The 111,031-nt window shown below is 58.7% G+C and carries 115 protein-coding genes, 2 tRNA genes and 1 pseudogene (2 of these 118 cut by a window edge); 57 read left to right on the top strand and 61 right to left on the bottom strand.

Annotated features, from left to right (window positions below; all coding sequences use genetic code 11):
- On the bottom strand, positions 1-239 hold the beginning of the coding sequence (locus ACTJJ7_RS01470; protein ID WP_440964949.1) for a TetR/AcrR family transcriptional regulator. The gene continues 340 nt to the left of window position 1, outside the view; the window shows 239 of its 579 coding nt (coding positions 1-239); it begins with the start codon at positions 237-239; its stop codon lies beyond the left edge, outside the window.
- Positions 240-412: 173 nt separating this feature from the next.
- On the opposite strand from ACTJJ7_RS01470, the gene ACTJJ7_RS01465 reads away from it, so the two are divergent.
- Together ACTJJ7_RS01465 and ACTJJ7_RS01460 are read left to right on the top strand one after the other, a co-directional pair.
- A complete protein-coding gene (locus ACTJJ7_RS01465; RefSeq protein WP_440964947.1) occupies positions 413-1,645 on the top strand; it encodes an efflux RND transporter periplasmic adaptor subunit in 1,233 nt (410 codons plus the stop codon).
- Positions 1,642-4,725, top strand: a complete 3,084-nt coding sequence (locus ACTJJ7_RS01460) for an efflux RND transporter permease subunit (protein WP_105732725.1) — start codon at positions 1,642-1,644, stop codon at positions 4,723-4,725. Before ACTJJ7_RS01465 ends, ACTJJ7_RS01460 begins: the two co-directional genes overlap by 4 nt.
- A 77-nt stretch (positions 4,726-4,802) precedes the next feature.
- Here ACTJJ7_RS01460 and ACTJJ7_RS01455 read toward each other — a convergent pair whose 3' ends face one another.
- The 3 genes from ACTJJ7_RS01455 to ACTJJ7_RS01445 all read right to left on the bottom strand — a co-directional run bounded on the left by ACTJJ7_RS01455 (position 4,803) and on the right by ACTJJ7_RS01445 (position 5,963).
- Positions 4,803-5,057, bottom strand: coding sequence for a GlsB/YeaQ/YmgE family stress response membrane protein (locus ACTJJ7_RS01455; protein WP_105732726.1), 255 nt, complete (start codon positions 5,055-5,057; stop codon positions 4,803-4,805).
- Positions 5,058-5,405: 348 nt separating this feature from the next.
- A complete protein-coding gene (locus ACTJJ7_RS01450) occupies positions 5,406-5,627 on the bottom strand; it encodes a hypothetical protein (protein WP_105732727.1) in 222 nt (73 codons plus the stop codon).
- Between the two features lie 42 nt (positions 5,628-5,669).
- Positions 5,670-5,963, bottom strand: coding sequence for an FKBP-type peptidyl-prolyl cis-trans isomerase N-terminal domain-containing protein (locus ACTJJ7_RS01445; RefSeq protein WP_110003303.1), 294 nt, complete (start codon positions 5,961-5,963; stop codon positions 5,670-5,672).
- Positions 5,964-6,211: 248 nt separating this feature from the next.
- Here ACTJJ7_RS01445 and ACTJJ7_RS01440 point away from each other — a divergent pair, with 248 nt between their 5' ends.
- Together ACTJJ7_RS01440 and ACTJJ7_RS01435 are read left to right on the top strand one after the other, a co-directional pair.
- Complete coding sequence (locus ACTJJ7_RS01440) at positions 6,212-6,928, top strand: response regulator (RefSeq protein ID WP_105732728.1); 717 nt, start codon at positions 6,212-6,214, stop codon at positions 6,926-6,928.
- Complete coding sequence (locus ACTJJ7_RS01435; RefSeq protein WP_440964943.1) at positions 6,925-8,337, top strand: ATP-binding protein; 1,413 nt, start codon at positions 6,925-6,927, stop codon at positions 8,335-8,337. Before ACTJJ7_RS01440 ends, ACTJJ7_RS01435 begins: the two co-directional genes overlap by 4 nt.
- Positions 8,338-8,340: 3 nt before the next feature.
- Here the strand turns inward: ACTJJ7_RS01435 and ACTJJ7_RS01430 are convergent, their stop codons facing one another.
- A complete protein-coding gene (locus ACTJJ7_RS01430; protein ID WP_105732730.1) occupies positions 8,341-8,880 on the bottom strand; it encodes a TetR/AcrR family transcriptional regulator in 540 nt (179 codons plus the stop codon).
- Between the two features lie 119 nt (positions 8,881-8,999).
- On the opposite strand from ACTJJ7_RS01430, the gene ACTJJ7_RS01425 reads away from it, so the two are divergent.
- On the top strand, positions 9,000-10,481 hold the full coding sequence (locus ACTJJ7_RS01425; protein WP_440964941.1) for an MFS transporter: 1,482 nt from the start codon (positions 9,000-9,002) through the stop codon (positions 10,479-10,481).
- 76 nt (positions 10,482-10,557) lie between these two features.
- Here the strand turns inward: ACTJJ7_RS01425 and ACTJJ7_RS01420 are convergent, their stop codons facing one another.
- Positions 10,558-11,346, bottom strand: coding sequence for an SDR family oxidoreductase (locus ACTJJ7_RS01420; protein ID WP_440964939.1), 789 nt, complete (start codon positions 11,344-11,346; stop codon positions 10,558-10,560).
- A 26-nt stretch (positions 11,347-11,372) separates the two neighbouring features.
- Positions 11,373-11,837, bottom strand: a complete 465-nt coding sequence (locus ACTJJ7_RS01415; RefSeq protein ID WP_440964937.1) for a RidA family protein — start codon at positions 11,835-11,837, stop codon at positions 11,373-11,375.
- A 90-nt stretch (positions 11,838-11,927) separates the two neighbouring features.
- Here ACTJJ7_RS01415 and ACTJJ7_RS01410 point away from each other — a divergent pair, with 90 nt between their 5' ends.
- Positions 11,928-12,779 (top strand): LysR family transcriptional regulator, encoded by an 852-nt coding sequence (locus tag ACTJJ7_RS01410; protein ID WP_440964935.1) that lies wholly within the window; start codon positions 11,928-11,930, stop codon positions 12,777-12,779.
- A gap of 51 nt (positions 12,780-12,830) precedes the next feature.
- Here the strand turns inward: ACTJJ7_RS01410 and ACTJJ7_RS01405 are convergent, their stop codons facing one another.
- The 5 genes from ACTJJ7_RS01405 to ACTJJ7_RS01385 form a co-directional block, all read right to left on the bottom strand.
- Entirely contained in the window at positions 12,831-14,993 is a 2,163-nt protein-coding gene (locus ACTJJ7_RS01405; protein ID WP_440964933.1) for a right-handed parallel beta-helix repeat-containing protein, read from the bottom strand.
- A gap of 270 nt (positions 14,994-15,263) precedes the next feature.
- Positions 15,264-15,755 (bottom strand): histidine kinase, encoded by a 492-nt coding sequence (locus ACTJJ7_RS01400; protein ID WP_440964931.1) that lies wholly within the window; start codon positions 15,753-15,755, stop codon positions 15,264-15,266.
- Positions 15,756-15,999: 244 nt separating this feature from the next.
- Entirely contained in the window at positions 16,000-16,461 is a 462-nt protein-coding gene (locus ACTJJ7_RS01395; RefSeq protein ID WP_440964929.1) for an N-acetyltransferase family protein, read from the bottom strand.
- 120 nt (positions 16,462-16,581) lie between these two features.
- On the bottom strand, positions 16,582-17,052 hold the full coding sequence (locus ACTJJ7_RS01390; RefSeq protein ID WP_105732737.1) for a hypothetical protein: 471 nt from the start codon (positions 17,050-17,052) through the stop codon (positions 16,582-16,584).
- A gap of 146 nt (positions 17,053-17,198) precedes the next feature.
- Positions 17,199-17,274 (bottom strand) — tRNA-Lys (locus tag ACTJJ7_RS01385).
- A 291-nt stretch (positions 17,275-17,565) separates the two neighbouring features.
- On the opposite strand from ACTJJ7_RS01385, the gene ACTJJ7_RS01380 reads away from it, so the two are divergent.
- The 3 genes from ACTJJ7_RS01380 to glmS all read left to right on the top strand — a co-directional run bounded on the left by ACTJJ7_RS01380 (position 17,566) and on the right by glmS (position 21,700).
- Positions 17,566-18,312, top strand: a complete 747-nt coding sequence (locus tag ACTJJ7_RS01380; protein WP_105732738.1) for a cytochrome c biogenesis CcdA family protein — start codon at positions 17,566-17,568, stop codon at positions 18,310-18,312.
- A gap of 93 nt (positions 18,313-18,405) precedes the next feature.
- Positions 18,406-19,770, top strand: a complete 1,365-nt coding sequence (gene glmU / locus ACTJJ7_RS01375) for a bifunctional UDP-N-acetylglucosamine diphosphorylase/glucosamine-1-phosphate N-acetyltransferase GlmU (protein WP_440964926.1) — start codon at positions 18,406-18,408, stop codon at positions 19,768-19,770.
- A gap of 106 nt (positions 19,771-19,876) precedes the next feature.
- Positions 19,877-21,700 carry a glutamine--fructose-6-phosphate transaminase (isomerizing) gene (glmS, locus tag ACTJJ7_RS01370; RefSeq protein ID WP_440964924.1) on the top strand — a complete coding sequence of 608 codons (1,824 nt, stop codon included), beginning with the start codon at positions 19,877-19,879 and terminating at the stop codon, positions 21,698-21,700.
- 1 nt (position 21,701) lies between these two features.
- Here glmS and recG read toward each other — a convergent pair whose 3' ends face one another.
- Positions 21,702-23,810, bottom strand: a complete 2,109-nt coding sequence (gene recG / locus ACTJJ7_RS01365) for an ATP-dependent DNA helicase RecG (RefSeq protein WP_440964922.1) — start codon at positions 23,808-23,810, stop codon at positions 21,702-21,704.
- 130 nt (positions 23,811-23,940) lie between these two features.
- Between recG and ACTJJ7_RS01360 the strand changes: the two genes are divergently transcribed.
- A complete protein-coding gene (locus ACTJJ7_RS01360; protein ID WP_346307017.1) occupies positions 23,941-24,228 on the top strand; it encodes an FAD assembly factor SdhE in 288 nt (95 codons plus the stop codon).
- 6 nt (positions 24,229-24,234) lie between these two features.
- Complete coding sequence (gene mfd, locus ACTJJ7_RS01355; RefSeq protein WP_105732743.1) at positions 24,235-27,732, top strand: transcription-repair coupling factor; 3,498 nt, start codon at positions 24,235-24,237, stop codon at positions 27,730-27,732.
- 26 nt (positions 27,733-27,758) lie between these two features.
- On the opposite strand, the gene ACTJJ7_RS01350 is transcribed toward mfd, so the two are convergent.
- Together ACTJJ7_RS01350 and ACTJJ7_RS01345 are read right to left on the bottom strand one after the other, a co-directional pair.
- The gene (locus ACTJJ7_RS01350; protein WP_440964920.1) at positions 27,759-28,424 is read right to left on the bottom strand and encodes a DsbA family oxidoreductase; all 666 of its coding nucleotides are present in this window, start codon (positions 28,422-28,424) and stop codon (positions 27,759-27,761) included.
- 10 nt (positions 28,425-28,434) lie between these two features.
- Positions 28,435-30,213, bottom strand: coding sequence for an extracellular solute-binding protein (locus tag ACTJJ7_RS01345; protein ID WP_440965108.1), 1,779 nt, complete (start codon positions 30,211-30,213; stop codon positions 28,435-28,437).
- A gap of 686 nt (positions 30,214-30,899) precedes the next feature.
- On the opposite strand from ACTJJ7_RS01345, the gene ACTJJ7_RS01340 reads away from it, so the two are divergent.
- Positions 30,900-31,520, top strand: a complete 621-nt coding sequence (locus ACTJJ7_RS01340; RefSeq protein ID WP_105732745.1) for an invasion associated locus B family protein — start codon at positions 30,900-30,902, stop codon at positions 31,518-31,520.
- A 56-nt stretch (positions 31,521-31,576) separates the two neighbouring features.
- Here ACTJJ7_RS01340 and hspQ read toward each other — a convergent pair whose 3' ends face one another.
- Positions 31,577-31,915: a heat shock protein HspQ gene (hspQ, locus tag ACTJJ7_RS01335; RefSeq protein WP_165401825.1), complete on the bottom strand. Its 339-nt coding sequence runs from the start codon at positions 31,913-31,915 to the stop codon at positions 31,577-31,579.
- A 103-nt stretch (positions 31,916-32,018) separates the two neighbouring features.
- Between hspQ and ACTJJ7_RS01330 the strand changes: the two genes are divergently transcribed.
- The 3 genes from ACTJJ7_RS01330 (at position 32,019) to ACTJJ7_RS01320 (ending at position 35,136) form a co-directional block, all read left to right on the top strand.
- The gene (locus ACTJJ7_RS01330) at positions 32,019-32,963 is read left to right on the top strand and encodes an AEC family transporter (protein WP_440964917.1); all 945 of its coding nucleotides are present in this window, start codon (positions 32,019-32,021) and stop codon (positions 32,961-32,963) included.
- 94 nt (positions 32,964-33,057) lie between these two features.
- Positions 33,058-33,675, top strand: coding sequence for a class I SAM-dependent methyltransferase (locus tag ACTJJ7_RS01325; RefSeq protein ID WP_440965106.1), 618 nt, complete (start codon positions 33,058-33,060; stop codon positions 33,673-33,675).
- Positions 33,676-33,789: 114 nt separating this feature from the next.
- Entirely contained in the window at positions 33,790-35,136 is a 1,347-nt protein-coding gene (locus tag ACTJJ7_RS01320) for an Nramp family divalent metal transporter (protein ID WP_440964916.1), read from the top strand.
- Here the strand turns inward: ACTJJ7_RS01320 and ACTJJ7_RS01315 are convergent.
- The gene (locus ACTJJ7_RS01315; protein ID WP_440964914.1) at positions 35,133-36,332 is read right to left on the bottom strand and encodes a UbiH/UbiF family hydroxylase; all 1,200 of its coding nucleotides are present in this window, start codon (positions 36,330-36,332) and stop codon (positions 35,133-35,135) included. The genes ACTJJ7_RS01320 and ACTJJ7_RS01315 overlap by 4 nt on opposite strands.
- A 162-nt stretch (positions 36,333-36,494) precedes the next feature.
- Between ACTJJ7_RS01315 and pcsA the strand changes: the two genes are divergently transcribed.
- The 6 genes from pcsA (at position 36,495) to ACTJJ7_RS01285 (ending at position 43,085) form a co-directional block, all read left to right on the top strand.
- The gene (gene pcsA, locus ACTJJ7_RS01310; protein WP_130269377.1) at positions 36,495-37,247 is read left to right on the top strand and encodes a phosphatidylcholine synthase; all 753 of its coding nucleotides are present in this window, start codon (positions 36,495-36,497) and stop codon (positions 37,245-37,247) included.
- A complete protein-coding gene (locus ACTJJ7_RS01305; RefSeq protein WP_440965104.1) occupies positions 37,247-38,224 on the top strand; it encodes a quinone oxidoreductase family protein in 978 nt (325 codons plus the stop codon). Before pcsA ends, ACTJJ7_RS01305 begins: the two co-directional genes overlap by 1 nt.
- Positions 38,225-38,364: 140 nt before the next feature.
- Entirely contained in the window at positions 38,365-39,948 is a 1,584-nt protein-coding gene (locus ACTJJ7_RS01300; RefSeq protein WP_440964913.1) for an ABC transporter ATP-binding protein, read from the top strand.
- Positions 39,948-41,039, top strand: coding sequence for an ABC transporter permease (locus tag ACTJJ7_RS01295; protein ID WP_440964911.1), 1,092 nt, complete (start codon positions 39,948-39,950; stop codon positions 41,037-41,039). Before ACTJJ7_RS01300 ends, ACTJJ7_RS01295 begins: the two co-directional genes overlap by 1 nt.
- Before the next feature lies 1 nt (position 41,040).
- On the top strand, positions 41,041-41,961 hold the full coding sequence (locus ACTJJ7_RS01290; protein WP_199537964.1) for an ABC transporter permease: 921 nt from the start codon (positions 41,041-41,043) through the stop codon (positions 41,959-41,961).
- A gap of 56 nt (positions 41,962-42,017) precedes the next feature.
- On the top strand, positions 42,018-43,085 hold the full coding sequence (locus ACTJJ7_RS01285) for a BMP family ABC transporter substrate-binding protein (RefSeq protein ID WP_105732750.1): 1,068 nt from the start codon (positions 42,018-42,020) through the stop codon (positions 43,083-43,085).
- A 65-nt stretch (positions 43,086-43,150) separates the two neighbouring features.
- On the opposite strand, the gene bfr is transcribed toward ACTJJ7_RS01285, so the two are convergent.
- From bfr to ACTJJ7_RS01230, 11 genes are all read right to left on the bottom strand, one after another.
- Positions 43,151-43,636, bottom strand: a complete 486-nt coding sequence (gene bfr, locus ACTJJ7_RS01280; RefSeq protein ID WP_105732751.1) for a bacterioferritin — start codon at positions 43,634-43,636, stop codon at positions 43,151-43,153.
- Positions 43,602-43,913, bottom strand: a complete 312-nt coding sequence (locus ACTJJ7_RS01275; RefSeq protein WP_105732752.1) for a (2Fe-2S)-binding protein — start codon at positions 43,911-43,913, stop codon at positions 43,602-43,604. Before ACTJJ7_RS01275 ends, bfr begins: the two co-directional genes overlap by 35 nt.
- 423 nt (positions 43,914-44,336) lie before the next feature.
- A complete protein-coding gene (locus ACTJJ7_RS01270; RefSeq protein WP_105732753.1) occupies positions 44,337-44,651 on the bottom strand; it encodes an antibiotic biosynthesis monooxygenase family protein in 315 nt (104 codons plus the stop codon).
- Between the two features lie 59 nt (positions 44,652-44,710).
- A complete protein-coding gene (rirA, locus tag ACTJJ7_RS01265) occupies positions 44,711-45,172 on the bottom strand; it encodes an iron-responsive transcriptional regulator RirA (protein ID WP_105732754.1) in 462 nt (153 codons plus the stop codon).
- 142 nt (positions 45,173-45,314) lie between these two features.
- Positions 45,315-45,560: a hypothetical protein gene (locus ACTJJ7_RS01260; RefSeq protein ID WP_105732755.1), complete on the bottom strand. Its 246-nt coding sequence runs from the start codon at positions 45,558-45,560 to the stop codon at positions 45,315-45,317.
- Positions 45,561-45,873: 313 nt separating this feature from the next.
- Complete coding sequence (locus ACTJJ7_RS01255) at positions 45,874-46,191, bottom strand: hypothetical protein (RefSeq protein WP_440964906.1); 318 nt, start codon at positions 46,189-46,191, stop codon at positions 45,874-45,876.
- 84 nt (positions 46,192-46,275) lie between these two features.
- Positions 46,276-46,515, bottom strand: a complete 240-nt coding sequence (locus tag ACTJJ7_RS01250) for a hypothetical protein (RefSeq protein WP_105732757.1) — start codon at positions 46,513-46,515, stop codon at positions 46,276-46,278.
- A gap of 121 nt (positions 46,516-46,636) precedes the next feature.
- Complete coding sequence (locus ACTJJ7_RS01245) at positions 46,637-46,999, bottom strand: putative quinol monooxygenase (RefSeq protein ID WP_440964904.1); 363 nt, start codon at positions 46,997-46,999, stop codon at positions 46,637-46,639.
- Between the two features lie 134 nt (positions 47,000-47,133).
- A complete protein-coding gene (locus ACTJJ7_RS01240) occupies positions 47,134-47,316 on the bottom strand; it encodes a hypothetical protein (RefSeq protein ID WP_105732759.1) in 183 nt (60 codons plus the stop codon).
- A gap of 202 nt (positions 47,317-47,518) precedes the next feature.
- Positions 47,519-47,677 carry a hypothetical protein gene (locus ACTJJ7_RS01235; RefSeq protein WP_158531246.1) on the bottom strand — a complete coding sequence of 53 codons (159 nt, stop codon included), beginning with the start codon at positions 47,675-47,677 and terminating at the stop codon, positions 47,519-47,521.
- A gap of 202 nt (positions 47,678-47,879) precedes the next feature.
- The gene (locus tag ACTJJ7_RS01230) at positions 47,880-48,962 is read right to left on the bottom strand and encodes an alkene reductase (protein ID WP_440964902.1); all 1,083 of its coding nucleotides are present in this window, start codon (positions 48,960-48,962) and stop codon (positions 47,880-47,882) included.
- A 656-nt stretch (positions 48,963-49,618) separates the two neighbouring features.
- Between ACTJJ7_RS01230 and ACTJJ7_RS01225 the strand changes: the two genes are divergently transcribed.
- Positions 49,619-50,158 (top strand): flavin reductase family protein, encoded by a 540-nt coding sequence (locus ACTJJ7_RS01225; protein ID WP_105732761.1) that lies wholly within the window; start codon positions 49,619-49,621, stop codon positions 50,156-50,158.
- 4 nt (positions 50,159-50,162) lie between these two features.
- Here the strand turns inward: ACTJJ7_RS01225 and ACTJJ7_RS01220 are convergent, their stop codons facing one another.
- The 11 genes from ACTJJ7_RS01220 to ACTJJ7_RS01170 all read right to left on the bottom strand — a co-directional run bounded on the left by ACTJJ7_RS01220 (position 50,163) and on the right by ACTJJ7_RS01170 (position 59,342).
- On the bottom strand, positions 50,163-50,408 hold the full coding sequence (locus tag ACTJJ7_RS01220) for a hypothetical protein (protein ID WP_105732762.1): 246 nt from the start codon (positions 50,406-50,408) through the stop codon (positions 50,163-50,165).
- A 95-nt stretch (positions 50,409-50,503) separates the two neighbouring features.
- A complete protein-coding gene (locus ACTJJ7_RS01215; protein WP_105732763.1) occupies positions 50,504-50,920 on the bottom strand; it encodes an EamA family transporter in 417 nt (138 codons plus the stop codon).
- On the bottom strand, positions 50,917-52,095 hold the full coding sequence (locus ACTJJ7_RS01210) for a GNAT family N-acetyltransferase (RefSeq protein ID WP_440964899.1): 1,179 nt from the start codon (positions 52,093-52,095) through the stop codon (positions 50,917-50,919). Before ACTJJ7_RS01210 ends, ACTJJ7_RS01215 begins: the two co-directional genes overlap by 4 nt.
- Complete coding sequence (locus tag ACTJJ7_RS01205) at positions 52,076-52,894, bottom strand: alpha/beta hydrolase (RefSeq protein ID WP_440964897.1); 819 nt, start codon at positions 52,892-52,894, stop codon at positions 52,076-52,078. Before ACTJJ7_RS01205 ends, ACTJJ7_RS01210 begins: the two co-directional genes overlap by 20 nt.
- The gene (locus tag ACTJJ7_RS01200) at positions 52,881-53,756 is read right to left on the bottom strand and encodes a fatty acid desaturase family protein (protein WP_130269370.1); all 876 of its coding nucleotides are present in this window, start codon (positions 53,754-53,756) and stop codon (positions 52,881-52,883) included. The genes ACTJJ7_RS01205 and ACTJJ7_RS01200 overlap by 14 nt, the downstream gene beginning before the upstream one ends.
- The gene (locus ACTJJ7_RS01195; RefSeq protein WP_105732766.1) at positions 53,753-54,106 is read right to left on the bottom strand and encodes an EamA family transporter; all 354 of its coding nucleotides are present in this window, start codon (positions 54,104-54,106) and stop codon (positions 53,753-53,755) included. The genes ACTJJ7_RS01200 and ACTJJ7_RS01195 overlap by 4 nt, the downstream gene beginning before the upstream one ends.
- Positions 54,103-55,056: an arginase family protein gene (locus ACTJJ7_RS01190; RefSeq protein ID WP_440964894.1), complete on the bottom strand. Its 954-nt coding sequence runs from the start codon at positions 55,054-55,056 to the stop codon at positions 54,103-54,105. The genes ACTJJ7_RS01195 and ACTJJ7_RS01190 overlap by 4 nt, the downstream gene beginning before the upstream one ends.
- Positions 55,057-55,060: 4 nt before the next feature.
- Positions 55,061-56,482 (bottom strand): aspartate aminotransferase family protein, encoded by a 1,422-nt coding sequence (locus ACTJJ7_RS01185; RefSeq protein WP_105733131.1) that lies wholly within the window; start codon positions 56,480-56,482, stop codon positions 55,061-55,063.
- Between the two features lie 23 nt (positions 56,483-56,505).
- The gene (locus tag ACTJJ7_RS01180; protein ID WP_130269368.1) at positions 56,506-57,189 is read right to left on the bottom strand and encodes an MtnX-like HAD-IB family phosphatase; all 684 of its coding nucleotides are present in this window, start codon (positions 57,187-57,189) and stop codon (positions 56,506-56,508) included.
- Between the two features lie 123 nt (positions 57,190-57,312).
- Positions 57,313-58,689, bottom strand: coding sequence for a sensor histidine kinase (locus tag ACTJJ7_RS01175; RefSeq protein WP_440964892.1), 1,377 nt, complete (start codon positions 58,687-58,689; stop codon positions 57,313-57,315).
- Complete coding sequence (locus tag ACTJJ7_RS01170) at positions 58,686-59,342, bottom strand: response regulator transcription factor (protein ID WP_105732770.1); 657 nt, start codon at positions 59,340-59,342, stop codon at positions 58,686-58,688. The genes ACTJJ7_RS01175 and ACTJJ7_RS01170 overlap by 4 nt, the downstream gene beginning before the upstream one ends.
- Positions 59,343-59,637: 295 nt before the next feature.
- On the opposite strand from ACTJJ7_RS01170, the gene ACTJJ7_RS01165 reads away from it, so the two are divergent.
- On the top strand, positions 59,638-60,012 hold the full coding sequence (locus tag ACTJJ7_RS01165) for a COG4315 family predicted lipoprotein (protein ID WP_105732771.1): 375 nt from the start codon (positions 59,638-59,640) through the stop codon (positions 60,010-60,012).
- 82 nt (positions 60,013-60,094) lie between these two features.
- On the opposite strand, the gene ACTJJ7_RS01160 is transcribed toward ACTJJ7_RS01165, so the two are convergent.
- On the bottom strand, positions 60,095-61,108 hold the full coding sequence (locus ACTJJ7_RS01160; RefSeq protein WP_440964890.1) for a Tim44 domain-containing protein: 1,014 nt from the start codon (positions 61,106-61,108) through the stop codon (positions 60,095-60,097).
- A 221-nt stretch (positions 61,109-61,329) separates the two neighbouring features.
- Here ACTJJ7_RS01160 and ACTJJ7_RS01155 point away from each other — a divergent pair, with 221 nt between their 5' ends.
- The 5 genes from ACTJJ7_RS01155 (at position 61,330) to ACTJJ7_RS01135 (ending at position 65,837) form a co-directional block, all read left to right on the top strand.
- Entirely contained in the window at positions 61,330-61,896 is a 567-nt protein-coding gene (locus tag ACTJJ7_RS01155) for a tetratricopeptide repeat protein (protein ID WP_130269365.1), read from the top strand.
- A 63-nt stretch (positions 61,897-61,959) separates the two neighbouring features.
- Positions 61,960-62,571 carry an RNA polymerase sigma factor gene (locus ACTJJ7_RS01150; RefSeq protein WP_105733132.1) on the top strand — a complete coding sequence of 204 codons (612 nt, stop codon included), beginning with the start codon at positions 61,960-61,962 and terminating at the stop codon, positions 62,569-62,571.
- Positions 62,568-63,371 carry an anti-sigma factor family protein gene (locus tag ACTJJ7_RS01145; RefSeq protein WP_245420987.1) on the top strand — a complete coding sequence of 268 codons (804 nt, stop codon included), beginning with the start codon at positions 62,568-62,570 and terminating at the stop codon, positions 63,369-63,371. The genes ACTJJ7_RS01150 and ACTJJ7_RS01145 overlap by 4 nt, the downstream gene beginning before the upstream one ends.
- A 137-nt stretch (positions 63,372-63,508) precedes the next feature.
- Complete coding sequence (locus ACTJJ7_RS01140) at positions 63,509-64,762, top strand: class I SAM-dependent methyltransferase (protein WP_440964887.1); 1,254 nt, start codon at positions 63,509-63,511, stop codon at positions 64,760-64,762.
- Between the two features lie 97 nt (positions 64,763-64,859).
- Entirely contained in the window at positions 64,860-65,837 is a 978-nt protein-coding gene (locus ACTJJ7_RS01135) for a GAF domain-containing protein (RefSeq protein ID WP_440964885.1), read from the top strand.
- A gap of 221 nt (positions 65,838-66,058) precedes the next feature.
- Here ACTJJ7_RS01135 and ACTJJ7_RS01130 read toward each other — a convergent pair whose 3' ends face one another.
- Positions 66,059-66,247 (bottom strand): hypothetical protein, encoded by a 189-nt coding sequence (locus tag ACTJJ7_RS01130; RefSeq protein WP_105732776.1) that lies wholly within the window; start codon positions 66,245-66,247, stop codon positions 66,059-66,061.
- A 287-nt stretch (positions 66,248-66,534) separates the two neighbouring features.
- Here ACTJJ7_RS01130 and ACTJJ7_RS01125 point away from each other — a divergent pair.
- The 8 genes and pseudogenes from ACTJJ7_RS01125 to ACTJJ7_RS01090 all read left to right on the top strand — a co-directional run.
- Positions 66,535-66,600: pseudogene (locus tag ACTJJ7_RS01125) on the top strand (DUF2280 domain-containing protein); the annotation flags it as partial.
- A gap of 94 nt (positions 66,601-66,694) precedes the next feature.
- Positions 66,695-67,102 (top strand): hypothetical protein, encoded by a 408-nt coding sequence (locus ACTJJ7_RS01120; protein WP_440964883.1) that lies wholly within the window; start codon positions 66,695-66,697, stop codon positions 67,100-67,102.
- Positions 67,103-67,379: 277 nt separating this feature from the next.
- On the top strand, positions 67,380-68,336 hold the full coding sequence (gene ytfQ, locus ACTJJ7_RS01115) for a galactofuranose ABC transporter, galactofuranose-binding protein YtfQ (RefSeq protein WP_146118181.1): 957 nt from the start codon (positions 67,380-67,382) through the stop codon (positions 68,334-68,336).
- A 76-nt stretch (positions 68,337-68,412) separates the two neighbouring features.
- Positions 68,413-69,930: a sugar ABC transporter ATP-binding protein gene (locus ACTJJ7_RS01110; protein WP_440964882.1), complete on the top strand. Its 1,518-nt coding sequence runs from the start codon at positions 68,413-68,415 to the stop codon at positions 69,928-69,930.
- A complete protein-coding gene (locus ACTJJ7_RS01105; protein WP_440964880.1) occupies positions 69,927-70,943 on the top strand; it encodes an ABC transporter permease in 1,017 nt (338 codons plus the stop codon). Before ACTJJ7_RS01110 ends, ACTJJ7_RS01105 begins: the two co-directional genes overlap by 4 nt.
- Entirely contained in the window at positions 70,940-71,917 is a 978-nt protein-coding gene (gene yjfF, locus ACTJJ7_RS01100) for a galactofuranose ABC transporter, permease protein YjfF (RefSeq protein ID WP_440964878.1), read from the top strand. The genes ACTJJ7_RS01105 and yjfF overlap by 4 nt, the downstream gene beginning before the upstream one ends.
- A 1-nt stretch (position 71,918) precedes the next feature.
- The gene (locus ACTJJ7_RS01095) at positions 71,919-72,671 is read left to right on the top strand and encodes a FadR/GntR family transcriptional regulator (RefSeq protein WP_245457729.1); all 753 of its coding nucleotides are present in this window, start codon (positions 71,919-71,921) and stop codon (positions 72,669-72,671) included.
- 167 nt (positions 72,672-72,838) lie between these two features.
- Positions 72,839-72,928, top strand: a tRNA-Ser gene (locus ACTJJ7_RS01090).
- A gap of 15 nt (positions 72,929-72,943) precedes the next feature.
- Here the strand turns inward: ACTJJ7_RS01090 and ACTJJ7_RS01085 are convergent.
- Positions 72,944-73,534, bottom strand: coding sequence for a response regulator transcription factor (locus tag ACTJJ7_RS01085; RefSeq protein WP_130269358.1), 591 nt, complete (start codon positions 73,532-73,534; stop codon positions 72,944-72,946).
- A 265-nt stretch (positions 73,535-73,799) separates the two neighbouring features.
- On the opposite strand from ACTJJ7_RS01085, the gene ACTJJ7_RS01080 reads away from it, so the two are divergent.
- Positions 73,800-75,452, top strand: coding sequence for a sensor histidine kinase (locus ACTJJ7_RS01080; RefSeq protein ID WP_440964876.1), 1,653 nt, complete (start codon positions 73,800-73,802; stop codon positions 75,450-75,452).
- Here the strand turns inward: ACTJJ7_RS01080 and ACTJJ7_RS01075 are convergent.
- Genes ACTJJ7_RS01075 through ACTJJ7_RS01055 form a run of 5 tightly spaced genes read right to left on the bottom strand, consistent with a single transcriptional unit; the run spans position 75,394 to position 79,874 of the window.
- The gene (locus tag ACTJJ7_RS01075) at positions 75,394-76,194 is read right to left on the bottom strand and encodes an endonuclease/exonuclease/phosphatase family protein (RefSeq protein WP_440964875.1); all 801 of its coding nucleotides are present in this window, start codon (positions 76,192-76,194) and stop codon (positions 75,394-75,396) included. The genes ACTJJ7_RS01080 and ACTJJ7_RS01075 overlap by 59 nt on opposite strands.
- On the bottom strand, positions 76,191-77,429 hold the full coding sequence (locus ACTJJ7_RS01070) for an MFS transporter (protein ID WP_440964874.1): 1,239 nt from the start codon (positions 77,427-77,429) through the stop codon (positions 76,191-76,193). Before ACTJJ7_RS01070 ends, ACTJJ7_RS01075 begins: the two co-directional genes overlap by 4 nt.
- Positions 77,430-77,488: 59 nt before the next feature.
- Complete coding sequence (locus ACTJJ7_RS01065; protein ID WP_105732787.1) at positions 77,489-78,118, bottom strand: Vgb family protein; 630 nt, start codon at positions 78,116-78,118, stop codon at positions 77,489-77,491.
- Positions 78,119-78,171: 53 nt separating this feature from the next.
- Positions 78,172-79,392, bottom strand: a complete 1,221-nt coding sequence (locus ACTJJ7_RS01060) for a helix-turn-helix domain-containing protein (protein WP_440964872.1) — start codon at positions 79,390-79,392, stop codon at positions 78,172-78,174.
- Positions 79,380-79,874 (bottom strand): winged helix-turn-helix transcriptional regulator, encoded by a 495-nt coding sequence (locus ACTJJ7_RS01055; protein WP_199537965.1) that lies wholly within the window; start codon positions 79,872-79,874, stop codon positions 79,380-79,382. The genes ACTJJ7_RS01060 and ACTJJ7_RS01055 overlap by 13 nt, the downstream gene beginning before the upstream one ends.
- A gap of 68 nt (positions 79,875-79,942) precedes the next feature.
- Here ACTJJ7_RS01055 and ACTJJ7_RS01050 point away from each other — a divergent pair, with 68 nt between their 5' ends.
- Positions 79,943-80,788, top strand: a complete 846-nt coding sequence (locus tag ACTJJ7_RS01050; protein WP_440964869.1) for a dienelactone hydrolase family protein — start codon at positions 79,943-79,945, stop codon at positions 80,786-80,788.
- A gap of 278 nt (positions 80,789-81,066) precedes the next feature.
- Positions 81,067-81,249, top strand: coding sequence for a hypothetical protein (locus ACTJJ7_RS01045; RefSeq protein ID WP_105732791.1), 183 nt, complete (start codon positions 81,067-81,069; stop codon positions 81,247-81,249).
- A gap of 55 nt (positions 81,250-81,304) precedes the next feature.
- Here ACTJJ7_RS01045 and ACTJJ7_RS01040 read toward each other — a convergent pair whose 3' ends face one another.
- From ACTJJ7_RS01040 to ACTJJ7_RS01030, 3 genes are all read right to left on the bottom strand, one after another.
- Positions 81,305-81,595 (bottom strand): hypothetical protein, encoded by a 291-nt coding sequence (locus ACTJJ7_RS01040; RefSeq protein ID WP_105732792.1) that lies wholly within the window; start codon positions 81,593-81,595, stop codon positions 81,305-81,307.
- A gap of 204 nt (positions 81,596-81,799) precedes the next feature.
- A complete protein-coding gene (locus ACTJJ7_RS01035) occupies positions 81,800-82,348 on the bottom strand; it encodes a hypothetical protein (RefSeq protein WP_440964867.1) in 549 nt (182 codons plus the stop codon).
- A 10-nt stretch (positions 82,349-82,358) separates the two neighbouring features.
- Complete coding sequence (locus ACTJJ7_RS01030) at positions 82,359-83,237, bottom strand: response regulator (RefSeq protein WP_440964865.1); 879 nt, start codon at positions 83,235-83,237, stop codon at positions 82,359-82,361.
- 450 nt (positions 83,238-83,687) lie between these two features.
- On the opposite strand from ACTJJ7_RS01030, the gene ACTJJ7_RS01025 reads away from it, so the two are divergent.
- From ACTJJ7_RS01025 to mazG, 12 genes are all read left to right on the top strand, one after another.
- Positions 83,688-83,822, top strand: a complete 135-nt coding sequence (locus ACTJJ7_RS01025; protein WP_280952398.1) for a hypothetical protein — start codon at positions 83,688-83,690, stop codon at positions 83,820-83,822.
- Between the two features lie 276 nt (positions 83,823-84,098).
- Complete coding sequence (locus tag ACTJJ7_RS01020) at positions 84,099-85,367, top strand: septal ring lytic transglycosylase RlpA family protein (RefSeq protein ID WP_440964863.1); 1,269 nt, start codon at positions 84,099-84,101, stop codon at positions 85,365-85,367.
- Complete coding sequence (locus ACTJJ7_RS01015) at positions 85,336-86,565, top strand: D-alanyl-D-alanine carboxypeptidase family protein (protein ID WP_440964861.1); 1,230 nt, start codon at positions 85,336-85,338, stop codon at positions 86,563-86,565. The genes ACTJJ7_RS01020 and ACTJJ7_RS01015 overlap by 32 nt, the downstream gene beginning before the upstream one ends.
- A gap of 92 nt (positions 86,566-86,657) precedes the next feature.
- A complete protein-coding gene (tmk, locus tag ACTJJ7_RS01010) occupies positions 86,658-87,332 on the top strand; it encodes a dTMP kinase (RefSeq protein WP_440964859.1) in 675 nt (224 codons plus the stop codon).
- Complete coding sequence (locus tag ACTJJ7_RS01005) at positions 87,329-88,387, top strand: DNA polymerase III subunit delta' (RefSeq protein WP_105732797.1); 1,059 nt, start codon at positions 87,329-87,331, stop codon at positions 88,385-88,387. The genes tmk and ACTJJ7_RS01005 overlap by 4 nt, the downstream gene beginning before the upstream one ends.
- A gap of 148 nt (positions 88,388-88,535) precedes the next feature.
- A complete protein-coding gene (gene metG, locus ACTJJ7_RS01000) occupies positions 88,536-90,086 on the top strand; it encodes a methionine--tRNA ligase (protein ID WP_105732798.1) in 1,551 nt (516 codons plus the stop codon).
- 21 nt (positions 90,087-90,107) lie between these two features.
- Entirely contained in the window at positions 90,108-90,896 is a 789-nt protein-coding gene (locus ACTJJ7_RS00995) for a TatD family hydrolase (RefSeq protein WP_440964856.1), read from the top strand.
- Positions 90,889-91,698, top strand: coding sequence for an MBL fold metallo-hydrolase (locus ACTJJ7_RS00990; RefSeq protein ID WP_440964854.1), 810 nt, complete (start codon positions 90,889-90,891; stop codon positions 91,696-91,698). Before ACTJJ7_RS00995 ends, ACTJJ7_RS00990 begins: the two co-directional genes overlap by 8 nt.
- Positions 91,695-92,165 (top strand): YbaK/EbsC family protein, encoded by a 471-nt coding sequence (locus ACTJJ7_RS00985; protein WP_105732801.1) that lies wholly within the window; start codon positions 91,695-91,697, stop codon positions 92,163-92,165. The genes ACTJJ7_RS00990 and ACTJJ7_RS00985 overlap by 4 nt, the downstream gene beginning before the upstream one ends.
- Before the next feature lie 217 nt (positions 92,166-92,382).
- On the top strand, positions 92,383-93,405 hold the full coding sequence (locus ACTJJ7_RS00980) for a hypothetical protein (protein ID WP_440964853.1): 1,023 nt from the start codon (positions 92,383-92,385) through the stop codon (positions 93,403-93,405).
- Between the two features lie 38 nt (positions 93,406-93,443).
- On the top strand, positions 93,444-93,680 hold the full coding sequence (locus ACTJJ7_RS00975; RefSeq protein WP_105732803.1) for a hypothetical protein: 237 nt from the start codon (positions 93,444-93,446) through the stop codon (positions 93,678-93,680).
- 76 nt (positions 93,681-93,756) lie between these two features.
- Entirely contained in the window at positions 93,757-94,578 is an 822-nt protein-coding gene (gene mazG, locus ACTJJ7_RS00970; protein WP_440964851.1) for a nucleoside triphosphate pyrophosphohydrolase, read from the top strand.
- A gap of 6 nt (positions 94,579-94,584) precedes the next feature.
- On the opposite strand, the gene hflX is transcribed toward mazG, so the two are convergent.
- From hflX to ACTJJ7_RS00920, 10 genes are all read right to left on the bottom strand, one after another.
- Positions 94,585-95,997, bottom strand: coding sequence for a GTPase HflX (hflX, locus tag ACTJJ7_RS00965; protein WP_105732805.1), 1,413 nt, complete (start codon positions 95,995-95,997; stop codon positions 94,585-94,587).
- Positions 95,998-96,005: 8 nt separating this feature from the next.
- Positions 96,006-96,251: an RNA chaperone Hfq gene (hfq, locus tag ACTJJ7_RS00960; protein ID WP_091885912.1), complete on the bottom strand. Its 246-nt coding sequence runs from the start codon at positions 96,249-96,251 to the stop codon at positions 96,006-96,008.
- 119 nt (positions 96,252-96,370) lie between these two features.
- The gene (locus tag ACTJJ7_RS00955) at positions 96,371-97,237 is read right to left on the bottom strand and encodes a D-amino-acid transaminase (protein WP_105732807.1); all 867 of its coding nucleotides are present in this window, start codon (positions 97,235-97,237) and stop codon (positions 96,371-96,373) included.
- Positions 97,238-97,249: 12 nt separating this feature from the next.
- Entirely contained in the window at positions 97,250-98,353 is a 1,104-nt protein-coding gene (locus tag ACTJJ7_RS00950; RefSeq protein ID WP_440964849.1) for a lactonase family protein, read from the bottom strand.
- Between the two features lie 8 nt (positions 98,354-98,361).
- A complete protein-coding gene (locus tag ACTJJ7_RS00945; protein ID WP_440964847.1) occupies positions 98,362-99,126 on the bottom strand; it encodes an MBL fold metallo-hydrolase in 765 nt (254 codons plus the stop codon).
- Positions 99,127-99,147: 21 nt separating this feature from the next.
- Positions 99,148-100,524: a Trk system potassium transporter TrkA gene (gene trkA / locus ACTJJ7_RS00940; protein WP_105732810.1), complete on the bottom strand. Its 1,377-nt coding sequence runs from the start codon at positions 100,522-100,524 to the stop codon at positions 99,148-99,150.
- On the bottom strand, positions 100,524-100,928 hold the full coding sequence (locus ACTJJ7_RS00935; RefSeq protein WP_440964846.1) for a RidA family protein: 405 nt from the start codon (positions 100,926-100,928) through the stop codon (positions 100,524-100,526). The genes trkA and ACTJJ7_RS00935 overlap by 1 nt, the downstream gene beginning before the upstream one ends.
- 135 nt (positions 100,929-101,063) lie before the next feature.
- On the bottom strand, positions 101,064-102,425 hold the full coding sequence (ntrX, locus tag ACTJJ7_RS00930) for a nitrogen assimilation response regulator NtrX (protein WP_105732812.1): 1,362 nt from the start codon (positions 102,423-102,425) through the stop codon (positions 101,064-101,066).
- Positions 102,415-104,691, bottom strand: coding sequence for a sensor histidine kinase NtrY-like (locus tag ACTJJ7_RS00925; RefSeq protein WP_105732813.1), 2,277 nt, complete (start codon positions 104,689-104,691; stop codon positions 102,415-102,417). Before ACTJJ7_RS00925 ends, ntrX begins: the two co-directional genes overlap by 11 nt.
- Positions 104,692-104,861: 170 nt before the next feature.
- Positions 104,862-105,761: a LysR family transcriptional regulator gene (locus ACTJJ7_RS00920; RefSeq protein WP_105732814.1), complete on the bottom strand. Its 900-nt coding sequence runs from the start codon at positions 105,759-105,761 to the stop codon at positions 104,862-104,864.
- Between the two features lie 113 nt (positions 105,762-105,874).
- Here ACTJJ7_RS00920 and ACTJJ7_RS00915 point away from each other — a divergent pair, with 113 nt between their 5' ends.
- The 4 genes from ACTJJ7_RS00915 to ACTJJ7_RS00900 are packed head-to-tail and all read left to right on the top strand — an operon-like array spanning position 105,875 to position 109,608.
- Positions 105,875-106,957 (top strand): 4-oxalomesaconate tautomerase, encoded by a 1,083-nt coding sequence (locus tag ACTJJ7_RS00915; protein ID WP_440964843.1) that lies wholly within the window; start codon positions 105,875-105,877, stop codon positions 106,955-106,957.
- A 47-nt stretch (positions 106,958-107,004) separates the two neighbouring features.
- Entirely contained in the window at positions 107,005-108,006 is a 1,002-nt protein-coding gene (locus tag ACTJJ7_RS00910) for an ABC transporter substrate-binding protein (protein WP_130269335.1), read from the top strand.
- An 11-nt stretch (positions 108,007-108,017) separates the two neighbouring features.
- A complete protein-coding gene (locus tag ACTJJ7_RS00905; RefSeq protein ID WP_105732817.1) occupies positions 108,018-108,848 on the top strand; it encodes an ABC transporter ATP-binding protein in 831 nt (276 codons plus the stop codon).
- Entirely contained in the window at positions 108,832-109,608 is a 777-nt protein-coding gene (locus ACTJJ7_RS00900) for an ABC transporter permease (RefSeq protein ID WP_105732818.1), read from the top strand. The genes ACTJJ7_RS00905 and ACTJJ7_RS00900 overlap by 17 nt, the downstream gene beginning before the upstream one ends.
- A gap of 5 nt (positions 109,609-109,613) precedes the next feature.
- Here the strand turns inward: ACTJJ7_RS00900 and ACTJJ7_RS00895 are convergent, their stop codons facing one another.
- Positions 109,614-110,036, bottom strand: coding sequence for a nuclear transport factor 2 family protein (locus tag ACTJJ7_RS00895; protein WP_440964840.1), 423 nt, complete (start codon positions 110,034-110,036; stop codon positions 109,614-109,616).
- Positions 110,037-110,227: 191 nt separating this feature from the next.
- On the opposite strand from ACTJJ7_RS00895, the gene ACTJJ7_RS00890 reads away from it, so the two are divergent.
- The gene (locus tag ACTJJ7_RS00890) at positions 110,228-110,932 is read left to right on the top strand and encodes a hypothetical protein (RefSeq protein ID WP_440965102.1); all 705 of its coding nucleotides are present in this window, start codon (positions 110,228-110,230) and stop codon (positions 110,930-110,932) included.
- Positions 110,933-110,952: 20 nt separating this feature from the next.
- Positions 110,953-111,031, top strand: the start of a protein-coding gene (locus ACTJJ7_RS00885; RefSeq protein WP_440964838.1) for a DUF2127 domain-containing protein. Its footprint extends 395 nt past the window's final position; 79 of the gene's 474 nt are visible here — the first part of the coding sequence; the start codon lies at positions 110,953-110,955; its stop codon lies beyond the right edge, outside the window.

Genomic DNA, 111,031 nt, shown 5'->3' with positions numbered 1-111,031 from the left:
TTGTGGTTGCGCCGTGCTTCCTGCATGCGCAGGGATTCGTCGAATTCAGCAACATGGTGTTCGACCAGTGCTTCCAGAAGCTTGGCCTTGGTCGGGAAGGTGTAGAGCAGGCCGCCCTTCGACAGCCCGGCGCGCCGTGCGACCGCATCAAGGGAGAGATGGACCGGACCAACCTCCATGGCAATTTCCGCAGCAGCCTGCAGAATCTTATCTTTGGTGGTGAGAGTGGCCGCCCGCATTCCGTTCCTTTTTCTACAACTTTGCGTCCATAAGGGATTCCGCTTCTATTGACTTTACCGTCCGGACGGTACAGTAAAGTGCGCGTGGCAATCAAGTCCACATCACGTTATTCTCATTTGACAGGCTAGCAACATACTTTGCTGGCCATTGTTTTGTTGCGGAGCGGTTCCTGATGATTAAGCGCTACATTCTACCCGTGATCATTCTCATTTTGGTCGTGGTGCTTGCCGGAGGGCTGGTCTGGTTCAACTATTTCCGCGACGGAATGATCAAGCAGTTCTTCGCAACCATGCAGCAGCCGGCACAATCCGTCTCAACCTACACGGTTGAGCCCGTTGTCTGGACGCCGAATATCGAAGCCATCGGTACCGTCAGCGCCATTCAGGGCGTGGAACTGGCCGTGGAAGTCGCTGGTATCGTCAAGGACATCCCGTTCACGGCCAATGATACCGTGGAGAAGGGCGCGCCGCTGCTGCAGCTGGATGACGCCATCGAAAAGGCCGATATCGTCGCCGCCAAGGCGCAGGACGTGCTGAACGACCAGACACTGGCCCGTGCCCGTACCCTGAATACACGCGGTGTCGGTGCGGAATCCAATGTGGATACGGCGCAGGCCGCTTCACTGGCCAAGAAGGCTGAGATTGCCAAGCTGGAAGCTGTCATGGAGCAGAAGCTGCTCAAGGCACCGTTCAAGGGCACGGTCGGCATTCCGCGCATCGAACTCGGCCAGTATCTGTCGCCGGGCACGGTGGTGGTGTCGCTGCAGGACCTGTCCACCATGCGTGTGGATTTCACCGTCAACGAACAGAACCTCAATCTGATCAAGATGGGGCAGCTGATCAAACTCAGCCTTTCGGACGCCGACAAGCCCTATGAAGGCCAGATCACCGCGATCGAACCGCGTATCGATCCATCGACCCGTCTGGTTTCGGTGCGCGCGAAGGTTGATAATCCGGAAGGCAAGTTGCGGCCCGGCCAGTTTGCGCAGGTGCGTGTCGAACTTCCCAAGGAAGAAGGCGTCTTCACCCTGCCGCAGACGGCACTCGTCTCCAGCCTCTATGGTGACTACATCTATGTCGTTCGTCCGGCACCCGACGCAGCCAAGCCGGCAGATGCGGCCAAGCCAGCCGATGCGGCAAAGCCTGCAACGGATGCAGCGAAGCCTGCTGACGCCGCCAAGCCTGATGCAGCTGCCGAGAAAAAAGAGCCCAAGCTTGTCGTTGCACAGGTTTTCGTCAAGCCCGGCCGCCGTTCCGGCCTCCTGGTTGAAATCACCAAGGGTCTGAACAAAGGCGACATCGTTGTGACAGCCGGTCAGAACCGTCTCAATCCCGGTTCGGTGGTCACAATCGTCAATGACGTGAACCCAGCAAACACAACCGATTCAGGACTGCCCAAGAAATGAATTTTTCAGAAGTTTTCATTCGCCGTCCCGTTCTATCGACGGTTGTCGCTTTGATGATCATTCTGCTTGGCGCGCAGGGTCTGACGAATCTGTCTATTCGTCAGTACCCCAAGGTCGAGGAAACGGCCATCACCGTCACGACGGCCTATGCCGGGGCAAGTGCCGATCTTATTCAGGGATTTATCTCTGCGCCCATCGCCAATGCCGTGACCACGACGGAAAACATTGACTATGTGACGTCGTCCTCGTCACCGTCGTCGAGCACCGTGACCGTTCACATGAAGCTTGGCTCCAATCCTGATGCGGCGTTGACCGAGGTCATTTCCAAGGTCAACCAGGTGCGCGGCAATCTGCCCAAGGAGGCGGATGATCCCGTTATCACCAAGGGTACGGGCCAGAATTTCGCGACGATGTATCTCGCCGTGCAAAACCCGAACATGACAAGCGAACAGATCACCGAATATCTGCAGCGCGTCATCCAGCCGCGCATGTCGACCATTCAGGGCGTTGCCAACGCGCAGATTCTGGGTGGTCAGGTGTTCTCGATGCGCGTCTGGATCGATCCGGTCAAGATGGCCGCGCATACGACGACGGCGTCCGAAGTGCTGGCTGCCATCAATCAGTCCAACTTCCTGTCGGCGCCGGGCAAGGTGCAAAACCTCTACACGGCGTCGCCGATTACGTTGAAGACCACATTGCAGACACCGGAAGCCTTCGGTGCCCTGCCGATCAAATCCGATGCCAAGAGCATCGTGCGCTTGCGTGATATCGCCCGGATCGAGCTTGGTGCGGTGAGCACGGATACGCGTGTGACCTTCAACGGTTCGAGCGGTACGTTTATCGGTATTTTCCCGACACCGTCGGCGAACCCGCTGGATATGACGGCCGCCGTGCGCAAGGAACTGCCGTCGATTCAGGCAACACTGCCGGACGGCATGACCATGATCATGCTTTACGATTCGACCGAACAGATCAGTTCGTCAGTCGACGAAGTGTACAAGACCATCGGTGAAGCCGTGCTCATCGTTGTTCTGGTGATCCTTCTGTTCCTGGGTTCGTTCCGCTCGGTCATCATTCCGGTGGTCACGATTCCGATTTCGCTGGTCGGCGTGTGCTTCTTCCTGTTCCTGCTGGGCTATTCGATCAACCTTCTCTCCCTGCTGGCGATGGTTCTGGCCATCGGTCTCGTCGTGGACGACGCGATCGTTGTTCTGGAAAACATCCATCGCCACATTGAAGAGGGGCTGAAGCCGCTCGATGCCTCGCTCAAGGGCATGCGGGAAATCACCGGACCGATCATCGCGATGACGATCACGCTTGCTGCCGTGTTCGCGCCGCTTGGTTTTACCGCCGGTCTTACCGGTGCGCTGTTTCGCGAATTCGCGTTCACGCTCGCCGGTGCGGTTATCATTTCCGGTGTCGCGGCTTTGACGGTTTCGCCGATGATGTGCGCGCTGTTGCTGAAACCCGGCAATCACAGCCGCTTCCAGCGCATCGTGGACAGAAGCTTCAGCTGGCTGGAAGGTGCCTATGAACGGCGCGTTGCCGGGTCGCTGGCCTTCCGTCCGGTGACATTGCTCATCGTTATCATTCTGGTGGCTTTGACAGGATTTCTGTTTACCAAAACGGCATCCGAACTGGCACCGGAAGAAGATGGCGGCTTCCTGGTATCGCTGGTCAATGCGCCGCAATATGCAACGACCGACTATACGCTGCTCTATGCCAACCAGATCGACGCTCTGACGAAGGATCTGCCGGAGCTTAAGGCCCGCTTCAACATTGCCGGCCTTGGCACGACGAATTCCGCCTTTGCCATCTGGGTGTTCAAGGATTGGTCACAGCGCACCAAGTCGCAGAAGCAGCTTCAGCAGGAACTGCAGAAGAGGATTGCGCCGGTGGCGGGTGCGCAGGCCTACATCTTTGCCCTGCCGACCCTTCCGGGCAGCGGCGGCGGCTTGCCGATCTCCGTGGTCCTTCAATCAACCGGTCCAGCGGACAAGGTGTTTGAAATTTCCGAAGAGGTGAAGCGCCAGGCTCAGGCGTCGGGCAAGTTCATTGTCGTGCAGAATTCCCTGTCCTTCAATGCGCCACAGACGACGGTAACGATTGACCGCGACCGCGCGGCAGCGCTGGGCGTGCCGGTGAGCGACATCGGCCAGACGCTTGGTCTGCTTGTCGGCGGCGGCAAGATTGCCAAGTTCGACCGCGATTCCAACAGTTATGACATCATTCCGCAGGTGCCGCAGGATTTCAGATCCAATCCTGAAAGCCTCGGCCAGTATTTTGTCAAAAGCGCTTCGGGTGACATGGTGCCGTTGTCGGCCGTGGTCAAAATCGTGCAGAACGCGGCTCCGGCAGCCATCGAGCAGTTCAACCAGCTGAACTCGGCGACGATCTCGGCTTTGCCGATGCCTGGTGTGTCGACCGGTGAAGGCCTGCAGACGGTCATCAATACGGCGCGTCCGTTGATGCCGGATGGGTTCTTCCTGGATTACATCGGCCAGTCGCGCCTGGAAATCACCCAGGGCAACACGATCCTCATTGCGTTCATTCTGGCTGTTGTCGTGATCTACCTGGTGCTTGCGGCGCAGTTCGAAAGCTTCCGCGATCCGTTCATCATCATGATGTCGGTGCCCTTGTCGATCTTCGGTGCGATTGTTCCGCTGAACATGGGGCTGGGAACGCTGAACATCTACACGCAGGTGGGGCTGATCACGCTGGTCGGGCTGATTACCAAGCACGGCATTCTCATGGTGGAATTTGCCAACCAGCAGCGGGAACTGCATGGGATATCGCGGCATGATGCGATCATTCTGGCCGCCAAGACCCGTCTTCGCCCGATCCTGATGACGACGGCCGCCATGGCGCTCGGCGTTATCCCGCTGATCACGGCGACCGGTGCGGGTGCCGCGGCCCGTTACTCCATCGGTCTGGTGATTTTCTCCGGCATCCTGGTTGGAACGATCTTCACGCTCTTCGTCGTGCCGATGTTCTACACCTTCATTTCGCACAAGGATCATAAGGCTGAGCCAGCCGCGGCGCCTGTGCCAAACGGGGATGCCCAGTTCGGCCGCACCTGACCGGTTGAACGCTGCCCAACAAAAAGCCTCCGAACCTTGCCGGTTCGGAGGCTTTGCCGTTTCAATACCCTGGTTCGTCAGGCTCGCTTAACGGCGCGAAGGATGATGAGGAGGATAACGGCGCCGATTGTCGCCGAAATAACGGCGCCCAGAATTCCGGCACCCAGCGATATGCCCAGACGCGGCAGGAGATATCCCGCTATGAATGCGCCGATGACGCCGATGATCAGATCGCCGATGAGACCAAAGCCGCCGCCACTGACGAGCTGACTCGCCAGCCACCCGGCGATCAGTCCCACCAACAGGAAAATAAGAAGTGATTCTCCACCCATAGTCGTCTCTCCACATGCCGGTTGCGTTACGATGGTCCTGCAGACCGTGGATGCCGCTCTTCATGGGCGATCCGGGATCGGCCGTAGAATCATCACAAGGATTTTACGATGGGAAATGTGTTTTGGATAATTAAACTTGTAGGGACGGCAGTTTGATACCGCAATATATGGTGCATAGATGCCATCTGACCGGCAAAAAGCGCACGATCACGCGGAAATCATTGGATCTTCCAGGGCCTGCCCAAATGGGAGGAAAAAAGCTGGCTAGGCGCCAAAAAAGCTATGCCGGCTATGGTTTCCCATGACCGGCATAGTTGCAGGCAATTGAAGAATTGCGCGACAGGAAGATTACTTCTTGGCAGCGGCTTTCTTGGCAACGGCCTTCTTGTGTGCCTTGTGCTTATGGGTCTTCTTAACAACGTGCTTCTTTGCAGTGTGCTTGGCAGCAGTTGCCGTTGCGGCTGCCGGTGCAGCAGCAGTAGCGGCGTTGGCGCTGGAAGCTGTCAGAACTGGAGCCGAAACAGCGAGAGCAATAGCAAGGCCGAGAGCTGTGTAGAGGGACTTTTTCATAGGTCAGTTTCCTTTTGATAGGGGCTCATGGGACACAGCCGATCAGTCATCAATCGGCTGCACACCGAGCAGTTTCAACGCTTGCGCGAACGTTCTGATGCCCTGTGCCTGCTTGTTGCTTGCACAGAACCTTGTTGCCTTGCGTTGAAGTGCTCTCGCCTTGGCTGCCCGTTTTGCCTCGGCGTGTTCGGTGATGGCTTGTTGAGTTTGCTGCTGGAGTTTGCTGCAAAGCTCGGACCGGGTCAGCGTTTCGTCAGCCATCGACAGGTCGACCGGGGCAGCGGCATAGAGCGCGCCGGTCAGAACGAGTGTCGATATGGTCAGGACGTTGCGCATAAAACCCTTTGGCGTTCCAAGTGTTGTCCTGTTCAGTGATTGCGAACAGGTCCGGTGTGCCTGTTATCGGGCATGACTATTGCGCGGGTTTTTCCGCTCTGTAGTGTTTTGTTTCTGGATTGTTTCTGAAAACGGGAAGCGGCGTTAAATCGCCGGGAAGTGATGGAGAGCGGCTGGTCAATGCGGATTTCGGCCTTTATCTTGTTGCCGGATAATCAAAGATGGGCCTGTCACGTTGAAAGAGTCGCATGAAATCTGAGCCGCATATCCTGATTGTCGATGATGACGATGCCATTCGCGATCTGCTGCATGAGTTTCTGAAGAAGCGCGGCATGCGCGTTTCCGTCGCCAGGGACAGTGAAGAGATGCAGGCCATCTTTTCGCGCACGCCCGTCGACCTGCTCATTCTCGACGTGATGCTGCCGGGCAAGAGCGGCATGGAGATCTGCAGGGATATCCGCATGCATTCGCGCGTGCCGATCATCATGCTGACGGCGATCACGGAAACCACGGACCGCGTTGTCGGTCTTGAGATGGGCGCGGACGACTATGTATCGAAGCCGTTTGATCCGCGCGAACTGCTGGCACGGGTGAGGGCGGTTCTGCGCCGCCTGGATGGACCGGGTCCGGACAGGCGGATCGAGCCGCAGGTCTACAAGTTTGCCGGATGGACGATGGATTGCTCGCGCCGCAGGCTGGTGTCGCCCGACAATGTGCGGGTGGAACTGACCAGCGGTGAGTTCAACCTGCTGGAAACGCTGGTCAAGAGCGCCCAGCGCATGCTCAGCCGCGACCAGCTGCTGGAACTTGCCGGAAGCAATGTCGCTTACGGATATGATCGCAGCATCGATATTCTGATCAGCCGTCTGCGGCGCAAGATGGAAGACGATCCGCGCTCGCCGAAACTGATCCTGACCATTCGCGGCGGCGGTTATCAGTTTGTGCCGGAAGTCGTGGCCGAATGAAGCGGTTTCTGCCCCAGTCCCTGCCAAGCTGGATCCTGCTGATCCTGATTGCGGGACTGATCACCACGCAGATCGCGACGCTGTCCATCGTTTCGCGTGACCGCAATGAAGGCAACAACATCCTTGAACTGTTTCGCCTGAGCGAACGTGCCTATACGCTGGTCAAGCTGCTCTACGCCGCGCCGCCGCCGGAGCGCACCCGGCTTGCCGGTGCGATGACGAACGCATCCAGCCCGCTCTATATGGCCGATGAGCCGGCTGTGACATCGGCCATTGCATCCGATGACAACCTGGCAGAGCTCGAGGACGTTCTTGTCGCACGGTTTTCGGCCTTCGGCGTAACGGATGCGCGGGTGCGCCGCGAATCGCCCAACGTCACACGCGAAACCGATACGGATTCCAGCACGCCCGGTGCGGATGTCGGCATTGTCGAAAAGCAGCTGTCGGCGCTCGCGCAGGATTTCAGCAAGAGCGGCGGCCTGGTCGCCTCCATTGAATTCAGCGATGGCCAATGGCTGAATTTCGTAACGCCGGTATCGCCCATCGATCCGATCCTCACCGTGCAGACGCTGCCATTGTTCGGCGCTGTTGCGGCCATCGTCATCATCCTGTCGATCTGGGCCATGCGCCGCCTGACTGCGCCGTACCGCGCGCTGGAAAACGCGGTCAAACGCATCGGCGAGGATGTCAAAATTCCGCCGCTGCCGGAATTCGGCAGCACCGAGTACAGATCGGCGGCGCGGGCGGTCAATGCCATGCAGGCGCAACTGCGCGAATACGTTGCCGACCGTGAACAGTTGGCGGCGGCGCTCGCCCATGACCTGCGCACGCCATTGACCCGCATCCGCCTGCGTCTCGAATTGCTGCGAAAATCCCAATTGCGCCAGTCGCTGATGCAGGATCTCAACGATATCGAAGCAATTTCCCGCTCGGTCATTGATTTCGCCACCTATGAGGTGGTCGATGAGGAGCAGGAGAAGATCGATTTCTGGTCTCTGGTCGACTCGATCGTCGATAATTATCCGCAGGTGACGTTTGAGAAGAAGGGCATCGGCTCGCGCAAGCTGATCTGCACCGGCCGGCCGATTGCCTTGCGCCGGTGTGTCACCAATCTGATCGACAATGCGGTGGCCTATGGCGAACGGGCCGATGTCAGTCTGAATCTGGCTGGCAACGACATTGTCCTTGTCATCAAGGATCATGGCCCCGGCATCCCGCAGGCCAAGCTGGACGAGGTGTTTCAGCCATTCCGGCGGGTGGAGGGGTCGCGCAACCGGCAAACCGGCGGGTTTGGTCTTGGCCTGACCATTGCCCGCAACATTGCCCGGCGCAGCGGCGGCGATATCAAGCTTGAAAACGATCCGGAGGGCGGATTGCGGGCGGAGCTGACAATTCCTCTGGCATCCTGACGCCTATTCTTCGGTCAGTACAAAGGACTGGATATCGTCAAAGACAGCGTTCCAGTCCTGTTCGCCGATCTCCATGAAGCCGAAGAAGCGCAGCATGAAAACGCCTTCCGTGGCAATGAAGGCGATGCGCGCGCGGCGGCCCGCTTCGGTGGACAGGTCGAAATCCGCCATTCTAGTCTTGTACCAGGCGCGGGTGCTGGCAAGGTGCTCCGGCGTCTGGATCAGGGACGACATCAGGCTTGCCGCCTTGGCGTTGGAGCTTTCGTCGCCTTTGCGCGTCGCCTCCAAATGGGCGCGGATCGGCGAAACCGGGGTTCCCTGGGTCAACTGCACGACTTCCGCATCATAGGCTTCACCCCAGCGTTCCAGCATCGCATCGATAAGGGCGCCCTTGGTGCCGAAGCAATATTGCACACCGCCCTTGGTGATGCCCGCCGCTTTCGCAACCGCGTCGATGGTGAGCGCCGCAGCGCCCACCTTGCTCACTACGGCTTCTGCCGCATCGAGTACCTTGCCTCGATCAATCGTGCGTTTCCGGCCCAAAACAGTCTTCCTCTTCCATTTCAATACGAACGTATTTATATAGTGCGCGATGCAGCGATGCTCAATCAATGCATGACCGCACATATAACGGGAGCGATGAATGCTCCAATGGTGAAAAAATGCTACCGCAAAACCGCTGGCTGGTCCTAGCGATCGTCTCCAGCGCCCTGTTCCTCGTCGTCATTGACATGACAGTTCTCTACACGGCTTTGCCGCGTCTGACCCATGATCTCTACGCTTCGGCCTCGGCCAAGCTGTGGATCGTCAACGCCTATCCTCTGGTTGTCGCCGGCCTTCTGCCCGGTGCCGGCGCGCTTGGCGACCGGATCGGAAACAAGAAATTGTTTGCCGGCGGTCTCCTCGTGTTCGGCCTGGCCTCGCTGGCAGCCGCTTTCTCTCCGACCAGCGGGGTGCTCATCGCTTCGCGCGCCTTGCTGGCCGTCGGTGCGGCCATGATGATGCCGGCCACGCTTTCCATCGTCCGGCAAACCTTTGCCGACGAGCGGGAGCGCGCCTTTGCCATTGGCATCTGGGCGGCGATTGCATCGGGCGGCGCAGCCGTCGGGCCCGTGCTGGGCGGCGTTCTGCTCGAATATTTCTGGTGGGGCTCGGTGTTCCTCATCAATGTTCCCATCGTCGTGGTGGCGCTGGTGTTCACGCTGTGGGTCATTCCCAACCGCGCGGGTGACACGACGCGTCCCTGGGATCTCGTTGCCTCCGTACAGATCATGATCGGGCTCGTCGGCGTGACCTACGCGATCAAGGAATTCGGCAAGCAAACGCCAGCCTATGCGGCGGCACTCATGACCGCGATGATCGGCGTCGTCTTTCTGTGGCTGTTTGTCCGGCGGCAGGGACGCTCGGCGCAACCGATGATCGATTTCAGGCTGTTCAGAAACCGGAGATTCTCGTCGGGTGTCGCGACCGCCTTCATCGCCTCTCTCACGCTTGTGGGCATGGAACTGGTGCTGAGCCAGCGTTTTCAGCTGGTCATGGGGCTGTCGCCACTGGAAGCGGGGCTTTTGATTCTGCCGGTGCCGCTCGCTGCCTTTGCGGCGGGTCCGCTGGCGGGACTGGCGCTGCCGCGCCTTGGCTCGGAACCCATCATGTGGGCCAGTCTGACGGCGGCGGGGCTTGGCGTTGCCAGCCTGCTCTATGTCCATGAAGCAAGGCCGCTTGTGCAGATCGCAAGCCTTGCCGTTCTCGGCTTTGGCTTTGGCGCGGCCATGACAGCCGCATCGAGCGCCATTATGCTCAACACGCCGGAAGAAAGCGCCGGTACGGTGGCGTCGATTGAAGAGGTGTCCTACGAACTTGGCGGCGCCATGGGTGTCGCCTTGCTCGGCAGTCTCATGTCGACGATCTACAGCATCAGCCTGACGCTGCCTGACAGCATGAATGCCCCGGTGATGGTTTATGACAGCCTCGATGAGGCGTTGATCTATGCCAAGGGGCTTGCACCGGATGCTGCATCGGCTTTGACCGGTTTTGCCCGGGATGCTTTCGAGAGCGCGTTCACGTCGGTCATTCTTGTGGCTTCCGCCACGCTGATCCTTACGGCAATGGCAATCAAGCTGGCGACACGGGTAGGCAAAGCCTGATCTGCCGCGCTGACGCCAGAAACAGGCAATCCGGCCAACGCGGCCGGATTGCCTCCATGCCGCATGAACGCCTTGTTCAAATGATCGCGTGCGACAAGCCGCCGTCCACCGTTATTGCTGCTCCGGTGACATAGGAGGCGCGTTCACTGGCGAGAAACGCAGCCACGGCGCCGAATTCATCCGCTGTTCCATAGCGGCCGACAGGCACGTCCGCCTGGCTCTCTGCGGCAATGACGGCGACGTCAACACCCCGTGCTTCGGCGTCCATGCGATCCAACGCGTCCGTGCGTGCCGTGGCAAGGCGTCCGGCGAGCAGCAGATTGACCGTCACGCCATCGGCAGCCACTTCGCCGGCAAGGCTCTTCGCCCAACCCGCAACGGCGGCGCGCAATGCATTGGATGCGGTCAGGCCGGCAATCGGCTCCCGGACACTCGTGGACGATACCACGAGGATGCGGCCCCAATGCCGTTCGCGCATGCCCGGCAGGAAATGCGCGGCGATGCGCACGCCGGACAGGAACATGGTCTCGAACTGGGTGCGCCATTGGACGATGTTCAGCGATGCCGCCGGAAATGGCGGCGGCCCGCCGCCATTCAGCAGCAGGATGTCGATGCCGCCCATCGCCCCGTCAACGCGATCGAGCATGGCGGCCAAAGCCACGGGATCGGCAAGGTCGGCATTGAGAGCAAACGAGCGGGGCGAATGCACGCGCAGCGCGCCTGCCGTGGCGTTCAACGCCGCTTCGTCCCGTCCGGCAATGGCGACAACCGCGCCGTTTTCAGCGAGAGCGCCGGCAACGCCGCGGCCAAGCCCCTTATTGCCGCCGAGCACAAGCGCCCGTTTGCCTTCCAGTCCAAGGTTCATGGTAGAGTTCTCACTTTTTCAATGGGTTAGCGGACATGAATGATGGCATCGACTTCAACGGGTACATTCAGGGGCAGGCCCGCCATGCCGACCGCCGCGCGGGCATGTCTGCCCTTGTCTCCGAGTATCTCGAGCAAAAGTTCGGATGCACCGTTGCCAACGGTTGAATAGTCACTGAAGCCGGCGATGGCATTCACGTAAACCGTGATCTTAGCCACCTGGACAACCCGGCTCAAATCGCCATCCAATTCCCGGCTCAGCCAGAACAGAATGTTGGCAGCGCAGATGGCGGCCGCCTGCTTTGCCTCGTCCAGACTGATCGTTTCGCCGACTTTGCCCGTGTAGGCAATGTCATCTCCCGCTTCGGGTATCTGACCGGAGATATAGACGATATTGCCGATGCGGACGGCCGGTGCGAACGGAAAGTTGGCTGGCGCGATATCCGGCCAGGTCAGGCCGGTCTGTTCAAAACGGTCGCGGAAACTCGTCAAGGCAATCTCCTTTTGCTGGGGAGCATTCCTTGCCACGAAAGTTCGTGATAATGTATCTTGATATTGCTTATATCAATATAAGGATTCTTGATGGATATGAATCTCGATCCGCACCTGTTGCGGGCGCTGCTCGTGGTTGCCGAAACGGGCACTGTCAGCGGTGCGGCGGAGAAACTGGCGCGCACGCAGGCGGCGGTCAGCATGCAGCTCAAGCGGCTGGAGGCGGATCTTGGCACGCAGCTTCTCAAGCGTTCATCACGCGGCGTTTCGCTGACCGATTCAGGTGAGATTCTCGTGGCCTATGCCCGCAAGCTGATCGCGCTTGGCGAAGATGCGCGCCAGCAGATCGAGGGGCGCAAGCTGGTCGGGCGGGTGAGGCTCGGGCTGATTGAAGACCTCGTGGTGACGCGGCTGCCTATTCTGCTCGCCGAGTTTCGCAAGCGATTTCCGCAGGTGGAGCTTGATCTGGTCACGGCACACAGCGGCGAACTCAGCCATGATCTCCAGGCCGGGACGCTGGATATCGTCATTGCCGACCCATCGCGGTTCACCTTTGCGCCATTCTTTCACTGGTCACGGCAACTCGTCTGGAGCGGCAGCCGTTTGATCGATGTGGGCGAGGGTGATCCGATCCCGCTCATCGTCTTCGAAGGCTCCTGCACCTGGCAGGACAAGACAACCCTGGCGTTTGCCAGCGCCGGGGTCGCATGGTGCGTCGCTTGCCGGGTCTCCAGTTACGGTGCCCTGATCGGCGCCTTGCGTGCCGGGCTCGGCTACAGCCTGATGCTGCCGGAAAGCCTGCCGTCCGACTGCGAAACCATTGATGGCGGCCGCAGCCTGCCGCAGGCGCCAAGCGCGGATTTCGGTCTGTTTGTCGCCAGGGACCCTTCCAACATTGTGCGGGAGCTTGGCACGTTTCTGCGCGAAAAACTCGTGTCCTGACGTTCGTTGTCCGGCGATCCTGACGCCGGACTGGCGAAGGGCATTGTCAGCCTACTTGCACGTGGAAACAAAGTTCGCGCCGTTCAGAGCCGTTCCGTTCAACCGGAGCACGGAGTTCCCTTCCTGGGTCAGCGAGCCATTGATGTAACTGCCGAAACTGGACACAAGACAGTTGCGCGGTGTGTTGGTGACGCCGACATTGCCGTCGAGATTGACCGATGGCCCCATGAAATGGAGACCGGCTTTCGCCGCCCGGTCGATTGTCACATTGTTCAGCGTGATATCCTTGACCGATCCTCCGAGAAACTCGAAATCACTGCCATAGCTGAAAATGCCGTAGCTTCCCGCATTGCTGATTGTCACATCCTTGAAGTGAATATCCGAGACCGGATTGAGGAAGATGCCGGCGTTGCGCGGCGCATCGATCACAAGGCCTGAAACGTTCACATTGGTGGTTTTGGTTGGCAGCGTGCTTGCGGAAACCAGCATGAGCCCATTGACCCCGCCCTTGAGCGTCATATCGGCAACGGACACGTTCGATGTGCCTTGCAGCACCACCAGATCCATATCCAGACCTTGTTTCGAATTGTCGACGGTGACCTTGTTCATCCCAATGTCTTTTGCCGCCACGAGCAGAACGCCTTCGCGCCGCGAATTGCTGATGCTGACATTATCGAGGACAATGTTTGTGGCCGGACTCACCAGTTCTGCCGGCCAGGTCTTGTCGTTGATGCGGCTGCCCGCAAAGACGCCATAGGTGACATCGCTGATCGTGGTATCGCGTACCGTCAGATTGCGGGTTCCGAGCGCACTGATCGCCGCATAAGGCGCGCGGTTCGGACTGTAGACCGAGAACTCACAATCCGTGTTGTTGTTGCAGATGAAGAGATCGTGGATGCTGGCGTTCTGGATGGTCGCGCCCGCAACGTCTTCCAGCCGGATGCCGTCATTGGCCGCCTTGGCGATATCGACATTGTGAATCCACAGGTCTGCCGCCCCATGGCTTGCAATACCGGCGAAACCGCCGCGGATCGACAGGTTGGCCACTTCACTGCCTGAAGCCATCGTGATGACATCCCGGCCGGGATTGGAGCCGGTCAAAGTCGCGGCAGCGCCATCGTGGCGGAACAATGCCGTGCCGCCGCTATCGACGCCGCGCACGCCGATGACACTGCCGCCGCCGAACAGATGCTGCTGGCTGCCGAGGGTGAGCGTGTTGTCCAGCGCGATATCGCCGCTGGCCAGGACGAGGGCGTGTTTTCCTGCTGCCGCAAGCGCGCTGTTGATTGCCGCAGCCGTGCCGCTGGCCGATGAAATGCCGACGACCTTGCCGATTGCCTCGCCGGACGAGGCAAACTCAACCGCCTCCCTATCACCGGTTGTTCCAGCATGGGTGCGAATGAAATCCGCCCGCTCGACGCGCTGATACATCGGGTCGACGCTGCTTTGGCCGGACGATGTACCGCCCAGCGCGACACGCAGACGGGCACTGACGCCGAATTCAAGCCTGTCTTCATTGTCGTAGGAGGCCGAAGCGCCGAGGGCGAGGGTGGTGCCGGAACCCACGCCGGGCAAACCGGCAAATGTCAGTTCGGCACGGGCTTTGCCGCCGAAAGTATCGGCCATACCGGTGCCTTCGTACCAGTAGCCGCCGCCAAAAAGTTTGAGCTGGCTGGTTGCATCCTGCGGAAACACCGGAAGGCGAATGCCTGCTTCCGCATCCACGCCCTTGCGCGCCCGTTCCTTGCCGGCCTGAAACACCAGCGCATCGCCGCTCAGATAGGCCCGGTTGAATTCACTCAGTGTTTTGGACCCGGTGACCGGCAGATAGACATTGCTTCTGGCTTCAAACACCGAACCGATGAATTCAGTGCCGAAGGAGACCTGACCGAAGCTGTTGCCGTGGTCGCTGTGCAGCCTGTCAAAATAGCCGTAGGCGCCGATGATCGATCCGTCACTGTTGCGATGGCGGTAACCGGCGCCGAGTGATCCCTGACGGACCGAACCGCTGGCAAAGGTTCCCCGGCCTTCGACAAACAGGCCGTCGCCGTTCTGCAGCAGAAATGGCAGGAACAGTCCGGCAGTGCCCGAACCTTCGCCCGATGCGATATCGCCGCCCAGCTCGATGATCGGCCCGGCGCCCTGTGCCAAGACAAGGGAAGGCATCGCGGCACTGACAAGCAGCGCCGCCGCAAAACTCTGTATGATTCTCATGGTCGTCCCGTGGAGTTCTATTCGACGGAACCGGTGCTATGATACATGAGTATTTGAGTCAAGTAATCATTTTGGGAAACAAAAGTTCACCTCGTATGAAATGGAACTCGTAAGAAAGCGCATTAATATAATTGCTTTTCTATCTGGAATTAAATGCGAAATTGCATTTTCTATCCCGCGATCGCATATCGGCAGGCAGGCTTCCATTGCAGCGCGGCTGGTGGAGATGGGGATGGGCAGCACCCCGGCGCTGCCCATCTTCGAATAGTGTTATTTGGCGGCCGCCTTGAGCGAGCCGATGATTGCGAGCAGCTCAGGCCCGTGTTTTTCCTGTGTTCCCTTGGAACCCCAATAGGTGATGACAAGAAGCTTGTCCGGTGTCGGAGCGGCAAAGGACAGTCCGATATTCACAGCACCTTCCTTGTCCGTACCGGTCCAGTCCATATTGGTCATGTCCATTCCATTGACGTGGTCGGTTGATTCCTTCTTGGTGGAATCATCGATCTTCACACCGTTTTCCGTCAGGAAATCGATGGCGTCACTGATCACCTTGTCGGATGTTTTGGCATCGGCCACATCGACGGAGAGATAAATGGCCGAATCATCGGATGTGGCGTCGATGCCGCTGTCGGTTTCCTTGGGTCCCCAGCTGTCCGGAATGGTGATCGCCGCAACCGGAGCCTCGCTTGGAAAGGTGAGGGTCGCAGCCGGCGCCGCGGCGGGCGCCAGTGCGATCATGGTCGCCAGCACAATTTTCTTCATAAGATTTCCCCTTGGATTACAACACCGAGCATCACGAATTGCGGATCATCCCCAATTCTATGTGTTTCTTTTCATTTTTGTATATTCTGAATGTATCAGAAGTATATCTGCTATTTATTGCTTTTGTTTGCGCAATAGCAATGACATTTCCTGGCTATTTTGACCAAGACTTGAAGTTTTTATTTATGTTTGTGGTAAACGCTGCGCCGATGTCGCCCGATCGACTTGCGGCGGACGGGCGTATTCAGAACATCTTTCGATAAACGACAAAGCCGGAATGGTCTGCCACTTTGTTATAGAGTTCCATCGCCGTGTGATTGGTCTCGTGGGTGAGCCAGTAAACACGCGGAGATCCGGCATGCTGAGCCCGTTCGTAGACGCCGTTGATCAAGGCCCGGCCGACACCCTTTCCCCGGGCCGCCTCGTTCGTAAACAGGTCCTGCAGATAGCAGTTTGGTGCAACCGAAATGGTGCTGCGGTGGAAGATGTAGTGTGTCAGCCCCAGGAGTTTTCCACCGCTCTCGGCAACGAGGGCATTGACCGGCTCGTAGGCGTCGAAAAACCGTTCCCAGGTCGTACGGGTTATTTCAGCCGGCAGCGCTGTCGCACCGGACCGTCCGTAAAACGCATTGTAGCCATCCCAAAGCGGAAGCCACTGGTCATAATCCTGACGGGTGACGGGGCGAACGAGAAGGTCGTTGGTCATGGTTCATCCTGTAATCTGCGGGAAATCCGGGTACGGCAGGCGGAAGGAGGCTAAAACACGATATGCCCCGGCGACAATGGCCATTTCAGATATTTTTGCTGCGCTGGCCAGCGGTCGCTCTCATACATTCTGCCGCCGCTTGATCCCCATCAGGCGCTCATACAGTTTCAGCCGTTTTGGCCGCTTCTTGCGGATCGAGGGAGGCGTGGCCGACAGAAGGCCCGGCTGCAGGCAAACCGAATTGAGGCGTATGACTTTTTCGCCGCGAATCGTCCAGGTGTGGAGAAACGGCACCGTCGCATCGCCGTCATGCATCTTGAACTGTACGAGTGCGTGCACTTCGTCATCCTGGCAATTCAGGGTTTCATAAATGACGGATGTCGGTTCAAGATAAAGCGAATACTGGCGTACGCAGGTGCCCAGATAATGATCCGGTCCCTGGTAGATGCCACCCCACGGCACGCTGTCCCCGATACGGGCCACGAAGTCATTGTCGAGCAGCGGCGCGGTTGATTGCGGTCCGTCGCTGCGCGTTTTTTCATAGACGAGCCTGATCAGGGCTCTGTTCTTGTCCTTGATGGTGCCGTTCATTCTCTGTTCTGGTCCCCGAGGCACCGCTGAGTGACGGTTCCGGGCCAATCCTACTGCGGTCTGGCTGGCGGGTATAGGCCCACGCCTGTCCCTATCGGACGCTGCGGAGGTGTGCGACTGCAACGGAGTTGAAAAGCTTGGGCTTGTGGTGAGCGCGCGGGGGTTCGAACCCCGGACCTACTGATTAAAAGTCAGTTGCTCTACCGGCTGAGCTACGCGCTCCCAGGCAGGGAAGGCGGTTGCGCTGCCCCTGGGGAATTGCGGCGGAACATAGGGATGGGATTGGCATTGGTCAACAGCTATTGTGCACTGTTTTTGCAAGATTAAGCCCTGTTTTTGCCCTGTCCACGGTTTTTCCGGGCATCGGAGGCATTTTACATGGGGTTGGCACTGCCGCTGGCAACAATCGCGGCGCGTCTGTGTGCCAAGCTGTCGAAAAGGTGATTGGAATTTGCCGGGGATTCGGCCTATGGCACCTTCCATCCGAATTGAAATGCCAAACAAGGAGCGCATATGGCGCTTGATGTATCCTATCTGACCGCTGCCGGTGCCGGTGCGCTGTCCTTTCTCTCCCCCTGTGTGCTGCCGCTGGTGCCGCCTTATCTCTGCTACATGGCCGGCGTGACGGTGGAGGATTTCCGTTCCGATCAGCCCGCGGCCCGTGTGTCGCCGGTGCGGCAGGCGCTGTTGCTGTCGTCATTCTGCTTCGTTCTCGGTTTTTCGACTGTTTTCGTGCTTCTCGGGGCGGGCGCGTCGACGATCGGCGGACTCCTGCGCATGTGGCAGCAGGAGATCGCCATTGCCGCGGGTGTCGTCATCATCCTGATGGGGCTGAATTTCCTCGGCGTGTTCCGCCTTGCCTTTTTGTCGCGTGAAGCGCGGTTCCAGACGAAAGGCAAGCCGGCAAATCCGCTGGCTGCCTATGTCATGGGGCTGGCCTTTGCCTTTGGCTGGACACCCTGCATCGGGCCGGTTCTCGGGCCGATCCTCGCCCTTGCGGGAGGCCGCGATACGGTTTCCGACGGGGCGCTGCTGCTGGCGATCTATTCGCTTGGCCTTGGCATTCCCTTCATCATCGCCGCACTGTTTTCCGGTTACTTCATGCGGTTCCTCACGCGCTTCCGCATGCATCTCGGCAAGGTGGAAAAGGTGATGGGCGGCCTTCTGGTCATCACCGGCGTGCTGTTCCTGACCGGTGGATTGCAGACATTCTCTTTCTGGCTGCTTGAAACATTTCCCATCCTTGGCCAACTCGGCTAAAGAAACGGAACTTGTTCATGCATTGGCAACCGGGATTATGCCACGATCGGGCGTAAAACTGTGTCGAGCCAAAACGGATCCGGAATTCTGACAATGACATCACGTACCTGCCTCTCGGTCATTCTTGCCGCCGGTGAGGGCACGCGCATGAAATCAGCGCTGCCGAAAGTGCTTCATCCGATCGCCGGTCTGCCTATCGTTGCCCATGTGGCGAAGGCCGTTCACAGCGCCGGGGGCAGCGATATCGCCCTGGTTGTCGGACGCGGCGCCGATGCGGTGCGCGACGCGGTGCAATCGGTGGTTTCCCATGTCACGGTGCACGAACAGACCGAACGGCTCGGCACCGCCCACGCGGTGCTGGCTGCCCGCGATGCGATCGCGCGCGGCTATGACGATATCCTCGTCGTCTTCGGCGACACCCCGCTCATTGAAACCGCCGCGCTGGATAGGGCACGCGCCAAATTGGCCCGGGGTGCCGATGTCGTTGTCATGGGCTTCCGGCCGGACAATCCGGCGGGTTACGGGCGTCTGATCGAGAAAGACAGCAAGCTGATCGCCATCCGCGAAGACAAGGATGCCAGCGACGACGAGAAAAAGATCGGTTTCTGCAATGGCGGCCTGATGGCCTTGCGCGGCGACAGTGCGCTGCAACTGCTGGACAAGGTCACCAACGCCAATGCCAAGGGCGAATATTATCTGACGGATGTGGTTGAAATCGGCAATGCGCTGGGAAAATCCGTCATTGCCATCGATATCGCCGTCGACAATGTCATCGGCATCAACACCCGTGTCGAACTGGCGGAAGCCGAAGCCATCTGGCAGAACCGCAAACGGCGGGCGATGATGCTCGCCGGTGTCAGCATGCAGGCACCGGAAACCGTGTTTTTTGCGCATGACACCTTGATCGAGGCGGATGCGATGCTCGAACCGCATATTGTTTTCGGCCCGGGCGTGTCGGTTGCAACAGGCGCCGTCATTCACGCTTTTTCGCATCTGGAACGGGCAAAGGTGGGGCCGGGTGCCAATGTCGGCCCGTTCGCGCGCCTGCGTCCGGGTGCCGATCTTGCCGCCAATGCCAAGGTCGGAAATTTCGTCGAGGTCAAGAACACCAGGATCGGTGTTGGCGCCAAGGTCAGCCATTTGACCTATCTGGGTGATGCCACCGTGGGCGCCGATGCCAATATCGGTGCCGGAACCATCACCTGCAATTACGATGGCTATAACAAGGCTTTGACGGAGATCGGCGCCGGTGCTTTTATCGGTTCCAACACGTCGCTGGTTGCGCCGGTGTCGGTTGGTGACAATGCCTACGTCGCATCGGGCAGCGTGATTACGCAGAATGTCCCGGCGGACGCGCTGGCGTTTGGCCGGGCGCATCAGGTCAACAAGGAAGGCCGGGCGGTTCAGCTGCGCGCAGGCTATGCCGCGCAGAAAAAGGCCAAGAAGGCCGCGGAATAACGCATTGGCAGTTCTTGCCAGACATTGAAACGGAATTTGACTTCCTGCCGGGACATATTCGCCTGAGGCAGGTTGAAATCGAGACCCTGAGCCATCGGAGCTTTTTATGTGCGGTATTGTAGGAATTATCGGACGCGAGCAGGTTGCGCCTTTGCTGGTGGACGCGCTGAAACGCTTGGAATATCGCGGTTATGATTCCGCCGGGGTTGCAACGCTGGACGGAGGTGTTCTCGACCGGCGGCGCGCCGAAGGCAAACTGGTCAATCTCGATACGCTGCTGAAGGATCAGCCGCTTTCCGGTACCATCGGCATCGGCCACACGCGCTGGGCCACGCATGGCGCGCCAACCGTGCGCAATGCCCACCCGCACACCACGCCGCGCCTTGCCGTCATTCACAACGGCATCATCGAGAATTTTGCCGAGCTGCGCAGCATGCTGGAAAAGGACGGCTACGTCTTCGAGACGGAAACCGACACGGAGACGGTCGCCCATCTGGTGACGCGTGCGCTGGATCGCGGCCTTGCTCCGGTTGAAGCCGTTCGCCAGACCTTGCCGCAGCTGCGCGGTGCCTTTGCCATTGCCATCATGTTCAAGGGCGAAGACGACCTGCTGATCGCGGCCCGCAATGGCCCGCCGCTTGCGGTCGGTTACGGCGACGGCGAGATGTATCTGGGCTCGGACGCCATCGCGCTTGCCCCTTTCACCGACCGCCTGTCCTATCTGGAGGACGGTGACTGGGCCGTGCTGACGCGCAAGGGCGTGGTGATCTATGACGAGGCCGGTGCAGCCGTGCAGCGCCGCATCGAAAAATCAGCCGGTACGGCGTTCCTCGTCAGCAAAGGCAATCACCGGCACTTCATGGAAAAGGAAATCCATGAACAGCCTGAAGTGATTTCCCATACGCTGGCCAATTATCTCGATTTTTCCAAGGGCACGGTCCGCAGCAATGCGGCGCCCGTGGATTTTGCCAGGATCGACCGGATCGCAGCCTCCGCCTGCGGAACGGCCTACTACGCCGGACTGATCGGCAAATACTGGTTCGAACACATTGCGCGGCTTCCCGTCGATATCGATGTGGCCTCAGAATTCCGTTACCGCGAAATGCCCCTGTCCAAGGACAGCCTGGCGCTGTTTGTCTCCCAGTCCGGCGAAACCGCCGATACGCTGGCGTCGCTGCGCTACTGCAAGCAGCAGGGACTGACCATCGGTTCGGTGGTCAATGTGCGGGAATCGACCATGGCGCGCGAGTCGGACACCATCTTCCCGACCCTGGCCGGTCCGGAAGTCGGCGTTGCTTCCACCAAGGCGTTCACCTGCCAGTTGTCGGTGCTTGCGTCGCTGGCGGTTATTGCCGGCAAGATGCGCGGGACCATTTCGGAAGACGACGAGCGGCGTCTGGTGCATGAACTGTCAGAAATTCCGCGCTATGCCACGCAGGCCCTGAAGCTTGAGCAGCAGATCGAGGCGATCAGCCGCGATCTCTCGCAGGTCAAGCATGCGCTTTATCTCGGCCGCGGCACGAGTTTCCCGCTGGCGCTGGAAGGCGCGCTGAAGCTGAAGGAAATTTCCTACATTCATGCGGAGGGGTATGCGGCGGGCGAGTTGAAGCACGGCCCGATCGCGCTGATCGATGAATCCATGCCGGTCATCGTCATTGCCCCCTATGATCACTGGTTTGAAAAGACCGTATCGAACATGCAGGAAGTGGCGGCGCGCGGCGGCAAGATCATCCTGATCACCGATGAGCGCGGCGCGGCGGCAAGCACGCTGAAAACCATGCATACGGTCATTCTGCCGGATATGCCCGAAATCATCACGCCGATCATTTATGCGCTGCCGATCCAGATGCTGGCCTATTACACGGCTGTCTTCATGGGAACGGACGTCGACCAGCCGCGCAATCTGGCAAAATCGGTCACGGTTGAATGATTCACCCGGCGCGAAGCAGCCGGACGGCTTCATCGCGCTCAAAGAGATAGAGCAGGACGCGCAGGGCTTCGCCGCGCGCGCTCTGCAGTTCCGGGTCGCGCCCGAGAATATAGCGCGCATCTTTCCTGGCGATTTCGAGCAGCTCCTGATGCGCCTCGATGCTGGCGAGGCGAAAACCCGGCGTGCCGGATTGGCGGGTGCCCAGCAATTCGCCTTCGCCGCGCAGTTTCAGATCTTCCTCGGCAATGCGGAAGCCATCTTCCGTCTCGCGCATGATTTCCAGCCGCGCCCGCGCCACCTCGCCGAGCGGGCCCTTATAGAGCAGCAGGCAGGTTGACGGCTTGTCGCCGCGCCCGACGCGGCCGCGCAGCTGGTGCAACTGGGCAAGGCCGAACCGCTCGGCATGCTCAATGACGATAATCGTGGCATCGGGCACATCCACGCCCACTTCAATGACTGTGGTTGCAATCAGCAGACGCGTCTCGCCGTTCTTGAAGGCCAGCATGGCGGCGTCTTTTTCCTGCCCGGTCATGCGGCCGTGGACGAGGCCGATCTGATTACCCAGCAAGGGCTGCAGCGACTGGAAGCGCTCTTCGGCTGAAACCAGGTCAACCAATTCGGATTCTTCGACCAGCGGGCAGATCCAGTAGATTTTCTGGCCGTCGGCGATGGCGCGGCGCATGCGGTCCACCAGCTCGCTCAGGCGCTCCATCGGCAGGATGGCGGTGGTGATCGGCCGACGCCCGGCGGGCTTTTCCGTCAGTTTCGACACGTCCATGTCGCCAAAGGCGGTCAGAACCAGCGTGCGCGGAATGGGCGTTGCTGTCATGACCAGCATATCAGGCGCGGATCCCTTGGACTGAAGCAACAGCCGTTGATGCACACCGAAACGATGCTGTTCATCAATGATTACAAAGACAAGATCGTGGTAGTTCACCTTTTCCTGGAAGAGCGCATGCGTCCCGATGACGATGTGGATGGCGCCGGAACGCAGGCCGTCAAGAATATCCTCGCGCTCGCGGCCCTTTTCCCGGCCGGTCAGCAGGGCTGTCCGCAGACCCGCCTTGGCCGCGAGCGGCGCAATGGTGGCATAGTGCTGCCGGGCCAGAACCTCGGTCGGCACCATCAGGGCGGATTGGCCACCGGATTCGGCCGCATGCGCCATGGCCAAAAGGCCGACGATGGTTTTGCCCGAACCAACGTCGCCTTGCAAAAGCCGGAGCATGCGTTCCGGCTGGCGCAGGTCAGCGATAATCTCCTTGATCGCCTGTTGCTGGCTGCCCGTCAGGTCATAGGGCAAGGCTTCAATGACTTTGGCTTTCAGGCTGCCGTCGCCCTCCAGCTTGCGGCCGGACAGCCGGCGGGTTTTCAGCCGCACGAGCGCCAGAGCAAGCTGGCCTGCCAGAAACTCGTCATAGGCAAGCCGCTGGCGCGCGGGATGGTCCAGTGCGATATCGGAGGGATCCTGCGGGCGATGAATCGTTTCAAGCGCCTGCCGGTGCGCGGGAAAACCATGTTTTGCCAGCACGGGCGCCTCGATCCACTCGGGCATTTCCGGTGTGCGTGCCAGCGCTTCATGTATGCCGCGTGCCAGCACCTTGGGCGACAGCCCGGCCGTCAGCGGATAAACCGGTTCGACAAGCGGCAGCGACGCTGCATCGGCGATGCTGGCGATATGGTCGGGGTGAACCATGCTCGGGCGGCCGTTGAACCATTCGATGCGGCCGGAGACGATAACGGTTTCGCCGACCGGCATGATATTTTCCAGCCAGGGGCGCTTGGCATGAAAGAAGACAAGGCCGATTTCGCCGGTATCGTCATGCGCAAAAACCCGGTGCGGTACGTTGCTTCGTCCGCTCGGTGCCGGCTGGTGCCGGTCGATACGCACTTCCAGCGTCACGATGGCACCCTCCGGCGCATGGGCGATGCCGGGGCGATTGCGCCGGTCAATGACACTGTTGGGCGGCAGGTAGACCAGATTGCCGACGCGCGGTTCGGTTCCGGGTGGCTGTGTTCCCAGCAGCGTGGCAAGCAGACCCGTCACTTTCGGCCCGATGCCGGGCAGCGAGCGGACAGAAGCAAAAAGGGGATCAAGCAATGAAGGACGCATTCCCTAGGTTTAACGCGTTCATAATGCGTTGCAAGGCTGACATCGTCGGCAAGGCGCGCTATACCCAGCCGCAATCCTTTGGCTTCCCGCCCACCGAAGCCTTTTCACGATATTTCAAGGGAGACTGTCCATGACCGGAAGCAGTCGTTCAACAGTTGATCTGCCGCCAAGACAGCGCAAAATCCTCTTCCGTTCCTGGCATCGCGGCATGCGCGAGATGGATCTGATTCTCGGACAGTTCGCCGATGCGCACATCGAAAGCCTGACAGAGGCGGAACTCGACCAGTATGAAGCGCTGATGGAAGCGCTCGACCGCGACCTTCTGAAATGGGTTACCGGGGAGGCTGAGGTTCCCGAAGAATTCGATACGCCGATCTTTCACAGGATTCTGGCTTCCCGCAACGCAATGAAATTCTGATCAGACATGAATGCCTTTTCCAAACTCGGACTGAAACCGGATATCAACGGACACGTCGTCATCGACGGTGTGGTCGACGGATATGAAGCATTTGCGCTTGCCAAGGTGGTTGCCGAGGCGGGAGCGGGCGGTCCCGTGCTGTTCATCGCCAGCGATGGCCAGCGCGTCGCCGACATCGAACAGGTGCTCAGCTTCGTTCAACCCGATCTGCCGGTGCTGCAACTGCCCGCCTGGGACTGCTTGCCCTATGACCGCGTATCGCCGGGCTCGGACACGGCGGCGCGGCGTCTAGCGGCTCTGGCTGGCCTTGCGGCCCTGCGCGAGCAGAAGCACCCCGGCGTCATTCTCGCGACCGCCAATGCGGTGCTGCAAAAGCTGCCGCCGCGAAAAGTCCTGGCGGAACAACTTTTTCTCGCCAAACCCGGCAACAGAATTGACATGAATGCGCTTGTTCAACGCCTTGAAAACAATGGGTTTGAGCGCGTTTCGACCGTGCGGGATGTGGGCGAATATGCCGTGCGCGGCGGTATTCTCGATCTGTTCGTGCCCGGCGCTGAAGAGCCGCTGCGGCTTGATTTCTTTGGAGATACGCTGGAATCCATCCGCACATTCGACGCCGCATCGCAGCGCACATCCAGCCAGAAAACCGAATTCTCCATGCAGCCGATGAGCGAAATCACGCTCTCGCCCGAAACGATCAGCCGGTTCCGCTCGCATTATGTGCAGAAATTCGGCGCGCCGTCGCGCGATGACGCGTTGTATCAGGCGATATCGGAGGGGCGTCGCTTCGCCGGCATGGAGCATTGGCTGCCGCTGTTCTACGAGCGCATGGAAACCGTCTTCGACCATGCGGGCCGCATGCCTGTCATTTTCGACCATCTGGCGCATGAAGCCATGGCTGAACGCCACAAGATGGTGGTTGATCACTATGAGGCGCGCAAGAAGCAGTCCGATGGCACGGAACCGGGCGAGGCGGTGCCCTACAAGCCCGTCGAACCGGGCTCGCTCTACCTGACACCGGCAGAGGTGGAAGCCGCGGCGGTGGCCTCGGGCATGCGCGTTGACTTCTCGCCGTTCGATGCGCCGTTCGCGACCGGCCGCTCCGTCATTCATGCCGGTGCCCATCGCGGGCGCACGTTTGTCGAGGAACGCACGGCCAAGGATGCCAATGTGTTTGACAGCGTGGTCAAGCACATCGCTGATGAGCGGGCAGCCGGCAAAAAAGTGCTTCTGGCCGCATGGAGCGAAGGTTCGCGTGACCGGCTCATCCAGGTTCTGAACGAGCATGGGCTGGAAAAGATCGAACTGGTCGAAGACCTGCGCACGGTCAAGGCGCTGGCGCGCGACAAGATCACGGCGGGCATCCTGTCGCTGGAAACCGGTTTCGATGCGGGCGATCTCGTTGTTGTCGCCGAACAGGATATTCTGGGTGACCGGCTTATCCGCCGTTCCAAGCGCCGCAAGCGTGATCAGGATTTCATCAGCGAGGTGGCGGCGCTGAATGCCGGCGATATCGTCGTGCACGTCGACCATGGCATCGGGCGGTTTGTCGGCTTGCGGACGATCACGGCCGCCGGTGCGCCGCATGATTGCCTGGAAATCCATTATGCGGGCGATGACCGCCTGTTCCTGCCGGTTGAAAACATCGAACTCCTCTCCCGGTTTGGCTCGGAAAGCTCGACGGCTGTCCTTGACAAGCTGGGCGGCGGGGCGTGGCAGGCGCGCAAGGCCAAGCTGAAGAAACGCCTGCTGGAGATTGCCGGTCACCTCATCCGTATTGCGGCCGAGCGGCAGATGCGGGGCGCTCCCGTGCTTACGCCGCCCGACGGGCTTTATGGCGAGTTTGCCGCGCGTTTCCCCTATGACGAAACGGAAGACCAGGACCGCGCCATCGAAGCCGTGATCGACGATCTCTCGCTTGGCAAGCCCATGGACCGGCTGATCTGCGGCGATGTCGGCTTCGGCAAGACGGAAGTGGCGCTGCGCGCCGCCTTCGTCGCCGCGCTCAACGGGGTTCAGGTGGCCGTGGTCGTGCCAACCACGCTGTTGTCGCGCCAGCACTACAAAACCTTTTCGACACGGTTTCAGGGATTGCCGGTCAATGTGGCACAGGCGTCGCGGCTGGTGGGCGCCAAGGAACTGGCCGAGAACAAGAAGGGCATTGCCGAGGGACAGGTCGATATCGTCGTCGGCACCCATGCTTTGCTCGGGCAGGGCATCAAGTTCAAGAATCTCGGTCTTCTGATCATCGACGAAGAGCAGCATTTCGGCGTCAAGCACAAGGAACGGCTGAAGGATCTCAAATCCGACGTCCACGTGCTGACCCTGTCGGCCACGCCGATCCCGCGCACATTGCAGCTGGCGCTGACAGGCGTGCGCGAATTGTCGCTGATCACCACGCCGCCGGTCGACCGCATGGCCGTGCGCACGTTCGTCTCGCCATTCGATCCGCTTGTGATCCGCGAAACATTGCTGCGTGAGCGTTATCGCGGTGGCCAGAGCTTTTATGTCTGCCCGCGGATTTCGGACCTCAGCGAGATCAAGGAATTTCTGGATTCGCAGGTGCCGGAGCTGAAAGTCGCCGTTGCCCACGGTCAGATGCCGCCGGGCGAACTCGACGACATCATGAATGCCTTCTATGACGGGCAATACGACGTATTGCTGTCGACGACCATCGTTGAATCCGGTCTTGATATCCCGACGGCCAACACGCTGATCATCCACCGTGCCGACATGTTCGGTCTCGCCCAGCTCTACCAGCTGCGCGGCCGCGTCGGCCGGTCGAAGCAGCGCGCTTTCGCGCTGTTCACGCTGCCGGCCAACAAGATGCTGACGCAGATGGCCGACCGGCGGCTGAAGGTGCTGCAGTCGCTCGATACGCTCGGTGCCGGTTTCCAGCTGGCGAGCCACGACATGGATATTCGCGGTGCGGGCAATCTGCTCGGCGAAGAACAGTCCGGCCATATCAAGGAAGTCGGCTTCGAACTCTACCAGCAGATGCTGGAAGAGGCTGTTGCGGAGATCAAGGGGACGGGCGAGGTCGAGGATGGCCACTGGTCACCGCAGATTGCGGTCGGCACGGCGGTGATGATTCCGGAAACCTATGTGCCGGACCTGCAATTGCGGCTGGGGCTGTATCGCCGTCTCGCCGATCTGGAGGAACTGCAGGATATCGATGGCTTTGGCGCCGAGCTGATCGACCGGTTCGGCCCCCTGCCGGATGAAGTGCAGCATCTGCTCAAGATCGTCTACATCAAGGCGCTGTGCCGCCGTGCCAATGTCGACAAGCTCGATGCCGGGCCGAAGGGCATCGTCATCCAGTTCCGCAACAAGACGTTCAGCAATCCGGCGGCATTGGTGAAGATGATCGGCGAACAGGGCTCGATGGCAAAAATCCGCCCGGACCAGAGCATCGTGTTCGTGCGCGATTGGCCAACGGCGGAAAAGCGCCTGAATGGTGCGGCCGTCGTGATGACCCAGCTGGCGAAACTGGCCGCCGCATAGCGGCCAGTCTCCGCCGGCGCTTCATATCAGGTCGGGCGGGGTTCGAAACCGTCGGCCGTCTGGCGGATGGCATCGGCCAGCGCGTCGGCGGACTGTGCGCCCATAACAGCGTATTTCTGATCCAGGATGAAGCAGGGCACGCCGCGCACGCCGATCTGGTTGGCGGTGTCGATTTCCTGGCGCACGCCAACGCTGTCCGCATCGGTCGGCAGCAGGCTCGCGACGATGGCGCTGTCCATGCCGGCTTCTTCAGCCGCTTCGATCAGCACCTGATGGTCGCCGATGTTCTTTCCCTGTTCAAAATAATAGGAAAAGAGAATGCCGACGATCCTGTCCTGGATATCGGGACCGGCCTGCGAGGCCCAGCGGATCAGGCGATGCGCGTCGAGTGTATTGGGGGCGATCTCGATTGCCTCGAAGTCGAACTCGATGCCTTCTTCCTTGCCGAGTTCGATCAATTGCTGATGCACTTCAAAAATCCGGTCCGAGCTGCCGAACTTCTCGGTCATGTAGCGGTTGCGGTCCTTGCCCTGCTTCGGCAGCGTCGGATCGAGCTGAAACGGGCGCCAGTTGACCGTCACGTCCAGATCGGGATTGAGGGCGAGGGCGCTTTCCAGCCGCTTGCGGCCGACAAAGCACCAGGGGCAGACAACATCCGACACAACGTCGATGGTAAATTTCTTTTCGGTCATGATGTTCAACCTATCGTTTGTCAGACCACCACGTCTGAAGCTGGTAGCCGTTGAGAGATGTCTTGTCCGGGTGTTGCAGATGCGCCCAATAGGCAATCCATTGCTCGGGCTGGTAGTAAATCGGCACCATATAATGGCCGGAGATCAGCACTCTGTCGAGGGCACGCACGATGCTGACAAACTCCGCCTGGCCGTGGACGGCAAGCATCTTGTCAATCAGCGCGTCGACAACCGGGTCGGCAACACCGGCATAGTTGAAGCTGCCCTCGATGTCCTTCGATTGGCTGCCCCAGCGGGCATATTGTTCATATCCTGGTGAGAGCGATCCGGAATAGGCGCCAAGAATGACATCATAATCAAAGGTTTGCAGGCGTTTCTGATATTGCGCGTCATCGACCGTGCGGATCGTGACCGCGATACCGAGGCGTTCCAGCGTGCGTTTGTAGGCGATACCCAGCCGCTCTTCGGCCACGGAGCGCGTCAAAATTTCGAAACTCAGCGCATTGCCGTTCGGGTCGAGCATCTGCTCGTCCTTGATTGTGTAGCCGCGGCTGACCAGCAGATCGTAGGCGCGCTTCATTTCCTTGCGGTCGCGGCCCGAGCCATCCGTCATGGCAGGTTTGTAGGTGCCATCCATGACTTCAGGCAGGACCGCGTCGGGGAACGGGGCAAGAATCGCGCGTTCGGCCGCATCGGCGGGCTTTCCGAGCGCCGATAGTTCCGAACCCTGCCAATAGCTGGCCAGGCGCTGATAGCGTCCGGCATAGAGGTTGCGGTTGGTCCACTCAAAATCGAACATCAGGGCGAGCGCCTCGCGGACATACCGGTCCTTGAACTCGTCGCGGCGCGTGTTGAAGACGAAACCATAGACATTGGCGGGTGAATGGGTCTCAAACGTCTTTTTGACCACGCGTCCGTCATTGAAGGCCGGAAAGCCGTAGGACGATGCCCACTTGTTGGGGTCGCCTTCCATGAACACGTCAAAAACGCCCTTCTTGAACGCCTCGAACTGCGCCTGCAGATTGCGGAAATATTCGACAGTGATCACGTCATAATTATTGAAGCCGCGCCGGCTCGGCAAATCTGCCGCCCAGTAATTCGGATCGCGTTTGAAGACGATGCGCTGTCCCGGCTGCACCTGCGACACCACATAGGGGCCGCTGCCGACCGGGATGGCAAGCGGCGACCGGTCAAACGTGTCGGGGGCGACGGCGTGCTTCGGCAAAACAGGCATCAGCGCGAGAATGAGGGGAAATTCCCGGTTGGCCTGATCATTGAAGGTGATGCGGACACCGTGCTCGCCGACCTGTTCGATCTTCGAGATCAGTTTCATCCGCGTGTTGAAGGGCGGGCGCCCTTTCTCCGTCAGGAGATTAAAGGTGAAGATCACGTCATCCGGCGTGACAGGCTGGCCATCGGACCATTTGGCCTTGGGGTTCAGCGTGAATTCAACGAATGTGCGTTCCTCGTTGGTTTCCACCTTCTCCGCCAGCAAGCCATACATGGTGAAGGGCTCGTCGGCGCTGCGCTGCATCAGCGTTTCGTAGACCAGATTGCCAAATTCGGGGTCGCCGAAAACGCCGCGCGCATAGGTGCGCATGCTCTTGATCAGAAAGGGGTTGAGGCTGTCGAATGTGCCCACCACGCCATAGGTTATCGAGCCGCCCTTGGGCGCATCGGGATTCACATAGGGAAAATAGGGGTAATCAGCGGGCAGGGCAGGCTCGCCGCGCATGGCGATTCCATGTTTTGGCTCGGCCAGAACCGCGCTTGTCATCGAACAAGCCATGGTCAGCAGGGCCAGAATCTGGAAACTTTTCTTCAGCATCGTCTCAACCTTGTGGTCCCTTTGGCGGGATTTTCCTTTGATTCGCCCACAAGATTACCATCTCGTGACGATTCTACGGCCAAAGGGGTGTAATCATCTTCCTGAAATGACAACAGAGCTAGGGTCAAGACCCATTAATCTGGTCGAAATGGTATGAGGCCATTTGTTCGGTTACAAGGAGCAAAGGCGAAGGCAATGTGGTTCATTGTCAAGCCTTTGCGACGATGAAGCCGGACAAATGGACCATATCCTCCGGACGCCGAAACGGCTGCAAGCTGCTGTGTCGAGCCGCTCGGCCGGGGGAAAGACCCCGCCCTTCGCATCTCTCAGAGCATGGTCCCGAAAAGTTGTTCGACTTTTCGGGCAAGACCATGCTCCAAATATCGACTTGCGCATGTGTCTTTCGGCCCAGCCGGAGGCCGGACCGGAACATGCGCGGCATCTTCTTGCCGTTTCGGGCGCCATTTCGATCATGTTAATGGGGCTTGACCCTAAAAGTAGTCTGGATTTGCATTAACATGCAGTGTAACACGGCGTTCGAGACGAAGGGTCACTCTGTTGCCTCATTTGGTAACCAATCCAGAGAAAGCAATTCTTAGTGATCAAGTTACACTTCGGATAAGTGCGCTGAAAGGAACCAGTTGACCATGTCCAACCCGAAGACATTCGCTGCAACCGCATCCATCGCGGGTGCAATTGCATTACTCGCCGCCGCGGCAGTACCAGCATCAGCCCAGCAGCAGAGAACGCCGCAGGGTTGGTTCAAGGTTTGCTCCAAGCAGGAAGAAAACGATATCTGCAACACGCAGAACATCGTGACTGCCGATAGCGGCCAGCTTCTGACAGCCGTCAACCTCATCGAGATCAAGGGTAAGGTCAATCGCAAGATTTTCCAGGTCTCCGTGCCGACCGGCCGTCTGATCGCTCCAGGCGTTGGACTGCAGATCAATGGCGGCAAGACCCAGAAGATCGATTTCGCCATCTGCTTCCCGGATCGCTGCATCTCGGAAGTCGCCATGTCGGATGAACTCGTCGCTTCCTTCAAGAAGGGCGCCCAGCTCACGCTGACCTCGGTCAACTTCCAGAACAAGCCAAACCCGATCACCGTTGCGCTGACCGGTTTCAGCCAGGCATTTGACGGCCCCGGCCTGCAGCAGTCGGAAATCGAAGACCGTCAGAAGACGCTTCAGGAAGAAGTCCAGAAGCGCCAGAAGGAATTCGAAGACAAGATGAAGGCCGAACAGGCGAAGGCCAAGGCCGGAAACTGATCGAACCGCCGGTACGAAAAAGGGACGCTTTGGCGTCCCTTTTTTATTGCGCGGATTCAGTTGATGTGCGGACTTTTGACCCGGTAGACACCGTTTAGCGGCTTGTCGAACATGTCCTTGATCTGCGGATGCCGCAGGGGAACGCCGGATGTATCGGCGACGAGATTCTGCTCCGAAACATAGGCCACATATTCGCTGTCGGCGTTCTCGGCAAAGAGATGGTAAAAGGGCTGGTCGCGGCTCGGCCGGATATCTTCGGGAATGGACTGATACCATTCCTCGGTGTTGTTGAATTCAGGATCGACATCGAAAATTACGCCGCGAAAAGCGAATATCCGGTGGCTTACAACCTGCCCGATCTGAAATTTTGCGTGGCGTATTTGTTTCATCATCATCATTCATTATAGATATCAGAGACATACCTGTCTCCATCAAATCGTGCGGACATCGATGGCGTCCTGCCATTTCCGGTCGCGTTCCCAACAGTCAAAGCTTGTCATGCTCAGCGTCTTCAATCTCGTTCTTCCATTTTTCGGCCTGATCTTCCTGGGATTTCTGGTAGCCCGCATCAGTCGTCAGCCGCTGGAAGCCTTGGGATGGATGAACGTTTTCATTGTCTATGTGGCGTTGCCGGCACTGTTTTTCCAGATCCTTTCAAAGACACCTGTCGCTGAGCTGACTCAGTGGGCCTTTATTATCGGCTGCACCGCATCAACACTTTGTGTTTTTCTGGTGATGTTCGGCTTTGCATTTTTCAGAACGCGCAAAATCGACGAAAGCACCATTCAGGGGCTTGCCGCCGCCTATGGCAATATCGGCTATATGGGGCCGGGATTGGCCATCATGGCCTTCGGCGCACCCGCTGCGGTGCCGGTTGCCCTCATCTTCTGTTTTGACAACACGCTGCACTTTGTCATGGCGCCGCTGATGATGGCGCTTTCCGGCAATGACAAGCGCCGCCCGCGCGATCTGGCGGTCAGTGTTCTCAAGAAGATATTCCTGCATCCCTTCATCATCGCAACCATTCTCGGTGTCGCCGCTGCAATCGCCGGGTTCGAGCCGCCTGTTTCCATCGACAAGCTCATCGATCTTCTGGCCAAGGCGGCTGCACCCTGCGCACTTTTTGCCATGGGCGTCACCCTTGCCTTGCGCCCCTTGAAACGCGTGCCGCAGGAATTGTATCTGATTGTCCCGGTCAAGCTGGTTTTCCAGCCGCTGCTCATCTACGCCATCCTTCATCTTGCCGGCGACTTTCCGCCGGTCTGGGTGTACACCGCCATGCTGCTGGCCGCGCTGCCGACGGCAACCAATGTGTTCGTCATTGCCCAGCAATATGGCGTCTGGGTCGAACGGGCTTCGAGCAGCATCCTGGCGACGACGCTGTTTTCGGTCGTGACCCTGACCCTGTGGCTTTACCTGATGACGCACGGCCTCATTCCCTGATAAGGAGCTGGGGGCCGCCCGGCGAACGTCCGGGTGTGGCCGTGCTGCCGGAGTGCCGTTGACCATCGATCCTGCGAAATTCATTCAGGCGCATATGCCTGTGATGGCTGTCCCGGCAGTTCCGGAAATCGTGCTCCACACCGCCACCCCGGCGAGCGGATTGCGCCGTCTTATCGCTTCCGGCGCACATCCTGATCCTGAACCGCCGTACTGGGCCTATCATTGGGCGGGCGGCGCGGTGCTTGCCCGTTATTTTCTCGATCACCCTGAGATTGTGCGCGGACGGCATGTGCTGGATCTCGGGGCAGGTTCGGGAATAGTCGGCATAGCGGCGGCAAAGGCGGGTGCGATGCGCGTAACCACCGCCGAAACAGACGGAAATGCCATTGCCGCGCAACAGCTCAATGCCGGTCTCAATGGTGTCTGCCTGACCTCGATGCATGCGGATCTGACAGCTGGCCCGGTATTGGATCCGGTATTGGATGTCGATCTCGTTGCCGCAGGCGATCTGTTTTACGCCCCCGATCTCGCGCGGCGTGTTCTGCTTTTCCTCGATCGCTGCCTTCTGGCGGGCGCCACGGTTCTCATCGGCGATCCCGGCCGGGCACATCTTCCGCGCGAGCGGCTCCGGCTCATTGCCGAATATGCGGTGCCGGATTTCGGACAAGTGACCGACGCAAAGGTGAATGCCGGTGTTTTTGCACTGATCTGAGGCAATGCCTGCAGGTCCAATGTGGGCTGTTTCGCCGCAGGAAGACCGCTCTTGTGAGCGCGCGCTTTCCGTGTACTATTGCGAATGATTTGCAATTGCGATTAGAGGTATTTCATGGATTCCTTGCGGCAGGCAGCCGATACGGACGAAGGCTGGCGGCGCGAACGGGGGGATGCATCGCTTTCGGATGTGCATCGCTCGGTCGCTGTCAGGACGGCAGGACCGGGCTGGCGCAGGGCCGCAGCCTTTGTGGGACCGGGCTATTTGGTCGCCGTGGGCTATATGGATCCGGGAAACTGGGCGACATCACTCGCCGGCGGGTCGAAGTTCGGCTACACGCTGCTTGTCGTCGCGTTGGTATCCAACATCATGGCCGTGGTCCTGCAGGCGCTTTGCGCGCGTCTGGCAATCGGATCGGGCAGGGACCTGGCGCAGGCTTGCCGCGATGCCTTTCCACGGCCGGTCGCCTATACGCTCTGGTTCATGGCGGAGCTTGCCATCATTGCCACGGACATCGCCGAAGTCATCGGCACCGCGATCGGCCTCAACCTGATTTTCGGCATTCCGCTTGAACTTGGCGTTCTCATCACCGCGCTCGACGTCTTCCTGATCCTCTATCTGCAAAAGCTTGGCTTCCGCTGGGTGGAAGCGCTGATCATCACGCTGCTGGGCGTGATCGCGCTGTGCTTCGGCATCCAGATTTTCCTCGCGGACCCCGATTGGGCCGCTGTGATCAAGGGATTTGCCCCGACTACGGAAATCGTCACCAACCCGGAAATGCTCTATCTCGCGCTCGGTATTCTCGGTGCGACCGTGATGCCGCACAATCTCTATCTGCACTCCGGTATCATCCAGACGCGCGACTACGGCCACACCACGCCGGAAAAACGCCAGGCACTGAAATACGCCACCTGGGACTCGACGATAGCGCTGACCTTTGCCCTGGTCATCAATGCGGCGATCCTCATCCTTGCCGCCGCGACCTTCAACAAGACGGGGCGGACCGAAGTGGCGGAACTCGGCGAGGCGCATTCACTGCTTGCGCCATTGCTGGGCTGGGGGTTCGCCCCGACCCTGTTTGGTATCGCCTTGCTGTGCTGCGGCGTCAATTCGACGGTCACGGCAACCTTGGCCGGGCAGATCGTGATGGAGGGATTTTTGAAAATCAGGCTGGCGCCCTGGCTGCGCCGGTTGATCACCCGCGCCATTGCCATTGTTCCCGCTGCCGCCGTGACCGTCTGGTACGGCGACAGCGGAACGGCCAAGCTTTTGATCCTGACGCAGGTCGTGCTCAGCCTTCAGCTGTCCTTTGCCGTGTTCCCGCTGGTCATGTTCACAGCCAGCAAGACCAAGATGGGTGTGCTGGTCTCGCCGAAATGGCTCACGGTGCTTGCCATGATCATTGCGGTGGTGATTGCCGTGCTGAACATCAAGCTGCTGCTGGACTTCGTTCTCGTCTAGGCGCGCTTTGCGTCCCGGCGCGGCCAGCGAAAGCCGCTGCCGGGGCGCAGGCCCTCCCGCATCAGAAAACTGCGCAGGGGCGAGAAGGTACGGAGCAGTTCAAGGCCGCCGCTGCGCACCATCTGCACGGGCAGGAAATCCGACAGCAATGACCGGTTCAGCGCGTCGACCGCGCCGGTGCGGGCGATGATATCGGGGCTGCGCTTGCGGTTATAGGCCGAAACAACCGCCGCGGCGCCAAGATCGCTGCCATCGGCTGGCAGGGTATCAAGCAATGTTTCCACATCCCGGACGCCAAGATTGAGCCCCTGCGCACCGATGGGCGGAAACACATGCGCCGATTCGCCTGCCAGAAACACGCGGTTGCGGGCAAAGGCGTTCGGGACGAGGCCGGACAGCGGCCAGGCCTGCGCTTCGACATCGATGGTGACGGCGCCGAGCATGGACTGCATGCGTTCCTCGACGCGGACCGCCAGCTGTTGCGCATTCAGGTCCAGAAGTTCCGCCGCATGAGCGGGTGTGGTCACCCAGACGAGGCTCGAGCGTTTCCCCGCAAGCGGCACCTGCGTGAACGGGCCATGCTCGGTGTGAAATTCCGTTGAAATATCATGATGATCGCGCGTGTGGCTAAAGCTGAGCACGACCGCGGTCTGATTGTATTGCCAGGTGCGCGCCGAGATGCCCGCGGCTTCCCGGGCCAGGGACGAGCGGCCATCTGCGGCAATAACGATGTTGGCGGTGAACACCGAACCATCACTGGCTTCGACCGCCATGGCATTATCCACCGGATGATAATGGGTTGCCGAAGCGGTGACATGGCGGACCGGCGATTGCTTCAGCGCGTTGCTGAGCGTTTTGGTGAGCGCGGCATTGGGGATGTTGTAGCCAAAGGCGTCCTCATCGATTTCCGAGGCCTCGAATGTCACCGCAGGGCTTCTGACCAGCCGGTTCGTGCCGTCGAGGATGCGCATGGAACCGATGGGTGCGGCATGCGGCGCAATGCTGTCCCAGAGACCGGTGCGCTGGAGAAAACGGATGGCGGGCATCATGAGAGCTGTCGTGCGCTTGTCCGTGCCGGCGGGGATAACGCCGAGACTGACGACGTTTTCAAGGTGCTGACCAAGGGCAATGGCGGCAATCAGGCCGACATGACCGGTTCCTGCAACAACAATGGGATCCGTTCGGGTGCTGGTCATCATCTGTCTCCGCTTCCAAGCCGTTTTGGCTTTCAACAGTTTATATCAGGAACATTGCTTGCGCTTTGGGTCGTTTTCAAGAAAAGCTGCTCGCAAATCGTTTGTCCTTGGTAACATATAGCGACAAGCGGATCAGTATCATGCAGCAGATTGGCGCGGACCGTGAAAAAACCAACTTTGCCCCGGGGCGTTAAACCCAAAAAAGTGACGGCACCACAAGCCAAGGCCTTCTCGGTGCATTTGCTGACCGCCTCCGGTTCCTTCCTGGCCTTCCTCTCGGTTGTCGCGGCCAGCGAAGGCAGCTGGACGGCCATGTTCTGGTGGCTGGGGCTGGCGCTGTTCGTTGACGGCATTGATGGGCCGATCGCCCGCAAGCTTGAAGTCAAATATGTGCTGCCCAACTGGTCGGGCGAGTTGCTCGACAACATCATCGACTACATGACCTATGTGCTTATCCCGGCCTTCGCGCTGTATCAGCGCGGCTTTATGGGCGAGGGCCTGTCCTTTCTGGCGGCGGCGATCATCGTTGTATCCAGCGCCATCTACTATGCCGATACGGGCATGAAGACGAAGGAAAATTTTTTCAAGGGCTTTCCGGTTGTCTGGAACATGCTGGTGTTCACCCTGTTCATCGTCAAGCCGGGGGAATGGGTGGCTTTTGCCATCGTCCTTGGTGCCGCTATTGTGTCATTCCTGCCGATCTATTTCCTGCACCCGGTGCGCGTGCAGCGTCTGCGGCCGCTGAATCTCACGGTTTTCTTCCTGTGGTGCGCCTTCGGCGTGCTTTCGCTGTACCAGCATCTGGATTCGCCCCTTTGGGTGCGGATCGGTATTTCGGTCACAGGCATCTACCTGTTCCTCATCGGTGCGGTGATGCAGGCATTTCCCAATCTTGGACGGACGGAGAAGGCATGATGGTCAAGGCAATTCGCATTCATCAGACGGGTGGTCCTGAAGCGCTGGTTTATGAAGATGTTGCGATTGGTGAGCCCGGTCCTGGCGAAGTGCGCATGCGCAATGAAGCCATCGGCCTGAATTTCATCGATGTCTATTTCCGCACCGGCCTCTACCCGTCGCCAAGCGGTCTGCCGCTCATTCCGGGCAATGAGGGCGCGGGTGTCGTGCTCAGCGTCGGGCCTGGTGTTACCGGTGTGAAGCCCGGCGATCGCGTCGCCTACGTCAATCCGATCGGCGCCTATGCGGAGGAACGCATCATGCCGGCCGACCGGCTGGTCAAGGTCCCGGACGCCATTTCCTTCCAGCAGGCCGGTTCGATGATGCTCAAGGGCATGACGGCCTATTACCTCCTGCGGGAAACCTTTCCGGTCAAGCAGGGCGATACGATCCTGTTTCATGCGGCGGCTGGCGGTGTCGGGCTCATAGCCGGCCAGTGGGCCAAGCATCTTGGCGCGACCGTCATCGGCACGGCCGGTTCGGACGAGAAGGTGAAGCTCGCGCTTGAGAACGGTTTCGACCATGTCATCAACTACCGCACGGAAAATTTTGTCGAACGGGTGAAGGAGATCACCGGCGGCAAGGGCGTCGACGTGGTTTATGATTCCGTCGGCAAGGATACATTCGACGGGTCGCTGGACTGCCTGCGTCCGCGCGGCATGCTCGTCTGCTTCGGCCAGTCATCCGGTCCGGTTGCGCCATTCGATCTCGGCATCCTGTCGCGCAAGGGCTCCCTCTACCTGACGCGGCCGACATTGTTCGTCTATGTCGCGGCGCGGTCTGCGCTTGAAAATGCAGCGCGTGCGCTTTTTGATCAGGTGGAAAGCGGCGCGGTGCGCATCGACATCGGCCAGACCTACGCCCTCAAGGACGCGGCAACGGCGCATCGCGATCTCGAAGCACGCAAAACGACCGGGACAACGGTGCTTATTCCTTAAGCTTCTGAAAGTGATGCTTGAATAATGTGCGCAAAAGGCCGCAACCTCTGGTTTTGCACTTCCCAAATCGATGCTGCCCGACATAGGATCGGAAATGGTTAGGGGCACCTTAAAATAATCGTCCTGGGCCGTGGGGAACTATGACAAGCATAAGCGATAAGAACGGGGCCGGGCATTCACTTCTGGAGGCAGCCGGGCTCACCAAAATTTTCGGCTCTCTGAAAGCCTGCGACGGGATCGACCTGACAATCGGCACCGGAGAAATTCACGCCCTTCTGGGGGAAAACGGTGCCGGCAAATCCACGCTGGTGAAAATGCTGTTCGGCGCGTTGCAGCCGACATCGGGCGAGATCGGCTGGAAGGGCAAAGCCGTTGCCGTCGCCAATCCGGCAATGGCAAGATCGCTCGGCATCGGTATGGTTTTCCAGCATTTTTCGCTCTTCGACGCTCTGACTGCGGCCGAGAACATCGCGCTGTCGCTCGATGAGAAAACCGACCTCAATACCATCGCGGCAAAGGCGCGGGACATCGGCCGGACCTATGGTCTGCCGGTTGATCCCGATGCGCTGGTCGGCGATCTCTCCGTGGGCGAACGCCAGCGGATCGAGATTATCCGCTGCCTGCTGCAAAATCCTGACCTGATCATTCTCGATGAGCCGACATCGGTGCTGACGCCGCAGGAAGCCGACCTTTTGTTTGTCACGCTGGAGCGGTTGAAGTCGGAGGGGAAATCGATCCTTTATATCAGCCACAGGCTGGAGGAAGTGCGGCGCCTGTGCGACCGGGCGACGGTGCTGCGCCACGGCAAGGTTGTCGGCCAGTGCGATCCGCGCCAGGAAACCGCAAGTTCTCTGGCGCGCATGATGGTTGGCAGCGACATCCACGTGATCGAGCGCCGCCCGAATGCGGCGCCTGCAACCCAATCGGCCCTGATTGAAGTCAACGGCCTGTCGCAGAAGCCGCGCGGCCCATTTTCCGTGCCGCTGCATGATATCCGGCTGGCCGTCAATCCCGGCGAAATCCTCGGCATTGCCGGTGTTGCCGGCAATGGACAGGGCGAACTGTTTGAAGCCATCTCCGGCGAAGTGCTGCAGGAACGGCCGGACATTGTCCGTATTCGCGGCAAGGACACCGGACGATCCGGCATCTCGGCGCGGCGCAGGCTCGGTGCTGCCTTTGTGCCGGAGGAGCGTCTCGGGCATGGCGCGGTTCCCAATATGTCGCTGACCGACAATCTGCTTCTGTCGCGCTACGCCACCGATGGAAAAGTCTTTCTTGGCGGAGGGGCGCTGCGGCTGCTCCAGCAATCCAGCCTCGTACTCGCCGCAAAGCGCATCGTCGCGCAGATGGATGTCCGCAAAAGTGCAGAAAATCCAGATGCATCAGCGCTTTCCGGCGGAAACCTCCAAAAATTTCTGATAGGACGCGAGCTGGACCGCAATCCATCCGTTCTGGTGGTCAACCAGCCGACCTGGGGTGTCGACGCCGGTGCTGCCGCCCATATCCGGCAGGCGCTTGTCGATCTCGCCCGCAGCGGTTCCGCCGTGATCGTGATCAGCCAGGATCTCGATGAACTCTTTGAAATCTCCGACCGGATTGCCGCGATGGTGCATGGGCGCCTGTCGCAATCGGTCCCGATTGAAGCGATGAACATGGAACGTGCCGGTTTGATGATGGGCGGTGCCGATGCCGCTTCGGCCCATGCAAGTGCAGGGGCTGCCTGATGCGTGTCGAACTGGTCAGACGCCCGCAACATTCAGCGCTGTTCAGCGCGCTGTCGCCGTTCATTGCCCTGTTCTTTACACTGATTGCCGGTGCCATCCTGTTTGCACTGCTCGGCAAGAACCCGGTTTTGGCGCTCTATTCCTATTTCGTCGAGCCACTGACCGAGATCTGGTCGTGGCACGAGCTGCTGGTGAAGGCAGCGCCGCTGATCCTGATCGCCGTCGGTCTTTCGGTCTGCTTCCTCTCCAACAACTGGAATATCGGCGCGGAGGGGCAATTGATCATGGGCGGCATCGCCGGATCGATCCTGCCGGTGGTTTTTCCGGATTTTCAGGGCTGGTATGTCCTGCCGGTCATGCTGCTGCTGGGGATGGCGGGCGGCATGGCCTATGCGGCCATTCCGGCGTTCCTCAAGGTCCGATTCAACACCAACGAAATTCTGACGAGCCTGATGCTGGTTTACGTGGCGCAGCTGTTCCTCGACTGGATCGTGCGCGGCCCGTGGCGCAATCCGCAAGGTTTCAACTTTCCTGAAACGGTGCAGTTCAATTCCAGCGCTATTCTTCCCGAGATATGGGCTTCGTCGGGCCGGGCACATTGGGGATTTGTTCTGGCGATTGTCGCCGCCCTCCTTGTCTGGTTCATGCTGTCGCGCACGCTGAACGGCTTTGAAATCAAGGTGCTGGGCCGCAGCGCACGGGCAGGGCGTTTTGCCGGTTTCAGCGCCGGACGCCTGACATTCTTCGCCTTCCTCGTTTCCGGGGCACTGGCGGGGCTGGCCGGGATTGCCGAGGTTTCGGGGGCCGTCGGGCAATTGCGCACGACGATTTCTCCCGGCTACGGCTTTACTGCCATCATCGTTGCCTTCCTCGGCCGTCTCAACCCGCTTGGCATTGTCGCCGCGGGGCTGGTTCTGGCGCTGTCCTATCTCGGCGGTGAAGCGGCGCAGGTTTCGCTCGGCATTTCCGAGAAATCGGCGCGCATCTTCCAGGGCATCATCCTGTTCTTCGTCCTGGCGAGCGACACGCTCATCTATTACCGCATCCGCTTCGTCAGCCGGCACAGCGATGCCGCAGCAAAGGGGGCATGATATGGGCATGTTCGAAGCCATTCTCCTGACGGTTGCCACTGCCGCAACACCCCTGCTGATCGCTGCCATGGGCGAACTGGTGGTGGAACGCTCCGGCGTGCTCAATCTCGGCGTTGAAGGCATGATGATCATGGGTGCCGTTGCCGGCTTTGGCGTTGCGCAACTCACCGGATCGGCTTGGCTCGGCATGTTCGCCGCCATTCTCGCCGGGGCCGCTTTTTCGCTGCTGTTCGGTTTCCTGACGCTGACGCTGGTCACCAACCAGGTGGCGACGGGCCTGGCTTTGACGCTGCTGGGGCTTGGCGCTTCGGCCATGATCGGCGAGAGTTTTGTCGGCCTGCCCGGCGTGCGGATGCAGTCCCTGAATATCCCGGTGCTGACGGATTTGCCGGTCGTCGGGAAGTTCCTGTTCGGACAGGATCCGATTTTCTACATCTCCATTCTCCTGACCATCGGCGTCACGTGGTTCCTGTTCCGCACCCGTGCCGGACTGACCTTGCGCGCCGTCGGTGACAATCATACCTCGGCCCATGCGCTCGGCGTGCGGGTTGTTCGGGTGCGTTACCTCGCCGTGATGTTCGGCGGTGCTTGCGCCGGGCTTGCCGGTGCGCAACTATCGCTCGTCTATGTGCCGCAATGGGTGGAAAACATGACGTCGGGCCGAGGATGGATCGCGCTTGCACTGGTGGTGTTCGCCTCGTGGCGGCCATGGCGGATTCTGGCGGGCGCCTATCTCTTCGGCGCAGTCACCATCGGCCAGTTGCACGCCCAGGCGCTTGGTATCGGCATACCCTCGCAGTTCATGTCGTCGCTGCCTTACCTCGCAACGATTATCGTGCTTGTTCTGATTTCGCGGAACAAGCGGCTGACCCTGATGAATACGCCGACATCCCTCGGCAAACCCTTCGTGCCCGACCGCTGAGCAGCCGGGCGAGAATAAAAGACAAGGCTTTTGGTTTAACAGAGAGGTGAACACGAATGAAAAAACTGCTTATGGCGCTGTCCATGGCTGCCAGCTTTGCCGTTGCCGGCGCGGCCCATGCCGAAGACAAACTGAAGGTCGGCTTCATCTATATCGGACCGCCCGGCGATTTCGGCTGGACCTACCAGCACGATCAGGGCCGCAAGGAGATGGAAAAGGCGCTTGGCGACAAGGTCGAGACAACCTTCCTCGAAAGCGTGCCTGAGGGTGCGGATGCCGAACGCTCCATCGAGCGTCTGGCGCGTGCCGGCAACAAGCTGATCTTCACGACCTCATTCGGCTACATGGATGCGACGATCAAGGTTGCGCAGAAATTCCCGAATGTGAAGTTCGAACACGCGACCGGCTACAAGACGGCCGACAATGTTGCCGTGTACAATTCGCGCTTCTATGAAGGCCGCTACGTGCAGGGCGTCATTGCTGCCAAAATGTCCAAGGTCGGCGTTGCCGGATATATCGGTTCATTCCCGATCCCCGAAGTGGTGCAGGGCATCAACTCCTTCATGCTGGGCGCGCAGTCGGTCAACCCGAACTTCAAGGTCAAGGTGATCTGGGCCAATGCCTGGTTCGATCCGGGCAAGGAAGCCGATGCCGCCAAGGCTCTGGTCGATCAGGGCGTCGATATCATCACCCAGCATACGGATTCGACAGCGCCGATGCAGGTTGCAGCGGAACGCAAGATCAAGGCATTCGGCCAGGCTTCCGACATGATCAAGTTCGGTCCGGAAACCCAGCTGACCGCCATCGTCGACAATTGGGGGCCTTACTATATCGAGCGGGCCAAGGCCGTGATTGATGGCACATGGAAGACCCACAATGTTTTCCACGGCATGCATGAAAACCTCGTGGTCATGGCGCCCTACACCAACATGCCTGACGATGTGAAGAAGCTGGCCGAGGAAACCCAGGCCAAGATCGCATCCGGTGCGCTCAAGCCCTTCACCGGTCCGGTCAAGAAGCAGGACGGTTCCGAATGGCTCAAGGCTGGTGAAACCGCCGACGACAAGACCATTCTTGGCATGAACTTCTATGTTGCGGGTGTGGACGACAAGCTGCCGAAATAAGGTTTGCCGCGATACAAAAGGAAAGGGCGCCCATGGGCGCCCTTTTTTGTGAATGCGATGGCTGCTTATTCAGCGGCGTCGGCCGGGGCTGCATTGAGCTGGCCATAGTTCTCGACGCCGATGCGCTTGAGAAGGTCGAGCTGGGTTTCGAGGAAATCGATGTGGCCTTCCTCGTCCTTCAGAAGCTCGTCAAAGAGTTCCTTGGTGACGTAGTCGCCGACTTCCGCGCAAATCTCGCGCGACTTCTTGTACGACTTTACAGCGTCATATTCGCCGGCCAGATCAGCTTCCAGAACTTCCTTGATGTTCTGGCCGATGCGCAGGGCGCCGATCGACTGCAGATTCGGATGGCCTTCGAGGAAGATGATGCGCTCGATGATCTTGTCGGCGTGCTGCATTTCCTCGATGGATTCGGCGCGCTCCTTCTTGGCGAGCAGCTTGTAACCCCAATCGTCCAGCAGGCGATAATGCAACCAATACTGGTTGACCGCTCCCAATTCGAGGAAAAGTGCCTCGTTAAGCCGCTCGATGACCTTTTTGTCGCCTTTCATGCCGTGAACTCCCGTATTCGTGACGCAATGCCCGCACACGATCGATAAACGAGACAGCATCAGAATCGTTTGAACCGTGACGGAGGTGATATTCTTCCGTCACCTTTATGATGGTTTCAACGACGTTTGGGAAGCAGCCACAGCAGCGGCCGCGCTTCTGCATGGCATGGTAGACTTTTGCCGGGACAATCAATTGCCACGGATCAATATCGAGAAGTTCTGTAATAGTATTCTCGATTTCTTTCTGCGTGATGATATTGCAATGACATACGAGCATGTTGTCTAAGCGCCGTATTCAAAAGAATAAACACCTGCAAATCCTGACAGTTTTACAATGTCAGAACTTCTCCCGATCGCAGGGTGAGTGGCGCTTCGCAGAAATTGGCCGGGAAACATTGTTCCGCAACCTGGAAATACTTTCGAACCAGACAAGGGTTCCTCCAATCGCAAGGGTTCAAGGCCCTAACATTAAAGGTTATGCGTTCTTCGCAATACTGTTCCTATAAGACTGGTTTGTCCGAATTCTGTCAAATGCCGGCCGCTGAATATGCCGTGATATCAATAACTTAGAATAATTCTAAACTGGGAAAATAACCTAACCAATTCAATCATATTTCGCCGATTTGATCGTTGTGACCGGCAAAATGCATCGCCGGCTACACATGTGTCAAAACGTCTCATTTGTCGCAAAAAGACTAAATCAGGCGCCCTCGACCACCGAGAACCCCTCGAATTGCGGGTGTCCGATGTAACTCGGCTTGGTATCGCCCGCATTGCGATGGGCGGCGCGGAAATGTTCGGACTGAGTCCATGCGGTGAAATCCGCCTGGGTCCGCCACACGGTGTGCGATGCATAGAGCGTGTAATTCTCATCCTCGTTGCGGGCACCGCGCAGGAGATGGAATTCGACAAAGCCGGGGACCGAGGACAGCCGGGAGTCGCGTGATTTCCACACCGTTTCAAACGCGTCCTCGGAGCCGGACTGAACCTTGAAACGATTCATGGCGATATACATGGCGCAACTCCATTCATTGGGATGACTGGCGACCGGTCGCGGTCGCCCAAGGAATCGTGTCAGCTCGCGGTGGCGAGCCGGGGTGCCAGATTGTCGATGCCGAGGAGGGCGCGCACATCTCTCGTCTTGACGATATCTTCGATGGAATACTGGGCGAGCACCTCGAAGAATGCATTCAATGCCTTGCGCAAGGCGGCATTCAGGCCGCAGCTGTCAATCAAAGGGCATTCCGCGGCATCGTTCTCGAAGCATTCCGCCATGGCAAAGTTTTCTTCCGTCACGCGCACCACGTCGAAAAGGGTGATGTCCTTGGCAGGTTTGCCAAGCTTCACGCCGCCATTGCGTCCGCGCACGGTTTCAATGAAACCGTTTTCAACGAGCGGCTGCAGGATCTTGAAGAGGAAAAGCTCGGAGACTGTGTAGGCCTGCGCAATCTCGGCGATCCGGCTCAGATTGCCATCATTGGCGGCGCAGTACATCAGAATACGAATGGCATAATTGGTCTGTCTGGTCAGTCGCATGGGAATATCTCTCTCAACCTGAAATCAGGTCATGCTATGGGAACGAGACGCTACTTTAGAATTATTCTTGATAAAGTAAATAATAATATGAACCTAAGTTTCATATTTTCCAATAGGGCAGCGGAATTCGGGCCAGGCGCGATCAGCGAACCAGAACGACGATCGATGCCGTGATGAAAGCAGCCGCCACAAGCAGCAGGAAACCATAGACGCGCGGCTTGTCGAACAGGACGGCGAATCCGGCTGCCCAGACAACAATGGCAGCGGCCAACGCGTAGAGAAATCCAGCTTTATGGACCCATGCAATATGGACAGCCATGAGGCCGCCAATGATAAGGGCACCGAATACGACCATCAAAGCCAGTGCGTATTTCTCGAAATTGTCCATTCAGGCAGCTCGCTCTCAACACCCCATCGTGGAATCAAAGGGGCTCCGTCTCAATGTAAAACCTCATCCAACCCGATCAAGGCTGTATTCCTGTCTTTCATAGATGTTCCGTCCCACGGGTGCAACAGATGACGCGCTAAAGTCTCGCCATAAGGACGCGGCTGATGCAAAAAGACAATAAAAAAGGCCGGGAATTCCCGACCTTTCCGAATTCAGCTCAACACCAGTGCCAGTACATCCGTGGTCAAAGATGGAGCCGAATTTCTGTACCTCATATGGGTGCCTGCATCACCCATTTCAAGGGCAGGGCAGTTTAGAGCGGTTTGCGGCCATAGGCACTCAAACCAGCCAGCAAACCGATCCCGGCAATGGCGGAGATGACGGCAACCGTGATCAAAGGATTTTCCTTGGCCTTGTCAGCGACAAGCTGCGCTTCGTCACCGACGAAACGCGCCGCCTTGCGGCCATGCCGCCTGACGGTATCGTAGGTCGTGCCAGCCTGGTCAAGCAGGTCATAACCCTGGTCGGACAGGGACTGGGTTATCCCTGAAAGCTCCTTGCGCAATGCGGCGATCTGGCTTTCCAGATCGCCTTCAGCTGCGTCACGGGCTTTGGATAGATTCGTTGCCATTCCGGAATTCCTTTCATCTTATGCAGGGGGAATAACGGTGGCGGCAGCATTTGGTTCCAGAAGAGAGCCCGTTCGGCGGAGCTATCAGTTCCAGCAGCCGTGCGATTGTCCATTGAGATTGTGGGAATCGATATCTATCCCGGCCGAGAAATCATTGCGGGCGAGATAGACGGCTGTCTCGGGTTTGATGCGGATCTTGTTCCAGCCGGCACAACCGGTTGAACCTGACGATTTCGAGGTCTCGTCCATCCAGCGCATGGCACCGCAATTGCTGATGGTCAAAAGACAGGGCAAAAGCATGGCCAATGCCAGTTTGTTTTTCACAGGAAACCTTCTTGCAACCGCAGTCGCGACAGAGAATGGAAAAGTGCTGGAATTCTTCATGGCATATTTCGATGCCCAGCGACATTCGACGTTAGGCAAAGCTCCTGAGGGTCAATACCCATTAATCATCATTGCTGGCGTTCAGTTCCATGGTGGTCATGCCGTCGGCCGGTCTTGGGCTCAGCGACTTGGCCAGGATCAGCCGGCTGGATTTGAGCAATGGTGCATTGGCGGCACGCACTTTCGCCATGCGGGGATTGTTTTCGTGGGCGGTAACCGCCGCTTCATTGGCATAGAGTTCGTTGACCATGACCTTGTTGGCAATAGAGGTGCCGTCCCGCGCAATGGGTTTGATGACCTCGAACCGCAGGCAGCCCGGTTCCTCATCCAGTGTTTTGCGCGCATGCTCGCGAATGATCGCGATGAATTCCTCTTCGCGACCCTCATGGGTCTCGAATTCTACGATAATTGTCAGTTCGGTCATGAAACTTCGCCTCCCGCGTTCATTCTGCCGTTCTATCAGCGGCCTCCTGACAAATCCAGACAGAAGCATGGCCAAGGTATTGTAAAGTCTGGATTTGGAGGAAACGGATACGGGAAATGGCGGAGGTTTGCCTGCTATCGGCGCACGGCGGCAAACACCAGAAGGACGGCGCCGATCACGATTGTGACGAGGCCGATGTAAAGCCAGCGCGTCTGGCCGACCATAAAGCTGCCGCCGAGAATACTCAGGCCCTGCAATGCCCAGATGGCGCCCATGACCATCAGAAGCAGCGCGACAATCGTGAGAACGATTTTCATGGTGTCCTCCTCACAAGCAAAACCCCTGCCTAAACGGAAGGGGTTTCACGGGTTGAGGCTTGATTTGGCTCTAACAAACTGGACTCTGGATAAAAATATCACACATCGTTTCAGTGCGGCGCAGGCTCAAGGTACCGCTACACTCAACTTGCCAAAATCCTAACATAGCCAGCTTTCAATTCAAAGAAAGAATGGCCCGAGGTCAGTTCACTTTTGCTTTCAGCCGGGCGATCTCTTCCTCCATTTCCCGGATGCGCTCCTCCAAGGCATTGATTGCCTTGAAGACGGCAACCCCCATGCTTTTGAAATCTCCGCGATGGATTGCAGTCTCGATGGCTTGTTTGGCGCTATCAATGGACATTGCTTCCTCCGTTTCGGTTGTATGAGTGCAATGCTAATGAAAAAAGCCCAATCCTCAAGGGGTATGAGGACTGGGCTGTGTTGGCTTGTGGGGGAAAGCCAAGACTGGTTGGGGGACCAGTACCCGCATAATGCTTCAGCCGGTGAATGGTTCCACACGAGGCAAAATATTCTGGCAGGTGTTGAACGCGTGGCGGGCGCTTTCACTCGTCCACAAGTTCAAGGCTCGGATAATCCGTATAGCCCTTGGCATCGGTGGTATAGAATGTCGATTTGTCAGCCGCATTGAGCGGCGCATTGCTGCGCCAGCGCTGCGGAAGATCCGGATTGGCGATGAACGCTTCGCCGAAGGCAACCAGATCGGCGCCGCCGCCAGCCAGCACGGCTTCGGCGTGTTCGCGTCTGTAGCCGCCGGCAACAATCAGCGGACCATGAAATGCGGCACGAATGGCTGGCGCAACGTCGGCTTGGCCTTCCGGCACGATGGCGGGAGCCACCACATGCAGATAGGCCAGGCCGAGAGGCTGGAGCAGGGCGGCAATCGCGGCAAAATGCGCAACCGGATCGCTGTCGCTCATGCCCTGAAAGGGATTGGTTGGCGAAACCCGAACGCCGATGCGGCCCGCTGGCCAATATGCCTTCACCGCGCCGATGATTTCACGCAGGAAGCGGAAGCGGTTTTCCACCGTGCCGCCATAGTCATCGCTGCGGATATTGCTGCCGTCGCGCAGAAACTGATCGACGAGATAGCCATTGGCGCCATGAATTTCGATGCCGTCGAACCCGGCATTTTTGGCACGCGCCGCCGCATTGGCAAATTCGGCGACGATTCCGGCGATGCCTGCGGGCGTGAGCGCCTGCGGTTCGGCATAGGGTTCGGGACCGTTCGCCGTATATACCTTGCCGGCAGCTGCGAGGGCCGAGGGGCCGACAGGCCAGCGGCCATCGCGCAATTGCGAGGGAAGCGCGGTTCTTCCCATATGTGACAACTGGACAAAGATCCGCCCGCCCGCGGCGTGCACGGCGCCGGTTACCAGGCGCCAGCCGGCCTGCTGTTCGTCATTGAAGAGCCCGGGACGGGTTGGCACATCGATGCTGCTGTGCGGATCGATTTCCGTCGACTCCGTGATGACAAGCCCGGCGCTGGCGCGCTGTGCATAATGGAGGGCGTTGAGATGGCCGGGTATTTTGCCGTGCAGGGCGCGGTGGCGCGTCATGGGGGCCATGACGATGCGGCTGGGAAGCGCGAGGTCACCGATTGTCAGCGGAGAGAACAGCGAAGTCATGGGATCGTCGGCTTTTCCGGATCATGCAGGCAGGAGATTGAACAACGCGGCCAGATGGAATGCAAAGGCAACCGTGAAAACGGCCGCGACAGTTACACGGTCCTTGTCTTTGAAGAGACGCCGGAATGGCTGATCTGGCGCTGCGCGCGCGGCTGTATAGTCGGTGGACGCCATTGGGTTCGGTCTCTCTGTGCTGGTGGGTTCCATCATCAGGCATTCGATAGACGATTAACACGATAGAGATTACTATTTTGGTGGACCTAGAGGTATGATTTTGTCTTGAAATGCCAATGACTGGAAAGAAATTCCCTGTCTTGTGGGTTTTCATGGTGCTGGGGCAAACAGCGCTGCGGTCCGCCGGGCGGACCGGCACCGATTCCGGAGACTCACCCGCGTGCCGTTCCGACGCGCCGCGCCTGCGCCAATCTTCCTCTCTGCGGTCGTCATTGCCGATGTTTTGGATTTGGTTTCTCGAAATAGCCAAAAAACGCAAAACAAAATTGCTGAATGGTCGCAGGTTGAGCAAAGTACAATCTGGTTTGGCGCTATACGTATGTGCTGCAATGCGGGGGTGAATGGCCGTCCGATCGAACGACCTGCCTGCCAGAATGATCCCCAGGGTGATTCCCCAAGATGATCCAATGAATGAGGAAAAAATGTCCGTCTTTCAGACCGGGGCGCGTGCCGCCCAGCATGAATTGACCGTGGAAGCTGACTTGTTCAAGGATTCCATGCGCCACCTTGCGGGCGCCGTGAGTGTTGTCACTGTCGGGCGCGGCAACGACCGCACCGGGTTTACCGCCACTTCCGTGTCGTCGCTGGCCATCGATCCGCCTTCGGTGATTGTCAGCCTCAACCGGGATTCGTCATCCTGGCCGGTCCTGCAGCGCCATGGCAGCTTCTGCGTCAATGTGCTTGCCCATGATCAACAGCACGTGGCCGACAGTTTTGCCGGGCGCGGTGGCCGCAAGGGGATAGACCGCTACCTGGACGCGGAGTGGCAGGAACTGGCCACGGGAACACTCGCGCTGAAGAATGCCCTGACGGTGCTTGACTGTGAACTCGACGATGCGATCGAGCGGCATTCGCATGGCATTCTGATCGGCCGGGTGCGCGCCGTTACGTTGCGCCGCAACGCCGAACCGCTGCTCTACTGGCATGGCGCCTACCGGCGCATCACCCAGCCAGCCAAATAATTCGTCAGTTTATAATCGCTGCAATTGAGCAGCCCACGAGGACAATCGTGGCCAGGAGAATCAAGCCGTACAGTTTGGGCTGGTTGAAAACGACGGCAAAGCCGAGAAAAAACCCGGTGCAGGACGCGCCGAGCGCAAACAGAAATGCCGGCTGGTCATTGCTGGTGATCGAGAACGCCATCAATCCGGCGAGGACCAGCACGCCAAATGCGATAAAGATCCAGGTTGCAAAAGTTTCGTAGCGGTCCATAGGTCCTGACCTTTGTCGTGCATGCGGTCTTGTCATGGCAGATTACATCGAAATGAGGGCACACAGTCAAATGTCATGGCAGCACCATCATCTGCCTAACGCGATTTGTGGGGTATAGCGCCAGAGAGTGACGGTTCCGTGTCCTTTCGCTCCCCCGATGCCGTTCCAATCAGCCAGACCCCGATCAGAATCAGCGTGCTGCCGACAATCTGCAGCGGCGTGATATCTTCCTGGAAAATCAGCCAGCTGGTCGCCAGGACCATCACATAGCTGATGCCGGTCAGCGGAAATGCCTTGCTCAGGTCAAGCTGGGCCAGCGCCTGCAGCCAGAAAATGAAGCAGATGACTTCGGCAGCAATGGCGGCCAGCATCCACGGCGACGTGGCGGCGTGAATCAGCCAGGTCATATTGAAGCCGAGCCCGGTCATCTGTTCCGCCGCAAGCTTGATGAAAACCTGAAACAGCGTGTTGAAGAGGGGAATGGCGAACCAGACGAGATTGATCGGCTTCATGCGCTGTCCTTCAGCGTTTCATCCGCGGCAAACAGCGGCGAAGCCAGCCGCAACGCCCATTGGACAACCGGATTGCGGTGTTTGAAATACATGGTGTTGCGCGTCAACTGGCTGCCAAGGCGAATCTTGTTTTCGTAATAGGCCTGCCCGCTCTGATAGCGGGTCATCCCATGTTCGAGGCAATGGCGCAGATTGGTGAACCAGCTCAGGTAATACAGGTTGTAGGCGCGGCCCTCTGCGCTGTTCATGCAAAAAAACTTGTCGATCAGCGTGTTGCCGTCATGCACGAGCAGATTGGCGGCCAGAAGCTGGTCACCGGCGTAGTAGAAGGTACAGAACGAGCGTCCCTGCATGTGACGCAGGACGCCGTCGAAATAATCTGCGGTCAGTTCTTCGAACTGCCATTCACTGCGGTTGCGCGTGTCATGGTAGAGCGCCATGACCTGCGGCAGCATCGTTCCGAAGTCAGACCGGTTCTCGATCCGGATCTTTTCGAAAGACTTCATCTTGCGGCGCATATCCTTGCGGGTGCCGGAGGAAAGGCGCGACATATAGGTGTCGATGGAATCGAAATTGATGTCGAGCCACGCCGTTGGCAATCCGGGGATGCCCGCGAAGGCGCGGTCTGAGAAGACAGCGCCAAAGGCCGCGGTGGTTGGCTCCGGCACATCCTTGATGCCCATCAGCGAACAGCCATTGGCCTTGGCGTACCGTTCAAACCCCGACAATAACAGCGAAAACAGCTCCGCCTTGCGCGGTTCGGGCAGATCGGGATGAAAACCCGTAACGCCGTTTTCGGTGCATGGGGAGCCAAGGCAGGCGAGCTTCAGTGTCAGGAAGCGCGCATAGGTTTGCCGTATGCGGCGCAGAATCTGGCGCAGGCGGCCTTCTTCCAATGTCGTATCCAGCTGATAGTCGGTCAGGAAGGCGGGCATGGCCGCCAGCAGTCGGCCGTTTTCGACGACCGTGACATAGCGGAAGGCAAAACCGGCAATACCGGCCTCTTCAATGGCGAGCAGGCAGTCATAATCCTCGACTTCCCCGGCAAAGCACTTGTTCCATGCGTCGCGGCCGATGTCGCGGATGGAATCGAACACGCGCGTCTGCGCCACCGCTGCGATTGCAGGCGATGCGGCCGTTTGAGGCAGAAACTGATCATGCATAGGCTGGTGCATTGTTTGCCTCAAAGAATTCCGCCGTGTAGTCGCCAACCTTTTGACGCTGCCGGTCCACGTGGATCATATGGTAGCTGTCTTCGATCCATTTCAACTCATGCGGCCCGCCGATGTGGCGGCTGATGTAGCGGGCATGTTTCGGGCTGCTCAGATCGTCTTCCGTCGCATGCAGGATCAGGGTCGGTGTCTGCATCTGCGGCAGGTTCTTCTTCAACTCCTTGCCCAGACGATACATCTCGACGATGCCCTTGCCGGGGAATTTGTCGATGACGCCTTCCGCTTCCATGCTTTCCATCATGCGGCGGATGCGTTCATCCTTGATCCCCAGCGCCGATGTTTCGCTGAAATTCAGCCGGGCAATGGATGGGATATATGACAGGAGTTCGATAAAGGGCGACAACAGCCAGTAGTAGTGCGGCACGTTCCAGCCGTCATAATGGAAGCAGGGCGAATAGATCGCCACGGCCTTGAGGCTGTTCGGTTTGCGGTGCGCCGCCATCATCGACAATTTACCGCCGATGCAGATACCGGCTGCGAACGTCTCGTCATTGTAGGGCGCGAATTTTTCCGTCGCTTCCTCGACGCTGTGCAGCCAATCCTGCCAGCGCGTTTGCGTCAATGTCGCCATGTCAACGCCATGCCCCGCCAGAAGCGGAGCATAGACGCTGTATCCCTTGCGATTCAGCTGCCGCGCCAGCATCTTCATTTCTGCCGGGGCACCCGTCAGTCCGTGAACAAGCAATACACCTTTGCCATTCGAGCCTTCGAGGAAATAGCTCAATCCATCAGACATCTGCATCGATCATATCCGGGTTTCTGTTTTCCTTGGCCATGAAGCCCAGCGCGTGGCAGGTGCTGATGACGTGAACGCCCGCCTTGTCCTGATCTTCCTTGATCTTTTCGTGGAAGTTGCGCAGTTCGGTCCAATGGGTCTTCGGGCGATAGTGGTGCTCGGCATGGTAGCCGTTGCCGAACCACAACCAGTTGTAGAAGCGGTTATGGCTGCTGACTCCCCAGGCGATGGGTTCTTCCGGATCGCCATTGAGGTGCTCGTAATAGCCGTTGAGCGAGGAGAGGCAGTTCCCCAGATAATAGAAGGGAATGAAGAACAGCATCGCCTTCCAGTCATAGAGGAAGCCGATCGCCGCCAGCCCCAGGAAGGCGTAGAGTTCGAAACGGCCCCATTTGGCGTCAAACGGGCGGTTCTTGGCAATGGCCTTGTGAATATCGCCGAGGCTGTCGCGGAAGAAGCTCAGGAACGTATAGCTCCATACGTTCTCCGGTTCGCCATTCTTGCCATGGCGGTAAATCGACAGCCAGTCGATGGTTTCACCCTTTTCGTTCGGGCGGTCGCTGTTGCCCGAGTGATGACGCATGTGAATCCAATGGTAGTAGGTCTGCGAGAAGCCGATTGTGATCGATTCCAGCAGGCTGAAGGCGTAGTTCATCGCGCGCGGCTTGAAGTAGGGCGTGTGGATGAAGTTGTGCGAAATGCTGTTGATGTTCCACGAGATCGATACCGCGTAGAACCCGCCGAGGACGAGCGACAGCCATAGAGGCCGGCTCTCGAAACCGGCGATCAGATAGACATTGAAGAGAAGGTGAGCGATGGCTGCCAGAACGGGCGCAATGTCCCACCTTGTATGAGCGAAGAGTTTCATAATCCTGTTGCTCCTACACAGGCCACGCCGGCTGTGATGAACAGCACACCGGCTGCGTGGCGAAGGTTGATTTGTTCTTTGAATATCCATGCTCCGGCGAGCACGATGACGACATAACTCAAGGCCATGAGCGGAAAGGCAATCGACAGCGGCACGTGTTCGAGCACGACCGTCCAGCCGATGAGTTCGAGAGCCCAGAAAAAGACGCCGAGCCAGGTCATGGGTTTGACCAGGGCTGCCGACAGGGTTTCATTGTCGGCGGAATGTTTGAAGCAGACTTCCCGTGCGGTCTCCGTCAGCACGCAGAACGCGATCAGGGCCAGCATGGCGGGGGTGAGGGTGCCGGTCATGCCATGGCCTCCGACAGGACTTCCAGCAACGCATGATTGGCGGCGCTGTTGATATTGGTTGTAAGGACCGGATCGGGCGTCGCGTGCGGCTGGTCGATGAAGATTTCCGCGCGCTTGGTGAAGCGCGTCCACAAATTCCCCGCATAGGACGGCGTTGAATAGTCGCCGGTCACGTCGGCGCCGATAATCCGGTGGCGCTTGCTGATCTCGGTGATCAGCGACAGCACATAGGGCAGGCGCATGCGCCCCTGGTCCCAGTTGGTGATGGCATCATCGTGAACCAGCACGTCCTTGTCGATGGTAAGATACACCGCGTCGGTGGTGATGCGCGACAACAGCTGGTCGATGAAATTGTCTTCACCGATGTCCGAAATCGTCTTCCAGCTCAAGACGCCGTTTTTCTGCTCATAGCTGGCACCGTTGCCATAGTTCTTGCGCACCCGGCTTGGCGCATGACTGTAGGGGTAGAGTTCGAGCTGTCCCTGCTGCAGCAGGGACAGGTTGGCGCCCTTGCGTTCGGGATTGGTCAGATCGTCGCTGCACACGCCGATTGTCACGATCTTTTCAAGGCCTGGATGCTGCAACGCGCGGTTGATCCACGAACCGCAATGCATGCCATTGCCGAAATGCACCCAATCGGGGTGATTGTCGAAGTGAATGAGCGTTGCCGGGCCCGGATGGTTTTCAAGGGCGTTTGCGACGAGAAGGGCGGTGACGTGGTGAAAATCACCCGATCCCATGAAACACAGATGCGGCTTCTTCTGGTCACCGACCATTTGCCGGGAAAGACTTCCGGCAAGGGCGTCGATTGCCGTCTGGTTGCCCCACAGGCGGACCACCTGGCCGTGGTCTTCCGCGTGAATCTGGCGCGCGCCCGTTCGCATACAGGCGCGCACGAAGTCGGGTTGCAACTCCAGCGCATCATCAAGGTGAAGAAGGAGGAGTTGCATCCGATTATCTCTTGGCGGCGCGTACGAAAAGCTGATCGAGCAGGTTGAGAGCCAGATCGATTTCCTCGCGGGTAATCAGCAGGTTTGGTGCCAAGGTGATGACGTTCTTGTAGTAGCCGCCAACATCGAGCACGAGACCGTACTTTTTGTTGCCGACAACAAGATCGCCCTTCATGCCTTCATCGGCCATCCAGTCGAGCGTTGCCTTGTCCGGTGTGAAGCCGTCTTCCTTGCAGATTTCGACACGCAGGGCGAGGCCGAGGCCGTCCACGTCGCCGATGGTGGGATGACGCTTCTGCAGCTCCTTCAGACCATCAAGGAAATAGGCACCCTTTTCCATGACGGCTGCACCGAAGTCTTCTTCTTCGAGCATTTTCATGGTTTCGAGCGCGACGGCGGTGCCCATCGGGTTGCTGGCGAAGGTCGAATGGGTCGAGCCGGGCGGGAAAATGCCGGGGTTGATCATTTCTTCCTTGGCCCAGACGCCGGACAGCGGGTTGAGGCCGTTGGTGATCGCCTTGCCGAACACGAGTGCGTCGGGTGTCACGCCGAAATGCTCGATCGACCACAGCTTGCCCGTGCGGTAGACGCCCATCTGGATTTCGTCGACCACGAGCAGAATGCCATGATCATCGAGGACCTTCTTGAGTTCCTTGAAGAAGTTCATCGGCGGGATGACATAGCCGCCGGTGCCCTGGATCGGCTCGACATAGAATGCGGCATATTCGGCCTTGCCGGTCTTGGGATCCCACACGCCATTATATTCGCTTTCGAACAGGCGGGCGAATTTCTGAACGCAGTAATGACCGTATTCTTCCTTGCTCATGCCCTTGGGGCCGCGGAAGTGATAGGGGAATTCGATGAACTGGGCGCGGTCGCCGAAATGACCATAGCGGCGGCGGTAGCGATAGCTCGAGGTAATGGCCGAGGCGCCGAGCGTGCGGCCGTGATAACCGCCCTCGAACGCGAACATCAGGCTCTTGCCGCCGGTATAGTTGCGAACCAGCTTGAGCGAGTCTTCAACGGCCTGCGAACCGCCGACGTTGAAATGGACGCGACCCTTGGCACCGAACTTGCGCTCGGCATCCTTGGCGATCATGGCGGCCAATTCCACCTTTTCGCGATGCAGATACTGCGAGGCAACCTGGGGAAGCGTGTCCAGCTGGCGATGCGCGGCAGCATTCAGGCGCGCATTGCGGTAACCGAAATTGACCGCCGAATACCACATCTGCAGGTCGAGGAACGGGGTGTCCTTGGCGTCATAGACGTAGGAGCCTTCGCACCGGTCGAAGAACATCGGATGGTCGGTATAATGAACCGTATCGCCATGCGAGCAATATTCCTGCTCAAGGGCGCGAAGTTCGGCTTCGGATATCTGCGGGAGGGCAGCATTGTCATTCTGCTCGATGGCAAGGTTGGTTTTCATGAAGATTCTCTTCTGTTGCATTTTTACGCCGTGGCGTAACGGGGAGCGCTCTCGTGATGGCGGTTGAAGCCGGGGAGCGCATTCTTCAGGCTCTGGGTAAGGTCGGAAAAGTTTTCGTAGCTGACGAACGGAATGGCCTGCTGCGTGCAGAACTCGGCCAGCTTGTCCTTGGCGAACACCAGTTCCGGCTTGTCGGAGACACAGAAATCGGAACGGCCGTCGCCGATATAGACCCGCGTATCGAAGGCCTCGACCGAACGGCACTTGCACACGCCGGCGGCCGACGAACAATCGATATCGCTGTAAGGCGAACTGAGTTCATAGCGGGTGTGGCCATTCACGCCGGAGATCGTCAGCTTGTTGGCGATGACCGGGAGATAGTCGAGGTTGTGCCGGGCAAGGATGCGCTTGATGAAATAATCGACACCGTCGCTGATGATCGTGACCGGTATGCCCTGTGCCCAGCAGAAATCGATAAAGGCAGGGAAGGTGGGGTCGATGGCGATGTCGTCGAGCGCACCATCCAGTTCCTGGCGAGTGGCTTCGATCAAGGCAATCTGACGTGCCATGCATTCGGCGGAACCAATGAGGCCCTGCTTCCATTGCTGTTCGATGTCTTCCCAGGCCGGGCTGGCTAATCGTTCAAGAATGAAATCGGTCGCGTCCTCAAGCGAAATGGTCCCGTCAAAATCACAAAATACATGCATGCAGACACTCCTCGTGCGAATGTGAGGAGCTTCTAGCATCGATGGATGATCGCTAAATTATGCGAAGATGATGCCAAACTGAAATCGATGGAGGGCGATCAGTGCATTCGTGTGCAAGCGAAATTATGCTTTTGGCAGAAGCACTTCCACAAGGAGGCCGTTGCCGGAGGCCGGGGACTTCAATGCAATCGTGCCCGACAGGCGCTTGACGATATCGGCAACGATGGTCAAGCCCAGACCGGTTCCTTCGATTTGCGGCGTGTCGACGCGGTAGAATCGCTGGAAGACGGCCTCGCGGTGGTGTTCTGCGATACCCGGACCGCTGTCTGATATGGACAAGCGCCAGTAATTGTTGGCCACAGTGATCGCCACGCGTATCCGGCCGGAGGCGGGCGTATATTTGACCGCATTTTCGATGAGGTTGCTGACCATCAGGCGTAGCAGCGGTTCATCGGCCCGCACCAGCGCCTTTTCGTCGCCGTCGAGCGACATGTCCAGCTGTTTTGCCGTTATCAGATTGCCCATTTCGGCAACGACGGATGCCACGGTGCTGTACAGCGGCACGGCCTGCAGTTGCATGGGCTGATGCCCGACGCGGGCGGCGCGCAGCAACTGCTCGATGAGATAGGTGGCCCTTTCATTGCTGATGATGAGGTCGGCGATGATGGCCTGCCGCTCCTTCTCATTGTCCGCCTGGGCCAGCATCTGCAGCAGAAGCTTCAATGCGGCCTGCGGCGTGCGCAACTGATGGGCGGCATGATCGGCAAAGCGCCGTTCAGCCTTGAGTGAGTCGTCGAGATCCTCGAGCAACTGGTTGATCGAGCGGCCGAGAGGCGAGAGGTCCCGCGGCAGCGTGTCGACGGGAATGGCCGAGAGATCATCGGGAGAGCGGCTGCGGATCTGCTGCACCAGCATGCGGATGGTGCCAAGGCCGCTGTTGATGCCGAACCATATCAGCAGCGCGATCAGCGGGATGACGATCAGCAGCGGGAAGATCAGGTTGAGCAGGATGTTCGACACCAGCGTCTGGCGCATGGCGACCTTTTCCGCCACTTCGATCACAACACGCGTTTCGGGGATCGGCAGGGAGTAAATGCGCCAGAGTTCGCTGTCATAAGGGACATTGGTGAACCCGGCGCGCTGCAGCGGTATTTCTGCCGGAAACGTCGATCCGGAGAAAAGCACGATCTTGTTGTCCTTCCACGCCCGGAACATGTGGGCGTCCGCGTAGTCGTCCGCATCTTCGTTCAGCGCCAGCTGGTTGCCCATGCTCAAATCGATATCGGCGATCTGCTTGGGCGGCGCGTCTCCCGTTTCCTCAAACTGATTGTGAAGAAGCATCCACAACACATTGGCATCATTTATCAATTGTGCATCGTAGACATTATTGATTTCGCGCGTGGCGCTGTTGAAGGCAAAGCCGCCAATGATCGCCATGGTGATGAGGATGGTTGGCGTGACGCGAAAGAACAGATTGCGGGTAAGGGTGGCTCTGCTCATGCGTCCACCATGTAACCCACACCCCGGATGGATTTGATGAAATCGCTGCCAAGCTTCTTGCGCAGATTGTAGATCGTCACTTCGGTTGTGTTGCTCTCAACGGCGCTCTCGGCGCTGTACAGCGCATATTCAATATCGCTTTTTGTGACGTATTTGCCGGCGCGTTCCATCAGAAGTTTCAACAGCTGAAATTCCTTGGCCGTCATCATCACCTGGTTTGACGCCTTGCGCACGACCTTGGCCGCCGGATCGACTTCGACATCGGCGCATTTCAGGATCGTGTCGACACGGCCCTCGCTGCGGCGAACCAGGGCGCGCAGGCGGGCAAGCAGTTCATCGAGATCAAATGGCTTCACCAGATAGTCATCCGCGCCGCTGTCGAGACCTTCCACCTTGTGCAGCGGGGTATCGCGGGCGGTCAAAAGCAGAATGGGGACAAGATTTTTGTCGCGCCGGGTTGCCCTGAGCACCTCAAGTCCGCTCATCTTGGGCAGATTGACGTCAAGAACAACAACCGCGAAACTCGAATCCTGCATGGCGGCAAGCCCGGTTTCCCCGTCCTGCATCCAGTCGACACCATAGGCATGTTTTTCCAGCGCCTTCTTCAGAGAGGAGCCAAGCATGGTGTCATCTTCAATAAGCAGCAATCGCATTGTTCAGATCATCGTTTGAATGTTTGAAAAACAGCATTTGGACGCGGCAACGGGTGGCAGATAGGATGGAATCTCGGTTTTTTGCGGGCGGACGGCTTTCAGCTTACACTGGATTGAGACAATCATTACGCTGTTTTCGCTTCGTTACCAATCGTCTCAATTATTGTTCGCGTTTCTTCTCTTGCGCCTCATTTAGGATCAGAATGGGCAGCAACGTCATGAACCGCGGACGATATTCGCGTAAAATGGGTATTGCTGGCATGTCGCCGGTCAAACCGATGAGGGAGTGAATTCGATGAAAACACTGCTGATTGCAATGAGTCTTCTGGCTGCCACGACCCTGACAGCATTTGCCGCCGAACCGGCAAAGACGGTTGAAACAAAGGCCGGAAAGGTGCTTGCCACCGAAAAGGGCCTGACGCTCTATACTTTCGACAAGGATGCCAAGGGCAAATCCAATTGCGATGCGGACTGCCTGAAGAAATGGCCGGCCTTCCATGCCGATGCCAAAGCGAAGGCGATGGGCAAGTGGTCGCTCGTCAAAGCCGCCGATGGCAAGGACATGTGGGCCTATGATGGCAAGCCGCTCTACACCTTTGCCAAGGACACAAAGGAAGGCGAGACAGGCGGTGACGGGGTCGGCAGCGTCTGGCACGTCGTAAAACAGTAAAGCGGCAACGATCCCCTGAATCAACAACGGCGCAGAAGCTTTGCTCCTGCGCCGTTGTTCAAATCCATGGCAAGTGAACGGATCAAGCCGCCTGAATGGCCGACAGCTTCCAGTCCGCGCCGTCCTTGCGCACGAAGGTCCACACCTCGGTGGTTTCGGTCGGTCTGGTGTTGTCGCCATCGACAAGACGGCCGGTTGTCCGGTCGAGCATCGCATCGATGCTGGAATAGTGCATGGCCAGGGTGGCGTAATCGGCATTGTTTTCGTGCCACGATTCAGCGATATCGCCCTGAAGCAGCTTGACGTCGGAAACGCTGTTGCGCACGCCCTTCGTGGCATTCTCACCAAGCTCTTCCGCCAGGTAGGACATGGCTTCCGGCGTGGTGAGGGACCGCAGTTCGGCATAATTCTCTGTTCCGTAGGCGGTCTGCACCTTGGTCAGAAGCTGCTCGAACTGATTGAGATCCGACTGGGTCAGGCCAAGCTCATCCGTCGAGGCGGAGGCTTGTGCCGGCCTCGCGTTCTGGGAAGGCTGGGAAGAACCGGAACCCATCGCCGCTCCAACGGCCGGAATACGGAATGACGGCGATGCGGATGGGTCGGCCTGCCGGCCAAAACCCTGGCCGGATGCCGGACCGGAAGCGGCCAGAGGCGACTGACGGCGCTGGGCGAAAAACCGCATGGCCAGCATGATCGCGCCGATCACCAGACCGATCTGCAGCAACATGCCGAGGAAACCGAAGCCGCCGCCGAAACCGTGACCGAGCAATGTGCCGATCAAGCCGCCGACCAGCAGGCCGCCAAGCATGGAACCGCCAAAACCACTGAAAAAGCCGGGGCGGGGCGCTGCCGCCTGCGGTTGCATTGCCGAGGGCTGGTTGGTTTGCGGACGCGGGGTCATGGACCGTTCAATTGGTGCGGCAGGCGCTGGTGCTGTCCGGGTGGTTGCAGGCGCGTCGAAGGTGCGTGTACCGCGGCTGCCAAATCCGCCGCCCGCCCGCCTTGCGTCGGCGATATCAAATGCACTCAGCGTGACAGCCAAGGCCAGAACAAGCAGCACAGCGATGCGAATGATGCGGGAAGCAGTACCGGACATAAATTTCTCCTGTTACGCCCCAGCCAATTTTGAGCGCGCCACCCGCATATAGAAAGCAGCACTGGCAATTTTAAGTCCTGACCGGAACAAATTGGACAATTTTGGGTGGATTTTTGTTTTTCCCATCATTGGAATTCAAAGAAAATTTCCCGATGCGCTGAATAAAGCGGATATCTGGCGTGTTCTCCCATCGCAGTCCCTTTGCTTCAGGAGAAAACGTGATGTTCAGTATAGGAAAATTCCCGTCCGTTGGCCGGATCTATCCGGTTGTCCTGCTTGGTGCGTGCCTTGCGGGTGCAGTCATGTCCGGTCCAGTATATGCGGCTGGCGGTGGTGGCGGTGGCGATTCGAGTTCAACGCCGACCTGCCCGAAGGGCGAAGTCTGGAGCTCGAAAGCACAAAAATGCGTCAAGCAGCAGGGCAGCCTGCTTCCGGATTCCGATCTGACGAATTATGCCTTCGCATTGGCCGAAGCCGGCCGGTATGAAGAAGCGCTTGGCGTTCTCGATACGCTGAAGAATCCCAATACCGCTGTCGCCCTGAATTACCGCGGCTATGCCACCCGCAAGCTGGGGCGCACGGATGAAGGGATCGGCTATTACATGAAAGCTGTACAGCTTGATCCCCAATATGCCCAAGTGCGCGAATATCTCGGTGAAGCCTATGTCATCAAGGGGCATCTCGATCTTGCCAAGGATCAGCTGGCCAAGATCAGGGGTATCTGCGGAACCGATTGCGAGGAATATCGCGATCTGGCGGAAGCCATCGAGAATCCATCCAAGCTGTGAGGAAGTGAGCGCCGCGAACCAGTGAACCGGCGAACAATCATGACAATTCAGAGCGGATTCATCATGCCTGTCGCATATCCAACGGTTCCTGCCTATAGTCAGTCAAAGCGTAGCAAGCAGTCATCGGACCGTGTTGCCCGGTCCGATGCGGAGGCGACCATCGCAAACGAGCAGGAAATCCGGGCGGGCCTTTCCCAGCACCTCACGCGGCTCTGGCGCTATGCGGTCGTGCTGTCTCACCAGCGTGATGTCGCCGACGATCTGGTGCAGGCGACCTGCGTGCGGGCGCTGGAGCGGGCAAACCAGTTTGCACATGGCACGCGGCTTGATCGCTGGCTGTTTTCCATTCTTCATTCCATCTGGCTCAACGAAGTCCGGTCGCGCCGCGTGCGAATGGGGCAGGGCTTTGTCGATGCCGATGAAACCCTGGTCTTTGACGGGCAACGCGATACGGAGACACATGTTTTCGCCAATCAGGTTCTCCGGCAGGTCCAGGCCCTGCCTGAGGCACAGCGGACCGTGGTTTTCCTCGCCTATGTCGAGGAACTTTCCTATCGCGAGGTGGCCGACCTCCTGGACATTCCCATCGGTACGGTCATGAGCCGGCTGGCAGCTGCACGCGCGAAGCTCGCAGCATCCGCCGGTCCGGGCAGGCAGGAGGGGAGCGCGCAATGACCGATCCCAACCACAATGCGATGACAAGCGATGAAATGCTGGTGGCTTATCTCGACGGTGAGCTTGATGCGGATACACGCCGGCGGGTCGAAGGTTTGATCGGGAGCGACGAGGCGGTTGCTGACCGGCTGCATTTCCTGGCCGCGAGCAACCTGCCGTTCAAAAACGCCTTTGATCCGCTGCTTGACAAGGCACCCGCTGAAAAACTGCAATCGATGCTGGCCGGCATTTCGCCGCCCGAGCCGGTCAGGCCGCCGGTCAATGGCTGGAATCGCCGGGGTTTCCTGGCGGCGGCAATTGGTTTCATTGCCGTCGGTGTCGCCGTCGACCGCACATTCCTCGGGCTCCAGTCCGGCCTGCACGGCGATCAGGACGGCAGTGACTGGCGCGCGGTGGTCGCGCAGTACATGTCACTCTACACCCGGGATACGCTCGGCACCGGACCAGTCGATGCCGCACTGCAGTCCGCGCAATTGCGGGATGTCGGATCGCAACTTGGCCTTGCATTGACGCCCGATCGGGTGCAATTGCCCGGCGCTTCATTGAAACGGGCCCAGATGCTGGCCTATGATGGCCGGGCTTTGGGGCAGATTACCTATCTCGATGCGGCGCAGGCGCCGCTGGCGCTGTGTATCGTCCAGTCCTCCAAAGGCGCAAAAGCCGCCGATGCCGAACGGCGCCACGGGATGAATGTCGTGTACTGGTCCAGCGATACCCACGCTTTCATGCTGATCGGTCACGAATCGCCGGATGCCATCAAGGCAATGAGCGACAGGATTCGCCAGAGCCTGGCCATATAGCCTCGCTTCCCCATGGCATTGTGCTTCAGGAGCGGCACTGAAACCGTTTCCATTTCATTTTGGCTTCAGGTTCGCGTAATCCTGTGATCATCGGCACGTGTTACGAGCCGCAAATCGTTCGACTCAGGAGTGTCTGAATGCCTCTTTCGCCCGTGGACCGGATTCTTCGTTTCGCCTTCTCCCGCATCGTCACCCGCGGTTCCCTCACAATCCTTACGGCAAGCGGAGCCCGCCTGATTTTTGGCGACGGCAGCAGCGAACCGGTGGTGGTGCGCTTCACCGACAAGCGCGCCCAGTGGGCCTTTCTCATGGACGCCGACATGCAGCTGGGCGAATTGTTCATGGATGAACGTTTCATCGTCGAGCAGGGGACGATCTATGATTTCCTCTGCCTGGTCCTGCGCGAGGCGCAAAACGAAACGCATCCGCTGCCAACGCGCGTGATCGACGCCCTGCGCGCCCGATTTCGGGGATTCCGCCATCGCAATCTACCGGCGCGGTCAAAGCGCAATGTCGCCCATCATTATGATCTGGACGGCCGGTTGTATGGTCTGTTTCTGGATGCCGACCGCCAGTATTCCTGTGCCTATTTCGAACATCCGGAGCAAAGCCTGGAAGATGCGCAGCTGGCCAAGAAGCGGCATCTGGCCGCCAAGCTTCTGCTGCGGCCCGACAGCCGGGTCCTTGATATCGGCTGCGGCTGGGGCGGTCTGGCACTGCATCTGGCCGCTGAAGCACCCTCGGGCAACGTGCTGGGCGTTACCCTCTCGGAGGAACAGCTTGAATTTGCCAGAAACCGGCCGGGAACAAAGAGCCAGCCCGATCGGGTGAATTTCGCATTGCAGGATTACCGCAGCCTGGGCGGCACATTCGACCGGATTGTGTCGGTGGGCATGTTCGAACATGTTGGCGTCGCATCCTATGGCCAGTTTTTCCGCAAATGCGCGGAGCTTCTGGACGAGAACGGCGTCATGGTGCTGCACACGATCGGCTGTTCGGCGGTGCCGGGATTCACCACGCCGTGGCTCGACAAGTATATTTTCCCCGGCGGCTACATACCGTCCATGTCCGAAATATTGCCGGAAATCGAAAAAGCCGGATTGATGGTCACGGACATAGAAATTCTGCGCCTGCACTATGCCTCGACATTGGCCGCCTGGCGCGAACGGTTCATGGCCCATTGGCAGGACGCCGCGCAGCTCTATGATGAGCGCTTCTGCCGGATGTGGGAATTCTATCTCGCTGCCGCGGAGTCCGCCTTCCGCTATGAGGATCTGGTGATTTTCCAGTTCCAGCTGGCAAAGCGCAACGATGTCGTCCCGCTGACGCGCAATTATATTCGCGAGCATGAGCAAAGCCGAACCAAAGTTCTGCAGGCCGCCAATGCCTGAGGGGCAGGCGCTGTTCCATAATGCTGATTGTGTGGGCTTGACCGGGATCGTCACTCAACCATAGTCTGGACCATGATACTCGGCCTCGGAGGGGACCATGGTAACGCTCCAAAGCGGTTTGCACGCTGAATATATTGAATCAGCGCTTTCGTCGGGCAGCGCAGCTGCGCAATCGGCGCTTATCGCCTCATGGCGCCGGTCCATGCGCCTCTATGGCCTCAATCCCGTCGAGGGAAAGGGGCCGAACGTGCTGACAGAGCACGAACTCAACCAAGCGCGCGAACGGCTCGGCTCCCTCATCATGACCGCCCAGACCAGTCTTGACCGGCTCTATGCGGCCGTCGGCGGCGCCGGCTGCTGCATTCTGCTGGCCGACAAGAACAGCATTCCCGTTGACCGGCGCGGCTGTGTGGCGGATGACGAAGCCTTTTACCGGATGGGTCTGTGGACCGGGGCGGTTTGGAGCGAGGAATGCGAGGGAACCAATGGCATCGGCACGGCCATTGCCGAGCAACGGGCCTTGACCATCCACCGCGACCAGCATTTCCGCAGCCGGAACACGGCCTTGTCCTGCACTGTTGCTCCCATCTTCGATCATCGAGGCCGCCTGGCTGCCGTGATCGATGTCTCTTCGGCGCGCCACGACCTGACGGACGATTTCGTCAAGTTGATATCAATTGCTGTCGCTGATGCCGCACGGCGTGTCGAGGCGGAGAATTTCCGGCTTGCTTTCCCCAAGGCCCGTATAGTCCTGGCGCCGCCCGGCGACAACTGGATGAGTGAGCGGGCTTTGAATGCCCTGATTGCCGTTGATGAGGATGATCTGGTGATCGGCGCATCGCGCTCGGCACGCCAGTTGCTTGGCCTGACCGACGATGCGCTCAACGCGCCGCTGCCAGCCGCAGACCTGTTGGGGCAGCATCAGTCGGCGGCGCGCGATTTTGCCATGGCCGAACGCGGCGCGATTCAAAGGGCGCTTGCCCGGAGCGGCGGGAATGTATCGGCTGCGGCGGCCGATATGGGTATCAGCCGGGCGACCCTGCACCGCAAACTCAAGCGCCTCGGCCTTTCCTGATAAAATTTTGATTTTTTTGCCTTGATTTGTCGCAAAACTGCGACAGATCGAGTTTGCACATGAACCGATGGGGCTGACACACTGTAAATATTGAGTAACTCTCTTCGCAACGCCGCAAGAGTCGGTTTGAAACAGGTGGAGAGAAACAACCGGGTGGATTTGAAACGCTGCCTGAACCGATTTCCAGGAATGTCATGGCATAGGCTTGGAACAAAGCCTGATCACCGCAACGGCTGCACATGTTGTTCCGCGCCGTTTCCGGTGAGCGCCTGAAAAGCGGTGTGAAGTTTGAGGTTTCCGATCATTTTCGTTGATGAATCAGGCGGTCCCCGGCCATCCGGCAACCCGCGGAATTTCCCAAAAGCGAGCTCCTGACCAGGGCTTGCTTCGTCGGTGGCGCTGACCTTCATCCAGTGCCACCGACGGCCCTCCACCCAACACATCAGCCAGGCGCAGGGCAGATTAGATTCGGCGCTTCGAAGCGCGATGCAATGCGCTGGCGACCAGTCGGGGATCGAGCGAAACGTTGATCACGGTACTGCAATGCGGGCACACAAACATCCCGCCACGCAAATGCTTCTCACCATCCACCAAATCAACTTGTTGAATATTGATGGACGTGAGTTCGCGTGCGCACTTTGGGCATTTCCCAATCGTCATCCGCTCTTCCAATCGTTGACCGCATCTTGACACAGCCATGGCAAAAGCAAAGTTATCCGATGAGGTGAAGACCTACACCGTTCAGGCACTGGCATGGTTTGACCGCCTTTCGGGCGGTTCAGTGTGATTGCGGCAAAGGACAGGGTCCGGTCTGGTTCCCGAGCGGAAAGCACTTTTGAGAAAAGGCGGAAGATCGCATGGAAAAGAGCAATAAGGAGAACGCCGAGCACTTCGTATCGGCCATGTCTGCCTTTACGATCGTTGATGAATCATTTGAAGATGAAGATACAATCGACGCCTATCTGGACTGGCGCGACACCGATCCATTCGACTCGAATTGGACTGCCGCCGATGCGCGCCTGAAAGACCATCTGGCAATGATCACGGCAGAAGCCGACCGGACATGGATTGAGCAATTGCAGGAGCAGGGGCGCAAGCGGGTCTATATGGCCGTCATACGGCAGACAGGACATGCTGATCTCGCCGCCTATGCTTCGGACGATGTCGATCTCATCATCGGGTTTCTTGCCGCTGGCAAGGATGATGATTTCACGCATTTTCTGCGGACTGCCTATGAGAACGGCACGCTCCCGTCGGATAAATAATGGTTCCTTCAGTTCCGCAAATTTTGCGGAATTGGCTTGCCGCTGGAATGCGGGCGTCGAACCAGAATAAGACTGCTTTCAAAGAGATTTTTGATCAGGATCCCCTTCAGGCTTGCTTGCCTTTGAGGATCGTCCCGCCGTTGGCTGGTGCCATCACCTTCCCACTGGCGGTTTCATATGCGCTTGTTATTTGTATTACTATATTATAGTAATATGGTCGAGGTCTGGGAGGATCTTGTGAATTTGACCAATTTCGGGAGGAGAAGTCATGATTTCCATGAAGAGAATTCTGCTTGCCAGCACGGTTGCCATGCTGTGCGCGGGGACTGCCCATGCTGCTGATTTAACCATCGGCTTTTCACAAATTGGCTCGGAGTCGGGCTGGCGGGCGGCGGAAACATCCGTGTCAAAAATTGAAGCCAAGAAACGCGGCGTCGATCTCAAAATTGCCGATGCCCAGCAAAAGCAGGAGAACCAGATCAAGGCGATCCGCGGCTTCATCGCGCAGGGTGTTGACGCCATTTTCATCGCCCCGGTCGTGGCGACAGGCTGGGACACTGTTCTTGCCGAAGCCAAGGAAGCCAAGATCCCGGTCATTCTTTTGGACCGCACCATCGAAACAGCCAATGACGGTCTCTATCTGACGGCGGTTACATCCGATACCGTCCACGAAGGCAAGGTTGCCGGCGAATGGCTGGTCAAGGCGGTGGCCGGCAAGGACTGCAAGGTTGTTGAATTGCAGGGAACCGTTGGTTCAAGTCCTGCCATCAACCGCAAGAAGGGTTTTGAAGACGGAATTGCCTCGGCGTCCAATATCAAGATTACCCGCAGCCAGACCGGTGACTTTACCCGCTCCAAGGGCAAGGAAGTCATGGAAGGCTTCCTCAAGGCGGAGAATGGCGGCAAGAATATCTGCGCTCTCTATGCGCATAATGACGACATGGCCGTTGGTGCGATCCAGGCAATCAAGGAAGCCGGTTTGAAGCCGGGCAAGGACATCCTCGTCGTGTCCGTCGATGCGGTGCCCGATATCTTCAAGGCGATGGCTGAGGGCGAGGCCAATGCAACGGTTGAGCTGACGCCAAACATGGCGGGACCCGCCTTTGACGCGTTGAAGGCGTTCAAGGACAGCGGAAAAGCCCCGCCAAAGTGGATTCAGACGGAATCGAAGCTCTATACGCAGGCCGATGATCCGAAGAAGGTCTACGAGGAGAAAAAGGGTCTGGGCTACTGATCAGAACCATCGCGCCAGCCGTCCCGTTCGGGCGGCTGGCCACTGATCGGCAATTCGCGCATGGAAAGAGGGCGTGATGACGGACAAACCCGGCCTTCTGGTGGTAGAGGGCATCTCAAAATCATTTGTTGGTTTCAAAGCGTTGGACGGCGTGGATTTCACGGTCCGGCCGGGAGAGATTCATGCGCTTCTCGGCGAAAATGGCGCGGGAAAATCAACCCTCATCAAGGTCCTGACCGGTGTCCATCAGCCGGACGCCGGCGTGATCAAAATCGATAGGCAACCGGTGGTCATGCGCGACACGCAGCATGCCCAGTATCTCGGAATCGGCACGGTTTACCAGGAAGTGAATCTGCTGCCCAACATGTCCGTTGCCGACAATCTTTTCATTGGCCGCCAGCCGATGCGGTTCGGCTTTGTCAACCGCAAACGGATGGAAGAGCAGGCGCGGGACTTGCTGGCGCAATATGACCTGCATCTGGATGTTTCGTCCGATTTGTCGCGTTACTCCGTCGCTGTTCAGCAGATCGTGGCAATTGCGCGTGCTGTCGATATGTCGGGGCGGGTTCTCGTGCTTGACGAACCGACCGCCAGTCTGGACCGGCATGAAACCGAGGTGCTGTTCGCCATCCTTCGCCAGTTGCGCGCCCGCGGTTTTGGCATTGTATTCATCACGCATTTCCTCGATCAGGTCTATGAAATCTGTGACCGGGTTACGGTCCTGCGCAATGGAAAGCTGGCCGGTAGCGCATTGATCGCGGAACTCCCCAAGATCGAGCTGATTACGCTGATGCTCGGGCGAACCCTGGCGGTCGCAACGCACAAGCCGCGCCATGACCGGCCCATTCCCGCCGAAAGGCAGTTTTCCTTCAAGGGACTTGGCCGCAGCCGCAGCATCGCGCCCTTCGATCTCGATATCGGGCAAGGCGAAGTGATCGGGATGGCCGGGCTTTTGGGATCTGGCCGGACGGAGACCGCCAAAATCCTGTTCGGGATCGACGCCGCAGATGCGGGGCATATCCACATCGACGGCAATCCCGTGCTCATCCGAACGCCGCGGGACGCGGTCGCCTGTGGTTTCGGGTTGTGCCCGGAAGATCGCAAGTCTGACGGCATCATAGGCGATCTCTCCGTGCGCGAGAATATTTGCCTGGCGCTGCAGGCTCAGAAGGGCTGGTTCAACCGGTTGTCAAGCCGCGAACAGACGGGCCTGGCCGACACATTCGTCAAGGCGCTCGATATCCGCACCACGGACATTGAAAAGCCGGTCAAGTTTCTATCGGGCGGCAACCAGCAGAAAGTCATTCTGGCCCGCTGGCTTGCCACCAATCCCCGGTTTCTCATTCTCGACGAGCCGACACGCGGTATCGATGTGGGTGCGCATGCGGAGATTATCGCGCTGATCAACCGGCTTTGCGACGATGGAATGGCGCTGCTCGTCATCTCCTCGGAAATTGAGGAAATCGTCGCCTACAGCACCCGCGTCATTGTCCTGCGGGATCGCGCGCATCGCGGCGAAATTTCCGGTGACGATATCACGACTTCAAACATCATGCAGATGATTGCTGCTGAATCGGAAGGGGGCCCTGCATGATCCGTCTGAATACCGCAGCCTTGACGAAAGCCATGCCGCAGTTGCTTTCGCTGATGCTCATATTGTTTCTCAATTATCTGGCCTTTCCCGGATTTTTCGAAATACGCCTTCAGGATGGCCGGCTGTTCGGCAGCCTGATCGATGTTTTCAATCGCGGGGCCCCGGTGATCATCCTGGCGATCGGCATGACCGCCGTCATTGCCAGTCGCGGTGTCGATCTTTCGGTTGGCGCCGTCATGGCTGTCGCGGGCGCGCTGGCTGCCACAATGACGGTCGCCGGTTATCCCCTGCCTGTTGTCATTCTTGCTGCTCTCGGCGCGGGTCTGGCGTGCGGCCTGTGGAACGGCATTCTGGTTGCCTATTTCGACCTGCAGCCCATTGTGGCGACCCTGATCCTCATGGTGGCCGGCCGCGGCATTGCGCAGTTGATCACCGAGGGTTCGATTGTCACCTTTACCGAGCCCGGTCTGATCTTCTTTGGGACGGGCTCGTTTGCCGGCGTTCCCATGCCCATTTTGATTGCGGCCTCGCTTCTCGCCGTCGCGATTGCTGTGGTCAGGCGCACGGCACTCGGTCTGCTGATTGAATCAATCGGCATTAATCGAAGTGCGAGCAGCTATGCCGGGCTGAACAGCAAACTGCTGCTCCTCGTCATCTACGGGTTTTGCGGTTTCTGCGCGTCACTGGCCGGGATCATCATCGCTGCGGATATTCGCGGTGCCGATGCCAATAATGCGGGTCTCTGGCTGGAACTGGATGCAATTCTGGCGGTTGTTGTCGGCGGGACATCGCTGTTTGGCGGCCGCTTTTCCATTCTCATGTCGGCACTCGGCGCCGTCATCATTCAGGCGATGAACACGGGAATATTGCTGTCCGGCTTTCCGCCCGAATACAACCTTATCCTGAAAGCTCTGGTCATCATCGTCATCCTGCTGGCACAGTCATTTTCATCGCTGGGCGGATGGGCGTTTCTCAAGGGAGAGTTCCGTTCGAAGGGGACAAAGAGACAATGAACGCACGCCTTTTGCCCCTGTGTGCCACACTGCTCATCTGCCTCATCGCCTATGCTGCCTGTGTTTTCCAGTTTCCCGCGATGTTCTCAACCCGTGTTGCCGGCAATCTGTTGACGGACAATGCCTTTCTGGGAATTGCCGCCGTGGGCATGACGTTCGTCATTCTTTCGGGTGGCATTGACCTCTCTGTCGGATCGGTGATTGCCTTTACGGGCGTGCTTTTGGCCGTCCTCATCACGCATTATGGCGTTCATCCGCTGATTGCCTTTGCCATCGCGCTTTTGATCACCACGGCTTTCGGGGCGAGCATGGGTGTGATCATCCACTATCTCGAAGTGCCGTCCTTCATCGTGACGCTGGCAGGCATGTTTCTGGCAAGAGGCATGTGCTTTGTGATGACAACGGATTCAATCCCGATCGATCACCCGTTCTATACGGCCTTGCAGGGCCTGTTCTACCGGCTGCCGGGCGGGGGGAGGCTGACCTTCATCGGCTGCCTCATGGTGCTGGTCTTTTTACTCGGCATTATCGTGGCGCATTTCAGCAAGTTCGGCTCCTACATCTATGCGGTGGGTGGAAACCGCACATCGGCCGAGCTGATGGGCGTACCGGTTGCCAGGACCACAATCGGCATCTATGCGATGTCGGGCTTCCTGTCGGGGCTCGCGGGAATTGTCTTTTCGCTCTACACCTCGGCGGGTTATTCGCTCGCCGCTGTCGGCGTCGAGCTTGATACAATCGCTGCGGTGGTGATTGGCGGGACCCTGCTGACCGGGGGCGTCGGCTATATCGCCGGTACGTTCATCGGTGTGATCATCCAGGGGATTATCCAGACCTACATCGTCTTTGATGGAACCTTGTCCAGCTGGTGGACAAAAATCGTTGTCGGTGTCCTTCTCTTCTCGTTCATTGCCTTGCAACGCATATTGGTGTTCCTGTCACTGAAGAGAGCAACGGCGACCAGTGGGGGGTGATGTGCCACGCAACGACCTTTCAAATTACGATTTCCGGACGGCCGGCCATTCGCACACGCATCACGGCCACGTCATGCGCGCGCTCGGCCTGCGCATCATCAGCGGCGACTACGCCGAGAACAGCATTCTGCCGGGGGATGCCGAGCTGTTCGAGCGCTTCGGCGTGTCGCGCACGGTGCTGCGCGAAGCACTGAAGACGCTGGCGGCCAAGGGGCTGATTCAGCCGCGGGCCAAGATTGGCACACGGGTGCTCGAGCGCTCGCATTGGAACCTGTTCGACCCGGACATTCTGGTCTGGCATTTCGAGGCCGGGCCCACGCCGGAATTCCTGTCGAGCCTTCTGGAAATGCGGCTGGCGCTCGAACCCGAGGCGGCGGGCCTCGCCGCACGGCGCAGAACGGCGGCTCAGCTCGATACGCTCTATAAATGGGTCGACAGGATGGGGGAGGCCGGCCAAGCCGCGTCCAGTTTCGTCGACAGCGATCTGCAATTTCATATTGCCATTGCCGATGCGTCCCACAATCCCTTCATGCGCTCGATCAGCGCGCTCATCGAGGTGGCCCTGGTGACCACGTTCACGATCAGCTCGCCGATCCCGAACCCCGAGCGCCACAGCTATTCGGTGGCGCGCCACAGGGCAATCGCCGATGCGATCAGGGACCGCAATGTGAGCGCTGCCAAAAAGGCCATGCGCGGCGTCATCGAGGATGGTGCAGAACGCGTTCTTGCTGCGACAAATGGCGAGGCGCATTAGCGGGTTTGTTTTTCTGGCTGGAATGCGGGCAGATGCTGCAGAACAGGTTGACGCTGCAATTCGACAGGCTATAAAGGCCTGCGAATGACATTCGGTAGCAAAGTGGTTGCAAACTGCCTTTTTCCGAAATGATCCTGAACCAGATCATCAAGTGTATTCAATAGGTTGGAGGGGTGGCCGAGCGGTTTAAGGCACCGGTCTTGAAAACCGGCGTAGGTGAGAGCCTACCGTGGGTTCGAATCCCACCCCCTCCGCCATATCTCCCATTGCCATCATCCGCCCATTGTCATGCGAACGAGTTCAACAACGGACGTTGTGCCGAGTTTTGTCGAAATGTTCACGCGGTGGGCGTCGACAGTGCGGGGGGATATGCCGAGGGCATTGGCAATAGCCTTCGTGTCGAAGCCGCGGCAGATCATGTCCAAAATCTCGCTTTCGCGTGGCGTCAGCGTTGCCAGCAATGCCTCGTCCTGCTGCCGCTCGAGCGCGGTGTCGAGCAGCCGTTCCATGGCATGGATGGTTGCAAACAAGGTGTCGGCATCAACGGGCTTGGAGAGAAAATCCGTGACGCCAACCTGAAAGGCCGCGCGGCAGGCCGCAACATCGCCGTGTCCGGTCAAAATGACCAGCGGCCAGCGGATTCCCTGCGCAAGCAGCCGTTGATGCAGCTCCAGCCCATTCACCTGCGGCATTGCCAGATCCACCAGCAGGTATCCCGGCTTGTTCCGGTCGACTTGCGCGAGGAACGTGCCGGCATCGACGAAGGTCCGGACGGTCATGTCCCGGGCGCGAAACAACAGCGACAGACCTTCCCTGACCGCATCGTCATCATCGATGAGATAGATGGGGTATTGCGATGTCATGCCGTCGATCCTGCCCCGGACAATTGATTTTGCAATAGCGCACCGCGGTTGTTTGCGCGAATCATATTCGCGCGAGCGCTCAAGCCAGGATACGCCCGTTGAAACGTTTCATCACCGGTCATTCCGTTGCACAGGGAAAAATGGCGGGGATAGAAGGCGGCAAATCAATCTGACGCGTTGCCGCTATCAACGTGCTATGAATTCATTGACGTGAGGCTGCCGGTTCAAGGCATCCGATTGGGACAACGGCAATTCCGGTGCGGCGATGGTGAAACCATATTCGATCAGGGCCTTTCTCGTTCAATGGATTGCGATTGAGCTTGTGGTTGTCGCAATCGTTGCCGCCATATGCGTGATCCAGATTCGCGACGATTTTGCACATAAACGTTTGGTAATGACGGGCCAGCTTTCGACACTAGGGGCGGAGATGCGGGCGAGCCTGACGCTGTTGCAACAGGTGTTGCAATTGCCTGACGGTGATAGCCATCCATCATTCCGGCAGATTGCCTTGGGCATCATGAAAACCAATCCCTATTGCAACAGTATCCATCTTTACGAGGTCAAGCCTGGTCAATCGGAGATGAGCGAAACGATCAGCGTGCCTTCCGCGAGCGCAACGCCGGAAGAGACGGATTTGCAGACCATGGTAAGTGCCGTTGCGCGCCAACCCGAAGGGGACATTGTCAACTATGCGCCGCCTCAGTTTGCCGATCATGTCGTGTTTGCAATGAAGTTCATGAACCGGCAGACACCGGCGGTCATCATCGCCGTCTACGATGCCGGCAAGGCGATTCAATCGATCCATGTGCCCGGAAACATAGAATACCAACTTCGCTTGGGGAGTAGGGTGATTTATACGGCGAACCCGCAACCGCGCGGGTTTTTGCGGACAATCCTGCCATGGTTTTCCGTTGATCTGACCAGAACACCCGAGCATCCCGATGATGATGTTCAGTTTCACAGCCATTTCGAAAATCAAGTCACACTTGGCGAGCTGTTGGATTGGCGGTTGATTGTCCCGCTGTCGCTGCTTGGTCTCGCGGCATTGTACGCATTTCATCTGCTGGTGAACCAGCGCAGGGCATTGGCGCAAGCGCGAGAAGCCGAACAGTCCGCCCGCCGCCAGATGGATTCGCTCCGGCATGAAACCCGGTTGTCGCAGGCCTTGCGGGTCAATGCTGTCGGTGAATTGGCCTCGGGCATTGCCCATGAACTCACACAGCCTCTCACGGCGTTACTCAGCCAGAGCCAGGCGGGACTCATTCTCCTGGGCCAGGAGAAGACCGGGACCAAGGAGAGCGGCCTCCGGCAGGCGCTTTCCGCCAATGTGCGCGAGGCCCGGCGCGCCGGCAACATCCTGCACCGGATGCGCGATTACATCGTCGGGAATGATGTTCAACCGGTGCTGCAGGACCTCAACCCGATCGTCGTGAACATGATCGAGCTGATGCGGGCGAAACTGAAGGAACAGAATATCGAGATATCGATGGATTTTGCCGCTCCGTCGCCGAAATCGGTGGTGGGTGCCATTGAGCTTGAACAGGTCATTCACAATCTTCTGCGCAATGCCATCGATGCCCTGTCCGAATGCAGCCATGACCGCAAGAGGATCGCCATCAGGACATTCGGTCAGGATAGGGTCAACATCATCGAAATTGCCGATAACGGTCCGGGACTATCCGGCGACGTCCTTAAAAACCTGTTCCATCCATTCTTCACGACCAAGGAGAACGGCATGGGTCTTGGCCTTTCCCTCTGCACGCGGCTGCTGGAGCGCTCGGGCGGCACGCTCCATGCCCGCAATGACGATGGAGCGGTGTTCTGGATCACGCTGCCTCGGGGGCGGGCGGCATCGCCGCTCATATCTCAAGGATCAGCGGACAGTGATCCGATACCTCCGGCGTTGTCACCACGGTAAATTCCCGAACCCCGACGTTCCGGTTCACCAGCATGTAGTCGGCGAACCGCCCCGGCTTGCGATAGTGCGAAGTGCGGGTTCCGCCGAACCCTCCGGTCGTGACCAGGTCCGTCAGCCCGATTTCGGCGAGCACCGCGAAGGTCTCGCTTTCCGGTTCAACGTTGAAATCACCGCAGACAATCAGTGGATCGTCCGGCGCGGCAATGCGTCGTGCCAGTTCCTGCAGCCTGCGCGCCTGTGCCAGCCGTTCGGGCGTATCCATCTTTCCATTAACATCGCGCAGCCCGTGCATGTGGACAATGGCGACCATGCGGTCGCGCGCATAGTCGTAAACCCGGATTGCATGCGCAGGCCGCGATCTCGGATGATCGCCATAGCCATGCGGCGAAAATGCCTTGTGCACGAAATCCTGGGCCTGCGCCGTCACCGGGAGTGAGTTCCGCACAAATGTCGCCAGTCCCCATTGCGAGGGCACCGGCTCATCGTTGTTCCACAATATGCCCTGGGCTGCCGGACAGAACATGGCGGTATGGTGGGGGAGCGCGGCTGCGACATCGCGGAAAAAATTGGCGCGCTGGGGCAGGAGATGATCGCCGTCGCGATAAAGCAGCCAATCATCCGCGGCTTCCGGGCTATGGATCACTTCCTGCAGGCACAGGACATCGGGCTGATCGGTTTGGAGATAGGCTATCAACGGTTCGTGCAGCTTGCCGCCCCAGCCGTTGAGGCTCATGATTCTCATGCCGCCGAATCTCCATGGAACGCGGGTGACGCCGGGACAGGCCGGGCTTGCGGAAACGGCCTGAAGGTCAGGGCGATGAGGAATGCGCCGATGCCGATGGCCCAGGCTCCGATGTAAAGCCATTCGTAGCTGGCGAATGTATCGTAGATCAACCCTCCGGCCAATGGACCCGTGGCCATGCCCAGGCCGCCAGCCATTGCCGTTCCGCCGATGATGGTGCCCATCATGCGCATGGGAAAATTCTCGCGGGCCAGCACCGCGTAGAGCGGCATGACCCCGGCATAGATGAAACCGAACAATGCGGCCACGGCATAAAACCCGGCAAGCTCCTGCACGAAGACATAGGCCAGTGCCCCGAATGCCTGGATCAGGAGCCCGCCAACCAGTACGCGCTTGGCGCCAAGGCGGTCACCCAGAATGCCAAAGACGATGCGTCCGCCAAGTCCCGCCAGTCCTTCCACGCTGTAGATCGAAACCGCCGCAATCAGCGGAATTCCGCAGCTGACCGCATAACTTACCGTATGGAAAATCGGGCCGGAGTGGGTGGCGCAGCAGAAAAAATTGGTCAGAAGCAGGATGATGAACTGCGGGGACCGGATGGCTTGCGCGAGGGACATGGATGACTGCGGTTCCGCGCTTTGCAGCGCCTGGGCGCTTCCCGCGTCCGCGGCTGGCGGTCGGCGGACGAAAAGGGCGGCGGGGATCATCACGGCGGCGGCAACGCCGGCAATGATCAGCATGGATGTGCGCCAGTCATGGATCGAGACAAGCCATGCCGCCAAAGGGGACATGGTCATCGGCGCCATTCCCATCCCCGCCGAAACCAGCGATACGGCAAGGCTGCGCTGCGTGTCGAACCAGCCGGTGACGCAGGCCATCATTGGCGCGAAGATTGCTGCGGTGGCAGCGCCGACGACGAGGCCGAAGATCAGTTGAAACTCGACCAGCGACGTCGCCCGGCTGGCCAGCGCCAGGCTTGCGGTCAAAAGCACCGAGCCGGTCAGCACCACGGGCCGGGCGCCAAACCGGTCGGACAGGTTTCCCCACAGCATGCTTGCCGATGCCATGGAGATGAACCCGATCGTCATGGCGCCGGACACGCCGGTGACCGACCAGCCCGTATCCCGGGCAATGGGCTGAAGAAAGACCGGGAGGGAAAACATCGCACCGATGGCCATGCAGCCCAAGAGGCCGCCTGCCGCGACGATGACCCAGCGATAGGAAGCATTGGTCATTGCATTTCTCCTTATCAGCTGTTGCCCGGATCTTTCGGGCCGTTCTTTGCCTTGCAGTATTATTTGGGCCGGGCGACAACGCGCAGCTTGCCGCTTTTGCCGCCGCCACAGAAAAACTGATCGCCGCCATCGGATTCGAGCCCCGATACTCCGGTGCCCGATGGCATGTCGAGGATCGTGAGGACATCGCCGGTTTCAGGGTTCAGGCGCCTGACGTCACTGTGATCTTTTTCCCAGGTGCCGTGCCAGAGTTCCCCGTCAACCCAGGTTACGCCAGTGACCATGCGATTGGACTCGATGGTGCGAAGAATGGCACCTGTCTGCGGATCGATCTGATGGATTTTCCGGCCCTGGTGCTGTCCGACCCAGAGCGTTCCTTCCGCCCAGGCAAGTCCTGAATCGCCGCCGCCACCGGGCGCCGGGATCGTAGAGAGCACGCGGCCCGTCTCCGGGTCGACTTTCTGGATGCTGTCTTCGGCGATCTGAAAGAGATAGCGGCCATCGAAAGCGGTTCCCGCATGGGCGGCAATGTCAATGGAGCGCAGCACGGCACCGCTTTCCGGATCGAGCGCATTCAGCTTTTCGCCCGAAGCGAACCAGACGTTCCGTCCATCGAAGGTAACGCCAGCCACCTCGTCAGCGCCGGGAAATGGGCCATACTCGCGGAGAATTTTGGCAGATTGTTTCATGATGTCATCCTTGTCACTGAGAGCAAGTTTTGTTTCTTGGCGTCATTCTGACCCTAATCCATTGGCAGGAGATCGGGGAGTAACAAGACTGTCGGGAATCCCGGCACAGGCGGACTGATCCAGCGGCGGGCGCGCCCGCGGCCGAATGATTGCACCTTTCCTGCCGCGGCAAGTGCCTGCAGCGCCCGCTGGACGGTGCGGGAACTTGCCCCCAGTGCAATTGCCAGCGCGGAGCTTGACCATGACTCGCCATCGGCGAGAAAGGCGAGAACCGCCCCATTCTGCTCTTCCACCGGCGGGGCGAGCACGACGATCTCGCTGGCGTCGAGGGGCGTGAGACAAAACCCCTGTGCCGTTGCAGAGACGTCCGCCAGCAGCCGCAATTCCTCGCGCAGCCGTCCAACTTCCACTCTCAGGCGGGCGCGGTGCGACTCGTCCGCATGTTTTGCCCCGAATGCACGGGCGAGGAGCACGGCTCTCGGCACGTCGCCGGGCGAGGCTTCGCCCAGGGTGCGGGCCAGCGCAAACAATACCGGGCGCGTGGCGAGGGATATTACCTGATCCCTGACCCGCACGACATGCCGGCATGCGTCGACAACAAGCGCTCCGGATGCAAGCAGGGTTTCAACCTCCTCAAGCCGGAGGGGATATTCCTCGCCCCGCCTGATCAGACGCGCGGCCGGTTCCTGCAGAACGCGGGAGGCATACTCAACTTCGGCGATAAGGGCGGGGATCTTCGCTTCAAGCGCGGCGTCCCTGGCCCGCTTGAGCGCGTTGCGCGCTGCCGACGTGTCGAGGCGCCGAATGGCAATTCCGCCGGCCACCAGGGCAAGGGCAGCTCTTGAGGCTGCCGGCAACGGCGCAGGATCAAGCGTGGCAAGGGCGCGCTCGGCAGCGTCGACATGACCGACCAGCAGCAGCCGCCGAATATGCACGGTTCGCGCGTGCGCGGCATTGACGTGATCGCCATGGGCCTCAAGGGTTTCGCGCGCCGTGTCGAGCGCCTTCACGCGCCAGCCCAGGTCGCGTGAGACGAGCGCAATTTCAGCCTCGGCGACGATGCAGCGCGCGCGGGCGACTTCCTCCCTTGCGCCGAACGCCCGCGCGGCATTCTGCAACAGCGTTCTGGCACGCGGGAATTCACCAAGCTGAGCCATGGCGATGCCACGCAGGGCGAGGGCAGGTGCATCATCGCGCAGCGCCACCCGCTTCAATGCGCCGAGGATATCACCCGTCGCGAGGGCACGGGCTGCAGCGGTGATCAACGAGTCCATCGGCCGGACCCCTCGCGTTTGGCAAGACGGGCCTTCCCCGGCTCAACGGATTTGCCGGCGTTGTTGACAAAGGCCACGCGAAGTTCCTCACCCGTCGATACGTCAATGATACCGACGGGAGCCGGTTCTTCCAGTATATGGGCTTCGCCCCATTGCGTCAGTGCCGATAAGGTAAGGGCGAGGGCCCGCCCGGATGCCGTCAGCGCATAGGCGTGACGCTCACGCTCGCCGGGTTCCTGATAGGCCCGCCGCGTCATGATCCCGGCAGCAACCAGCCTGGCAAGCCGGTCCGACAGCATCGATCGCGGTGCGTCAAGGTCCGCCCGCATGTCGTCATAGCGCTGCACACCGTAAAACGCTTCGCGCAGAATAAGCAGCGTCCAGCGGTCACCAAGGATTTCAGCGGCAAGCGCCATGGGACACTGGTCTTTCGGGACCAGGGCCCGGCGGCGGATAGAAGCGTCCGACTCTGAGTTTGACATACGGTATCAGATAGTCCAAATTTTGCTGAGTTCAAAATCTGGTATTAGCCTAAGCGAAGGGATTTGTCATGGCAGGCAGCGATGTGAGCGTCTCCGACCCGTTGGAGGATTTCGACCGGCGCGATGTCACGATCGATGATGTGACGAAAACGGTACTGGTCTCCGGTCATGGACCGGCCGTCATCGTGATGACCGAAATGCCGGGGATCAGCCCGCAGGTCGCGCGCTTTGCCCGTTGGGTCCGCGAAGCGGGATTCACGGTCTTCCTGCCGTCACTGTTTGGGCGTGACGGGGTGGTCGCAACGGCCGGAGAAGGCGCTGCGGTCTTTCAGCGTGCCTGTGTCAGCGCCGAATTCAGGGCATTTGCAGGGAAAGGTGCAAGCCCGGTGACGCGGTGGCTCCGCGCGCTCGCCAAGCTTGCCCATGCGGAATGCGGCGGTCCCGGTGTCGGCGCCATCGGGATGTGTTTTACCGGAAATTTTGCCCTGTCGATGATGCTGGAGGCATCGGTGCTGGCCCCGGTCCTGTCGCAGCCGACGCTGCCGCTCGATGATCCCGCGGCAATTGAAAGCCCGCCGGACGAACTGGCCGCCGTGCGCGCCAGGCTGGAGCGGGAGGACCTGACGGTTCTAGCATACCGTTTCCAAGGCGATCAGTTCTGCCAGGCCCGGCGCTTTGCCGCCTATGCGGAGGCGCTTGGAGACCGGTTCATCGGCCGTGTTCTTCCCGATAGCGCTGCCAACACCGAGGTTCCGCCGTTTTTCGCACAATATGTGACAACGCCGCACAGCGTCGTCACGGCGCATCTGATCGACGAACAGGGTCAGCCGACCTTGCAGGCGAGGGATGAAATCCTGCGCTTCTTTGCCCGCCGTCTGAAAATGGAGGCGGGCGAGGCTCGGTTGGGGCATTGACGGGGGAAGAATATCACCGAGCCTCCCATTGCCTCATGGAGAGTAGCAATACTGCATCATGAGCACCGGAGTTGGGCTTTTTCAAGAAGCGCCCGGATAGACCAGATCAGGTGCCGGTCCCAATACTCCACTTTTGCTTGCGCAAAACGGATATCGACAAAATTGCTTGCACAAACGCAATGCAAAGCATGCATTTGTTCAGATGATATTAATCTGGAAATAGCATCTTTGTGCCGGCGTTAAGCTGGGAATGACGTCGTTTACGGGCAGGGGGCTCTGTGGATCAGGATGGCGAGAACACGAAAATAGACTACCAACCCTATGTGATGTCGGTTTGGCCGGTTCTATTCGCATTCGTGGCAATTTCAATGATGGTGCTGTTTCTCGGGAGAATGGGTGCCGATTTCAGGCATGCGGGCAATCACAATCCCGACGCTCCGGCGCTGGCCGGTGACCAATAGCGGACAGCCCAATCCGGCTGCGGCCTGATGTCCTTTAAATCAACCGAGCGGCCGCTTAACTGCGTTTTCCGGCCTTTCCCGCCAGTATCTTCAAGAACCGGTGAATCGTGCGCCGGTTCGGCTTCTCGCTCAGCCTGCTGAAGCGCCGGTGCAGAAATTCGTCAATCTCGCGAATGGAGACATTGGCAAGATCGGCACCATAACGCGCCTTCAATGCTTCCTCGATCATATCCAGGTCCCTCGTGGTCGGATTGTAACCAGAGGTACTTATGGCAAGAGGCAGCGATTGGTGAATGAGGTATTTTGCAAGCTTATTGAGTTCTGGATCACGGTCCAATTCACCCATTTTATCTCCCCCTGTGCTCTTCGGCACTGTGGCGATAGAATACGCTTTGACTGAACAGCAAGCAACAACGCAGAAACAAAATATTCTACAAATAAATGTGCTGAATTTTACTTCACTTGACGGGTATTACTAACGGGAAGCTCCGGGAAAACATAGTGAACTCGGAGAGATCGCAGTCAGTCCAGAGGAATGCGTTTTTGAACATCATTGTTCAAATTGCAATCCGGTGAGAAACCAGACCCATCGCGAATGATCTTCCGGGTCAGGGGGCTGGGGCATGTTGTCGACGGGCCAGACAATGGAGAATGGCCCGAAATCACCGGGCTCGAGAGGGCGGAAATCGCCTTCCCGGCATTTTCCTGCCTTGGCCTCGATGTCGTTGCAGGCAATCTGCGAGGCCACGATCGGATTGTAACGTTTGATTTCATCCATCGCGATTCTGGCGGAATAATTGTCGGGCGCTATTCCTTTGATGACCTGCGCATTGGCCAATCCGTTCTTTGCCAGAATTTCGATCAGCGAAAACCCCCTATAGGTACGCTGTACATCGTTGCTCCAGGGCGTCCTGGTCTTGATCACCCGGTAGGCAAATGATTTTGCCAGATCATCCTCTTTATAGGAGGCGATGGGTTTTCCGCGCTGGCGTTCGATCTGGAGAACGTGCGGGTCGACCATGGCCGCGGAGGCGGCAGAGGCCGCACAGATCAGAACAAGACCTAAAAGACAGATGCGCCAACCGCTGTATATTTCCACGGCCTTTTCCTCAATCGCTTACAGGATCGTTGTTGTTGGCAGTGATCTTGCGCCCGTGCGCCAGGACTTTGCTGCGCGCGCGCTTGTATTTCTGCTCGGCCATCTCGGCACTTTTCATCTTGAAGTGCTTTGCCATGAGCACAAACAGTTCATTGCGCTTCATGCCCTTCGGGCGGTCTTCCACCCATTGGAGGCATTCTTCTTCCGATAGGGACAGGAACGGATAGTAATAGCCGGGAAAAGCGTCGCTGATCGTCTCGCTGCCCCGGTGCAAGACGAATTCGGAACGGGTCATGAGTTCAAGAATACTGGCGAGCGTGGGCGCATTGAGCCGGTTTTTACCCAGATATCCCTTCGCGCCGAGGTTTCGGCATGTTTCCGCCTCATCGGTCGAATACCGGCCGGTGATGACCAGATGAACCGCGGCAGGGGTGGAATTGATGATGGACTCGACGATTTTGAGACGCACATCACGGGATTCCATTTCGGTGCCGTAGTCGGGAAGTCCGGGATCGATGATGATCAGGTCGAACTCGTCGGCCTCTATGGCCATCTGGGCGGCGTGGAAGGTCTCGGCGATCGCCACCTGCTGGCCGGATGTCCTGAAGTGCCGTCTGAGCGAATCGGCGTAAAAATGATCATCTTCGATGATCAGAACTTTGGAAATTTTGACGTTCGCTTGGTCCATGCGTGGCGTTTTAACAGGCCCGTTCCAGGAAAAATAGGTATCATCGCGGCACCTAATCGCGACAGACCGTTCACCCGTCACAACAGACATGCAAAGGCGCAAGATGGCCTGGCTTTTCCTAAAGTAACGTTGCCATTGAAACGATCCACCAATAGTGAAACTCGTTTTGTTTGCTGTCGTTCCACGTGCACCACCGGTCATTTTCCTGTTCAAACTCGCTGTGATCATAACGCTCGATCAGCGACCGAATTGTAAGCTTGCAATCTTCAATTGTTTCGAATCGCAGGGGCAGGGGTTCGTCCCATAAAACATCACCAAGCGTGTTTCGCACGCCGTGCTTGATTATATACATACTTGAAGACCCCCGAAATTCTTTCAGCTATACTTAGTTGTATTGAATCGGAATACAACCATGGCGTGAAAAGAAAGCGCGGATTTGTTGCAGGAGCACTGTTTGGTGCGCGGTGCCCAATTCAGCGCGCCGCAGCTTGCTTGCTGTGGCGGGCCGCCGGTGTGGCCAAATGGCTTTGATTTGGAACCTTCACCGGTAATCCGAGTTGAAGAACGCTGGCGAAATCCCGTTGGCAGGGCCTGGCCTGGACGATGTGTGCAGCATCTGACAAGCCGGGCCCACAGGAGGATGCAAGGAGAATGATCGAAGATTTTGATGAGGATGACGAAGAGGTCTGGCCAAGCCACAGCTCAAATGCCTGGTATATCGCCATATTCATCGGAGGCGTGGCGGCCGCCGCGCTCCTGACTTATATTTTCGGCGGCTGGCTCTGACAATATCGGCCTGAAAGCGCTTCAGGCCTCTGTTCCCTTGCGGATGAGACGCCCGTTAACCAAAGTTAGCCGTGACACGCAATGTTGCCCTGTCTTGTTAAGGTGCTGTCAACCTATCGGTGCGAGTTATAATTCTGGTGCAATACTCTATGATGGGTCCTGGGGCTGCACCGGGTTGTTGTTCAGTATCGTTGCGTAAAAAGTGTGGGGACGGCATCCAGCCGGTAGTTTGCATTGTCAAAAGCCAAAGCTTTTCGAATTGCGGGAGTTGTTGCGATGGGCGCCCTGATGGCAGCCTGCGCGTCACCAAAGGCAAAAGTTGGCAAACGAGGCCACGGCAAGGAATATTTCGCTGAATCGGAATATGGCGTCAAAGCCAGCCCGCGTGTCGTCACGGATTTCCGCAACATGCCGCGCGGCGGCGGACGCAACCAGCTTGGCAGGCCCTATCAGGTCCGCGGCAAGTGGTACTATCCCAAGGAAGAGCTGGGCTACAAGCGTCAGGGGCGCGCATCCTGGTATGGCTCGGCCTTTCATGGCCGCCTGACCGCCAATGGCGAAGTGTATGACATGAACCACCTGTCGGCGGCGCACCCGACCATGCCATTGCCAAGCTATGCGCGCGTGACCAATCTTGCCAATGGCAGTTCCGTGATCGTGCGCGTCAACGACCGCGGGCCCTATCACAGCAACCGCGTGATCGATCTGTCGCAAAAGGCGGCGACCATGCTCGACTACCAGCACACGGGAACCGCCGATGTGAAGGTTGAATATGTGGGCCGCGCGCCGCTGGAAGGGCGCGACGACAACTTTTTGCTCGCGTCATATCGTGGCCCCGGCATGCGTGACCGTCTGATGCAGCCGGATTCAGGCACGATGATCGCCATGAACGGACCGACACCGACCCAGCGCAACGCCATTTCCATTCCCGGCATGCAGCCGCCGAAGGCGCAGGGCGTTCAGGTGGCCAGCCTGAATGTGGCGCCGGTATCATTCAATGACCAGGCCGCCGGTCTTGGCGCACCCGTGCAGCCGCAGATGGATGCGGCCATGGGCGCGATGCCGTTTGGCTATGACATACAACCGGTTCTGCCGCTCGTTGGTCCCTATATCGACGACAAGCCGGCAATCTTGCTCGGATCGCTCAAGGGCAACACCAGGCGCGCGTCTCCGTTCGTCAGTTCCTACGCCAGCGAGCGTGTTGCAAGTGCCAATGCGACGGCGGTGGCGATGAACAGCCTGATATCGCCGAAGGCCATTTCCGACGCGTGGAAGAATGAAAACAGGCAGCGCGGTGCTGCAGCGGCACCGGCGGGTGAATATGTCGATGTCGGCCTTTTCGCCGACAGGTCCGAAGCGGGGCGCGTCATGAATGCCCTGGCGCCATTGGGCAAGGTCGATCTGTCCGAGGTCGCCAGCCCGGATGGCCCGCGCATCGCTTTGATCGCACGCACCAGCGCGGGAAAAAATACCGATGCCTTGCTGCAGGCTGCCTGGAAAGCGGGAGCAGGTGATGCGTTTGTCGTGCGCGATGACGGAAACTGATTTCCCGTATCAGAGAACGTTGCCGCTCAAGCCATTCCGTAAGCTCGCCGTCAGTCTTGCCGTTCTGCTGCTTGCCGCCTCACCGGTCCACGCGCAGGAAGCCTTGTTCGATACCAAGGCCAAGCAGGCCCTGATGCTTGAAGACCAGACCGGTACCATTCTCTATGCCAAAGCGCCTGACACGCTGATCGAACCGGCAGCGCTCGCCAAACTGATGACCATGGAACTGGTCTTTCATGCGCTCAAGACCGGCCAGATCAAGATCGACACCCAGTATACCGTCAGCGAAAATGCCTGGCGCACGGGCGGGGCGCCGTCCGGCGGCTCCACCATGTTTGCCAAGCTCAAATCGTCGATCAGCGTCGGCGACCTTATCCAGGGCGTTATCGTGCAGTCTGCCAATGACGGCTGCATCATCCTGGCTGAAGGCATTGCCGGCTCTGAGCAAAAATTTGCCGGGATGATGAACGCGCGGGCGAAGGAAATCGGTCTGAAGAATTCGACATTCCGCAATTCGACCGGATTGCCCGATCCTGAACAAAAAGTATCGCTGACAGACCTTGTCACGCTGGCCCGCTACATCAAGCACGAATATCCGGAATATTACCGCACCTATGCGCAGGAGAGCTTTACCTGGAACAATATTTTCCAGCGCAACCGCAATCCCTTGCTGAAGCTGGATATCGGCGCTGATGGCATGGGTACCGGCTATACCGAACAATCCGGCTATGGTCTCGTTGGTTCAGCCGAACATAATGGGCGCCGTTACATCGCTGCCCTGAGCGGTCTGGCGACGGACAAGGAGCGGGCGGAAGAAGCCAAGAAAATCTTTGAATGGGCCTACAGCGCCTTTGAGGAAGTCAATATCTTTGCCGAGGGCGAGACCATCGCTGAGGCCAGCGTGTTCGGCGGTGTCAAATCCAGCGTGCCGCTCAAGGCCCACGAAAAGATCAGCCTTCTCGTCCCGGCCGCCAACAAGGACCGCCTCAAGGCGCATGTCGAGTACAAGGGCCCGCTGCTGGCCCCGGTCAAGGCGGACGAGCAGGTCGGCGTGCTGCGGATCTGGATCGGCGATGCGCTGGCGCAGGAAACGCCGGTTTACACGGGCGAAGCCGTTGAATCCGGGGATCTGCAGAAGCGCACGCTCGATGCGGTGCTGGAACTGACGACGGGCTGGACGCGGCGCCTGAAGCTTTAGGATTTTCCCGGCTCGACCTTTTCCGTCCCGCCCGTTAGAACCACCTTCAGAGATGATCAAGGACGACTCTTTATCGAAAGACGGCTGACGGCGTGCAACAGGGACTGTTCATTACCTTTGAAGGCGGCGAGGGTGCCGGCAAATCCACCCAGATCACCCGTCTGGCGGCGCATATGCGCGCAGCCGGCGATGATGTGGTGGTCACGCGCGAGCCGGGCGGCTCGCCCGGTGCCGAGGCCGTGCGGCATGTCATCCTGAGCGGTGCCGCCGAATCCTTCGGTCCCGCGATGGAAGCGATGCTGTTTGCCGCCGCGCGCAATGATCACGTCGAGCAGGTCATGCGTCCGGCTCTCAACACCGGCAGCATGGTGCTCTGCGACCGCTATATCGACTCCAGCCGGGTGTATCAGGGGGTCACCGGCGATCTCGATACCGGTCTGATGCGCGCCATTGAACGGGCGGCCGTCAACGGACTGATGCCTGATCTGACCATCATTCTCGATCTGCCGGCGGAAATCGGTCTGCAGCGGGCGAACGCGCGCCGCGGAACAGGCACTGCCGATCGCTTCGAAAAAGAGACCATCGAGACGCACCGCAAGCGCCGGGATGCTTATCTGGCCATCGCCAAGGCTGAACCGGGGCGGTGCAAGGTGGTTCCCGCGGACCGGCCGGTTGACGATATCGCGGCGGATATTGCCCGCCTCGTCGATCGCCTGAAGGCGCGGCGTGCGATCAAGGAAAAGGCCAAAGCGGGGGCGGCACAATGAGCGATACGCTTCCAGACGTGCCAGCCACGCACGATACCATTGACGGCATTCCCGCTCCGTCGGCCAATCCCGCGCTGTTCGGTCACCCGTCCGTTCGCTCATTTCTGGCCCAGGCCTATCAATCCGGCCACATGCATCATGCGCTTCTGCTCGAAGGGCCGCAGGGGGTGGGCAAGACCACGCTGGCCTTTCACCTCGCCGGACACATGCTCAAGCATCCGGTCCAGCGCGATGCGCCGCTGGAACTGTCCGTGCCCGATTTTTCCGTGGCGCCTTACCGGCAGATTGCCACCGGGACACATCTGGCCGTGCTGCACATCAGCCGCCCGCTCGATGCAAAGACCGGAAAATTCAAGACCGGGATCACGGTCGACGAGATTCGCCGTGTCACGCATTTTCTCAACCGGACGGCGCATGACGGTGCGTGGCGCATCGTCATTGTCGATCCGGCAGATGACATGAACCGCAATGCTGCCAATGCGTTACTGAAGACTCTTGAAGAACCGCCGCAGCGGACATTGTTTATTCTGATCTCGCATTCTTCGGGACGTTTGCTGCCAACAATCCGCTCGCGCTGCCAGTCCATCCGTTTTGAGGGGCTGGAGCGCGGCGACCTGTTGTCGGCACTGGCAACCATTGGCCTTGGCGCGGACCAGGTACCGGACACCGAAGCCCTGGTAACCCATGCGGACGGCAGTGTGCGCAAGGCGGCACTGCTTGTGGCGTTCGGCGGACTGGAGATATCGCAGACCATCGACGCTATTCTGACAAAGCCTGTATTCGACGTCCCCAAGGCACAGGCGCTTGGAACCGCCTTGTCCGGACGCGATTCGGAAATTCAGTTTGACCTCTTCCTTGAGGACATTTTTTCGCGGATCGCGACGAAGGCGAGGGAGGCTGCGGAGAAGGGTGCCGTGGCCGAAGCCAATCACTGGTCGACGCTGTGGCAGGACATGCAGGGCGAAGCCCGCGAAGCCGATGCTTTCAACCTTGACCGCAAACAGTCCGTTCTTATCTTTCTTGACAGGATGCACCGCGCCCTGCGTGCATCTTGATCCGCCGCCCGGTCGCATCCCATGAATGCGGAATAGTATTTCAATTGAATTCATGCGTTTACGACCGGTATAGCAATCAGGCTGGACATGGGTTATGTCAGCCTGACGCCTTCCCAAGATGCCAATTCCGAAGCAAATCAGGTTACGTATGAGCCGCGAAACATTTTACATCACCACAGCCATTTCCTATCCGAACGGCAGCCCGCACATCGGTCATGCGTATGAGCTGATCGCAACGGATGCGATTGCCCGTTTCAACCGCCATGACGGCAAGGATGTATTCTTCCTCAGCGGTACGGACGAGCATGGCATCAAGATGCTGCAGACGGCCCGCAGGGAAGGCATCACGCCGCGCGAGCTTGCCGACAGAAATGCCAAGCTTTTCCGTGACATGGGACATCTTTTGAATGCATCCTATGATGACTTCATCCGCACCACCGAGGAGCGGCACTACGCGTCGTCGCAGGCGATCTGGCAGAAAATGGTCGAAGCCGGGGATATCTACAAGGATTCCTATGCCGGCTGGTACTCCGTGCGCGATGAAGCCTATTACCAGGAAGACGAGACGGAAGTGCGTGCCGACGGCGTGCGCTATGGCCCGCAGGGCTCTCCCGTCGAATGGCTGGAAGAGGAAAGCTATTTCTTCCGCCTGTCGGCCTATCAGGATCGTCTGCTCAAGCTTTATGCCGACAATCCCGGTTTTATCGGGCCGGATGAGCGCCGCAACGAGGTTGTCTCTTTCGTCAAATCCGGACTGAAGGACCTGTCGGTATCGCGCACGACTTTCGACTGGGGCATTCCGGTTCCCGGCGATGAAAAGCATGTCATGTATGTCTGGGTCGATGCGCTGACCAACTACATCACGGCGGCAGGCTATCCCGATGAGAAGGCCGAGCGCTGGCGCTATTGGCCTGCCGACGTGCACATCATCGGCAAGGATATTATTCGCTTCCACGCCGTCTACTGGCCTGCTTTCCTCTTGTCGGCAGGGCTCGAACTGCCAAAGCGCGTCTTCGGCCACGGTTTTGTGTTCAACCGCGGCGAGAAAATGTCGAAATCGGTCGGCAATGTCATCGATCCGTTCTCTCTCGTCGAACATTACGGCCTGGATCAGGTGCGTTACTTCCTGCTGCGCGAAGTGCCTTTCGGTCAGGACGGCAATTACAGCCATGAGGCTATCGTCAACCGCACCAATGCCGACCTTGCCAATGATCTCGGCAATCTGGCGCAGCGCTCGCTGTCGATGATCAACAAGAACTGCGAGGCCAGGGTTCCGCAGCCCGGCGCATTCACCGATGCCGACAAGGCCATCCTCGACCAGGCGGTCGCAGCGCTGGAGACAGCCCGCAAGGCCGTCGGCACGCAGGCCATGCATCTGGCGCTTGGCGCGATCTTTGCCGTTGTGGCCGAAGCCAACCGCTATTTTGCCTCACAGGAGCCGTGGGCACTGAAGAAGACCGATCCCGCGCGGATGGAAACCGTTCTTTACGTGACGGCGGAAGTGATCCGGCGTGTCGGCATTCTCTGCCTGCCGTTCATACCGGGATCGGCGGCCAAACTGCTCGATATCCTGGCTGTGCCTGCAGACAAGCGCAACTTCACCGACCTTCTCGGCGGCAGCGAACTGGTGCCCGGTGCCGATTTGCCCGCGCCGCAGCCAATCTTCCCGCGCTACGTCGATGCAGACAAAGGCGCCTGATCAGGAACCCGGATCTCTTTCATGCTTGTGGATAGCCATTGCCATCTGGATTTTCCGGATTTTGCCGAAGAACGTGACGCCATTGTCCAGCGCGCGCTGGATCTTGGTGTCGTGCGGCTGGTCACCATCTGTACGCGCGTTCGCAAGTTTGACGGCATTATCGGTATCGCCGAGCGCTATGACAGTGTCTTTGCCTCGGTCGGAACGCATCCGAACAATGCGCATGAGGAACTCGACGTCACAGCCGATGACCTGATCAGGCTGGCCGAACATCCGAAGGTGGTGGCAATCGGCGAAGCCGGGCTCGACTATCACTATGACTACGCGCCGCCGGAAGCACAGCAGCAGGGATTTCGCACCCATATCGCCGCAGCACGCGCGACCGGCCTGCCGCTGGTCATTCACGCCCGCAGCGCCGATGAGGATATGATTTCGATCCTGCGCGAGGAATCAGGGAAGGGGGCCTTCCCCTTCATCCTGCATTGCTTTTCCTCCGGTGCCGAACTGGCGCGGGTTGGCGTCGAGCTTGGCGGTTACATCTCGTTTTCCGGGATTCTGACGTTCAAGAATTCGCCGGAAATCCGCGACATCGCCAGAAACGTGCCGCGCGACAGGCTGCTGGTTGAAACGGATGCGCCTTATCTTGCGCCGATGCCGCATCGCGGCAAACGCAACGAACCGAGCTTCGTCACGCATACGGCCGCCGTACTGGCGGACACCATCGGTGTCAGCGTCGAGGAAATCGGTACGTTGACCACTGACAATGTATTCCGCCTGTTCACCAAGATGCCAAGGCCTGCTCATGCCTGATCGCCTGCGCTTCACCATTCTGGGCTGCGGCTCGTCTCCGGGCGTGCCACGCATCAATGGTGACTGGGGCAATTGCGATCCGGACAATCCGAAAAACCGCCGCCGCCGGGCGTCCATGCTGGTGGAACGTATTGCCGCGCATGGCGGCGTGACCACCGTCGTTATCGATACGGGCCCGGATTTCCGCTCGCAGATGATCGATTTCGGCTCGGGACGGCTTGATGCCGTCGTCTATACCCATGCGCATGCGGACCATATTCACGGCCTCGATGACCTCAGGACCTTTGTCATCGACCGGCGCGATCTGGTTGATATCTATGCCGATCAGGCGACCCAGCGCAGGCTCGTCGAAGGGTTCGGTTACTGTTTCAAGACGCCGGAAGGGTCGAGCTATCCACCGATCCTGCGGCCGCATGAGATCGTGCATCATGAGGCTTTTGAGGTTGACGGCGCGGGCGGTCCCATCCGCTTTCTGCCGCTGCCGCAGGTACATGGCGATATCCTGTCGCTGGGCTTCCGCATTGGCGATGTGGCCTATTGTTCCGATGTCAGCGCCTTTCCGGAAACGACTTCAGCCGCGCTGCGCGATCTCGATATACTCGTCATCGATGCCCTGCAGTACCGGCCGCATCCAAGCCATTTTTCACTTGATGAATCAATGGAGTGGATCGAAAAGCTGAAGCCGCGCCGGGCCATTCTGACCCATATGCATGTACCATTGGATTATGGAACTGTCCTGCGCGATACGCCAGACCATGTCGAACCGGCCTTTGATGGCCTGTCCTTTGAGGTTGAAGCATGAGCAAGAGCGTTGAACGTGTCCGCCAGGCAGCCCATGCCGCCGGGCTTGAGATCGAAATTCGCCAGATGGCCGATTCCACCCACACGGCGGAAGATGCGGCCATCCAATGCGGCGTAACCGTCGCGCAGATCGTCAAGTCGCTGATTTTTCAGGGCACCGATACACAGCAGCTCTATCTGTTTCTGGTTTCCGGACCGCGCCAGCTTGATCTTGCCAAGGCTGCGCGGCTGACCGGAGAAACGCTGCACCGGGCTGATCCAAAGCACATCCGCAAGGAGACGGGCTTTGCCATTGGCGGCGTATCGCCATTGGGGCATCTGATTGATATCAAGGCTTATGCGGATGAAACACTGATGCAGTTCGACGTCGTCTGGGCTGCAGCAGGCGGCACCAACTTTGTTTTCCCGGCGGAACCGCATGCCTTGGCAAAGGCTGCAAAGGCTGAAATCGCCGATATTACGGGCTGACCCAGCCATTCCGGCCTATCATTTAGTTCCATAATCTATCTTATGCGATCTTTCTGTGTAGCCGGGGTGGGTTCTATTCTGAAGTGCGACAGCTCCTTTCTCATATAAGCTCACGGGCCTCTCCTTCATTGCTCGCCAAATGAATCCTGCATCGCTAAGCTCATCTTCGAGTCGCACACGTGCCCCGAACTTGTAGATGCAAGAAAGGATGACCACCGTGGATTTGAAAACTGTACGCGCACTGAAAACCGAAATCGCAGAACAGATCATTCGACCGCTTGTCACTGAAATCCGCGCCGAGCGCCGCATTATCCGCTCCACCGCAATACGGCGGCTGACCGGCGTCGAAGGCGGTATCGCCCTTGGCATTGCCGGCGGCGAAGGAAAGAACGATTACCGGCTCGCCGTGCGTGTGCAGCGCCGTGCGCTTGAGACCAATACCTATCTGCGCCAGCAGATCGAAGAAGCGGCGCGCCACAAGGCCGACATCACCTATATCGGAACCGTGTTCAAAGGTGGCGCCGTGGCAGCGCCCGCAGTCTTGCCCTGGCATCAGCTGCGCCAAAGGCCGCTGTTGATCGGCGCGTCGGTCGGACATTATTCGATTACCGCAGGTACGCTTGGCGGCTTTGCACAGCACACAGCGAGCGGCAAGGCCGTCATTCTGAGCAACAATCATGTGCTGGCCAACGAAAACAAGGCGAAGATCGGCGATGCGATCCTGCAGCCGGGCGCCTATGACGGCGGCAGGAAGAACAAGGACAAGGTCGGCGAACTGCTGGCTTTCGAGCCGGTTGTATCGGGCACCAACAATCTCGTTGACGCGGCCATTGCCTCGATCGATGCGGATATCAGCTTCGACGCAGTGACCCTGACCGGTGCGGGAACGTTGAAGGGGCTGCGCAAGACCCCGCTCCGCCCCGGCGACAAGGTGTTCAAGGTCGGCAGGACAACCGGCGTAACCCAGGGCATCGTCACCGCAATCGAAGTCGATGATGTGGTGGTCAGCTATGAATTCGGCGATATCGGCTTTGACAGCCAGATCGAGATCCAGACCACCGGCAGCGGCCCTTTCAGCTCGGGCGGCGACAGCGGATCTGTCATTATGGACGAAAAGGGCTATGCCTGCGCCCTGCTGTTTGCCGGCAGTGACCAGGGCGGCACCAACGGCAAGGGTGTCACCTTTGCCAATGATCTTTCCATCGTGCTGGAGAAATTGGGGTTGTCATTGCTGGTTTGACCTAGCGGGAGTGGCTGGGATGCACTAAATTAGTACGTATGAGCACCTCCATCGAACAGGCACGGCTTGCCAAGCCGAAAGCCAGGCAACTGGCTGGATCATGCGGCACCGTCATCGGTGTCGGCCTGATCCGCATCGGTGACTCCTACGCCATCAAGGTCAATCTGCGCGATCAGGTCCCCGAAACGGCCGGGCTTCCGAAAACGGTGGACGGCGTCAAGGTGGTTTATGACGTGATCGGGCCGATTTCCCTGCAGGCAGCCGGGAAACGCTGACCGATCCTGTGGACAAGCCACCGGCATTTCAGCTCGGTCATATCAGCCGCCCTGCTCCTGTCTTAGTGTATTTCTTATGAAACCATCACGCGATATCACCCGCCTCCTTGAGATCATGCAGGCCCTGCGCACGCCGGTGACCGGCTGTCCGTGGGATCTTGAGCAGGATTTCAAATCCATTGCCCCCTATACGCTCGAGGAAGCCTTTGAGGTGATCGATGCCATTGAGCGCGATGATATCGACGATCTGCGCGAAGAATTGGGCGATCTGCTCCTGCAGGTGGTGTTTCACGCGCGGATGGCGGAAGAGATGAAGGCATTCGATTTTGGCGACGTGGTCCAGGCGATCACGCACAAGATGATCCGCCGCCATCCGCATGTCTTTGGTGAAGAGGCCGCCCGTGGTGCTGGCATGGCCAAGGGCATGTGGGATAAGATCAAGGCCGAGGAAAAGGCGGAGCGGCGCGAGCGGCGTGCCGCGCTCAATCTGGGCGCCGTAGAGTCGAATGGCTTCCTTGACGACATTCCGCATGGTTTCCCTGCCCTGATGCGCGCACTCAAACTGCAGCAGAAAGCGGCCAAGGTCGGCTTTGACTGGTCGGAAGCCGCGCCCATTCTCGACAAGATCGAGGAGGAAATCGGCGAGCTTAAACAGGCCATCGCCAATGGTGACCAGGAAAATACGCAGGAAGAATATGGCGACCTGCTGTTTGCCATGGTCAATCTCGGCCGCCACCTGAAGCTTGAACCGGAAAGCGCCCTGCGCGGCACCAATGAAAAATTCCGGTCGCGCTTCCACTATATCGAGCGCAAGCTGAACGAGCAGAAACAGACGCTCGACGCAGCAACGCTGGATGAAATGGAAGCGCTCTGGCAGGAAGCCAAAACCGCGAAGTAACCCGTTTTAGCCGTTGTTGCGGCGCAGCAATTTCTCGTCGAGATTGGCGTGGGACGCCACAGTCATATCCATGGTGAGGGATACCGACCCGTCGTCCAGATCCTTGCGCTTTACATTGCTGGAATGTTGGTAAATCCAGTCCATCAGCCGCATCTGGTCCGGGCGCAGGGTGATTTTGACGTGCTTCAGCTTGCCGGCAATGCGGTTCTCGATTTCCTTGAGCAGGGCGTCGACGCCCTCGCCCGTGATCGCCGACACGGGAATCGGGTGTTCATCGCCCTTTGCCGCCGCGCTGAGACGCTGCGCCGACTCACGGCCGGCATCGTCAAGCCTGTCGATCTTGTTCCACACTTCGAGAATGCGCTTTGTATCGCCGCGCTCAATGCCGAGGCTGGTCATGATCGCATGGACGTCTTCGGACTGTGCCGCAGTATCCGGATCGGAGATATCGCGGATGTGCAGGATGAGGTCGGCCTCAACCACTTCTTCCAGCGTGGCCCGGAAAGCGGCAACAAGGTGCGTGGGCAGGTTGGAGATGAAACCCACCGTATCGGAAAGGATGATCGTCTCGCCATGCTCCAGCCGGATGCGCCGCAGCGTGGGATCGAGTGTGGCGAAGAGCATGTCTTCGGCCACGACCCCTGCTCCGGTCAGCCGGTTGAACAGCGTTGATTTGCCCGCATTGGTATAGCCGACGAGCGCGACGACCGGATGCGGTACCTTCTTGCGCTTGCTGCGGTGCAGGGTGCGGGTGCGCACCACCGTCTCCAGCTCACGCTTGATGCGCAGGATCTTTTCCTGCAGTGCACGCCTGTCGGCCTCGATCTGCGTTTCACCGGGACCGCCGAGGAAGCCGCCGCCGCCGCGCTGGCGCTCAAGGTGGGTCCAGCTGCGGACCAGGCGCCCCTTCTGATAGGTGAGGTGCGCAAGCTCGACCTGCAAGGCGCCCTCTTTCGTCTGGGCGCGCCGACCGAAAATCTCAAGGATGAGCCCGGTCCTGTCGAGAACCTTGGCGTTCCATGCCTTTTCGAGATTGCGCTGCTGCACCGGCGTCAGGGAATGATCGACGATCACCAGTTCCGCATGGGAAGCCTCGATGAGCTCATGAATCGTTTCAACCTTGCCCGTGCCCAGCAAGGTCGCCGGACGCGGCGCTGAAACCTGCACAATATCGGAATGGACAATGTCCAGATCAATGGCGCGGGCCAAACCTTCGGCCTCTTCCAGCCGCGCATCGTCGCTGCGCTGGAACTCCGGCTGATGTTTCATGCGTCCGTGATCGTCGGCCTTGCCGCCATCGGAGAAGCGTGACGGCAAAACCGGCACAATGACGATTGCGCGCGTGGCTTCTCTGGCGGTCTCACCATTATCGGTCGATCCGCCAGGGTTTTGCGCGTTACGCCTTGTTTCTTTGGTCAAATGTTATCTCAGTCGCTGTCTTCGGCCTCAGCTTCGAACATTTGCACAGGCTGGCTCGGCATGATGGTCGAGATGGCATGTTTGTAGACGAGCTGAGAATGGCCGTCGCGGCGCAACAGGACGCAGAAATTGTCGAACGAGGTGACAATACCGGTCAGTTTGACGCCATTGATGAGGAAAATTGTCAGAGAAATCTTCTGTTTTCTGACTGAATTCAGAAATAGGTCCTGAAGATTCTGCGATCGTTCAGCCATTGTTTTTGTCCTTTTATGCGATCAGCAAACGTGTCTCATACAAATTTCGGCAACGGGAGCAGAAAACCTGCTCCTGCAGGAGGTGAAAAATGGTTTCTGTTAGTCCCCTCATACTCCGGTTAACAGGATGGCGTTTTTTCCGCAATGTCAAAAAACGCTTCCCGTAACGAAAGTGCGATCGTTCCCGGGTGCCCATTTGCCACCGATTCGCCGTCAATCGCAACGATTGGCATCACAACAGTTGTGGCTGCCGTCATGAAAACTTCACGGGCGCGCTTGGCTTCCTCGACGGAAAAGCCGCGTTCCTCGATGGTCAAACCCAGTTTTTTGGCCACATCGAAGATGGTTGTCCGGGTAATACCGCGCAAAATGCCGGTTTCCGCCTGTCTGGTTACCAAAACGCCGTCCATGGTGACAATCCACGCATTTGTTGCCGCGCCTTCCCTAACGGTGCCATCCGGGTCGATAAACCAGGCCTCCTGAGCGCCCTGCTCCTTGGCCTGCTGGCGCGCCATAACATTTGGTAAAAGGCCGATAGATTTGATGTCCACCCGCTCCCAGCGGTTTTCCGGCACCGTGATGACCTTCACACCCTTCGCTGCCCGGGCAGCGAACATGACGGGATCCGTGCGCTTGGCGGTGATGACGATGGAAGGCGGTGTATCGGCGGACGGAAACACATGGTCACGCTTGGCGACACCGCGTGTCACCTGCAGATAGACCATGCCATTGAACACGCGGTTGCGCCGGACCACCTCGGCGATCACGCTCTGCAGCGCCTTGCGGTTCATCGGCCAGCCGATCCGCAGCTCCGAGAGCGAACGGTCGAGGCGGTTGAGATGGCGCGTCATGTCCATGATGTTGCCGCGGGCAACCTCACAGACTTCATAGACGCCATCGGCAAACTGGTAGCCGCGGTCCTCAATGTGAACACCGGCATTGGCATGGGGAATGTACTGGCCATTGACATAGGCGATACGGGACATGGGTAGAGCCTCCTATTCGAACTGGCCGAAGACCATGCGCATGGGCGTTGGCAGGTCCACCCGCTTGCCGGTATCTTCCAGCGCCCCCGTTTCGATATCGCGCTTGAACACGGCGATGCCCCCGCCCTTCTGATTGGCAACGAGCATGAACCTGCCCGTGGGATCGATGACAAAGTTGCGCGGGCCGAGACCCTGCGACGGTGTCCAGCCGATCAGCGTGAGGCTGCCGTCGGCGGCAATGGCATAGCTGACGATGCTGTTGTGGCCACGGTTGGAGCCATAGAGGAACCGGCCATCGGCGCTCACGGCGATCTCGGCGCAGGTATTGGTCGCAGTGAAATCCGCCGGGATGGATGGAAGCGTCTGGCCAAGTGTCAATCCGGCAGTTTCGGCATTGTAATGCAGAACTGAAACCGTGCTGTTCAATTCATTGATAACATAGGCAATCCTCCCATTCGGATGGAATGTCATATGGCGCGGTCCTGCACCATCGGGCAGTTGCGTGAATGGCGTTGCGGCCAGTTCCAGCTTCCCGCCCTTCGACGGCAGCTTATAGGCCATGATCCGGTCAAGGCCGAGATCGCAGACAAAAACCGTGCGATTGTCCGGGCTGACAACAGCGCAGTGACCGTGCTGCCGCTTGTCGGTCGGCAGGATGGCGTTCCTGCCGTCATGCGCAGCGGCGGCAAAAGCCGGTTCCAGTCCGCCGTCGGCGCGGATGGCGAAAGCGGCCACGGCATTGCCGGGGCGTTCGCCCAGCGCGGCAACGGTGTAATTGGAGGCAAAGATCGTCTCGCCCAACTGATCGAACCCGAGATGGCAGGTGGTGTTGCCAAGGGTCGGCTGCATGTTGATATAGGTCAAGGCCCCCATGGCCGGATCGATATCGAAGGCGACGGCCATGCCCTCGTTCCATTCGGGAATTTCCACGGCCGCGTAAAGGCGCCTGCGCTTTTCGTCGATGGCGATGTAACCGGGATTGTCGATGGCGAGATATTCGCTGACGAGCGTAAGATCACCGGTTTCGTCGTCGAACCGGAAGACGCTGATCCCCTTTCCTGCATTGGGCAGCGCATTGCGATTGAGGTTGCCGACAAAAGCATAGGTCTTTGGCATGGTTTGTCTCATGGGTTGGGGGCTGTGAGATGGAGGGTTTCTCCATCGGAAGGAATGATCAGCTTGTGAGAATCGATAGCCGCTGCCTGCGCATGGGCCTTCAGATCGTCGCGGGTGACCGTTGCATGGTCAAGGGCTTCCATATGGGTCGCGATGACTTTTGTCTTCAAGGGTGAAATGCGGCAGACCTCCGCAGTCTGCTCGGCATCCATGACGATGAGAACACCATCCCATTTGGCACCGCAGGAATGGGTGACGATAATATCGGGCTGCGTGGCTTCGATTGTCTCGCGCACTGGCGGATAGAGGATCGTATCGCCCGCCCAATAGATCGAAGGTTCGCCATCCGCCTCGATGGTAAAACCGATGACATTGCCCATCAGCTGCAGCACGGCTCCGGTACCGTGATTGCCGTCGCGGCGGGTCAGGCGGATATTTTTCCACGTCAGGTCCCCCGTCAGCGGCGTGACGTCGGTGAAACCGAAGGAGCGGATTTTCTCTTCATCGCCCGGCTGGCAGATCAGCGGCAGATGCCTGGGGACAAGCTCCTGGGCTACCGGATCGAAATGATCCGCATGCAGATGCGAGACGAGTGCAAGCTCTACACCATCAAGGATCTCCCCGGTTGAAACCGGCAGATCCGTCATGGGATTCAGCGAACGGCCGGTAAAGGACGGGCGGCTGTGCTTTGGGGCGAAAAACGGATCGATCAGGACGGTTGATCCCGCATAATCGAGTTTCAGCGTGGCATTGCGGAGAAGTTGCAGTTTCATATCGGTGCGTCTTTCGGCTGATCAGAAGAATTCGAGACTGACGCGGAACATCTGCTCGACCTGTTTGACCGCTTCGGCCGTGGCAAAGATGACCACACGGTCCTGCGGTTTGATGCGGACCGAGCCATCCGGGCGGATAACCTCGCCATTGCGGTAGATCGCGCCGATCCGCAGTCCATCAGGCAGGTCGAGGTCGCGCAGCGGGGCGCCCACGAGCGGCGAGGTTTCGAGCGCCTCCGCCTCGATAATTTCCGCCCGGCCCTTCTGGACACTGTGTACGGCCCGGATACGGCCACGCCGCACGTGTTGCAGCACGCGCGAAATGGTGACGCTGCGCGGGCTGATATGGGCATCGATACCCAGGGATTTGCTGAGGTCGAGATAGTCGGGATTGTTGATGAGGACGAGACTGGATTTGCAGCCGAGACGCTTGGCCATGACGCCGGCGAGCATGTTGACCTGGTCATCATTGGTCAGCGCGACCAGAAGGTCCGCATCCTGGATTTCCGCTTCATTCAAAAGCTTCTGGTCCAGCGCACTGCCATGCAGCACCAGGGACCGCCGCAGCCCGTCGGCGATGGCGTTGGCGCGGGTCAGGTTGGGTTCGATCAGCTTGACCTTGGTCTTGGGCTGCTTGGCCTCGATGGTCTGGGCGACGTAAAGACCGACATTGCCGCCGCCGGCAATGACGATACGCGTCGCCTCGGGTTCCTCGTGCCCGAACAGCGCCAATGTGCGGCGCACCTGTGACTTGGTTGTTGCGACATAGGCGACGTCACCGGCCACGAGATGATCGGCGGAACGCGGAATGAGCAACGTGTCATGGCGGATGATGGCCATCACGGTCGACGGCAGGTCGGGGAAGAGATTGCTCAATTGAATGAGCGGTGTGTTGATGACCGGACAGTCTTCCAGGCATTCGATCGCCATGACCACGATTGTCTCGTCGGCAAAGCGGACAACATCGCTCACACCGGGCAAGGCGATGCGGCGCAACACCATCTCCCCCACTTCAAGCTCGGGCGAGATGATGACGTCGATCGGCATGTGATCGCGGGAAAACAGGTCCTGGTAATGCGGCTGCAGATAGGCCTGTGCGCGGATACGGGCAATCTTGGTCGGCACGTTGAACAGCGCATGCGCGACTTCGCAGGCGACGATGTTCACCTCGTCATAAAGTGTTGCCGCAATGATCATATCAGCCTGCTCGGCGCCCGCAGCCGCCAGAACATCCGGGTGGGCGCCGTGACCGACAAAACCGCGCACGTCCAGTGTGTCGCGTATGACCTGAATGAGTTCGGCCGACGTGTCGATGACCGATATGTCGTTGTCTTCGGCGGCCAAGCGTTCGGCGATGCCATACCCAACCTGCCCTGCGCCGCAGATGATCACACGCATCAGCTGGCTTCGCCATCGGCGATCACCGCCATCGCGTCCACCTCGATGAGAACATCGGGATGGAACAGGGCCGCCACGCCCATGAGACTGCTGGCCGGCGGGCATTCGGTGTTGACCCAGCGGTCGCGAACGCCGCGTATTTGCGCCAGCATCGCCTGGTCAAAATCCCGGATGTAATAGGTCAGCCGGACGATGCTGGAAAAATCCGTGCCTGCTGCCCTGAGCGTTGCCGCAATATTGGCAAATACCAGATCAAGCTGCGCCGCCACGTCTTTGCCGGCAATCTTGCCTTCCGAATCGAAAGGCACATGACCTGACAGGACAAGCAGCTTGCCGCCCTCGATCAACATGGCCTGAGACAGACCCGGAATGGATGGACCGGGTGGATTGACAGGGCGAAACATTCCTCACTCCCATGATGAAGGGCCGATGCCGCAGGACAAAGACCGCCGACTTTCCCGTAAAAACGGGAGAGTCGCAACCGAATACTGCCGGCTACCGGCGTATTCCTCCGGCGTTCCGGAGATTGCGCGAAACGGTTAGACGCCGAGCGATTTCAGCTTCCGGTGCAGGGCCGAACGTTCCATGCCGACAAACTCGGCTGTGCGGGAAATATTGCCGCCAAACCGGTTGATCTGCGCGATGAGATATTCCTTCTCAAAGCGCTCGCGCGCCTCGCGCAGCGGCAAGGCCATGATGTGCTGGTCGGATTCGGTTGGAGCCTTCGGCAGCGTATCGCCGATTTCCGCCGGCAGCAGATCGGCGGTGATGACCGCTTCCGGATCATCGCCGCGCGCCAGGATGATCAGGCGTTCGATATTGTTGCGCAGCTGGCGGATATTGCCCGGCCAGGAATGGGATTGCAGCACGGCCATGGCATCCGGGCCGATCTTGCGCGGCTTGATACCCGCCTGCTCGGCAATCTGCGTCATGAAGAATTCCACAAGCGCAGGAATGTCGTCGCGCCGGTCGGCCAAAGGCGGAACAATCACGGGAACCACCGCCAGCCGGTGGAACAGGTCTTCGCGGAACCGGCCTTCGGCGATCATCGCTTCGAGGTTCTGTGCGGTCGAGGAGATAATCCGCACATCCACCTTGATCCGCTTGGTGCCGCCTACCCGTTCAAACTGCTGGTCAACGAGCACGCGCAGGATCTTGTTCTGCGTTTCGCGCGGCATGTCGGCAATCTCATTCAGGTAGAGAATACCGCCATGAGCTTCCTCCAGCGCCCCCACCTTGCGCTCGCCGCCGTCGGATTCGGTGCCGAAAAGTTCTACTTCCATGCGTTCCGGCGTGATGGTCGCGGCGTTCAGGTTGACGAATGGCCCCTTGGAACGGGCCGACAGGGCATGGATCGCCCGCGCCGTGAGTTCCTTGCCCGCGCCGGACGGGCCGGTGATCATGATGCGGCTGTTGGTCGGCGCGACACGTTCGATGGTCTGGCGCAGGTGGTTCATCGACAGCGATGTGCCGAGCAGTTCGGAGCTTTCCGTCGAGCGCTTGCGCAGGTCGGAAACCTCGCGCCTCAGCTTGGATGTTTCAAGCGCCCGTTCGGCGATAAGGATCAGACGGTCCGCCTTGAACGGCTTTTCGATGAAATCATAGGCGCCGCGGCGGATGGCCGAAACGGCGGTTTCGATGTTGCCGTGACCGGAAATCATGACCACGGGGATATCGGGATGGCGACTCTTGATCTCATCCAGAAGGGCAAGACCGTCGAGCCGGCTGCCCTGCATCCAGATATCCAGAAAGATCAGGCGGGGAATGCGATCGTCGATCGCCGCCAATGCGCTGTCGGCATCGGAGGCAACACGGGTCTCGTGTCCCTCGTCGCTCAATATTCCTGCAACAAGCTCGCGGATGTCGACTTCATCGTCGACGACAAGAATGTCAGATGCCATTTGAATTCACCTGTTTCGCCGATGGATCGGAATTGTCGGCTGTCTGTGTATTGGTATGGGTCGTGGGAAAAACCATGCGGATCATTGCACCCCGCCCGCCGTGAAAATCCGCAGGGGCATCGTGCAGTTCAATTTGACCGTCATGTTCTTCAACGATCTTTTTGACAATTGCGAGGCCAAGGCCTGTGCCTTTCTCGCGCGTCGTCATGTAGGGTTCAAGCAAACGCTGCCGGTGTTCACGCGGCAAGCCTTTGCCATTGTCGGAGATTTCGACAATCAGAGCATCTCCCTTTTGCCTTGACTGGATGCGGATATGTCCATCACCCAATCCATCTTTTACAACGGATTCAATTGCTTCTGCAGCATTCTTGATAACGTTTCCGAACGCTTGCCCGATGAGGCGGCCGTCAAACTGCCCGATGAGCGGCACCGTGCCGAAATCCCGCTCGAAGCGGATATCGCTGCGGCTGACTTCGACAAGGAACGAGGCTTCACGCAACGCCTCGCGCAAATCCATCGCCTTGATTTCCGGTTTCGGCATGCGCGCGAAGGATGAAAACTCATCGACCATGCGCCCGATGTCGCCCACCTGCCGGATGATGGTTTCCGTGCACTGGTCGAACACTTCACGATCTTCGGTGATCACCTTGCCATAGCGCCGGCGGATGCGTTCTGCCGACAGCTGAATGGGCGTCAGCGGATTTTTGATTTCATGGGCGATGCGCCGCGCGACATCGGCCCAGGCGGATGAACGCTGGGCTTCCACCAGATCGGTGATGTCGTCGACGGTGACGACATAGGAGTGATCGATGGATTCCGCGTCTTCAACGGTAATCTGGACGTTGAAGGTCCGGGCGCTGCCGCGGCGCGACATGGCCACCTGTTCGCGATAAACCGAGCGGCCCGTGGCATGGGCAACCTCGAACACCAGACCGATTTCGGGGACAAGCGCCGTCAGGTTCTTGCCGACAGCCGTGACAGGATCGAGGTCGAACATCGCCTCGGCGGAGCGGTTGATGATGCCGATAGCCCCGTCCGCATCCACGCTGATCACACCTGCCGTCACGCCGGAGAGCACGGCCTCGGAAAAACGGCGGCGTTCATCGATCTGGTCCTTGGCGGCAACAAGGTCACGGCGCTGCGTTCCCAGCTGACGCACCATGGTGTTGAAGGTCTGGGACAGCGACCCGACATCGCCGTCGGAACGGCGCACCGGCACCGCAACATCCAGATTGCCGGTTGCAACATCATCCGCGGCGCCGATCAGCAGCCGGATGGGGCGGACCAGCCGGTCGGCGACCGCGATGCCGGTCCAGATGGCTGACAAAAGCAGGGTCAGGGTCAGGCCAAAGTAGAGCAAGGCGAACAGAATCTGCGTGTTCACACCATTTGCAACGAGTTTGCCCGCATCGAGATTGTTGCCCTCGATGGCGCGCATGGAGTTGAGAATATCGCCGTCCACCGGGCGGACGGTGTAGAGGAACATGTCCGGTATCTGCTGAAGTTTCACGACGGCGCTGAGCAGATTGGTGCGTTCCGGCGGAATGAGCACCGGCTTGCCATCCTGGGCCGTGTTGAGAATGGATTTTGCGACCGGCGGAATGGTGAAACCGGTGCGTATGTCGGCGCGAACGGAGATCTCGCCATTGGAGCGGACGATGAACGCGCCAATCAGGCCGCGGCCAAGCGCCTGCTGGGTCAGGAAACGTGTAAAACTGGTGCGGTCCAGATTGTACAGCGAGCGCTGCGCATCGACATCGCCAACCATTTCGAGTGTCGTGCCCTGCAGATTGCGGGCACTTTCCTGAATGTAGGAATTGGCAAGGCTGATCGACGAGTTGACGATCGTCGTGGTCCGCATTTCAAACCAGCGATCAAGCCCGAGATCAAGCGTGACCGATGCGACGATGGCCACCAGCATGGCGGGCACCGCCGCAACAAGCGAAAACAGCACGACGAGGCGCACATGCAGGCGGGAGGCGGCCTTCCCGCGGTTCCTAGCCTGGCTGATGCGGTAGACTTCGCGGCCGATCAGCACAATCAGGGCGAGAATCAGCAGCGCATTGAGACCGGTCAGGATGAATGTAAGATTGCTCTCGGGCTGAACCGGGGTCATCCCCGTGAGGATGAAAAACGTGATGCCGGTCGTCAAAAGCGCCAGAACAACCGTGACAACGCCGATACGGGAGTAAAAGCGCTGCGTGTTGCCGCCAGTGGCAGCCGTGAGCGAGTTTCCCAACTGATTGACCGAATTTGATAACAGCATTGCTTATGTCATCCCAACCAAGTTGCACTCATGCAACACATTGTGGCGGAAATGCAACGCCCTGTCGTCGAAACTTGTGCAGAAGTGGTCAAGGCATTGAACGACTGGCAAGCCATGCGTGGCTGTTGGCAGATCACAGATTTCCTTGAAGAAGCGGTTTTGGCGGTGCCCTACCCTTCCGACCACGTTCCAATCAGCATGTTGAGAAAGCGCTCGGCAGCCGGTGACAATGTTCCTCCCCGCCGCCGTACAACACCGATGGTTCGCGAAATTTCCGGATTGCGGATCGGCCGGGTGACAAGAAACGGATGCTCTTCCTGCGGCGTTGCCAGCTTGGGCAGCACGGAAATGCCTAGTCCGGCCTCGACGAGGCCCAGCGACGTCGACAGATGCGTCACCTCGTAGAACCAGCGCAGTTTCAGGTTGGATTTTGCCAATGCCGCGTCGAGCAGGGTCCGGTTGCCGCTGGAGCGGTGCACGGTGATCAGTGGATAGGGCGTCAGGTCTTCCCATCCGAGTTCGCTTTTGCTGGCAAGCGGGTGATCCTTGCGCGCCGCAAGCACGAACGGATCCTCGATCAGCCGGTCGAAAATCAGATCGGGATCGGCGGCGCCCATGATGTTGATGCCGAATTCCACCTCGCCGCGGGCAACGGCCAAAAGCCCGTCGGTGGCGGGAAGATCCAGAATACGGAAGCGGATGTGCGGGTATTCGGCGTTGAACTGCTTAATCACCGTCGGCAGGAAATAGAAGGCGGCGGTGGGCAGGCAGGCAATGGTCACAAGCCCGCTGCGCTGGGCGCCGATATCCCGCACGGCAAAGAGCGAGCCGTCAAATTCCTCCAGCATGCGCTGAACGAGCGGGATGAGTTCACTTCCCACCGCCGTGGCCGAGACATGGCGCGTGGTCCGCTCCAGAAGTGGCGCGCCAATGGTTGCCTCCAGCTTCTGGATGCGGCGGCTCAACGCCGGTTGCGAAAGATTCAAGGCTTCCGCTGCCCGGTGAAAGCTCTCCAGCTCCACCACCGAGAGAAAGGCCCGCAGATCCAGTATCTCACAATTAATGCTCATAGCGCATCAATCCTCATAAACTTTGCATTTCACATATCAATCATCTTACCGCAAAGTGCAAGAAACCAACAGATTGTTCTGTTGAACGCATGAATAATAAAGAGCACCGCGCCATGAATGACCTCCTTCGCATACCTTGCGTCCTCATGAGAGGCGGTACATCCAAGGGGCCGTTTTTTCTGGCATCGGACCTTCCCGCCGATCCGCAGCAGCGCGACCAGATCCTGCTGTCGGTGATGGGGTCCGGTCATCCCCTGCAGATCGACGGTATCGGCGGCGGCAACCCCGTGACCAGCAAAGTCGCCATCGTTGGCCCGTCAACGGTCACGGGTGCCGATGTCGACTATCTCTTTGCCCAGGTACGGATCGATCAGCAGATGGTCGACACATCCCCCAATTGCGGCAACATGCTTGCCGCCGTTGGCCCGTTTGCCATCGAAGCCGGTCTGGTCAGGACGACGGGAGCGGTAACGCGGGTGCGGATACACAATGTCAACACCGGCAAGCTGATTGAGGCGGAGGTCCCGACACCGGACGGCCGCGTGGCCTATCTCGGCGATGCATCGATTGACGGGGTGCCGGGGCACGCCGCGCCGATTGCCCTGACATTCATGGACGCCGCCGGTGCACGGACCGGCAAGCTGTTTCCAACAGGCCAGGCACGCGAGATCATCGACGGCATCGATGTCACCTGCATCGATTGCGCCATGCCGATGATGATACTCGAGGCTGCGTCCATCGGGGCAACCGGTTACGAGAGCGCTGCCGAACTCAACGCCGACCGTGCCCTCCTCGATCGGTTGGAAAAGCTGCGGCTGCAGGCGGGCCAGCGCATGGGCATGGGCGATGTGCGGACGCAGGTCACGCCCAAACCCGTCCTCATCTCAAAACCGAAAGCCGGCGGTGATCTGAATGTGCGTTATTTCATGCCGCATCAGTGCCATCCGTCCCTCGCCACGACGGGCGCCGTCGGCATTGCCACGGCCTGCATCAGCGATGCCACGGTCGCATCGCGCCTGATCGCAGGGCGCAGGCTTCCGGTCAATCTTGTTCTCGAACATCCAAGCGGCCGTCTGGAAGTCAAGCTGGAATCCCGCAATGGCACAACGGTCGCCGGCATATTGCGGACCGCCCGGCGTCTGTTTGAGGGGCAAGTCTTTGCCAAACCTGTAGCGCAAATGGTTTGCGCAGCATAATTGAACGCGGTTGCCGGGAGGGCATCGCACATCTGGGAGGAAATACCATGCATAAACTCATGCTCGCTCTGGCGGCGACGGTGGCATTTGCAGGATCGGCGTTGGCCGAACCTGTCCGCATCAGCGTCGGCTCGTACAATCTCAACAATCTGCCGTTTCCGGTCGCCTCGGGCCTCGGCCTTTATGAAAAGGAAGGGCTTGATGTCACTGTCGAGAATTTTGCCTCGGGTGGTTCAAAGACGCTGCAGGCGCTTGTCGCCGGTTCGACCGATATAGCCGTCGGCTTCTACGATCACACGATCCAGATGCAGGCGCAAAAGAAAGACGTCGTTGGTATCGTGCTGCTGGCGCGCAATTCGGGACTGGTGCTTGCCGGCGGCAAGAACACCACATTCGATCCGGCAAAGCCCGAAACGATCAAGGGCGCCAAGATCGGCATTACCGCGCCCGGCTCCTCGTCGGACTTCTTTGTCCGCTACTATCTGCAGCGCCACAAGCTTTCGGCGGATGATGTCTCGCTGATCGGTGTCGGTTCCGGCTCGGCAGCCGTCGCCGCCCTCGAACAGGGGAAGGTTGATCTCCTGGTGAATTACGATCCGGCAGCGACCTTCATTGAAGCCAAAGGCGTCGGCAAGATCCTGATCGACGCGCGCAGCGACGATGGCGCCAAAGAGATCTACGGCGGCATCTATCCGACCTCGGTTCTCTATGCCACGCAGTCCTACATCGACAAGAATCCGCAGACGATCCAGAAGGTCGTCAATGCAACGGTCAAGGCTCTGGAATGGATGAACAAAAGCGCTCCGGAAGAAATCGTCCAAAAACTTCCCGAAGCCTTCATTTCCGGTGACAAGGAAACCTACATAAAGGCCGTGGCAAACGCCAAGCCCATCTTCTCCATCGACGGCCGCTTCAACGAGGCCGAAGTCGAAACGCCGCTCGCAGTCCTGAAAAGCTTTAATGACAAGGTAGCGGCAACGGAGATCGACCTGAAGAAGACCTACACCAATAATTTCGTCGACAAAGCGCCGCACGAAGGCACGAACTGAGGGAGAGGACCATGGCCTTGGCAATGGTAAAACCGGTTGCGGCGGCAACCGTTGAACAACCGCGAAAAGCGATGGTGTCCATCGATTCCGTGACAATGTCATTCGGTACGTTCGTTGCGGTGGAAAACGTTGACCTGACAGTGGCCGATGGCGAGTTTCTTGCCATTGTCGGCCCCACCGGATGCGGTAAAAGCACGATACTGAACGCCATTGCCGGACTGCTCAAGCCGTCCGGCGGGCGCGTCTCGATTGACGGCAATCCGGTATCGGGCATCCAGAACGATATTGGCTACCTGTTCCAGCAGGATGCCCTGCTGCCCTGGAAAACCGCCATCGAGAATGTCGAGCTTGGGCTGCTGTTCAAGGGCGTTGCGACGGCGGAACGGCGCGAGCGGTCGATGATGTGGTTGGCCAAAGTGGGCCTGAAGGGCTTTGAGCAGCGATATCCGCACCAGTTATCCGGCGGCCAGCGCAAGCGGGTGCAGATGGCGCAGGCGCTGATCACCGGCCCGAAAGTCATTCTGATGGACGAGCCGTTCTCGGCGCTCGATATCCACACCCGGCATCTGATGCAGAACGAGCTTCTGCGTCTGTGGCAGGAGGAGCGCCGCGCCGTGGTGATGATCACCCATGACCTGGAGGAAGCGATAGCGCTCGGCGACCGGGTGGCGGTGCTTGCCGCCGGGCCGCGCAGCCGGGTTATCGACAGCTTCGATGTGGACCTTGCAAGACCGCGCGACGTCGCTGAAATCAAACTGGATCCGCGTTTCATGGATCTGTACCGCAATATCTGGGCGTCGCTGCGCGGCGAAGTGGAGAAGAGCTATGAACGTCGCGACTGAACGACTGATCCAACTGGGCCTGCTTGTGGCCATCCTCGGCGGCTGGCAGCTTGGCGTGTCGACCGGCGTCATCGACGTGTTCTTCTTTCCGGCGCCCGTCGACATTTTCAACCAGATCGTCAACTGGGTCATCGATCCCAATTTTTATCGCCACGTCACGATCACGCTGACGGAAACCGTGCTCGGCTATGTCATCGGCACGGGACTGGGCGTTGCCGCCGGCGTCTGGCTCGGTCTCAGCCGCAGTGCCGCGCGCATTCTCGACCCGTTCATCAAGGGCCTCAATGCCATTCCGCGCGTGGTGCTTGCGCCGATCTTCGTGCTGTGGCTCGGGCTCGGCCTGTGGTCGAAGGTGGCGCTTGCCGTCACACTCGTGTTCTTCATCACGTTCTTCAACGCCATGCAGGGCGTGCGCGAAGTCAATCCGGTGGTTCTGGCCAATGCCCGTATTCTCGGTGCAAAGCGTTCGGAACTCCTGCGCCATGTCTACTTCCCTGCTGCCGCCAGCTGGATTCTGTCCTCCCTGCGCACTTCGGTCGGCTTCGCCGTTGTTGGCGCCATCATCGGTGAATATCTTGGTGCGTCGGCAGGCCTCGGCTATCTGATCGCGCAGGCGGAAGGCAATTTCGATGCCGTCGGCGTTTTTGCCGGCATCATCATCCTCGCCGTCTTTGTTCTCGTCATCGACCGCGTGCTCGACGTGGTGGAGAACCGGCTGATCAAATGGCGGCCGAACGCGGCGGAAGAGAAGACGGCCTGACCCGCTCAGGCTGTTTGGTGACCGCCTTCCACGCGGTCTGCCGCGGTGCTTTCCGTGACATCCCGGGAGGCATCGCGGTCTTGAACCGTGACGCGCAGAATTTTCCCGGCTTCATCGAACAGAATGACTTCCTCGCCGGAACGCCGTGACACTTCACCCGTCCCGTTATGCGTTGCGACAAGACGCCAAACCGACTTCGCTGAACGGGGCGACAGTTGCTCGATCAGATCGTCTTCGGCAACCTGGTCGGGATAGACGGCAAAATAGGCCTTGAATGCCTCCAGGATAGCCTGCCGCCCGGCAATCTCGCCAATACCGCTCGATGCATAGACGGCATCGGTGGCGAAAAGGCCGGCAATTGCCTCGAAGTCTAGGGCATTGATGGCAGAATGGTAGAGGCGGGTTGTTTCGACGGGATTGAACGGCACGAGGGTCTTACTCCGGTTTGGGCCTGTGGACAGTGCACTATCCCCGGCATTTGTTCCAGAACGCCTGTGCCTATAAATCGTTGGTGTTTGACAGTTGCCGCCGCTTCAAGGACATAATTGTTCGCGCATTGTTTCGGCGCAGCGGTCTTTCAGCGACGGGGTGAAAACAAGTGCAGACAGCTCACGCGGATATCCGTCAAAAGCATATGGCGGTGCGGACCCATGCATTGGACTTCTGGATGGCGCGCGCCGCCGTCCTCGTCGTCGCCGGATTGCAGTTCCTGCTGGTGAATGATTTTTCGTGGGGACCGCGCTGGCTCGCGCCGGTTATCGAGCTTCTGCTGCTGGCGCCGCTTTCCATGGCAACCGCATGGGTGCAGACGCGCGCAAGGCAGGCAACAACGGAGGAGCATTTTCATCTGGTCGGGCGTTCGCGGCGTCTGATCCGCCGCGCCGCACTTGGCCTGACAATCCTGATCACGTTCATGAATTTCGTTGCGCTGTATTTTCTTGTAAGAGCCTTGCTCGGCGGTCACGCCGGGTCGGCGCAGACACTGCTGATCGATGCGGTCAATATATGGGTAACGAATGTCATCGCCTTTACCCTTTGGTACTGGAGCATTGACCGTGGCGGACCGGCCAGCCGCGGTCTGACATCAAAGACCTATGGCGATTTCCAGTTCCCGCAAATGGTCATTCAGGATGAACGGCTCAAGGATTGGTCACCGGGCTTCATCGATTACCTCTTTCTGTCATTCACCAATGCGACGGCTTTCTCGCCGACCGACACGATGCCCCTGTCGCCACGGGCAAAACTGCTGATGATGGCGGAAGCCTCGCTTTCCCTGCTGACCATCGCCCTTGTCGCGGCGCGCGCCGTCAATATCCTGGCGTAACGGCGAAACCGGAAACCTTGATGGACGAGAAGCGCATTCACCGGATTTTCGAGATCAGCATCCTGTTGAAAGGCGCCCATGCGCTCATCGAGTGTATCG

This window comes from Phyllobacterium sp. 22229, assembly GCF_052056495.1.
Classification (GTDB): Bacteria; Pseudomonadota; Alphaproteobacteria; order Rhizobiales; family Rhizobiaceae; genus Phyllobacterium; species Phyllobacterium myrsinacearum.
The sequence above is the reverse complement of the archived record's forward strand: the minus strand, read 5'-3'. Positions and strand labels throughout refer to the sequence as shown.

Excerpts from the sequence above, each read along its gene's own strand:
- mazG (WP_440964851.1), top strand. The coding sequence starts at position 93,757 with ATGAAACCATCACGCGATATCACCCGCCTCCTTGAGATCATGCAGGCC.
- ACTJJ7_RS01320 (WP_440964916.1), top strand. The coding sequence starts at position 33,790 with ATGGATTCCTTGCGGCAGGCAGCCGATACGGACGAAGGCTGGCGGCGC.
- ACTJJ7_RS01050 (WP_440964869.1), top strand. The coding sequence starts at position 79,943 with ATGGCAGGCAGCGATGTGAGCGTCTCCGACCCGTTGGAGGATTTCGAC.
- glmU (WP_440964926.1), top strand. The coding sequence starts at position 18,406 with ATGACATCACGTACCTGCCTCTCGGTCATTCTTGCCGCCGGTGAGGGC.
- ACTJJ7_RS01275 (WP_105732752.1), bottom strand. The coding sequence starts at position 43,913 with ATGCTCGTATGTCATTGCAATATCATCACGCAGAAAGAAATCGAGAAT.
- ACTJJ7_RS01305 (WP_440965104.1), top strand. The coding sequence starts at position 37,247 with ATGGTCAAGGCAATTCGCATTCATCAGACGGGTGGTCCTGAAGCGCTG.
- ACTJJ7_RS01065 (WP_105732787.1), bottom strand. The coding sequence starts at position 78,118 with ATGAAACAATCTGCCAAAATTCTCCGCGAGTATGGCCCATTTCCCGGC.
- ACTJJ7_RS01455 (WP_105732726.1), bottom strand. The coding sequence starts at position 5,057 with ATGGGTGGAGAATCACTTCTTATTTTCCTGTTGGTGGGACTGATCGCC.
- ACTJJ7_RS01410 (WP_440964935.1), top strand. The coding sequence starts at position 11,928 with ATGGATATGAATCTCGATCCGCACCTGTTGCGGGCGCTGCTCGTGGTT.
- ACTJJ7_RS01220 (WP_105732762.1), bottom strand. The coding sequence starts at position 50,408 with ATGGACCGCTACGAAACTTTTGCAACCTGGATCTTTATCGCATTTGGC.
- ACTJJ7_RS00905 (WP_105732817.1), top strand. The coding sequence starts at position 108,018 with ATGGCCTTGGCAATGGTAAAACCGGTTGCGGCGGCAACCGTTGAACAA.
- ACTJJ7_RS01260 (WP_105732755.1), bottom strand. The coding sequence starts at position 45,560 with ATGGACAATTTCGAGAAATACGCACTGGCTTTGATGGTCGTATTCGGT.
- ACTJJ7_RS01405 (WP_440964933.1), bottom strand. The coding sequence starts at position 14,993 with ATGAGAATCATACAGAGTTTTGCGGCGGCGCTGCTTGTCAGTGCCGCG.
- ACTJJ7_RS00925 (WP_105732813.1), bottom strand. The coding sequence starts at position 104,691 with ATGCTGTTATCAAATTCGGTCAATCAGTTGGGAAACTCGCTCACGGCT.
- ACTJJ7_RS01110 (WP_440964882.1), top strand. The coding sequence starts at position 68,413 with ATGACGGACAAACCCGGCCTTCTGGTGGTAGAGGGCATCTCAAAATCA.
- ACTJJ7_RS01005 (WP_105732797.1), top strand. The coding sequence starts at position 87,329 with ATGAGCGATACGCTTCCAGACGTGCCAGCCACGCACGATACCATTGAC.
- ACTJJ7_RS01070 (WP_440964874.1), bottom strand. The coding sequence starts at position 77,429 with ATGACCAATGCTTCCTATCGCTGGGTCATCGTCGCGGCAGGCGGCCTC.
- ACTJJ7_RS01040 (WP_105732792.1), bottom strand. The coding sequence starts at position 81,595 with ATGGGTGAATTGGACCGTGATCCAGAACTCAATAAGCTTGCAAAATAC.
- ACTJJ7_RS01030 (WP_440964865.1), bottom strand. The coding sequence starts at position 83,237 with ATGACCGGTGGTGCACGTGGAACGACAGCAAACAAAACGAGTTTCACT.
- ACTJJ7_RS01340 (WP_105732745.1), top strand. The coding sequence starts at position 30,900 with ATGTCCAACCCGAAGACATTCGCTGCAACCGCATCCATCGCGGGTGCA.
- ACTJJ7_RS01380 (WP_105732738.1), top strand. The coding sequence starts at position 17,566 with ATGGCGCTTGATGTATCCTATCTGACCGCTGCCGGTGCCGGTGCGCTG.
- ACTJJ7_RS01120 (WP_440964883.1), top strand. The coding sequence starts at position 66,695 with ATGGAAAAGAGCAATAAGGAGAACGCCGAGCACTTCGTATCGGCCATG.
- glmS (WP_440964924.1), top strand. The coding sequence starts at position 19,877 with ATGTGCGGTATTGTAGGAATTATCGGACGCGAGCAGGTTGCGCCTTTG.
- ACTJJ7_RS00950 (WP_440964849.1), bottom strand. The coding sequence starts at position 98,353 with ATGCCAAAGACCTATGCTTTTGTCGGCAACCTCAATCGCAATGCGCTG.
- ACTJJ7_RS01285 (WP_105732750.1), top strand. The coding sequence starts at position 42,018 with ATGAAAAAACTGCTTATGGCGCTGTCCATGGCTGCCAGCTTTGCCGTT.
- ACTJJ7_RS01205 (WP_440964897.1), bottom strand. The coding sequence starts at position 52,894 with ATGCAGATGTCTGATGGATTGAGCTATTTCCTCGAAGGCTCGAATGGC.
- ACTJJ7_RS00985 (WP_105732801.1), top strand. The coding sequence starts at position 91,695 with ATGAGCAAGAGCGTTGAACGTGTCCGCCAGGCAGCCCATGCCGCCGGG.
- ACTJJ7_RS01210 (WP_440964899.1), bottom strand. The coding sequence starts at position 52,095 with ATGCACCAGCCTATGCATGATCAGTTTCTGCCTCAAACGGCCGCATCG.
- ACTJJ7_RS01155 (WP_130269365.1), top strand. The coding sequence starts at position 61,330 with ATGTTCAGTATAGGAAAATTCCCGTCCGTTGGCCGGATCTATCCGGTT.
- ACTJJ7_RS01270 (WP_105732753.1), bottom strand. The coding sequence starts at position 44,651 with ATGTATATCGCCATGAATCGTTTCAAGGTTCAGTCCGGCTCCGAGGAC.
- ACTJJ7_RS01435 (WP_440964943.1), top strand. The coding sequence starts at position 6,925 with ATGAAGCGGTTTCTGCCCCAGTCCCTGCCAAGCTGGATCCTGCTGATC.
- ACTJJ7_RS01160 (WP_440964890.1), bottom strand. The coding sequence starts at position 61,108 with ATGTCCGGTACTGCTTCCCGCATCATTCGCATCGCTGTGCTGCTTGTT.
- ACTJJ7_RS01190 (WP_440964894.1), bottom strand. The coding sequence starts at position 55,056 with ATGCAACTCCTCCTTCTTCACCTTGATGATGCGCTGGAGTTGCAACCC.
- hfq (WP_091885912.1), bottom strand. The coding sequence starts at position 96,251 with ATGGCTGAACGATCGCAGAATCTTCAGGACCTATTTCTGAATTCAGTC.
- mfd (WP_105732743.1), top strand. The coding sequence starts at position 24,235 with ATGAATGCCTTTTCCAAACTCGGACTGAAACCGGATATCAACGGACAC.
- ACTJJ7_RS01085 (WP_130269358.1), bottom strand. The coding sequence starts at position 73,534 with ATGACATCGCAATACCCCATCTATCTCATCGATGATGACGATGCGGTC.
- bfr (WP_105732751.1), bottom strand. The coding sequence starts at position 43,636 with ATGAAAGGCGACAAAAAGGTCATCGAGCGGCTTAACGAGGCACTTTTC.
- ACTJJ7_RS01420 (WP_440964939.1), bottom strand. The coding sequence starts at position 11,346 with ATGAACCTTGGACTGGAAGGCAAACGGGCGCTTGTGCTCGGCGGCAAT.
- ACTJJ7_RS01170 (WP_105732770.1), bottom strand. The coding sequence starts at position 59,342 with ATGCGATTGCTGCTTATTGAAGATGACACCATGCTTGGCTCCTCTCTG.
- ACTJJ7_RS01140 (WP_440964887.1), top strand. The coding sequence starts at position 63,509 with ATGCCTCTTTCGCCCGTGGACCGGATTCTTCGTTTCGCCTTCTCCCGC.
- ytfQ (WP_146118181.1), top strand. The coding sequence starts at position 67,380 with ATGAAGAGAATTCTGCTTGCCAGCACGGTTGCCATGCTGTGCGCGGGG.
- metG (WP_105732798.1), top strand. The coding sequence starts at position 88,536 with ATGAGCCGCGAAACATTTTACATCACCACAGCCATTTCCTATCCGAAC.
- ACTJJ7_RS01425 (WP_440964941.1), top strand. The coding sequence starts at position 9,000 with ATGCTACCGCAAAACCGCTGGCTGGTCCTAGCGATCGTCTCCAGCGCC.
- ACTJJ7_RS01295 (WP_440964911.1), top strand. The coding sequence starts at position 39,948 with ATGCGTGTCGAACTGGTCAGACGCCCGCAACATTCAGCGCTGTTCAGC.
- ACTJJ7_RS01075 (WP_440964875.1), bottom strand. The coding sequence starts at position 76,194 with ATGAGAATCATGAGCCTCAACGGCTGGGGCGGCAAGCTGCACGAACCG.
- ACTJJ7_RS01135 (WP_440964885.1), top strand. The coding sequence starts at position 64,860 with ATGGTAACGCTCCAAAGCGGTTTGCACGCTGAATATATTGAATCAGCG.
- hspQ (WP_165401825.1), bottom strand. The coding sequence starts at position 31,915 with ATGATGATGAAACAAATACGCCACGCAAAATTTCAGATCGGGCAGGTT.
- ACTJJ7_RS01330 (WP_440964917.1), top strand. The coding sequence starts at position 32,019 with ATGCTCAGCGTCTTCAATCTCGTTCTTCCATTTTTCGGCCTGATCTTC.
- ACTJJ7_RS01195 (WP_105732766.1), bottom strand. The coding sequence starts at position 54,106 with ATGACCGGCACCCTCACCCCCGCCATGCTGGCCCTGATCGCGTTCTGC.
- ACTJJ7_RS00910 (WP_130269335.1), top strand. The coding sequence starts at position 107,005 with ATGCATAAACTCATGCTCGCTCTGGCGGCGACGGTGGCATTTGCAGGA.
- ACTJJ7_RS01200 (WP_130269370.1), bottom strand. The coding sequence starts at position 53,756 with ATGAAACTCTTCGCTCATACAAGGTGGGACATTGCGCCCGTTCTGGCA.
- rirA (WP_105732754.1), bottom strand. The coding sequence starts at position 45,172 with ATGCGACTGACCAGACAGACCAATTATGCCATTCGTATTCTGATGTAC.
- ACTJJ7_RS01465 (WP_440964947.1), top strand. The coding sequence starts at position 413 with ATGATTAAGCGCTACATTCTACCCGTGATCATTCTCATTTTGGTCGTG.
- ACTJJ7_RS01080 (WP_440964876.1), top strand. The coding sequence starts at position 73,800 with ATGGTGAAACCATATTCGATCAGGGCCTTTCTCGTTCAATGGATTGCG.
- ntrX (WP_105732812.1), bottom strand. The coding sequence starts at position 102,425 with ATGGCATCTGACATTCTTGTCGTCGACGATGAAGTCGACATCCGCGAG.
- ACTJJ7_RS01395 (WP_440964929.1), bottom strand. The coding sequence starts at position 16,461 with ATGACCAACGACCTTCTCGTTCGCCCCGTCACCCGTCAGGATTATGAC.
- ACTJJ7_RS01450 (WP_105732727.1), bottom strand. The coding sequence starts at position 5,627 with ATGAAAAAGTCCCTCTACACAGCTCTCGGCCTTGCTATTGCTCTCGCT.
- ACTJJ7_RS01055 (WP_199537965.1), bottom strand. The coding sequence starts at position 79,874 with ATGTCAAACTCAGAGTCGGACGCTTCTATCCGCCGCCGGGCCCTGGTC.
- ACTJJ7_RS01445 (WP_110003303.1), bottom strand. The coding sequence starts at position 5,963 with ATGCGCAACGTCCTGACCATATCGACACTCGTTCTGACCGGCGCGCTC.
- ACTJJ7_RS01015 (WP_440964861.1), top strand. The coding sequence starts at position 85,336 with ATGCGTTTGTCGTGCGCGATGACGGAAACTGATTTCCCGTATCAGAGA.
- ACTJJ7_RS01025 (WP_280952398.1), top strand. The coding sequence starts at position 83,688 with ATGATCGAAGATTTTGATGAGGATGACGAAGAGGTCTGGCCAAGCCAC.
- ACTJJ7_RS01345 (WP_440965108.1), bottom strand. The coding sequence starts at position 30,213 with ATGGCTTGTTCGATGACAAGCGCGGTTCTGGCCGAGCCAAAACATGGA.
- ACTJJ7_RS01255 (WP_440964906.1), bottom strand. The coding sequence starts at position 46,191 with ATGGCAACGAATCTATCCAAAGCCCGTGACGCAGCTGAAGGCGATCTG.
- ACTJJ7_RS01145 (WP_245420987.1), top strand. The coding sequence starts at position 62,568 with ATGACCGATCCCAACCACAATGCGATGACAAGCGATGAAATGCTGGTG.
- ACTJJ7_RS00975 (WP_105732803.1), top strand. The coding sequence starts at position 93,444 with ATGAGCACCTCCATCGAACAGGCACGGCTTGCCAAGCCGAAAGCCAGG.
- ACTJJ7_RS00990 (WP_440964854.1), top strand. The coding sequence starts at position 90,889 with ATGCCTGATCGCCTGCGCTTCACCATTCTGGGCTGCGGCTCGTCTCCG.
- ACTJJ7_RS01225 (WP_105732761.1), top strand. The coding sequence starts at position 49,619 with ATGTCCGTCTTTCAGACCGGGGCGCGTGCCGCCCAGCATGAATTGACC.
- recG (WP_440964922.1), bottom strand. The coding sequence starts at position 23,810 with ATGCGTCCTTCATTGCTTGATCCCCTTTTTGCTTCTGTCCGCTCGCTG.
- ACTJJ7_RS01020 (WP_440964863.1), top strand. The coding sequence starts at position 84,099 with ATGGGCGCCCTGATGGCAGCCTGCGCGTCACCAAAGGCAAAAGTTGGC.
- ACTJJ7_RS01230 (WP_440964902.1), bottom strand. The coding sequence starts at position 48,962 with ATGACTTCGCTGTTCTCTCCGCTGACAATCGGTGACCTCGCGCTTCCC.
- ACTJJ7_RS01175 (WP_440964892.1), bottom strand. The coding sequence starts at position 58,689 with ATGAGCAGAGCCACCCTTACCCGCAATCTGTTCTTTCGCGTCACGCCA.
- ACTJJ7_RS01185 (WP_105733131.1), bottom strand. The coding sequence starts at position 56,482 with ATGAAAACCAACCTTGCCATCGAGCAGAATGACAATGCTGCCCTCCCG.
- ACTJJ7_RS01350 (WP_440964920.1), bottom strand. The coding sequence starts at position 28,424 with ATGACCGAAAAGAAATTTACCATCGACGTTGTGTCGGATGTTGTCTGC.
- trkA (WP_105732810.1), bottom strand. The coding sequence starts at position 100,524 with ATGCGTGTGATCATCTGCGGCGCAGGGCAGGTTGGGTATGGCATCGCC.
- ACTJJ7_RS00900 (WP_105732818.1), top strand. The coding sequence starts at position 108,832 with ATGAACGTCGCGACTGAACGACTGATCCAACTGGGCCTGCTTGTGGCC.
- ACTJJ7_RS01215 (WP_105732763.1), bottom strand. The coding sequence starts at position 50,920 with ATGAAGCCGATCAATCTCGTCTGGTTCGCCATTCCCCTCTTCAACACG.
- ACTJJ7_RS00920 (WP_105732814.1), bottom strand. The coding sequence starts at position 105,761 with ATGAGCATTAATTGTGAGATACTGGATCTGCGGGCCTTTCTCTCGGTG.
- yjfF (WP_440964878.1), top strand. The coding sequence starts at position 70,940 with ATGAACGCACGCCTTTTGCCCCTGTGTGCCACACTGCTCATCTGCCTC.
- ACTJJ7_RS00915 (WP_440964843.1), top strand. The coding sequence starts at position 105,875 with ATGAATGACCTCCTTCGCATACCTTGCGTCCTCATGAGAGGCGGTACA.
- ACTJJ7_RS01300 (WP_440964913.1), top strand. The coding sequence starts at position 38,365 with ATGACAAGCATAAGCGATAAGAACGGGGCCGGGCATTCACTTCTGGAG.
- ACTJJ7_RS01400 (WP_440964931.1), bottom strand. The coding sequence starts at position 15,755 with ATGAAGAAAATTGTGCTGGCGACCATGATCGCACTGGCGCCCGCCGCG.
- ACTJJ7_RS01105 (WP_440964880.1), top strand. The coding sequence starts at position 69,927 with ATGATCCGTCTGAATACCGCAGCCTTGACGAAAGCCATGCCGCAGTTG.
- ACTJJ7_RS00995 (WP_440964856.1), top strand. The coding sequence starts at position 90,108 with ATGCTTGTGGATAGCCATTGCCATCTGGATTTTCCGGATTTTGCCGAA.
- ACTJJ7_RS01440 (WP_105732728.1), top strand. The coding sequence starts at position 6,212 with ATGAAATCTGAGCCGCATATCCTGATTGTCGATGATGACGATGCCATT.
- ACTJJ7_RS01460 (WP_105732725.1), top strand. The coding sequence starts at position 1,642 with ATGAATTTTTCAGAAGTTTTCATTCGCCGTCCCGTTCTATCGACGGTT.
- ACTJJ7_RS01390 (WP_105732737.1), bottom strand. The coding sequence starts at position 17,052 with ATGAACGGCACCATCAAGGACAAGAACAGAGCCCTGATCAGGCTCGTC.
- ACTJJ7_RS01150 (WP_105733132.1), top strand. The coding sequence starts at position 61,960 with ATGCCTGTCGCATATCCAACGGTTCCTGCCTATAGTCAGTCAAAGCGT.
- ACTJJ7_RS01325 (WP_440965106.1), top strand. The coding sequence starts at position 33,058 with ATGCCTGTGATGGCTGTCCCGGCAGTTCCGGAAATCGTGCTCCACACC.
- ACTJJ7_RS01360 (WP_346307017.1), top strand. The coding sequence starts at position 23,941 with ATGACCGGAAGCAGTCGTTCAACAGTTGATCTGCCGCCAAGACAGCGC.
- ACTJJ7_RS01245 (WP_440964904.1), bottom strand. The coding sequence starts at position 46,999 with ATGACCGAACTGACAATTATCGTAGAATTCGAGACCCATGAGGGTCGC.
- ACTJJ7_RS01290 (WP_199537964.1), top strand. The coding sequence starts at position 41,041 with ATGGGCATGTTCGAAGCCATTCTCCTGACGGTTGCCACTGCCGCAACA.
- ACTJJ7_RS01240 (WP_105732759.1), bottom strand. The coding sequence starts at position 47,316 with ATGAAAATCGTTCTCACGATTGTCGCGCTGCTTCTGATGGTCATGGGC.
- ACTJJ7_RS01315 (WP_440964914.1), bottom strand. The coding sequence starts at position 36,332 with ATGACCAGCACCCGAACGGATCCCATTGTTGTTGCAGGAACCGGTCAT.
- ACTJJ7_RS00935 (WP_440964846.1), bottom strand. The coding sequence starts at position 100,928 with ATGTTTCGCCCTGTCAATCCACCCGGTCCATCCATTCCGGGTCTGTCT.
- ACTJJ7_RS01165 (WP_105732771.1), top strand. The coding sequence starts at position 59,638 with ATGAAAACACTGCTGATTGCAATGAGTCTTCTGGCTGCCACGACCCTG.
- ACTJJ7_RS01130 (WP_105732776.1), bottom strand. The coding sequence starts at position 66,247 with ATGAAGGTCAGCGCCACCGACGAAGCAAGCCCTGGTCAGGAGCTCGCT.
- ACTJJ7_RS00945 (WP_440964847.1), bottom strand. The coding sequence starts at position 99,126 with ATGAAACTGCAACTTCTCCGCAATGCCACGCTGAAACTCGATTATGCG.
- ACTJJ7_RS01235 (WP_158531246.1), bottom strand. The coding sequence starts at position 47,677 with ATGTCCATTGATAGCGCCAAACAAGCCATCGAGACTGCAATCCATCGC.
- ACTJJ7_RS00955 (WP_105732807.1), bottom strand. The coding sequence starts at position 97,237 with ATGTCCCGTATCGCCTATGTCAATGGCCAGTACATTCCCCATGCCAAT.
- ACTJJ7_RS01060 (WP_440964872.1), bottom strand. The coding sequence starts at position 79,392 with ATGGACTCGTTGATCACCGCTGCAGCCCGTGCCCTCGCGACGGGTGAT.
- ACTJJ7_RS01180 (WP_130269368.1), bottom strand. The coding sequence starts at position 57,189 with ATGCATGTATTTTGTGATTTTGACGGGACCATTTCGCTTGAGGACGCG.